90 protein-coding genes, 5 tRNA genes, 1 other RNA gene and 2 pseudogenes (2 of these 98 running past the window's edge) are annotated in these 115,343 nt (G+C 40.2%); 44 read left to right on the forward strand and 54 right to left on the reverse strand.

Annotation, left to right across the window (positions count from 1 at the left end; translation table 11 throughout):
* Together B9Y81_RS09165 and B9Y81_RS09170 are read left to right on the forward strand one after the other, a co-directional pair.
* Positions 1 to 2,629 carry the 3' portion of a SusC/RagA family TonB-linked outer membrane protein gene (locus tag B9Y81_RS09165; RefSeq protein WP_085536719.1) on the forward strand. It extends 791 nt beyond the left edge of the window, so the window shows 2,629 of its 3,420 coding nt (coding positions 792-3,420); its start codon lies off the left edge, out of view; the stop codon is at positions 2,627 to 2,629.
* 19 nt (positions 2,630 to 2,648) lie between these two features.
* Positions 2,649 to 4,508: a SusD/RagB family nutrient-binding outer membrane lipoprotein gene (locus B9Y81_RS09170; protein WP_085536720.1), complete on the forward strand. Its 1,860-nt coding sequence runs from the start codon at positions 2,649 to 2,651 to the stop codon at positions 4,506 to 4,508.
* 84 nt (positions 4,509 to 4,592) lie between these two features.
* Here B9Y81_RS09170 and B9Y81_RS09175 read toward each other — a convergent pair whose 3' ends face one another.
* Positions 4,593 to 5,804 carry an MFS transporter gene (locus B9Y81_RS09175; protein WP_085536721.1) on the reverse strand — a complete coding sequence of 404 codons (1,212 nt, stop codon included), beginning with the start codon at positions 5,802 to 5,804 and terminating at the stop codon, positions 4,593 to 4,595.
* A gap of 428 nt (positions 5,805 to 6,232) precedes the next feature.
* Here B9Y81_RS09175 and B9Y81_RS09180 point away from each other — a divergent pair, with 428 nt between their 5' ends.
* Entirely contained in the window at positions 6,233 to 8,515 is a 2,283-nt protein-coding gene (locus tag B9Y81_RS09180; RefSeq protein ID WP_085536722.1) for an NADP-dependent malic enzyme, read from the forward strand.
* A 63-nt stretch (positions 8,516 to 8,578) separates the two neighbouring features.
* Here B9Y81_RS09180 and B9Y81_RS09185 read toward each other — a convergent pair whose 3' ends face one another.
* Together B9Y81_RS09185 and B9Y81_RS09190 are read right to left on the reverse strand one after the other, a co-directional pair.
* Positions 8,579 to 9,046: a WbuC family cupin fold metalloprotein gene (locus B9Y81_RS09185; RefSeq protein ID WP_085536723.1), complete on the reverse strand. Its 468-nt coding sequence runs from the start codon at positions 9,044 to 9,046 to the stop codon at positions 8,579 to 8,581.
* 87 nt (positions 9,047 to 9,133) lie between these two features.
* A complete protein-coding gene (locus B9Y81_RS09190; RefSeq protein ID WP_085536724.1) occupies positions 9,134 to 9,607 on the reverse strand; it encodes an SPOR domain-containing protein in 474 nt (157 codons plus the stop codon).
* An 86-nt stretch (positions 9,608 to 9,693) separates the two neighbouring features.
* Between B9Y81_RS09190 and B9Y81_RS09195 the strand changes: the two genes are divergently transcribed.
* Positions 9,694 to 11,784 carry a dipeptidyl-peptidase Dpp5 gene (locus tag B9Y81_RS09195; RefSeq protein WP_217809497.1) on the forward strand — a complete coding sequence of 697 codons (2,091 nt, stop codon included), beginning with the start codon at positions 9,694 to 9,696 and terminating at the stop codon, positions 11,782 to 11,784.
* A 183-nt stretch (positions 11,785 to 11,967) separates the two neighbouring features.
* Here the strand turns inward: B9Y81_RS09195 and gldB are convergent, their stop codons facing one another.
* The 6 genes from gldB to metA all read right to left on the reverse strand — a co-directional run bounded on the left by gldB (position 11,968) and on the right by metA (position 18,247).
* On the reverse strand, positions 11,968 to 12,960 hold the full coding sequence (gene gldB, locus B9Y81_RS09200; RefSeq protein ID WP_085536726.1) for a gliding motility lipoprotein GldB: 993 nt from the start codon (positions 12,958 to 12,960) through the stop codon (positions 11,968 to 11,970).
* Positions 12,961 to 13,050: 90 nt separating this feature from the next.
* Positions 13,051 to 13,449: a Dabb family protein gene (locus B9Y81_RS09205; RefSeq protein ID WP_217809498.1), complete on the reverse strand. Its 399-nt coding sequence runs from the start codon at positions 13,447 to 13,449 to the stop codon at positions 13,051 to 13,053.
* Positions 13,450 to 13,504: 55 nt separating this feature from the next.
* Positions 13,505 to 14,629 (reverse strand): DNA polymerase III subunit, encoded by a 1,125-nt coding sequence (locus B9Y81_RS09210; RefSeq protein WP_085536727.1) that lies wholly within the window; start codon positions 14,627 to 14,629, stop codon positions 13,505 to 13,507.
* A gap of 15 nt (positions 14,630 to 14,644) precedes the next feature.
* A complete protein-coding gene (locus tag B9Y81_RS09215) occupies positions 14,645 to 15,454 on the reverse strand; it encodes a peptidylprolyl isomerase (protein WP_085536728.1) in 810 nt (269 codons plus the stop codon).
* A 25-nt stretch (positions 15,455 to 15,479) separates the two neighbouring features.
* The gene (locus B9Y81_RS09220; RefSeq protein ID WP_085536729.1) at positions 15,480 to 17,309 is read right to left on the reverse strand and encodes a peptidase U32 family protein; all 1,830 of its coding nucleotides are present in this window, start codon (positions 17,307 to 17,309) and stop codon (positions 15,480 to 15,482) included.
* A 2-nt stretch (positions 17,310 to 17,311) separates the two neighbouring features.
* The gene (gene metA, locus B9Y81_RS09225) at positions 17,312 to 18,247 is read right to left on the reverse strand and encodes a homoserine O-acetyltransferase MetA (RefSeq protein WP_085536730.1); all 936 of its coding nucleotides are present in this window, start codon (positions 18,245 to 18,247) and stop codon (positions 17,312 to 17,314) included.
* Positions 18,248 to 18,572: 325 nt separating this feature from the next.
* On the opposite strand from metA, the gene B9Y81_RS09230 reads away from it, so the two are divergent.
* Positions 18,573 to 19,295 (forward strand): MBL fold metallo-hydrolase, encoded by a 723-nt coding sequence (locus B9Y81_RS09230; RefSeq protein WP_085536731.1) that lies wholly within the window; start codon positions 18,573 to 18,575, stop codon positions 19,293 to 19,295.
* 88 nt (positions 19,296 to 19,383) lie between these two features.
* Here the strand turns inward: B9Y81_RS09230 and B9Y81_RS09235 are convergent, their stop codons facing one another.
* From B9Y81_RS09235 to tpx, 3 genes are all read right to left on the reverse strand, one after another.
* Entirely contained in the window at positions 19,384 to 20,595 is a 1,212-nt protein-coding gene (locus tag B9Y81_RS09235; protein ID WP_085536732.1) for an MFS transporter, read from the reverse strand.
* Positions 20,595 to 21,131 (reverse strand): FHA domain-containing protein, encoded by a 537-nt coding sequence (locus B9Y81_RS09240; protein WP_085536733.1) that lies wholly within the window; start codon positions 21,129 to 21,131, stop codon positions 20,595 to 20,597. The genes B9Y81_RS09235 and B9Y81_RS09240 overlap by 1 nt, the downstream gene beginning before the upstream one ends.
* Before the next feature lie 155 nt (positions 21,132 to 21,286).
* Positions 21,287 to 21,787 carry a thiol peroxidase gene (gene tpx / locus B9Y81_RS09245; protein ID WP_085536734.1) on the reverse strand — a complete coding sequence of 167 codons (501 nt, stop codon included), beginning with the start codon at positions 21,785 to 21,787 and terminating at the stop codon, positions 21,287 to 21,289.
* Between the two features lie 165 nt (positions 21,788 to 21,952).
* Here tpx and B9Y81_RS09250 point away from each other — a divergent pair, with 165 nt between their 5' ends.
* Both B9Y81_RS09250 and spt read left to right on the forward strand, forming a co-directional pair.
* The gene (locus B9Y81_RS09250) at positions 21,953 to 23,221 is read left to right on the forward strand and encodes a DNA recombination protein RmuC (RefSeq protein WP_085536735.1); all 1,269 of its coding nucleotides are present in this window, start codon (positions 21,953 to 21,955) and stop codon (positions 23,219 to 23,221) included.
* Positions 23,222 to 23,367: 146 nt separating this feature from the next.
* Positions 23,368 to 24,555, forward strand: coding sequence for a serine palmitoyltransferase (spt, locus tag B9Y81_RS09255; RefSeq protein ID WP_085536736.1), 1,188 nt, complete (start codon positions 23,368 to 23,370; stop codon positions 24,553 to 24,555).
* Positions 24,556 to 24,680: 125 nt separating this feature from the next.
* Here the strand turns inward: spt and B9Y81_RS09260 are convergent, their stop codons facing one another.
* Complete coding sequence (locus tag B9Y81_RS09260) at positions 24,681 to 25,580, reverse strand: ThuA domain-containing protein (protein ID WP_085536737.1); 900 nt, start codon at positions 25,578 to 25,580, stop codon at positions 24,681 to 24,683.
* 120 nt (positions 25,581 to 25,700) lie between these two features.
* Here B9Y81_RS09260 and yihA point away from each other — a divergent pair, with 120 nt between their 5' ends.
* The 3 genes from yihA to B9Y81_RS09275 all read left to right on the forward strand — a co-directional run bounded on the left by yihA (position 25,701) and on the right by B9Y81_RS09275 (position 27,627).
* Positions 25,701 to 26,300, forward strand: coding sequence for a ribosome biogenesis GTP-binding protein YihA/YsxC (gene yihA, locus B9Y81_RS09265; protein ID WP_085536738.1), 600 nt, complete (start codon positions 25,701 to 25,703; stop codon positions 26,298 to 26,300).
* 11 nt (positions 26,301 to 26,311) lie between these two features.
* On the forward strand, positions 26,312 to 27,352 hold the full coding sequence (locus B9Y81_RS09270; RefSeq protein ID WP_085536739.1) for a glycoside hydrolase family 43 protein: 1,041 nt from the start codon (positions 26,312 to 26,314) through the stop codon (positions 27,350 to 27,352).
* Positions 27,353 to 27,552: 200 nt separating this feature from the next.
* Positions 27,553 to 27,627: transfer RNA gene (locus tag B9Y81_RS09275), tRNA-Pro, on the forward strand.
* Between the two features lie 83 nt (positions 27,628 to 27,710).
* Here the strand turns inward: B9Y81_RS09275 and B9Y81_RS09280 are convergent.
* The 4 genes and pseudogenes from B9Y81_RS09280 to B9Y81_RS09295 form a co-directional block, all read right to left on the reverse strand.
* Positions 27,711 to 28,028 (reverse strand): hypothetical protein, encoded by a 318-nt coding sequence (locus tag B9Y81_RS09280; RefSeq protein ID WP_085536740.1) that lies wholly within the window; start codon positions 28,026 to 28,028, stop codon positions 27,711 to 27,713.
* 538 nt (positions 28,029 to 28,566) lie between these two features.
* Positions 28,567 to 28,872, reverse strand: coding sequence for a rhodanese-like domain-containing protein (locus B9Y81_RS09285; RefSeq protein WP_085536741.1), 306 nt, complete (start codon positions 28,870 to 28,872; stop codon positions 28,567 to 28,569).
* A gap of 54 nt (positions 28,873 to 28,926) precedes the next feature.
* Positions 28,927 to 29,385, reverse strand: a pseudogene (locus tag B9Y81_RS09290) (sensor histidine kinase); the annotation flags it as partial.
* Between the two features lie 245 nt (positions 29,386 to 29,630).
* Positions 29,631 to 30,710, reverse strand: a complete 1,080-nt coding sequence (locus B9Y81_RS09295; protein WP_245832428.1) for a metallophosphoesterase — start codon at positions 30,708 to 30,710, stop codon at positions 29,631 to 29,633.
* Positions 30,711 to 30,886: 176 nt separating this feature from the next.
* On the opposite strand from B9Y81_RS09295, the gene B9Y81_RS09300 reads away from it, so the two are divergent.
* Together B9Y81_RS09300 and B9Y81_RS09305 are read left to right on the forward strand one after the other, a co-directional pair.
* Positions 30,887 to 31,594: a nucleoside-specific channel-forming Tsx family protein gene (locus B9Y81_RS09300; protein ID WP_085536743.1), complete on the forward strand. Its 708-nt coding sequence runs from the start codon at positions 30,887 to 30,889 to the stop codon at positions 31,592 to 31,594.
* 12 nt (positions 31,595 to 31,606) lie between these two features.
* On the forward strand, positions 31,607 to 32,902 hold the full coding sequence (locus tag B9Y81_RS09305) for an NCS2 family permease (protein WP_085537739.1): 1,296 nt from the start codon (positions 31,607 to 31,609) through the stop codon (positions 32,900 to 32,902).
* A gap of 67 nt (positions 32,903 to 32,969) precedes the next feature.
* Here B9Y81_RS09305 and dnaA read toward each other — a convergent pair whose 3' ends face one another.
* The 6 genes from dnaA to rpsF all read right to left on the reverse strand — a co-directional run bounded on the left by dnaA (position 32,970) and on the right by rpsF (position 38,030).
* On the reverse strand, positions 32,970 to 34,367 hold the full coding sequence (gene dnaA, locus B9Y81_RS09310; protein WP_085536744.1) for a chromosomal replication initiator protein DnaA: 1,398 nt from the start codon (positions 34,365 to 34,367) through the stop codon (positions 32,970 to 32,972).
* Positions 34,368 to 34,721: 354 nt separating this feature from the next.
* Complete coding sequence (locus tag B9Y81_RS09315) at positions 34,722 to 35,606, reverse strand: MlaD family protein (protein ID WP_085536745.1); 885 nt, start codon at positions 35,604 to 35,606, stop codon at positions 34,722 to 34,724.
* A 22-nt stretch (positions 35,607 to 35,628) separates the two neighbouring features.
* Positions 35,629 to 36,741, reverse strand: coding sequence for an N-acetylmuramoyl-L-alanine amidase family protein (locus B9Y81_RS09320; RefSeq protein ID WP_394335446.1), 1,113 nt, complete (start codon positions 36,739 to 36,741; stop codon positions 35,629 to 35,631).
* Between the two features lie 197 nt (positions 36,742 to 36,938).
* Positions 36,939 to 37,382 carry a 50S ribosomal protein L9 gene (rplI, locus tag B9Y81_RS09325; protein WP_085536746.1) on the reverse strand — a complete coding sequence of 148 codons (444 nt, stop codon included), beginning with the start codon at positions 37,380 to 37,382 and terminating at the stop codon, positions 36,939 to 36,941.
* A gap of 22 nt (positions 37,383 to 37,404) precedes the next feature.
* Positions 37,405 to 37,674, reverse strand: coding sequence for a 30S ribosomal protein S18 (rpsR, locus tag B9Y81_RS09330; protein WP_085536747.1), 270 nt, complete (start codon positions 37,672 to 37,674; stop codon positions 37,405 to 37,407).
* A gap of 2 nt (positions 37,675 to 37,676) precedes the next feature.
* Positions 37,677 to 38,030 (reverse strand): 30S ribosomal protein S6, encoded by a 354-nt coding sequence (rpsF, locus tag B9Y81_RS09335; protein WP_085536748.1) that lies wholly within the window; start codon positions 38,028 to 38,030, stop codon positions 37,677 to 37,679.
* A 435-nt stretch (positions 38,031 to 38,465) separates the two neighbouring features.
* Between rpsF and B9Y81_RS09340 the strand changes: the two genes are divergently transcribed.
* The 10 genes from B9Y81_RS09340 to B9Y81_RS09385 all read left to right on the forward strand — a co-directional run bounded on the left by B9Y81_RS09340 (position 38,466) and on the right by B9Y81_RS09385 (position 51,231).
* Positions 38,466 to 39,542 (forward strand): aldose epimerase family protein, encoded by a 1,077-nt coding sequence (locus B9Y81_RS09340; protein ID WP_085536749.1) that lies wholly within the window; start codon positions 38,466 to 38,468, stop codon positions 39,540 to 39,542.
* Positions 39,543 to 39,581: 39 nt separating this feature from the next.
* A complete protein-coding gene (locus tag B9Y81_RS09345) occupies positions 39,582 to 40,868 on the forward strand; it encodes an MFS transporter (RefSeq protein ID WP_085536750.1) in 1,287 nt (428 codons plus the stop codon).
* A gap of 114 nt (positions 40,869 to 40,982) precedes the next feature.
* Positions 40,983 to 42,128, forward strand: coding sequence for a galactokinase (gene galK / locus B9Y81_RS09350; protein WP_085536751.1), 1,146 nt, complete (start codon positions 40,983 to 40,985; stop codon positions 42,126 to 42,128).
* A gap of 24 nt (positions 42,129 to 42,152) precedes the next feature.
* Positions 42,153 to 42,845: an NUDIX hydrolase gene (locus tag B9Y81_RS09355; RefSeq protein ID WP_085536752.1), complete on the forward strand. Its 693-nt coding sequence runs from the start codon at positions 42,153 to 42,155 to the stop codon at positions 42,843 to 42,845.
* A 174-nt stretch (positions 42,846 to 43,019) separates the two neighbouring features.
* Positions 43,020 to 43,706 (forward strand): L-ribulose-5-phosphate 4-epimerase, encoded by a 687-nt coding sequence (locus B9Y81_RS09360; RefSeq protein WP_085536753.1) that lies wholly within the window; start codon positions 43,020 to 43,022, stop codon positions 43,704 to 43,706.
* Positions 43,707 to 43,739: 33 nt separating this feature from the next.
* Positions 43,740 to 45,248, forward strand: a complete 1,509-nt coding sequence (gene araA, locus B9Y81_RS09365) for an L-arabinose isomerase (RefSeq protein WP_085536754.1) — start codon at positions 43,740 to 43,742, stop codon at positions 45,246 to 45,248.
* Between the two features lie 2 nt (positions 45,249 to 45,250).
* Positions 45,251 to 46,927: a ribulokinase gene (locus B9Y81_RS09370; protein ID WP_085536755.1), complete on the forward strand. Its 1,677-nt coding sequence runs from the start codon at positions 45,251 to 45,253 to the stop codon at positions 46,925 to 46,927.
* A 60-nt stretch (positions 46,928 to 46,987) separates the two neighbouring features.
* Complete coding sequence (locus B9Y81_RS09375; RefSeq protein ID WP_085536756.1) at positions 46,988 to 49,015, forward strand: transketolase family protein; 2,028 nt, start codon at positions 46,988 to 46,990, stop codon at positions 49,013 to 49,015.
* A 58-nt stretch (positions 49,016 to 49,073) separates the two neighbouring features.
* Positions 49,074 to 49,505, forward strand: a complete 432-nt coding sequence (rpiB, locus tag B9Y81_RS09380) for a ribose 5-phosphate isomerase B (RefSeq protein ID WP_085536757.1) — start codon at positions 49,074 to 49,076, stop codon at positions 49,503 to 49,505.
* A 40-nt stretch (positions 49,506 to 49,545) separates the two neighbouring features.
* Positions 49,546 to 51,231 carry a sodium:solute symporter gene (locus tag B9Y81_RS09385; RefSeq protein WP_085536758.1) on the forward strand — a complete coding sequence of 562 codons (1,686 nt, stop codon included), beginning with the start codon at positions 49,546 to 49,548 and terminating at the stop codon, positions 51,229 to 51,231.
* An 89-nt stretch (positions 51,232 to 51,320) separates the two neighbouring features.
* On the opposite strand, the gene B9Y81_RS09390 is transcribed toward B9Y81_RS09385, so the two are convergent.
* From B9Y81_RS09390 to B9Y81_RS09400, 3 genes are all read right to left on the reverse strand, one after another.
* Positions 51,321 to 53,366, reverse strand: a complete 2,046-nt coding sequence (locus B9Y81_RS09390) for a TonB-dependent receptor plug domain-containing protein (RefSeq protein ID WP_085536759.1) — start codon at positions 53,364 to 53,366, stop codon at positions 51,321 to 51,323.
* A gap of 227 nt (positions 53,367 to 53,593) precedes the next feature.
* A complete protein-coding gene (locus B9Y81_RS09395) occupies positions 53,594 to 58,159 on the reverse strand; it encodes a TPR domain-containing protein (protein ID WP_176221472.1) in 4,566 nt (1,521 codons plus the stop codon).
* A gap of 168 nt (positions 58,160 to 58,327) precedes the next feature.
* Positions 58,328 to 58,732, reverse strand: coding sequence for a putative quinol monooxygenase (locus B9Y81_RS09400; protein ID WP_085536761.1), 405 nt, complete (start codon positions 58,730 to 58,732; stop codon positions 58,328 to 58,330).
* 418 nt (positions 58,733 to 59,150) lie between these two features.
* Between B9Y81_RS09400 and B9Y81_RS09405 the strand changes: the two genes are divergently transcribed.
* Positions 59,151 to 59,582 carry a hypothetical protein gene (locus tag B9Y81_RS09405; RefSeq protein WP_085536762.1) on the forward strand — a complete coding sequence of 144 codons (432 nt, stop codon included), beginning with the start codon at positions 59,151 to 59,153 and terminating at the stop codon, positions 59,580 to 59,582.
* A 414-nt stretch (positions 59,583 to 59,996) separates the two neighbouring features.
* Here B9Y81_RS09405 and B9Y81_RS09410 read toward each other — a convergent pair whose 3' ends face one another.
* The 4 genes from B9Y81_RS09410 to B9Y81_RS09425 all read right to left on the reverse strand — a co-directional run bounded on the left by B9Y81_RS09410 (position 59,997) and on the right by B9Y81_RS09425 (position 64,156).
* Complete coding sequence (locus B9Y81_RS09410) at positions 59,997 to 60,347, reverse strand: hypothetical protein (protein ID WP_085536763.1); 351 nt, start codon at positions 60,345 to 60,347, stop codon at positions 59,997 to 59,999.
* A 104-nt stretch (positions 60,348 to 60,451) separates the two neighbouring features.
* The gene (locus B9Y81_RS09415) at positions 60,452 to 62,869 is read right to left on the reverse strand and encodes a carboxypeptidase-like regulatory domain-containing protein (protein WP_139822910.1); all 2,418 of its coding nucleotides are present in this window, start codon (positions 62,867 to 62,869) and stop codon (positions 60,452 to 60,454) included.
* Entirely contained in the window at positions 62,870 to 63,664 is a 795-nt protein-coding gene (locus B9Y81_RS09420) for a FecR family protein (protein ID WP_085536765.1), read from the reverse strand.
* Between the two features lie 3 nt (positions 63,665 to 63,667).
* On the reverse strand, positions 63,668 to 64,156 hold the full coding sequence (locus tag B9Y81_RS09425; RefSeq protein WP_085536766.1) for an RNA polymerase sigma factor: 489 nt from the start codon (positions 64,154 to 64,156) through the stop codon (positions 63,668 to 63,670).
* Positions 64,157 to 64,440: 284 nt separating this feature from the next.
* On the opposite strand from B9Y81_RS09425, the gene B9Y81_RS09430 reads away from it, so the two are divergent.
* The 4 genes from B9Y81_RS09430 to B9Y81_RS09445 all read left to right on the forward strand — a co-directional run bounded on the left by B9Y81_RS09430 (position 64,441) and on the right by B9Y81_RS09445 (position 71,142).
* Positions 64,441 to 65,322 (forward strand): alpha/beta hydrolase, encoded by an 882-nt coding sequence (locus B9Y81_RS09430; RefSeq protein WP_085536767.1) that lies wholly within the window; start codon positions 64,441 to 64,443, stop codon positions 65,320 to 65,322.
* A gap of 153 nt (positions 65,323 to 65,475) precedes the next feature.
* Positions 65,476 to 66,627, forward strand: a complete 1,152-nt coding sequence (locus B9Y81_RS09435) for an efflux RND transporter periplasmic adaptor subunit (protein ID WP_085537741.1) — start codon at positions 65,476 to 65,478, stop codon at positions 66,625 to 66,627.
* Positions 66,624 to 69,767 carry an efflux RND transporter permease subunit gene (locus tag B9Y81_RS09440; RefSeq protein WP_085536768.1) on the forward strand — a complete coding sequence of 1,048 codons (3,144 nt, stop codon included), beginning with the start codon at positions 66,624 to 66,626 and terminating at the stop codon, positions 69,765 to 69,767. Before B9Y81_RS09435 ends, B9Y81_RS09440 begins: the two co-directional genes overlap by 4 nt.
* On the forward strand, positions 69,760 to 71,142 hold the full coding sequence (locus B9Y81_RS09445) for an efflux transporter outer membrane subunit (RefSeq protein ID WP_085536769.1): 1,383 nt from the start codon (positions 69,760 to 69,762) through the stop codon (positions 71,140 to 71,142). Before B9Y81_RS09440 ends, B9Y81_RS09445 begins: the two co-directional genes overlap by 8 nt.
* 4 nt (positions 71,143 to 71,146) lie before the next feature.
* Here B9Y81_RS09445 and B9Y81_RS09450 read toward each other — a convergent pair whose 3' ends face one another.
* The gene (locus B9Y81_RS09450; RefSeq protein WP_085536770.1) at positions 71,147 to 71,536 is read right to left on the reverse strand and encodes an L-rhamnose mutarotase; all 390 of its coding nucleotides are present in this window, start codon (positions 71,534 to 71,536) and stop codon (positions 71,147 to 71,149) included.
* 106 nt (positions 71,537 to 71,642) lie between these two features.
* Between B9Y81_RS09450 and ssrA the strand changes: the two genes are divergently transcribed.
* Positions 71,643 to 72,043: a transfer-messenger RNA gene (gene ssrA / locus B9Y81_RS09455) on the forward strand.
* A gap of 263 nt (positions 72,044 to 72,306) precedes the next feature.
* On the opposite strand, the gene B9Y81_RS09460 is transcribed toward ssrA, so the two are convergent.
* Both B9Y81_RS09460 and B9Y81_RS09465 read right to left on the reverse strand, forming a co-directional pair.
* Positions 72,307 to 72,383 (reverse strand) — tRNA-Asp (locus B9Y81_RS09460).
* A gap of 95 nt (positions 72,384 to 72,478) precedes the next feature.
* Positions 72,479 to 73,375: an aldo/keto reductase gene (locus B9Y81_RS09465; protein ID WP_245832429.1), complete on the reverse strand. Its 897-nt coding sequence runs from the start codon at positions 73,373 to 73,375 to the stop codon at positions 72,479 to 72,481.
* 131 nt (positions 73,376 to 73,506) lie between these two features.
* Between B9Y81_RS09465 and B9Y81_RS09470 the strand changes: the two genes are divergently transcribed.
* The 3 genes from B9Y81_RS09470 (at position 73,507) to B9Y81_RS09480 (ending at position 75,667) form a co-directional block, all read left to right on the forward strand.
* Positions 73,507 to 74,403 carry an SMP-30/gluconolactonase/LRE family protein gene (locus tag B9Y81_RS09470; RefSeq protein WP_095996271.1) on the forward strand — a complete coding sequence of 299 codons (897 nt, stop codon included), beginning with the start codon at positions 73,507 to 73,509 and terminating at the stop codon, positions 74,401 to 74,403.
* Positions 74,404 to 74,481: 78 nt separating this feature from the next.
* Positions 74,482 to 74,552: transfer RNA gene (locus tag B9Y81_RS09475), tRNA-Gln, on the forward strand.
* 332 nt (positions 74,553 to 74,884) lie between these two features.
* Positions 74,885 to 75,667, forward strand: a complete 783-nt coding sequence (locus tag B9Y81_RS09480; RefSeq protein ID WP_085536772.1) for a hypothetical protein — start codon at positions 74,885 to 74,887, stop codon at positions 75,665 to 75,667.
* Positions 75,668 to 75,867: 200 nt separating this feature from the next.
* Here the strand turns inward: B9Y81_RS09480 and B9Y81_RS09485 are convergent, their stop codons facing one another.
* Positions 75,868 to 77,151: an ATP-binding cassette domain-containing protein gene (locus B9Y81_RS09485; RefSeq protein ID WP_085536773.1), complete on the reverse strand. Its 1,284-nt coding sequence runs from the start codon at positions 77,149 to 77,151 to the stop codon at positions 75,868 to 75,870.
* Between the two features lie 232 nt (positions 77,152 to 77,383).
* Positions 77,384 to 77,701 (reverse strand): DUF493 domain-containing protein, encoded by a 318-nt coding sequence (locus B9Y81_RS09490; protein WP_085536774.1) that lies wholly within the window; start codon positions 77,699 to 77,701, stop codon positions 77,384 to 77,386.
* 161 nt (positions 77,702 to 77,862) lie between these two features.
* On the opposite strand from B9Y81_RS09490, the gene B9Y81_RS09495 reads away from it, so the two are divergent.
* On the forward strand, positions 77,863 to 78,993 hold the full coding sequence (locus B9Y81_RS09495) for an acyltransferase family protein (RefSeq protein ID WP_085536775.1): 1,131 nt from the start codon (positions 77,863 to 77,865) through the stop codon (positions 78,991 to 78,993).
* 27 nt (positions 78,994 to 79,020) lie between these two features.
* Here the strand turns inward: B9Y81_RS09495 and B9Y81_RS09500 are convergent, their stop codons facing one another.
* The 5 genes from B9Y81_RS09500 to B9Y81_RS09520 form a co-directional block, all read right to left on the reverse strand.
* Positions 79,021 to 80,658 (reverse strand): MFS transporter, encoded by a 1,638-nt coding sequence (locus tag B9Y81_RS09500; RefSeq protein ID WP_085536776.1) that lies wholly within the window; start codon positions 80,656 to 80,658, stop codon positions 79,021 to 79,023.
* A 4-nt stretch (positions 80,659 to 80,662) separates the two neighbouring features.
* The gene (locus B9Y81_RS09505; protein WP_085536777.1) at positions 80,663 to 81,745 is read right to left on the reverse strand and encodes an HlyD family secretion protein; all 1,083 of its coding nucleotides are present in this window, start codon (positions 81,743 to 81,745) and stop codon (positions 80,663 to 80,665) included.
* An 18-nt stretch (positions 81,746 to 81,763) separates the two neighbouring features.
* Positions 81,764 to 83,083 carry a TolC family protein gene (locus B9Y81_RS09510; RefSeq protein ID WP_394335447.1) on the reverse strand — a complete coding sequence of 440 codons (1,320 nt, stop codon included), beginning with the start codon at positions 83,081 to 83,083 and terminating at the stop codon, positions 81,764 to 81,766.
* Positions 83,084 to 83,202: 119 nt separating this feature from the next.
* Positions 83,203 to 84,075 (reverse strand): helix-turn-helix domain-containing protein, encoded by an 873-nt coding sequence (locus B9Y81_RS09515; protein WP_139822911.1) that lies wholly within the window; start codon positions 84,073 to 84,075, stop codon positions 83,203 to 83,205.
* Positions 84,076 to 84,195: 120 nt separating this feature from the next.
* On the reverse strand, positions 84,196 to 84,645 hold the full coding sequence (locus B9Y81_RS09520) for a DapH/DapD/GlmU-related protein (protein WP_262494106.1): 450 nt from the start codon (positions 84,643 to 84,645) through the stop codon (positions 84,196 to 84,198).
* Between the two features lie 99 nt (positions 84,646 to 84,744).
* On the opposite strand from B9Y81_RS09520, the pseudogene B9Y81_RS09525 reads away from it, so the two are divergent.
* The 5 genes and pseudogenes from B9Y81_RS09525 to B9Y81_RS09545 all read left to right on the forward strand — a co-directional run.
* Positions 84,745 to 84,996: pseudogene (locus B9Y81_RS09525) on the forward strand (ORF6N domain-containing protein); the annotation flags it as partial.
* Between the two features lie 574 nt (positions 84,997 to 85,570).
* Positions 85,571 to 86,194, forward strand: a complete 624-nt coding sequence (locus B9Y81_RS09530; protein ID WP_085536781.1) for a hypothetical protein — start codon at positions 85,571 to 85,573, stop codon at positions 86,192 to 86,194.
* A gap of 63 nt (positions 86,195 to 86,257) precedes the next feature.
* Positions 86,258 to 87,478 (forward strand): alkaline phosphatase family protein, encoded by a 1,221-nt coding sequence (locus B9Y81_RS09535; RefSeq protein WP_085536782.1) that lies wholly within the window; start codon positions 86,258 to 86,260, stop codon positions 87,476 to 87,478.
* Between the two features lie 159 nt (positions 87,479 to 87,637).
* Complete coding sequence (locus B9Y81_RS09540; protein ID WP_085536783.1) at positions 87,638 to 87,928, forward strand: helix-turn-helix domain-containing protein; 291 nt, start codon at positions 87,638 to 87,640, stop codon at positions 87,926 to 87,928.
* Positions 87,929 to 87,930: 2 nt separating this feature from the next.
* Entirely contained in the window at positions 87,931 to 89,178 is a 1,248-nt protein-coding gene (locus tag B9Y81_RS09545) for a type II toxin-antitoxin system HipA family toxin (RefSeq protein ID WP_085536784.1), read from the forward strand.
* A 457-nt stretch (positions 89,179 to 89,635) separates the two neighbouring features.
* On the opposite strand, the gene B9Y81_RS09550 is transcribed toward B9Y81_RS09545, so the two are convergent.
* The 3 genes from B9Y81_RS09550 to B9Y81_RS09565 all read right to left on the reverse strand — a co-directional run bounded on the left by B9Y81_RS09550 (position 89,636) and on the right by B9Y81_RS09565 (position 91,639).
* Positions 89,636 to 89,713: transfer RNA gene (locus B9Y81_RS09550), tRNA-Val, on the reverse strand.
* Positions 89,714 to 89,735: 22 nt separating this feature from the next.
* A tRNA-Val gene (locus tag B9Y81_RS09555) sits at positions 89,736 to 89,813 on the reverse strand.
* Positions 89,814 to 90,175: 362 nt separating this feature from the next.
* Positions 90,176 to 91,639: a glycoside hydrolase family 43 protein gene (locus B9Y81_RS09565; RefSeq protein ID WP_176221474.1), complete on the reverse strand. Its 1,464-nt coding sequence runs from the start codon at positions 91,637 to 91,639 to the stop codon at positions 90,176 to 90,178.
* 315 nt (positions 91,640 to 91,954) lie between these two features.
* On the opposite strand from B9Y81_RS09565, the gene B9Y81_RS09570 reads away from it, so the two are divergent.
* Positions 91,955 to 94,792, forward strand: coding sequence for a TIM-barrel domain-containing protein (locus B9Y81_RS09570; RefSeq protein WP_245832430.1), 2,838 nt, complete (start codon positions 91,955 to 91,957; stop codon positions 94,790 to 94,792).
* 85 nt (positions 94,793 to 94,877) lie between these two features.
* Here B9Y81_RS09570 and B9Y81_RS09575 read toward each other — a convergent pair whose 3' ends face one another.
* The 7 genes from B9Y81_RS09575 to B9Y81_RS09605 form a co-directional block, all read right to left on the reverse strand.
* Positions 94,878 to 97,655: a hypothetical protein gene (locus B9Y81_RS09575; protein WP_085536788.1), complete on the reverse strand. Its 2,778-nt coding sequence runs from the start codon at positions 97,653 to 97,655 to the stop codon at positions 94,878 to 94,880.
* A gap of 12 nt (positions 97,656 to 97,667) precedes the next feature.
* Entirely contained in the window at positions 97,668 to 100,385 is a 2,718-nt protein-coding gene (locus B9Y81_RS09580) for a fimbrial protein (RefSeq protein WP_085536789.1), read from the reverse strand.
* Positions 100,386 to 100,416: 31 nt separating this feature from the next.
* Positions 100,417 to 101,466, reverse strand: coding sequence for a FimB/Mfa2 family fimbrial subunit (locus B9Y81_RS09585; protein ID WP_176221475.1), 1,050 nt, complete (start codon positions 101,464 to 101,466; stop codon positions 100,417 to 100,419).
* 233 nt (positions 101,467 to 101,699) lie between these two features.
* Complete coding sequence (locus B9Y81_RS09590; protein WP_085536791.1) at positions 101,700 to 103,166, reverse strand: Mfa1 family fimbria major subunit; 1,467 nt, start codon at positions 103,164 to 103,166, stop codon at positions 101,700 to 101,702.
* 93 nt (positions 103,167 to 103,259) lie between these two features.
* The gene (locus B9Y81_RS09595; protein ID WP_139822912.1) at positions 103,260 to 104,054 is read right to left on the reverse strand and encodes an OmpA family protein; all 795 of its coding nucleotides are present in this window, start codon (positions 104,052 to 104,054) and stop codon (positions 103,260 to 103,262) included.
* Positions 104,055 to 104,383: 329 nt separating this feature from the next.
* Positions 104,384 to 104,968: a pentapeptide repeat-containing protein gene (locus B9Y81_RS09600; RefSeq protein ID WP_058699790.1), complete on the reverse strand. Its 585-nt coding sequence runs from the start codon at positions 104,966 to 104,968 to the stop codon at positions 104,384 to 104,386.
* Positions 104,969 to 105,103: 135 nt separating this feature from the next.
* Complete coding sequence (locus B9Y81_RS09605; RefSeq protein WP_058699789.1) at positions 105,104 to 105,658, reverse strand: TetR/AcrR family transcriptional regulator; 555 nt, start codon at positions 105,656 to 105,658, stop codon at positions 105,104 to 105,106.
* A gap of 284 nt (positions 105,659 to 105,942) precedes the next feature.
* On the opposite strand from B9Y81_RS09605, the gene B9Y81_RS09610 reads away from it, so the two are divergent.
* From B9Y81_RS09610 to B9Y81_RS09635, 6 genes are all read left to right on the forward strand, one after another.
* The gene (locus tag B9Y81_RS09610) at positions 105,943 to 106,788 is read left to right on the forward strand and encodes an RteC domain-containing protein (protein WP_058700049.1); all 846 of its coding nucleotides are present in this window, start codon (positions 105,943 to 105,945) and stop codon (positions 106,786 to 106,788) included.
* A 250-nt stretch (positions 106,789 to 107,038) separates the two neighbouring features.
* Entirely contained in the window at positions 107,039 to 107,386 is a 348-nt protein-coding gene (locus B9Y81_RS09615; protein WP_058699788.1) for a helix-turn-helix domain-containing protein, read from the forward strand.
* A gap of 11 nt (positions 107,387 to 107,397) precedes the next feature.
* Complete coding sequence (locus B9Y81_RS09620; protein ID WP_058699787.1) at positions 107,398 to 107,706, forward strand: helix-turn-helix domain-containing protein; 309 nt, start codon at positions 107,398 to 107,400, stop codon at positions 107,704 to 107,706.
* A gap of 88 nt (positions 107,707 to 107,794) precedes the next feature.
* Positions 107,795 to 109,249: a DUF3945 domain-containing protein gene (locus B9Y81_RS09625; RefSeq protein WP_058699786.1), complete on the forward strand. Its 1,455-nt coding sequence runs from the start codon at positions 107,795 to 107,797 to the stop codon at positions 109,247 to 109,249.
* A gap of 19 nt (positions 109,250 to 109,268) precedes the next feature.
* On the forward strand, positions 109,269 to 111,353 hold the full coding sequence (gene topB, locus B9Y81_RS09630; RefSeq protein WP_058699785.1) for a type IA DNA topoisomerase: 2,085 nt from the start codon (positions 109,269 to 109,271) through the stop codon (positions 111,351 to 111,353).
* Entirely contained in the window at positions 111,350 to 112,225 is an 876-nt protein-coding gene (locus B9Y81_RS09635; protein ID WP_058699784.1) for an ORF6N domain-containing protein, read from the forward strand. Before topB ends, B9Y81_RS09635 begins: the two co-directional genes overlap by 4 nt.
* 75 nt (positions 112,226 to 112,300) lie before the next feature.
* Here the strand turns inward: B9Y81_RS09635 and B9Y81_RS09640 are convergent, their stop codons facing one another.
* The 4 genes from B9Y81_RS09640 to B9Y81_RS09655 all read right to left on the reverse strand — a co-directional run.
* Entirely contained in the window at positions 112,301 to 113,533 is a 1,233-nt protein-coding gene (locus B9Y81_RS09640; RefSeq protein ID WP_059344605.1) for an IS256 family transposase, read from the reverse strand.
* A gap of 79 nt (positions 113,534 to 113,612) precedes the next feature.
* Positions 113,613 to 113,789, reverse strand: a complete 177-nt coding sequence (locus B9Y81_RS09645) for a histone H1 (protein WP_058699783.1) — start codon at positions 113,787 to 113,789, stop codon at positions 113,613 to 113,615.
* Positions 113,790 to 113,870: 81 nt separating this feature from the next.
* Positions 113,871 to 115,121 (reverse strand): beta-ketoacyl-ACP synthase II, encoded by a 1,251-nt coding sequence (gene fabF / locus B9Y81_RS09650; RefSeq protein WP_058699782.1) that lies wholly within the window; start codon positions 115,119 to 115,121, stop codon positions 113,871 to 113,873.
* A gap of 55 nt (positions 115,122 to 115,176) precedes the next feature.
* Positions 115,177 to 115,343, reverse strand: partial view of a TetR/AcrR family transcriptional regulator gene (locus B9Y81_RS09655; protein WP_058699781.1) — the 3' end only. The gene runs 421 nt beyond the window's last position; only the last 167 of its 588 coding nucleotides appear in the window; the start codon falls outside the window, past its right edge — the gene reads right to left on this strand; its stop codon occupies positions 115,177 to 115,179.

Below are 115,343 nucleotides of genomic sequence, written 5' to 3' on the forward strand. Positions count from 1 at the left end.
CGGAAAAGGCAGTACAGGTTTTGGCGTTTCGGTAAGTCAGAGTTTTGGTATGGATCATGTGTATGGCACTTATGATCGCCAGATGATTTACGGACCCGGTAATTACTCAGGGAATGCCAACTATGGAGAACAAATTGCGGACCCTTCTGATCCATCAAAAAAGGTGTATAAGAAATGGGATAACCTGGGCCAATTTTGGTTAAACTCAAACGGAGATCCTACCCTGATCGGACAAACAACAAGACTTTGGGGACCTAAGTATGATGGTAGAACTATCGAAAATTATGATGGTACTTCAACAACTTATTCTCCGGTTAAGAACAACATGAAAGATGCTTATCAGTTGGGGCTTAACACAAACACAAACGTTTCTATCCGTGGAGGAAATGAAACAACAAACTATTTCTCTTCTCTATCTTACAAAAAATCAAAAGGTATTGTTGAGAACAACGATTTTGAAAGATATTCGTTATTATTAAAGGGATCTCATAAAATAAGCGACAGAGTAGATATCAATGCATCGGTTACGTTTGCGAACTCTACACCTAAAAATGCTCAACGCAACCTCGGAGAGGCATTTGCCGTAAGTTATACAACCATGCATGACACCAAGTACTTCCGCAATAAATATCTGGGTGATCATCAAACAGGTATAGCGAGTACAAATTATGGAGATACCTACGGACCTGTTCCGGGAAAAGGACTATGGTTTGAAATCGACAACTATGACATTACTCAAAAAGAAACATTGATCAGACCAACTGTTGAAGTTAATGTTAAAATTCAGGATTGGGTAAGATTCCGTGCTGAAGCAAATATGAACTATTATTTCAAAAGCTGGGAAAGAAAAGAACTGGGAAGTGGCTACAATAACGATGGCGGCTTCTATGAAATGGGACAAGACTACGACAAACAAACAACGTTTGCCGGAACATTTACGTTCGATAAGCCTGTACAGGATTTTAACATCGGCGGTTTCGTACGTGGTGAATATTACACGATAACTGGCGGACATCAGCTTACCAAAACAGACGGTGGATTAGTAGTTCCCGGACAGTATTTCCTTGAAAACAGTAAAAATCCGATTAAGGCAGAAGCAGAAATCAGAAACGAGAAAAGAATGCTTTCGGCTGTAGCTGCTTTAAACCTTGCTTGGAAAAATCAGGTATTCTTGGATGTAACCGGACGTAATGACTGGTCTTCAAGTTTAGTTTACACAAATGGTACCGGTAATTATTCATACTTCTACCCTTCAGTTAGTGGTTCATGGTTATTAAACGAAACATTTGAACTTCCTTCATGGATTTCATTAGGGAAAATACGTGCATCATGGGCGCAAGTCGGAAATGACGCATCACCTTATTCTATTTACTCCGGCTATAAATTAGCATCCCTTCTGCAACCAAACGGAACTACGATCTACACAAATGACATCGCTGATAAATTATATTCGGCAAATCTGAAGCCTGAACGTAAAAACTCATGGGAAGTAGGTTTAGACTGGCGTTTTCTGAATAGTCGCTTCAACATTGATGCTACTTATTACAAAGAAAACACCAAAAACCAAATCATGGAAATTGCAATTCCGTTTGAATCAGGAAGAGACAAACAACTTGTTAATGCCGGAAACATTCAAAACTCAGGTATTGAAATTGCCATCAACACTGTTCCTTTCAGAAATAAAGACTGGGAATGGACGTTAGATTTGACTTATACACGCAATAGAGACAAAATTGTAGAATTACATCCTAATGTTGCTAATTACATCAGATTAGAAGGAGATGTTGATTATGGTAACTACAGAGTTGGTTCAGTAGCAAAGGTAAATGGCCCTTATGGCTTGTTAATGTCTGACGCAATGCCTAAAAAGAATAAAGACGGACAAACAATCCTGGAATGGAGAGACGACTTCAGAACCCCTTATGCACAAAGAAGTGGTACTGCTGAAGTAGTAGGTAATATGCAACCTGATTTCTTAGGTTCTTTAGCAACCGGTCTAAAATGGAAAGATTTGAGCCTTAGAATTGGCTTAGACGCAAGATTCGGAGGTCTTATCGCATCTTATACAAACAAATATGGTTTGGCTTACGGCTACACGGAAACATCACTCAGATATAGAGATGCTAAAAATGGAGGTATGTCATGGACTTCTAATTATGCAGACTCTAAAGGTTTGAGTTTCAATGACGGGGTTATTCCTGAAGGAGTTTTCGCTGATAACACTAAAGTAACCGGTGTTGATGGAAAAACGTATAATGTAGGCGGACGCAGCTTTGCTGATTTAGTGAAAGAAGGTGTTTTAGAACCTGCTCACGCCTCTGCTTACCATTACTGGACAAACAGCTGGGGTACAGGAACTGTAAATGACGATTGGGTTAGCAAATTAAGCTATGTTGCACTTCGCGAGATTACTGTAGGCTATAGATTACCTAAAAACTTCTCTTCTAAATTAGGAGCGAAAGGACTTAATCTTTCTGTTAGTGCAAGAAATCTGGGTTACATCTATAATTCACTTCCTAACAACCTCCATCCAGAAGGTGTAAGAAGTAATAAGTCTGGAGAATTCCGTGAACGTTCTAATAGTCCATACACGGCAAGTTACATGTTAACTATCAATTTGGATTTCTAATTTAAAATATAGAAAAATCATGAAATTTAAACTTTTCATAACTGCGACACTAATCGGAGCTTCCGTACTTACGACAGGATGTCGTGATGAGTTTGCCGAAACAAATACAAAGCCGTCTGTGGTTACAAAACCGGATATACGATATGTATTCACAAAAGCATTGTCCGAGTTTGAACCTGCGGGCTATCAACAATGGTTTTACAACAACCTTCAATACATGTTGCCCTGGATACAGGCTACTCTTGCAGAAGATGCAGGGAACTCCTCTTCATTAAACCTGATGAGTGCGTATGAAGGTTCGCAAAACCAACTTATTAAAGTAAAAGTACGTACAGAAGAGATCTTATACCTCTTGGGTGAAATGAGCGAAGAGGAAGCGGCTAAATATGAAAACATCCGTGTAATGTGTAATCCGTTATTGGTTTACCTCGGACTTTTCGGCACAGACATGTATGGTTCAATGGCTTATTCGGAAGCCGGACAAGTATTACATTCCAACCCCACAATCTTAACGCCTAAATACGAAACTCAGGAAGAGTTGTTTACGCTTTGGCTTAAACAGCTGGATGAGACAATCAGTGTTTTAGGAGCTAAAATTGACAATCAGGTATCGTTAGGTACACAAGATTTTGTTTATGGTGGGAAAACTGAAAAATGGGCAAAATTCGCGAACTCTTTAAAACTTAAGATCGCGGTAAGATTAGTACATGCAAATAAAGCAAAAGCATTACAGATTGCACAAGAAGTAGCCAACAGCCCTGTTGGAATTATGTCAAGTCTGGATGATGACTTTTTCTATTGCAAAGGTGCTCAGGAATACCATTTCGGTGATGATCTATGGGGAGGTTTTGGTTCACAACAACTAATAAGCTTCTTGGTAGACAATCAAGACCCACGTGTACGTTTTATGTTCCAGAAAAATGATTTCAACTCTTTAGTTGTTCAAACTTTCTTGGATAACAAAAAGGAATTACCATCTTACATTAAAGCTTTGGTAAATACTAAAACAGAAAACGGAAAGGTTGTTTTTGAAAGCTGGAAAGCTCCGGGAGAACCTTGGGTTCGTTATCATGGCGCACCAATCAATGTTTACGCAAAAGATAACGGAACAATCAACGACAATTATTTCAACACAACGAATTTTAAAATAGATAACAAAAGCTACACTCCACTGGCAAGGTTAAACCACAGAGAAATGCTTCAGGGTGATAAAACATACACATTCCCTGATGCTCCGAATGTGACTGCGGTAATTGACAACCAGAAAAACGCATGGTACGGTCTGCATTTTTCTTCTGCCGAAACCAATCTGTATTTAGCTGAGCTTAGTCTGTTAGGTGCTACTTTACCACAGAGTGCAGAGTCTTATTTTGAACAAGGTATCCGCCTATCGGTTAGCGAATATGACAGATTAGCGTCGTTGAACAAAATACCTTATTATTCAAGCGCTTATGATCCGAAAGAAACTACAATTTCTTTGAAAAACGGAGAAATAGACGAGTTGGTTAAAAATGAAGCATATCAATTAACCGGAAGTACAAAAGAAAAACTGGAGAAAGTATACATCCAACAATACATTCACCTGCTATACTTCCCTACAGATATGTTCTCAATGGTGCGTCGTTCGGGTGTTCCTATGAAAGGCAGCAAAATTCTTGCTTGGCAAGAATTCTCAAAAGATAACGATACCAATTATCCTATGCCGCGTAGATTTACAATCAACTCGCCACTTGAAACAGACTTGATGTATCAAATAAAGAAATCGGCTTTCGAAGCACAAGGTTATACTACCGGTTCTTTGGATCCGCTTAAATTGAATACAGAACGTGTTTGGTACGATAAAGGTGCTCCTAATTTCGGAGAAGGACCAAATTTCTAATTATTTGAGGTATATTATTTAAGGCTAAAAAGGAGCTGATCGGTATAGATTCAGCTCCTTTTTTTATTCCTCAGTTTTCTCTTTTCATTCTCTCCGCCCCAACGCCATCAGCGAAGGAATCATGAAAGACACCACTCCGAGCACAAAAATACAACAGCCTAAGATGATAAATGTATTCGGGATACCGATCGTATCGGCGGCAAAGCCTGTGCCTAAGAGTCCTATCATGGAGGGCAGCACAGCTACACTCATAAACATGGAGAACACACGCCCTAACTGTCCGGGGTCTACTTTTTCCTGTATTATGGTGGTAAAACAGGCGCTTTGAATCGATCCGCCTATTCCACTAAAGAAGGTAAGCACAACAAAAAACACATAGCCGCCTTCGGCCGGAAGAAGGCCTGAGATGGAAAACACCGTTCCTACTATCAGATAAATCAGATTTATGGCAGCCGCTTTATTATAGTATCTTTTATTCAATCCCATTATCGCACCGCCTATCAGCATGCCTACACCCCAAAAAACTTCTACAAGCCCGATCTGAAAAGCAGTTCCGTTAAAATGGTTCAATGTCATCAGGGGAAATAACGCGCCAATCGGCATAATACACACCATGGCCAACACGAAAAACAAACCGAGGTAACGAAGTCCTTTATTCGCGGTTATTGTTTTTAGTCCTTCCTTCATTTCGCGCAACACATGTTGTTTATTATCCGCTTCTTTTTTGGGGTTCGGTATATAGACAAACAGCAATGAAACACAGGCGATTGCCGCGCCAACTATGTCGAAAAACAAGATAAATCCTATATCCATAATTGAAATCAGCAATGCGGCAATAGCCGGACCGGCAATTACACTGACTGATTGTATCATCTGATTTATCCCTGCGATTCGTCCTAATTCTTCTTCCGGAGCCAATAAGGGAACAGAGGCTTGCATAGCGGGAGAATGAAAAGCCGAACCTACCGAACGCAGTACAAGCAAGAGGTAAATATACCATATCTCTATTTTTCCCAACATGAATATAACAGCCAGAATCAGGGTGCAAAGCGCAATGAAAACATCTGCCGCTATCATCGTCTTTTTTCTGTCCCAACGGTCTACATACACCCCGGCAAAGGGTCCGATAAGTGCTTGCGGCAAAAAGGCGGCCACACTCCCCAAAGCAAGGACTTCGGCCGAGCGCGTTTCAAAACTTAACCATAGCACAATGGCGTAACCCACAATTGTACTGGTAAGAATAGACACAAACTGCCCGGCCCATATAATGGTAAAAACTCTTTTCCAATCCTTCATTTCAGATAATTCATTGTCTGTTGAATGTGCAACCTATTTGATAACATAAATCATAGGTTATTGTTTCTTTTTCCTTCTATCTTTTCTTAGAAAACAACCTTTATTTTCTTTTTTTCATATCTGTCAAACTGTTTTTCTATATATATGGAAAAACTGTTCTATATCTGTGGTAAAGTTTTTCTATATATATGGAAAAAGCAAAATAAAGAATATTTTCAGAATAATATAGTATATGCAAAGACTTTTAAAGAATAGAAAAGACGGGATAACATTGCCTGCATTACTACAGAAGGAAGACTTTAAAATAATTAAAATTAAAGAAAAAAAACTCATTTATGATAGTAATTGTAAGGAAAATGAAACAAAATAATTATATTTTCTTACTTTTGTATCCAAAATATTAACACGACAACATTAATCATAAATCTATGGCAAAAGTAACAAAAGAAGAGGCCCTTAAGTATCACGCTGAAGGCAAACCCGGTAAAATTGAAGTAATTCCCACTAAACCCTACAGTAGCCAGACTGATCTTTCTTTAGCTTATTCTCCCGGAGTAGCAGAACCCTGTTTGGAAATTGAAAAGAACCCACTCGACGCGTATAAATACACAGCAAAAGGAAACTTAGTAGCTGTTATTTCTAACGGTACGGCGGTTCTCGGTTTAGGAGATATCGGAGCAATGGCCGGAAAACCTGTGATGGAAGGCAAGGGACTTCTATTTAAAATATTCGCGGGTATTGATGTGTTCGACATTGAAGTGGATGAAAAAGACCCGGAAAAGTTTATACAAACGGTTAAGGCTATTTCGCCGACTTTCGGAGGTATTAACCTCGAAGATATAAAAGCTCCTGAATGTTTTGAGATCGAAAAAAGGCTGAAAGCCGAACTCGATATACCTGTTATGCACGACGACCAACACGGTACTGCGATTATCTCTGGTGCTGGATTAATCAATGCGTTGGAGCTGACCGGAAAGAAAATTGAAGACGTAAAAATCGTTGTAAACGGAGCCGGCGCCGCGTCGATTTCGTGTACGAAACTTTACGTTATGCTGGGTGCACGCAAAGAAAACATCATCATGTGTGATAGTAAAGGTGTGATATCTGTGCACAGAACAGACCTGAATGAGGAAAAGAAAGGTTTTGCCACTGAACAAAACCTTAAAACGCTGGAAGAAGCGGTTGCCGGTGCAGATGTATTCTTAGGACTCTCTGTTGCGGATGTGCTGACTAAAGAAATGGTTCGCACAATGAATGAGAAGCCCATTATTTTTGCGTTGGCCAATCCGAATCCGGAAATTTCCTATGCGGACGCTATGGATTCGCGTGATGATATCATCTTCGCTACCGGGCGTTCGGATTATCCGAATCAGATCAACAACGTGTTAGGTTTCCCTTATATTTTCCGTGGCGCATTGGATACGCATGCAACAGCCATAAACGAAGAGATGAAACAGGCTGCTGTTTATGCGATTGCCGACCTGGCTAAAGAGCCGGTGCCCGATGTAGTTAATGCGGCTTACCAACTCCGACGCATGACCTTCGGTCCGGAGTATATCATCCCGAAAGCACTTGATCCGCGTTTACTAACCCGTGTTTCTTGCGCCGTGGCAAAAGCCGCAATCGAATCGGGAGTGGCCAGACACAACATTACGGACTGGGAAGCGTATGGCAAACATCTGCGTGAAATGATGGGCTATGACAATAAAATGCTTCGCTCATTTACGGAAATGGCTAAAGCGAGTCCTAAACGTGTTGTTTTTGCTGAAGCAAACCATGTGAACATGCTTAAAGCAGCGGTTGAAGCCAAGGCTGAAGGAATCTGTACGCCAATACTTCTTGGTAATGCGGATAATCTGCGCAGAATAGCTGCCGAAGAAAGCATCAATCTGGATGGTATCGAGATTGTGAACATGCGCCATGAAAGCGAAAATGAAAGACGTACGCGCTACGCTAAATTACTCGCCGAGAAAAGAGCTCGTGAAGGGGTTACATTCGCCGAGGCGTGCGAAAAACTATTCGACCGCAATGCTTTCGGTATGATGATGGTTGAAACCGGAGACGCAGATGCCTTTGTTACCGGTGTATATAGCCGTTATTCGGAAGTTACAAAGATGGCTGCTGAAATTATCGGTATTCGTCCTTCGTACAATCACTTCGGTGCCATGCACATAGTGACTTGCAAAAAGGGTACGTTCTTCATGGCGGATACATTAATCAACCGCCACCCGTCTGCCGATGTATTGATCGACATTGCGCGCTTAACTTATGATTCGGTTAAATTCTTTGCGCACGAACCGGTTATGGCCATGCTTTCATACTCCAGCTTCGGAGCAGACAAGCAAGGTAGTCCGTTAAAGGTTCACGAAGCCATCAAGTTCTTGCATAAAAACCATCCGGAAATAGAGATTGACGGAGAAATGCAGGTAAACTTCGCGTTAGATAAGGAGATGCGTGATAAAACTTATCCGTTCAATAAAATAAACGGTAAAGACGTAAACACATTGGTTTTCCCGAACTTGAGTTCTGCAAATAGTGCTTATAAGCTATTGAGCGAGATGGGAGTAGTTGAAAAACTGGGTCCTATTCAGATGGGATTGAACAAGCCTATTCACTTTACGGATATAGGTAGTACAACCCGTGATATCCTTAACCTGACAACAATAGCAGTAGTAGACGCTATCGTACAGGAGCAGATCAATAAGAAATAAAAACAGGAATTAGCTATTATCGTAGAGACAAGGGGCTGCCTTGTCTCTACTTTTTTATACCGATTATATTTTTGATCTCAGGTACTCCATATATTCCTTAGCCGCATCAGCCTCATCCACCGAAGGGCTCCACGGAGCAAAATTTTCGGGAGACAAAGGGGCATAAGGGCCTCTTTTGGTTTCGTAAACAACCGTATCCGGTTCCAGCACCAATAAAGAATGCCAGACTCCCGGTGCTATTTCAGCCCCATATACGCCCTCATCCGGACTCAAGATTAGTTTATCCGTTATGTTTCCCTCATCATCGAAAAGGAAAAATGCCGCTTTACCTCTCAACAGGAAAAATATCTCTTCTTTATCCGGATTCTGATGGCGGTGCGGTCGTACATAACTATCCGGCTCGATCGCGTTTATCAACCGATTAAGAAAATCGTCGGTGTGCTCGTGAAAATTGTGGTTCATTCGTAAACGGGGCGATTTTTTCGCTGCTTCAGATGTACGGTCTAATAATTGTTTATCTATTATCTTCATATTTTTGATACTAAAAAAGCGACCCAAAACTATGAGCCGCTTATATAATTTTTACTATTTAACTTTGGTTATTCGTGCATGACTTGATCAATACTGTCTTTCAAGTATCCAAGCATCATGAAATTGAGATCTTATGCCGTCTCTGCTTTCAATCGCATCCGCTTTATTGTCAAAGCTGGAAACAATTACACGCAACATACCTTGTTCGTTTTCGCCTAACAATGCTCTATATCCTTCGCCTTGCATACGTTCTTTCAAAGAATAAGCATTCGTTTTGTTCTTAAAACTTCCAATCACTACACTGAAACGTTTCAAACCGCTTTCATCTTCACCCTGAGCCGCTCTGATTCTTTCCTGACGAGTTGACGCGTCTGCTGTTCTGGGTTTAGAAACCGGTGCAACAGGTTCTTCCGTCTGTTCATAAGTAGTTTCAACAGGAACTGTAGATTCTTTCTCTTTAGCCTGTTCGTAAGCTGCTTTATAAGCACTTTGCTTAGGTTTACATGAGCCGAAGGCTAATACCATACACATTGTGGCTCCCAATAACCAAATCTTATTCATACTATTCAGTTCTTAAATTAGTTATGCAAAGATATAAATATATTTAGTAAATTCGCAAGTAGAACTTATAATATATTACAACTCAAATGAATAAAACAATCGGAGCTATGATGATGGCTACTACGGTGTTGTTGGGCTCATGCGCACAGCCGGAAAAGAAACAGGAGGTGAACGCACCTCTTATAGGAAGAGTCGATGTTAAGGTACCAAACGGGGTAATGACTCCTGAGGTTCTTCATAGCATGGCACGGGTAAGCGACGCGAAACTTTCGCCAGACGGAAAGAAGGTTTTGTATGGCATTACGTTTATCAGCATAGAGCAAAACAAAGGTAATCGCGAGTTGTTCGTTATGAACACGGATGGTTCCGACAAGAAGCAGATCACCGCTACGCCTCAAAGTGAGCAAAACGCGGTATGGATCAAAGGAGGCTCTGAAATTGCTTTTCTTTCCAGCGAAAGCGGTTCTTCCCAGATCTGGATAATGAACGCGGACGGAACGAACCGGAGAAAAGTAAGCGACCATGCAGGAAGCATAAACGGTTTCTTACTCTCTCCCGACGAAAGTAAAGTTTTATTCTTCAGTGACATTAAGTTTGGCAAACGAAGCAGTGATGTTTATCCGGACTTACCCAAAGCTTCAGGACGCATCGTGAACGACCTGATGTATAAACACTGGGACGAATGGGTGGAAACGATCCCTCATCCTTATATTGCTACGTTTGATGGTCAATCGGTAACGGCCGGAACAGACATTATGGAAGGCGAACCGTATGAATGCCCGATGAAGCCATTCAGTGGTGTGGAAGATTTTTCATGGAGTATCGACGGCAAACTGTTAGCTTACGCGAGTCGCAAAAAAACCGGTCTGGATTATAGCGTCTCTACCAATTCGGATATATACATTTACAATACCGAAACCAAAGCCACCGCAAATCTAACGGAAGGAATGATGGGGTATGACATGATGCCGTCTTTCTCTCCCGATGGCAAATATATCGGCTGGATCAGTCAGGAGCGCGACGGTTACGAGTCTGATAAAAAACGCCTCTTCATAGCCGATCTGGCAACAGGCGAAAAACAATACCTTACCGATGCGTTTGATTATAACGCCGATGATTTCCAATGGAAGGAAGACAGCAAGGCTATTTATTACATCGCCTGCAAGGAAGCTGTAACGCATATCTGGGAAATCGGTCTGGATAAAAACATCCGTCAGATCACAACGGGGCAATACGACTATGTAGGCATGGACGTAGTGGCAAACACCATGATCGCACTGCGTCAGTCAATGGAATCGCCTACGGAAGTATTCAATGTAAATATACAAAGTGGAGAAGCAACCGAAATCAGCTTTGAAAACAAAGCGATAAAGGATCAGTTAACCCTTGGTAAAAGTGAGCCGAGATGGATCAAAACAACGGATGGCAAGCAAATGCTAACCTGGGTTGTTTATCCGCCCAACTTTGATCCGAACAAGAAATACCCTGCCCTACTCTATTGTCAGGGTGGACCACAAAGTACCGTCAGCCAATTCTGGAGTTATCGTTGGAATTTACAGATGATGGCCGCAAACGACTACATCATCGTTGCGCCCAACCGTCGCGGACTTCCGGGTTTCGGACAGGAATGGTTAGAGCAAATCAGCGGAGATTACGGCGGACAAAACATGAAGGATTACTTTGCCGCTATTGATGAAGTAGCTAAAGAGCCTTATGTAGACGCTGATCATCTTGGTGCAGTAGGCGCAAGCTACGGCGGATTCTCGGTGTACTGGTTGGCAGGACATCACAACAAACGCTTCAAAGCGTTTATCGCGCATGCCGGTATTTTTAACCTGGAACAACAATACTTAGAAACCGAAGAGTTATGGTTTGCCAATTGGGATTTAGGCGGTGCTTATTGGGACAAGAGTAATAAAGTTGCCCAAAAGACTTTTGCTACCTCACCTCATTTGTTTGTTGAGAAATGGGATACTCCTATTTTAGTAACTCACGGCGAATTAGATTACCGCATCCTCGCATCACAAGGTATGAGCGCGTTCAACGCCGCGAAATTAAGAGGAATACCTGCTGAAATGCTGATCTTCCCGGACGAAAATCACTGGATTGCACAGCCACAAAACGGTATTCTATTCCAACGGGTATTCTTTAGCTGGTTAGATAAATGGTTAAAATAACAATCGCTATATAGTAAATAGTAAATGGCCTGATAGATTTCTTTTATCAGGCCATTTGTTTTTCCTATCGATATATAAAACTTTTTTTAAACGTGCTTGTTATAATGATATAGTGTTTTTCATGGTATTAGATTTTAGTTAGTAATTAGATTCGTCTTATTCGTGAGAATAGGACGTTTTTTTTTATGGCTTGTATTTGGATTGCGATAATATATCCTGCGCCTTTGCTTGCATTAATTCGCCTGCCGAAGCATTTGTTTCATTCATATAGCCGGTTACAATTTTCCACCCCAACCATACACCGATATTGCCCGGTGCGCCGTCTGCCAGAAAAGTACTGGGGATAGATTGAAAATAGCGAGCCGTAGTCATCTGATCCGGTGTAAATAATTGCTTATTCCCTATAATTGTGCGCCAAAGCATTTTTTCATTCTTCTCACACCATTCCATATCTTTTTCTTCATAACCCAACAGTTCGCTCACAGCTACTTCCGGCAATGCTTTTTCGAGCAGGTATTTAATTTTACCTTCCTGAATCATACGGTCGAGCAACACATTTTCATTTCCTTCAAAAGGATATTCCGAAAGCAGTAAGCCGGCGATATAATCCGGAACAATCAACTTTCCGGTCATCAGATTACATTCATACGCATGAAAGAAAGCCTCATAGATAGGGTAATCCTTTCCCATGTATTTGTCTACAGAAACAGACAAAACATTCTCTCCGGCAAGTACATTCTGGTTTAATCCCGACACATGCATATAAACAGCAGGTATTTTGATTGCAGGAAAATTAGCTTGAATAAAAGCAAAGCCATCTCCCAGTTGTTGTTCTATTTCTGTAATATCCGCGTATTTTTCCAGAGCATCTTTATACAAGGATAACAGATTCGGCTCAGAGAAATAATTAACCAACCGCTCCAGAAAACCGGGCATATCTACTGATTGCATATTCAAGACTCCCTTGCCAAACATATCGAACATATCCGGATAACGTCCAACTATTTCGCGAAACAACAAGCTGTCGTCTTTTTCTACCAGCTCGTATATTTCTTTATCGAAACGTATGATCGACACGGGTGAATCAGACTTAACAGCCACTACTTTCGTGTTCTGAGCTGTACAGGCTGTCAGGATAAACAAGTGAAAGAACAGTAATATAAGAATCGATCTCATAGGAATAAGTATTTAAACAACGAAAAAATATAAAGAAAGCATAGCCGTCAAATCCTTAAAACATAAACGATAATTCAGATCGTTTATTACTTATAACATTTCGAAATCCGATTCCTGAAAACGAACCACTTCCTTTTCCCATCTTTCGGCAACGAACTTATTGTGATCCGGATGATTGGTATAGGTGTCGAATTCTTTCTGATTCACAAAACGCATATAAAATCCATACTGGAAGTCATTCTTCGGACTTACCTGACGAAACGCCTGAAAGTCATGCACTCCGGGAATAGCCGTCAGGATAGTGTATCCGTCTTTCATGAATTTCTTTGCATCAGGAGAACCTACCGGATGTTTCAAATCAAAGATTACGGTATGTATGATCTCTCCCTCCTTTAAACCGGCAGGAATTGCCGCACTCATAAAACCTGTGGATGCGGCAGCTGTCAAAGCAACAGCTCCGGCATTCGCAAAAAACTTTCTTCTCTTCATAAATTTTAATTCATTAATGATATTACACAAAACTACGGTGGAAGCTTCGCACCGCTTATTTTTTTATCAGAACGGTAAGCTGTAAAGACAGATCGAAAAAGACCATCTTCGCGTTTACATTCTGGGTGATATGCAGTTCTGCTTTTGCAAGTTCGTCCATCAAATCAAAAACATTCCGCTCGTTAACAAACGGAGAGAATTTAACCGAGAAACCTGCTTCGGGCGCGTTCATATAGTTCAGTTCCGGTGCCTGAAAACGATAGACAAAGTTTTCACGTATCAGGTGCTGACAATAAGAAAGAAAACCTTTTTGCCGCTCTCTACCGAGAGAAGCCAATTCATCTGCCGTAGCTTTCATTCCTTTTACGTTGCGCGCCCATGAATTACGCATCATACTCTTAAAAAGCTCCAGAAAATACTCTTTTTCCTCGCCAAGACTGATCGCCTCAACCGCTTTTAAATAATTACCTCCCGACAAATGAGCCACATGACGCGCATCATCAGGCGAAATACCGTATTGAGAGAGCATAGAAGCAACAATAGCCTCCTGAGCAATCGGGCGGATAGTGATCCGTTGAGAACGAGACTGGATTGTACCCAATATCAGATCGGGCTGTTCAGACACCATCAAGATTACGGTATTCTGCGGTGGCTCTTCTATTATTTTCAGCAATTTATTGGCACAGGTAGGATGTAGTTTTTCAGGAAGCCAGATCAACAAAATGCGGTATTCAGCTTCGTAAATACGAAGACTAAGCTTACGTACAATTTCATCACTTTCTTTCGAATAGATCAGCGGCTGGGAGTTTCCCGCGTCAATGGCTTCAAGCCAATTATCCAAATTAAAATAAGTCCGGCTTCGCAGGAACGGTCGCCATTCAGCCAGGTAATCATCACATACCTCTTTCTTCTTATCTTTCTTGGCTACAATAGGATAGACAAAATGCAAATCCGGATGAGCATACTCATTATACTTTACACAAGAGGGACATCGTCCGCAAGCGTCAGCGTCTCCCCTATTCGTACAATTCAGGTATCTGGCGTAAGCAAGCGCCAACGGAAAAGCTCCGGCACCCCCTGTTTCACAAAGCAATTGCGCATGCGGCACAATCCCCTTACAAGCAGACTCTATCAGCTTTTGTTTAACATCTTCCTGTCCAATGATATCTTTAAAGTACATGAGCTTTATTTATCTTTATTTCTGAAAAACTTTCGTACTGAGAACCATTACATCCTGCAACGGACGATCAAATTCATCCGTTTCTACAAGTGACATCTTTTCTACAATATCGAAGCCTTCTGTTACTTCACCAAAGATAGTAACAGAACCGTCTAAATGTGGCACTCCGCCGGTTGTTTTATAATATGCTCGTCTTTCTTCCGGAATACGATAGGGTTCTACTGTAGCCAATGTGTCGGTTAGCATACGGTTCACGATTACATCCAGCGAATCCGGCAACAAATCCGGTTGTTCGGCACAAACGCGCGCTTTAAATGTATGATAGAACCAATTCTTCCGGATATTATTGATCCGTTCTTCACGTTGATCCAGTTCTTCGTCCGTATGCAATTTCCCTTGCACAAAACAAAATTGGGTACCGGCAGAAGCGCGTTCGGGATTTGTGTCATCTATTTGTTTGGCGTCGATCAAGGCTCCTCGTTTATTGAAGTAATGCGGAAGAATCTCGGCAGGCACAGTATAGCCTCCCGACGAACTGCCATAACGAACACCCGGCTCATGTGCTTTACTATCCGGGTCGCCACCTTGCACTACGAAGTCTTTTATAATGCGATGAAACAATACGCTGTCGTGCGCGGCTGTCTGACAGAGTTTAATAAAATTATCCCTGTGCAATGGCGTGTCGTCATACAACAGCACGGTTACATCACCCATTGATGTTTTGATTTTCACATAGACCGGTTTTGACGGGTCAAGTGCTTTTTCGGCACAACCTGCGGTCACGATCAAAAGCATAAGGAATAGAAAAACCTGCGGTAGTTTCATGGCTTATTATTTATTGGGATTAATATTATTGTTCGGCGAAAACTAACATTCTGCATACGCTACAATCGAAATTCAGGCGCAACCTCACGTCTTTATAGGATAAATAAAAGGGTTCCTTATAAACCGACTTTCCCTTTTGCCATACCGGACACCAGCCCATCGAATAGCGCAGACAATGCTTTGTGAACATCAGCGGAACATCTTTCTGAGCTACCGCTTCAAATGCGGGCTCTATTGTTTGCACACCGTGCGCCCGGTAAAAAGACTTGGCTTTACTATTAAGCACATTTCCCAGATAAGTTAATTGCCGTTCAGGATAAGGCAATGTGGGCCTAGCCTGTTTACGATCGGCTATCTCTTTGTTATAACGGATCCGCCGGTTGGCTAAAAGCTTGTCGGTTACCCTACGGCGCATATCAGCCAGAAGAGAAGAAGGCACAAACCAGTCTTTTTCCATCTGTATAGCAATAGCTACTGCTTCAAAAGGCGTATTTCCTAATTTGGATAGTTGCGTGCGGATATTTTCGTCCTGATTTTTACGGGCCGGATCTTTCCGGAACGGTTCGGTAATTGTAGCACCTACGCCCGTTTCGTCTTTTATCCCCAAGGTAAAACCAAAACTATTGTCTGAAAAAGAGAGGTCTACTTTTAATTTCCGTTCAGCCGTCGGCTTATTCATTTCCTGCTCAAAAACATGATCGTAGTTACGAAACAAATTTGTCTTTGGCTTAATTGTCGGCATGGATAGTGGGTATACCCTGTTTGCCTCTACTTTATTTACACGGAATCCTTCCAGCTCCCCTTTTTCGTTGATGAAGACTAATCCGTCTCCATTATTGAGTTGTTTTACGCCTGCCACAGTAAAGGAGTTCCCTTTTATTTCTTTCACTACACCAACCGGTTCGCCCATTGATTTTGGTGTGTCGAATGAGGTAATATCCGGGCTACGTCCGTTAAGGAAGTAGGTGGTAAATCCTCTGTTGAAACTCTTTTCGGGCACGGGTTCAAACGTATAAGTGCTCTTTCCTACAGAAGAGCGTACAAATTCCGGTCTGCGGTCTAATATCGCGTCTAACTTTTTACGATAGTATGCCGTTATATTCTTTACATAAGCAACATCTTTCAGTCGGCCTTCTATCTTAAAAGAAGAAACACCGGCATCAAGCAATGCTTCCAGTTGATCCGAACGGTTTAAGTCTTTCAGCGAAAGCAGGTGCTTCTCACTCACAATTTCTTTACCTTCGGCATCCGTCATTGTGTAGGGCAAACGACAATATTGGGCGCATTCGCCCCGGTTCGCACTTCGTCCGCTTAGCGCCTGACTAAGAAAGCATTGTCCGCTATAGCTTACACAAAGCGCACCGTGAACAAACAGCTCCAAACGCGCCGTGGTAGCTTCCGAAATGCCACGAATCTCATTCAATGACAATTCACGGGCAAGCACTATTTGCGAAAATCCGGCCGACTCCAGAAAGCGAACTTTCTCTATCGTTCGATTATCCGTTTGTGTGCTGGCATGCAATGGAATTGGCGGCAGATCCAATTCCAGAATTCCCATATCCTGAACAATCAGCGCGTCAGCGCCGGCACGATACAAATCCCAGATCAGCGTAAGCGCATCTTCCAACTCATGTTCATGCAACAGCGTGTTTAACGCCACATAGATGCGGGCATCAAAACGATGGGCATAATCACAAAGTGCAGCGATATCGGCCACTGAGTTACCGGCCAACGCACGGGCTCCGAATTTCGGCGAACCGATATAAACGGCATCTGCCCCGTGATTTATCGCTTCTATCCCACAAGTTAAATCCTTTGCGGGAGACAACAATTCTATCGCACGAACCTTACCCATAATCAGGCTAATTCTCCCAGTTTTTGAATATCTTCAATCTTATACGGCGTTTCCTGATAGATATAATAATTCAGCCAATTTGTGAATAACAAGTTGGCATGCCCCCGCCACAACACCAATGTGCCGTCGGCAGGATCGTTGTTTCTATAATAATTAGCAGGAACCTGAATATTCAGCCCTTTCGTACGGTCTCTTTGGTACTCGTCGCCAAGGGTATTGGGTGAGTATTCGGAATGGCCGGTAATATAAAATTCACGTCCTCCGCGACTCATCACCATGTAGACGCCTGAGTCATTACTTTCCGAAATCAGTTTCAGTTCCGGAACACGAAGAATGTCTTCCCTTCGCACCTCCGTATGGCGGCTATGGGGAACAAAAAACTCATCGTCAAAACCTCTGAATATCGGCAACGAAGAATCTGAAACGCTATGTTTGAACACACCGAACATCTTGTTCGGCAGATCGTATTTAGGCACCTTGTAATGATGGAACAAGGCCGCTTGCGCTGCCCAGCAAACATAGAACGTAGAGGTTACATGCGTACGCGCCCAGTCAAATATCTGAGTTACCTCGTCCCAATAATTTACTTCCTCAAAAGGCAACTGCTCAACAGGAGCACCCGTAACAATCATGCCATCATAATAATCAGCGGATACATCTTCGAAATTCATATAAAACTCCTGCATGTGGGCAACCGGCGTATGCTTATGGGTATGCCCTTTGATCTTCATAAAATGAAGCTCAATTTGCAAAGGACTATTACTCAATAAGCGCACCAGATCAGTTTCGGTAGTGATCTTCAGGGGCATTAAGTTAAGAACAATCATACGCAACGGACGAATATCCTGTTCGGACGCGCGAAGCGAATCCATAACGAATATGTGTTCTTTTTTCAACAGCTCAATAGCCGGCAAATTCTTTTGTAAGTTTAATGGCATCTCTAATCCTCTGTAGTTTGTAATAAAAACAAAAGTACAAAAAACTCACTACCTAAAGAAAGCATAACAAATAATAGATCAATTTTCCGAAAATAGCCAAACTTGCAAACAGCTCAAATCAGTTATTCGGAGCCATCCGTTTATTTGCATCCTTTATAAAAAAAAACATATCCTTTATTTTTCAAAAAATATCCTTTATTTTTCGAAAAATAACCTTTATGTTTTTCGGGCAAAAAAGACATTGATTTTCAACGCCTTTAAAAATGCGTTTTTTTTACAAAATATTCCCTATATTTAGCTTCTACATTCATTAAATATAGAAACTATGAAACAGCGTTTTATATTATTCTTAATGGGGTTATTCGTGACAGGAACTGTTATGGGTTCTTCGTTGAAAACCGATACATTCAAAACGCAGAATGGAGGAGAATTGATCATTACTTTCATCAAGCACAGTAGTCTGATGCTTTCTTTTAATGGCAAGATCATTCATGTGGATCCTATTTCAAAGTATGTTGATTATGATGCGTTGCCTAAAGCGGATATTACGCTACTGACTCACGAGCACGGTGATCATTTAGATCAAGTGGCTTTGCAGAAAATAGAGAAAGCGGGTACAATCCTGGTTACTAATCAAGCCTGCCGGGATATTTTAGGGAAAGGAACCGTTATGAAAAATGGCGATAAATCCGAACCGACCGATTATCTCAAACTGGAAGCTGTTCCGGCCTACAATTACACCGAAGGAAGGACTCAATTTCATCCTCGCCACCGAGACAATGGCTTTGTTTTGACGTTTGACAATCTGCGGGTTTATATTGCAGGAGATACGGAAGATGTACCGGAGATGAAAAATCTCAAAGAGATCGACATTGCTTTCCTGCCTGTTAATCAGCCTTACACAATGACGATAGATCAGGCAGTTAACGCAACCAACATGTTTTCTCCACGCATACTTTATCCTTATCATTGCGGAAACACACCGGTTCAGCAGCTGGCTGATAAGTTAGCCGGCAGCTCTACGGAGGTAAGACTTCGGGAGATGTAAGGGGTTAGGAGTTAGGAGTTAGAAGTTGGGAGTTAGGAGTTAGAAGTTGGGAGTTAGGAGTTGGGAGTTGGGAGTTGGGAGTTGATTTTTAATTTTTGTTTTCTGCTTTTTTGAGATCCGGCAGGAAAAAGGTGACCAAACCAAGTAACGGCATATAAGCGCAGACGTTGTAAACGGCTTCTATGCCGTATGTGTCTGCCATGTCTCCGAGTACTGCCGAAGCTATTCCGGCAATGCCAAATGCCAATCCGAAGAAAAGCCCCGAAATGAGTCCTAATTTATAAGGAAGCAATTCCTGCGCGTACAACAGAATAGCAGGAAACGCGGAGGCAAGCATCAGTCCGGCACAGAAACTCAACACAATAGTCAGAACCAAATTCACATGCGGCATAAACAAGGTAAAAGGTGCTGCTCCTAGAATAGAAATCCAGATAACATATCTGCGTCCTATCTTATCTCCTATGGGACCGCCAAGAAGAGTTCCTGCCGCGGTAGCAAAGAGAAAGACAAATAAGTAGAATTGGGAATCCTGAACAGTAACACCGAATTTTTCTATCAGATAAAATGTATAATAGCTCGTCAGACTGGCCATATATACATATTTAGAAAAAATCAGAATCAAAAGGATAGCAATAGCAAACAGGGTTGTTTTTTTAGGTAAAGGCATTTTTACATGCTTGGGTGCTGCTTGCTCTTCTATTTTTAGTAGCTGTAACCGCCTTTTATACCAGAGGCATACCGGAATCATAACCAGAATAGCAATAAAAGCCAATATGGCAAACAAGGCAATATTCTCCCGCCCGTAAGGAGCCACAATCAAGGCTACCATTAATGGTCCTAAAGATCCGCCTAAATTGCCTCCCACCTGAAACAACGATTGCGCTAACCCACGTTTCCCTCCGGAAGCCAATGAGGTTAATCGGGATGCTTCGGGGTGAAGAATGGACGATCCGAATCCGACTAAAGAGACAGAGATCAATACCCAGGTTAATGTATGTGAGAATGCCAGACAAAGCATTCCGGCCAATGTGGAACTCATGCCAATAGGCAAAGACCAGGGCGACGGGTGTTTATCGAAATAAAGTCCCATAATCGGTTGAAAAACCGAAGCAGACATCTGATAAATCAATGTGATTAAACCAATCTGGGCAAAGCTAAGTGCCAGATCATCCTTAAAAAGCGGATATACTGCTGCGATAACCGATTGCAAGAGATCGTTCAGGCAATGCGAGATACTAAGAATTATCAGTACTTTAAAGGCCGTTCCACTAACCGGCCGGGTAGAAGTTCCGTTTGTCATCAATCATCTTCTGGCTTTTCACCAGCCTCGTGTAAAATAAATGTAGTTGCGCCAATAGTCACAACCGCCCCTCCTTCAATGAGCACCTGTTCTTTCTTGCCAAGGCAGTAATTATTTAAAAAGGTACCTGTCAGGCTGGGGAAATCCCGTAATGTGTAGCTATATGTTCCGTTATTTTCTTTTACATGAATAACGCAATGCTTACGTCCTAAACTCGGGTCTGCGGTAATAATTTCGATATCAACCCCATCCGTGTCTTTATTACGACGCCCAATCAGGTTATCACCCGGTACCAACGGGAAATATTGCTTAAAACCAAACGTATTTTCAATCACATGAATATACCCACAGGTATAATCTGCTTCTTTTACTTCTTTAATTTCTCCGGATTCAGTTTTAATCAATTTACGTCCTAAACGTATTTTGAATTGATGACCGCAACCCGGACAAACAAAGGCTAAAGCTTTTGCATCGGGAAACTTCTTTTCATCAAAAGTCAACTGATTATCACATTTCGGACAGAATATTCTCTTCATAACCTACCTATATAAGACCTGTTTCTAAACGGTTGCAAAGGTACACTTTTTTAGTATATTGCCATAAAAAAAACGAGAGTCGCGCGATTCACATCAGGCGACTCTCTACACTAACCCTTAACTTTAACCAATGAAAAACAATAATCTACATTGTTTTACTTAAGAGACGCTAACGCAGCGTCATAATTTGGCTCTGAAGTTGTTTCAGAAACCAATTCTTCATATATTATTTTGCCGTCTTCTCCGACTACTATTACCGCACGGGCTAAAAGTCCTTTCAGCGGTCCGTCTTCGAACAACAAGCCATATTTTTCTTCAAAGCAAGAACAACGAAAAGCAGATAGTGGTACCACCTTATCAATACCTTCCGTTGTACAGAAACGAGCATGCGCAAATGGCAAATCTTTTGAAAGTGCCAACACTACTGTGTTCTCTAATGAAGCTGCTTCTTTATTGAATCTTCTTACAGAAGCCGCGCAAACGGCCGTATCCAGACTCGGGAAGACATTTATTACCACTTTCTTCCCTTTTAAATCGCTTAATTTAAGTTCGGATAAATCCGTTTTCACTCCTTTAAAGTCGGGAGCTAATGAGCCCACAACAGGTAAAGCACCATTTGTATGTACGTCGTTTCCTTTAAATTTTACTGTTGCCATTATGTTAATATCTTTTTATTGGTTTTTATAATTCCAAATATAGTCTTTATAAGTTTCATAAATAAAACAAGAGGTATATAAGATTGTTCCGGTTTTAACTCTTTTTAAGTACCTATGAACAAGGGCTTATCTCTATCTTTGAATAAAATTTGATTAATTAATTTTATGGAGTGGTGGATTATCGGTGGTTTTATAGGTTTAGGCATACTGCAAACAGTCTTTTATTATCTTTCTCAGCAAAAGAGCAGAAAGAACACTGAGCTATCAGAGGAAATAGAAAAAGTATTCTCGCGGATTGAAAAGAACTTCCGGGAAGACTTTCATATAAACCGGGAAGAAAGCCGGAAAGCGGCAAAAGAAAACCGGGAGGAACTGTCTCGCTCACTCCGTGAATTTCAGGACACCTTTGAGCGCAGCATCCTTTCTTTTAATACGCTTCAGCGTGAAAAATTTTCCGCGATGAGTGAACAGCAGCAGCAATTAGTGAAACAAACGGAGAAACGCCTCGAAGAAATACGTTTGACGGTAGATGAAAAACTTCAGAAAACACTCAATGAGCGTATTGGACAATCCTTCCGTCTGGTTACCGAGCAATTAGAAAGTGTACAAAAGGGGCTTGGCGAAATGCAAACGCTTGCACAAGATGTAGGTGGACTCAAACGGGTACTAAGCAACGTTAAAACCAGAGGAAACATCGGAGAGATTCAACTCAGCATGCTACTTGAACAAATACTTGCCCCGGAACAGTATGAAGCAAATGTCCGCACTAAAAAAGGATCAGATGCCTTAGTTGAGTTTGCCGTTAAATTGCCGGGCAAAGATAATATGCGGGATTACGTTTATCTCCCAATAGATGCGAAATTCCCGAAAGACATTTACGAACAGCTGCTTGATGCTTACGACAAGGCAGATCCGCAAGCAATTGAAACAGCAGGCAAACTGCTTGAATCTACCATACGCCGCATGGCTAAAGATATTTCGGACAAATACCTTGCTCCTCCAGCCACAACAGACTTCGGCATTATGTTTCTCCCTTTTGAAGGCATATATGCTGAGGTAGTTCGCCGCTCGGCCTTACTTGAGGATTTACAAAGACAATACAAGGTAGTTGTTACCGGACCAACCACCTTAGCAGCCATTCTCAACAGTTTACAAATGGGATTCCGCACGTTAGCCATACAAAAACATTCGGGCGAAGTATGGACTATTCTGGGAGCTGTGAAAAAAGAATTTGAAAAAGTTGGCGGCATGTTGGAAAAAGCGCAAAAAAACCTGCAGACCGCCAGCGGACAAATAGAAGAAGTGCTCGGAACCCGCACCCGTGCTATACAACGAAGATTAAAAGATGTAGATTCTCTTGGCGAAAAAGAAGCGCGAAACATAATACCGGAAATAGGATCACTTGAAAAAGAAAGAGAAAACAACACACAATAATTACATAAATAAGAATAAAGGCAAGGGTAGTTTCTTTGTGATAAGTTTTTTTGTATTTTTGTGCCTGATTTCTATAAACCTACGGTATTTCATTTACATAAATACCCGGTTTTATTATTCAATAAAAACATTCTCTTTACTTAAACATGAGACTTTTACAAGAGAAATTATCAAAGTACGATCTTCCACAAAAGGCTATGGCGGCAGGGATTTATCCTTATTTCCGCATGATCGAAAGTGATCAGGATACAGAGGTTCAGATCAATGGGAAAAAGGTATTAATGTTTGGTTCAAATGCTTATTTAGGACTAACTAACCATCCGAAAGTTAAACAAGCGGCTATTGAAGCAATCGAAAAATACGGTACAGGATGTGCCGGATCGAGGTTCCTCAACGGAACATTAGATCTGCATATTCAATTGGAAAAACGTTTGGCTGAGTTCGTAGGCAAAGAAGATGCGATCATCTATTCAACCGGATTTCAGGTGAATTTAGGAGTCGTATCCTGCCTTACCGGACGCGAAGACTATATTATATGGGATGAACTGGATCATGCTTCGATCATTGAAGGTCACAGACTGTCTTTCTCCACTAAATTAAAATTCAAACACAACGACATGGATTCGCTGGAAAAGCAACTCCAGAAATGTGAGCCGGACAAAATAAAGCTCATTGTCATTGATGGTGTGTTTAGTATGGAAGGAGACATTGCCAACCTGCCGGGAATCGTTGCGCTTGCGAAGAAATATAACGCAAGTATTATGGTTGATGAAGCACATGGAATAGGTGTTTTGGGTGCACAGGGACGAGGCACGTGTAACCACTTTGGCGTAACCGACGATGTTGACCTGATTATGGGAACATTCAGCAAATCTTTTGCTTCAATCGGTGGATTCATCGCTTCAGACAAGGAAACAATCAACTACCTCAGACACAATTCACGCTCATATATATTCAGTGCAAGCAATACACCGGCCGCAACTGCTGCCGCAAATGCCGCGTTAGACATTATGCTGAGCGAACCTGAAAGAATTGAGAAGCTATGGGAATTAACCAACTACGCATTAAAAGGATTCCGCGACATGGGTTGTGAAATAGGACATACATCAACTCCTATCATTCCGCTTTTCATTCGCGATAACGACTTGACATTCCTTATCGTTAAAGAACTCTTTGACGCAGGAATATTTGTTAATCCGGTAGTATCTCCGGCGGTTGCCCCACAAGACACGTTAATCCGTTTCTCATTAATGGCAACACATACAAAAGAACAGTTGGACAAAGCGCTTGAAGCAATACGTACAATATTTAAAAAGTACGGTTTAATTGAATAAAGCACAACATTCGATAGTACAACAGAAAACCGGAACTGAGTAGGATAACTTCTACTGGGTTCCGGTTTTTTCGTTTCAGTGATTTATACTCCCCACAATAAGTATTGCGTTGAATGGTAACAATGTTATTTATATTCCTTTCTTAATCTTGATTCACCTAATGTTGGAAAGTCTGCGGGTATTTTCCGGGTCACTTTACCTGTAGCCGCCCATTCTGCTCCCCGGAGTAATAACTCCTGAAATCCTACGCATTGCATAGCCGGACTTTTCTCGAGCGTTTCACCGGCATGCCCTATCATGGTATGGAAAATACGCGCTTTGCCATAATCAACTGTAAAGACCAGCGGCTCTTCACGCCCTGAACCTCCGGTTTCTTTGTCTGAATAGGCCGTATAAAGAATGTCTTTAATATTGCCCGGACCGCGCATTCTGTCGTAGAGTTCGTCTAAGGCATGCAACCATTGCAATGGCAGACCTTCAGTTATAGGATGTACGGCATTTCTATTGTTCAACACATACTCATGTTGCTTACCATGAGATCCGCCTGTTCCCGGACTCATATCCTTAAATAGAGCACCGTCTTTCCAATAAACGTAGGGGCCGGACTTTTCATCTCGTCCTTCCCAGCCACCTAAAGCACAGATTTTGCTGTATTCGTCCCAGTCGGGAAAAGGATTATCGGCAGCATGATAAACCACGATACCACCTCCGTTTTTAGCATATTGTATGAAACGGTTTTTCGTTTCTTCGGGCCAATGGTCGCCGTTATAATCAAGAACCACTAATTTATAGGAAGAGAAATCCACAATAAACCCCGACATATCTTCTCCTTTTTCTGGAGAGATAAGTACATCCACCTGAAATTGCCCTGAATTCTCTAGAATTTGCTTCATGGCAACACTACTCACCGGCCAGTTGTGATTATTTTGTCCCGTAAGGATTAGGGTGCTAATCGGTTTTTTTGCTGATATGGAAAAGACTGTCATTAGTCCAAAAAACAGGATAAGTCCGTAGATTTTCTTCATGATGAATAGTTGTATTTATAGATTTAACACCTCAAATATACAACTTCAATTATAACTAACTTACTGATAAACGGACAATTTTGACTAATTTTGCGAAAGCAAAGAAATAATAAAGTAAAAATGGAAATAAAAAGTGCCGAATTTGTGATCAGCAATACCGATGTAAAAAAATGTCCGGAAGGTAATTTGCCGGAATACGCTTTTATCGGTCGTAGTAATGTGGGAAAATCGTCACTGATCAATATGCTGACGAATAGGAAAGGGCTTGCAATGACTTCGCAAAAGCCGGGTAAGACGCAGCTTATCAATCATTTCATCATCAACAACAATTGGTATCTGGTCGATCTTCCCGGATATGGTTACGCGCAGCGGGGTAAAGATGGTAGAGAGAAAATTCGCAAAATAATCGATGCCTACATTCTGAAACGGTTGCAGCTGACTAACTTATTCCTTTTATTGGATTGCCGGCATGATGCACAAAAGATTGACCTAGAGTTTATGGAATGGCTTGGGAATAGTAGTATCCCTTTTTCTATCATTTTCACTAAAACGGACAAGGTTAGCAAAAGCCGGCTAACAGAAAACATCAATGCTTACAAAGAAAAATTGCTGGAAACCTGGGAAGAACTTCCGCCTATACTGCTTTCATCGTCTACCAGTAAAGAAGGGCGTGAAGAAATACTTAATTACATTGACGAAATAAATAAAAGACTTTATTAAATACAATTCTGATGAAACCACTTATTAGCTTTTTCAGTGTCTGGATAGGACTCGCCTGCTTTTGTTCAACAAGTTTTGCAGGAAACAAAGAAACATCCGCCCCACAAACCGAAAACAAGTCATTAACCGACATCTATATTCGCGATCCTTATATTCTGCCTGATTTAAAAACGAATACATATTATATGTATCGCTCATCAAGCAAGACCAATACAAAGGGCACGCATCTTGGTGGAGTGGAAGTTCTTAAAAGCAAAGATCTCAAAAACTGGGAAGGACCTGTTCAGGTATTCACTGTTCCCGAAAAGAACTGGATAACAGGACGTGTCTGGGCACCGGAGGTACATGAATATAATGGAAAGTATTATTTGTTTGCCACCCTCAATAGTGATATCCAATGGAAGAAAAGCCAAAAAGGCTGGCCGGCGTATTTATTCAGAGGCACACAGATCTTTCATGCGGATTCTCCGGAAGGACCATTCCTTCCGTTTGATTTAACACCCCACACACCGATGGACAGAATGGCGCTCGACGGAACTCTTTGGGAAGAAGATGGCGTACCTTACATGATCTACTGTCATGAATGGGTTCAAATTGCAGATGGTACAATGGAGTTGGTACAATTAGCTCCGGATCTATCAGCCCCTGTAGGTAAATCGATGACTTTATTTTGCGCTTCAGCAGCCGATTGGTCAACGGGCTCTTCTCATGAAGCTCCACTCCCTCTCACCTCCTATGTAACAGACGGTTGCTTTATTTATCAAACAAAAAGCAACAAGCTATTGATGATCTGGTCCAGTTTTATGAATGGAGAATACGCCATAGGCATTGCCGAATCAGTAACCGGAAAGATAGCAGGCCCATGGAAGCAACAACCCACCCCGCTGTTTCACAAAAATGGCGGTCACGGAATGATCTTCAAGTCATTTGAAGGAAAACTGTACATAACTTTCCACGGTCCGAACTCTCCCGACGGAGCCGAAAGAGCCCACATTTATGAATTAGAAGACATAGGAGAAACACTTGTCTTAAAAAAAGAGATCCGTGAGTAATATAAAACGCGCAAAATATAGCACAAAAACGCTCGTATAAGCATAAAAGGATATAGCTGACCAACAACACGTTAGCAAAACCCCAAAAGATAGAAACAAACTTTCAGGCAGAAACGCGAAAAAAATCCCCTTAAATACTATGTTGTTTAAATAAAATACCTATCTTTGCACCGCAATCGAAGATAATAAGATTGCAAAAACGGGGTGTAGCGCAGTCCGGTTAGCGCACCTGCTTTGGGAGCAGGGGGTCCCAGGTTCGAATCCTGGTACCCCGACAGAGAAAAGATCAGAAAGTTTCATATAACTTTCTGATCTTTTTTTGTTTTGTTTACTCTCCGGATTTTCATCCGGAACCATTTCACTTTTTCTGATAGATATGATAGAAACCTTCATCATTCGGATAAACTAAAGTTAGTTCACCATATTCGTTTATCATAAAATAGACTTCATCATAACAGTATTCATCGGTTTGTTCTGAACATATAATTAATCCGGAGGTAGAATCTTCTTTATCGCTTTCCAAAGCGTATATGCACGTAATATTTTTAACCGGGGAAACGCCAATAGAGCAAAGAATACCATCCGATATCACCTCATTGTTGTTTTTAAACTCAAGCGTCTTGCCGTTTTTAACTTCCGTAAACTCATTTTGAATATCAGCTTTTGTCTTTGTCAATTTCCAACTTCCTCTAAGTGCAGCAGGAACTTGGTCATCATTACTATCACTGTCAGAGCAGGAAAATAAAACTCCAATAACAGATAAAAGGAAAATTAGCTTTTTCTTACGTTTATAGTTTTTTACATTAAAGATGAATGGAATTCACCAAATTATTTTTATTTAATATTCTAATAAGAAAGATGTAAGACCGCAGAAAAATGCTGCATAAAGATTCAGATTAATTCGGAATAGAGCGAAGAAAAACATCCGGATATCATCAACATTTTCATCGTTTTTCAGGGTAAAAACAGGGTTGGTTTTCTGTTTTTTCAAGGGGAATATACATCCTTGATAATCAGGATATTAAATACAACAAAAAACATAAAGGTTATTTTTCGAAAAATAAAGGATATCTTTTTAAAAATAAAGGATATCTTTTTAATCATATAGTATTATAAAAAATAGCCTGTTTTAAGCAGGCGAAAAAGGGAGCCGTTTTCTGTAAATGGGGCAAAGAAAAAAAGAAGAGATTTTTCATTCAATAAGCTCAAAGAAGTTACTCTAAAAAGCTATTCCAACTTCCACCATTATGCACATTCATAAACCCTTCTTTTTTGAGTATGTTCACAGCCTCTCCACTTCTTCGGCCGCTAACACAAACTACCACATAGGTCTTCTCTTTATCAAACTGAGCCAGCGACAGTGCTACCTCATCCAAAGGAATATTCCGTGATTCCGCCACGTGATCTTCATCATATTCCTCTCTTGTACGTACATCGATTAATTCGGCACCTTTTCCGATTAGTTCTTTGAGCTTCTCCGGAGAGGTTGGGCTCATTATAGTTTTTAAAAAATTGAACATATACTTTTATTTTTATGCTATTGAATAAATAACAAAGCCCTGCCCCAATATGTTTCATTCAAATAGAATACGAAAACGGGTTAACCCGTCTGAATATGTATGAAGCGAAAACGTATATCCATGTTTAAGTAAGACTTCGCGTATAAAAATCAACCCGATTCCTTGTCCGTTCGGTTTGGTTGAAAAGAAAGGACTAAACAATTTGGACTCTACTTCTTTACTAATGCCCTTACCGGTATCGGCAATTTCAATGGATAGTGGATTAGAAAAGGTGCGAATAGAGATAACGCCGTCTTTTTCGATAGCCTCGGCCGCGTTCTTGATTAAATTTACCAACACTTGCTCCATCAGCGTAGCGTCCAACCGAACCAACAATGGGGCATCCCACAGATCAGAAACAAGACGAATGTTCCTTTCCTGACAAATATGCTCCATAAAGCGCAAACACGACGACGCCAATTCATTGAGATTCGTTTCACGCAGTTCCGGTTCGGGAATACGCACAACAGCCGCATCAACCGATTGTTGTTGCGCCAGAAGGACAGCATCTTTAAGCGTTAGTTTTATTGCCTTGTCTTCCGCTTTCAGACCGGATGCGAGAGCAACAAAGCATAAAATACAGGTATATATAGTCCTCATAATTCAGCGTTATTTAATTCCACAGCAAAAGGCAAAAGCCGTGCCATGGAATTAAATAGCTGATAGTCTAATCTTTATAAAATTTTCTTATTGTTCGAAAACGAACACCCTGTCCGCTTTTAGTCAAGCGTAAAAGTAAATTCATCGTAATCGGCCGTGCGCCAGGCTAAATGTTGTGTAGAAGGCGAGATAGCAAAGAATGGAGAAAAAGTCTTCACTTTTACTGTTTTTCCATCCGGCAAAAACTCCAGAATGCGCAACCAACCGTCACCACCATTCCCATGCCAACCTCCGGCTAAGGCCTGTGCATTGAACACCATCTGTTGCACCGTTTTTCCGGCTGCATTCTTATCCGAACGAAAAGCAATATGTTTCTTCGGATCGTCGGGAGCACCGATATGCCCGGCAAAAACCATCCGGATGTTTGACGAAGGCTGTACTAATTTCTGCCATACAGCAGCTCCGTAATTAGCATCTTCTACCTTGTAACCTTCCTTCACAATATGCTCATTATCCGAATTCATATAAGAATGAGTTAATAAGATCACTTCATGGTTTTTATATTTTTCCTGTCCGATTATTTGTTTAGCCCAGTCAACAGCCGCGTCACGGGGAGCAAATTCAAGCACAAGAATAAGCAGCTTCTTCCCTTGCGGTGTACAGTATTCATAAGTTGCGTTTCTTAGCGTGGGAATTCCTTCTTCGGTTAAGCCCACATCCCGTAAAATCTTTTTATTCAGGATATTATTATTGGGTGTAAAGTATTCATCAAAATGAGTTCTGCGATTTTCCGCGCTAAGGATTCCAAAATCATGATTCCCGGTAGTCAGGATATACGGAACCTTACCGTCCAAACGTGCAAAAGCGGATGAAACAGCCTGCCATTGTTGCGGACTATTCATATTCGCGATCTTACCATCAGGGTTTAGCAAATTATTGTGCTCCACCAGATCACCGGTACACATAACAAAGCCAATGTTCAATTTTTCAACATTTTCGCCAATCCAGGCTGTCATTAAATTCAAGATTCCCTGATTGCGTGAAAACTTAACATAAGTTTGAGGGTCCGGTATCAGCACCATAGACCAGGAGTCAGGATTAGAAAGTTCAGGCGCAACATATTTCTCCTGCGCATTAAGGCTAAAAACAAAGGCCAACAATAGGATAATAATGCCATTTTTCCTCATTAATTGTTTCATGATAATGTTGTTTAAGGATATAATAAACTAATTATACAAATATAGCATTTCAAACGTATCAGACTAATTTCGTTTTTGTTAATCCTAAATAAAACTCTCCTACCGCATCATCTACTTCTATTTACCTTTTTGTCTATCTTTGCGGCTTATTATAAAACTCTAATTTAAATAAAACGATGAAGAAACTTTTAACGCTGGTATTTCTTTCTTTATTCTGTGCGGTTGGGGGTGCGCAGAATGTTCAGTTCCATTATGATTTTGGCAAAACACTTTATGACAAAGATTTTGGAACTCGCCCTCAATTAACCACAACAGTAGAGATGTTTAAACCGGACAAATGGGGAAGTACATTTTTCTTTGTTGATATGGATTATACAGGCAAAGGAGTAGTCGGTGCTTATTGGGAGATCGCTCGTGAATTATCTTTTTGGAAATCTCCACTTTCCATTCATGTGGAGTACAATGGCGGAAACGTAAAGGGAAACTACATCAACAATGCCTACCTTGGAGGGGTAACCTATTCTTACAATAACGCAACTTACAGTAAAGGATTTACTTTCACACCAATGTATAAGTACATCCATGGGAACGACAGTCCGCATAATTTCCAGATCACCGGCACCTGGTATCTTCATTTTGGCAAGAACGGCTTATGTACCTTCAGTGGATTCGCTGATTTCTGGCGCGAAAAAACTCTTCCTTCCATTGGCGATTATCAGTTCTTAGCAGAACCTCAGATATGGGTCAATCTAAACAAGATCAAAGGAGTAGACGAAAAATTCAACCTCAGCATTGGTTCTGAAGTAGAATTGAGAAATAATTTTGCTTTTGTTGATGGCTTCTTCGCTATTCCTACGTTAGCAATTAAATGGTCGTTCGATTAAATAAAAAATATGATGCTTCAAAAACTATTCGGATTCGATAAGAATACCATGAACCTGAAGACTGAGTTAATAGCCGGTCTGACTACCTTTATGACGATGAGTTATATCCTGGCTGTAAACCCGGATATCCTTGGTCAAGCTGCTATGGACAAAGGGTCTGTTTTTACAGCTACCGCTTTATCATCCGCTGCTGCTACTATCTTACTCGCTTTTATTGCAAAAATGCCTTTTGCACTTGCGCCGAGTATGGGTATCAATGCCTTCTTCGCATTTACACTTGTACAAGGAATGGGCTATTCTTGGCAAGCAGCTTTAGCCGCTATCTTCATTGAGGGAATTATCTTTATTATTATTTCATTCTTTAATATACGCGAGAAGATCATAAACAGCATACCGCTCAATTTACGGTACTCTATTTCCGTAGGGATCGGGATGTTTATCGCGTTTATCGGTTTAAAGAACGCCGGTATTATCGAGGCCAGCCCTGCCACCTACGTGACATTAGGAAAATTCACGCCGGCTGCTTTGGTGGCGATTTTCGGTATTTTATTAAGCACGACGCTATTGTGGCGCAAAGTGCGTGGCGGACTTTTTTATGGCATTATCATTTGTACGGTTATTGGTATTCCTTTTGGCGTTACCGTACTTCCGGAAAACTTCGTTCCGGTTTCTTTGCCTCAATCAATGGCTCCTACGTTTATGAAATTCGACTTTGCCCCTTTATTGACTTTTGACATGATGATTATTGTGCTAATATTGATCTTCATGGATATTTTTAACACCGTAGGTACTTTGGTAGGCACAGCCGCACAAGCAAAGATGTTAGACAAGGATGGTAATCTGCCGCGTATGAAACAAGCATTGATAGCAGACTCGGTCGGTACTACTTTCGGTTCAATCTGTGGTACATCGACGGTTTCCACCTATGTGGAAAGTGCTGCGGGAATAGCAGAAGGTGGACGTTCCGGCATAACAGCGATAACTGTGGGCGTGTTATTTCTGTTGGCTTTATTTTTCTCACCGTTATTCTTATTGGTTCCAAGTGCTGCTACAACAGGATCTTTATTTGTTGTCGGAGTAATGATGATGAAAACAATCAAAGAAATTAAGCTTACAGATCTTAGCGAAGCTTTTCCCGCATTTACGATTATGTTAACAATGGTACTCACCTACTCCATTGCCGAAGGTATCACGTTAGGACTTCTTTCCTACACCTTAATAAAGATGATGACCGGACAATTCAAGCAGGTTTCCCCTACATTATATATATTATCCGCATTATTTATTCTCCGATACGTATTCGGATAAGTAAGCATAAAAAAAAAGACACTCAATCGAGTGTCTTTTTTTTTATGCTTATATGTATAGCTTCAAGTTAATTCTTTAATAGGTTTTCTATCTCTTCTACTGAAGACCGGAAAGATTTATTTGTTTCAATCTGATCCTTAATTGTCTTACAGGCATGAAGTACAGTTGCATGATCTTTTTTACCTACGATTTTACCTATATGAGAAAAAGAACAATCGGTATATTTCTTTGCAAGGAACATGGTTACTTGTCTGGCCTGCACTATCTCCCTCTTTCTTGAGCGGGTTTGTATAGCCGTAAGTTCGAGATTATAATAATTACAAACTACTTCCTGAATCATTTGTACAGAGATTTGTTTCTTTTCCAAACGAACAGCCTGTCCGATTACCCGTTTTGTTAAAGGCAAATCTATTTCGCGATTATTAATTACCGCGTTGGCCATTAACGAAACCAGAATACCCTCCAAATCACGTACATTCTCCGTTACATTATCCGCTATAAAATTAAATACCTCATCAGGAATAACGATTCCGTCATGACTGATCTTATTCTTTAGGATTCTTCTCCGCAAATCCAGGTCAGGACGATACAATTCCGCGGTAAGTCCCCATTTCAGACGAGTTACCAATCGCTCTTCCATACCTAAGAGATCAACAGGAGCTTTATCTGATGTAAGAATAAGCTGTTTACCTAACTGGTGGAGATGATTAAATATATGAAAGAATGTATTCTGCGTTTTATCCATTCCTATTAATTCCTGAATATCATCGATGATTAACACATCAATATTCTGATAGAAATTCAAGAAATCATTAGTCGTGTTTTTGCGTATAGCATCAGTAAATTGAATCCGGAACAAATGAGAGGAAACGTACAATACTTTTTTAGTTGGATGCAATTCTCTTATACGCATACCTACAGCATGACAGAGATGAGTTTTTCCAACACCAGATGGTCCGAATACGAACAAAGGATTAAAAGTTGTTTTCCCCGGATTCTGCGCAACAGCCTCACCGGCAGTACGCACTAACTTATTACTCGTTCCTTCAAAGTAATTTTCAAAAGTGTATTTTGGATTCAACTGAGGATCTAAATCCTGAGGAGTAGGTCGTACAAAAGGATTGGGTGCTTTATTTAAATCTGCAGGAACCGACTTCTTTACCATTAAAGAAGTATTTTCCGCCGGATAGTCTACCGAACCTCCTGTGGTTCTGTCTACCATAGCACGGTAATTCAGGATTGTTCCCTGTCCTATCACCCTGTATAAGGTAACTTTCAACACATTTACATATTTTTCCTCAAGGTATTCATAGAAGAACTGACTCGGTACCTGAATGGTAAATTTATTTTCTTCGTATGAAAGAGGTATAATAGGCAAAAACCAAGTGTTAAAAGCGGCTTCAGGCACAATGTCCTTAATAACGGCCAAGCATTTGTTCCACAATATTTGGTAATCAGTCTGCATCTTCTCTATACTTCCAACAATAACTTTTTCTAATAACGTTCTACAAAGTTTAGAAATTAATTTCAGAAAAAAAAGGTCGAATAAATTTGCGTTTATTAATAATCCAATAGTCCTTTTAAATTCAATGAGTTACAAGTTTTTCACTTAAACTGTATAAAAAATCGACATTTAGACCATTAGATTATTGATTCAAACTATATTTCTCAAGCTCCTCATCAATCTCCCTTTACTTGTATTACGAAAAAACAAATAGTCTATTTTGCTTACCAACAGAATATTACATTCTTGTTAAGTTTTTTGTTAAATTAGAATCATTCTAAATAAGAAAAATTGAAATAAAAATTACTTAGCTAATCAAAAAAGAGAGAAATGCACATAACGTTTCGGATTCTCTTTAAAATCTAACAGTAATTTAGAAGCATTACTACTTGTTTCATTCAAATTTAGATATAATTCTTTATCGTTCAACAGCAAGCCAATACTATTATCCGTAGAATTAAGCTTGTCGGTTGTTAGTTTTAAATTTTCAATAGTCGAATTAACCAGATTCATTGTTGTTGAAAGATCCAGTTCTTTTAATTCTTTGCTGACATCTGTAAAATCGGTTGAGATTGTTTTCAGGTTACCTACAATAACCGGGATATCGTTACGAAGAATAGAATTCAAATAAACTGTCGACTGATTTAGGTTCCGCGTGGTGCTTTCGATATGATCCAATGAGCTGGTCAACCCCGGATGGTTCACAACTTGCTGTAAACCGTATAAGATTGAGTCTAACTTAGGCAAAAGCTGTTCTACGCCGGGTAGTATATTGGTTTGCAACGAAGCCATCATATCATCGCCATTACGCCCTTCGATTGTATCTCCTGATTTCAGATAATCATCTACATATTTATTCAGATGGAGATGCAATTCGCCGCCACTCAACAAACTCTTTTCAACAGAAATGTAACTTCCCTTATTGATTCTCATTTTATCTTCGAGGCTGATTTCAACGATTATCTTATCCGTTGTACTGTAATCATACGAAATGGAACGCACCAACCCCACTTTAAATCCTTCCACAAAAACAGGACTCGAAACAGTGACTTCTTTTACATTTGAACAAGACACATAATAATGGTTAACCGGCTTAAAAAGATTTATTCCCTTTAAATAATTAATACCAACATATATTAAAGCCAAGCTGATAATGGTTACTAATCCAATCTTTGCTTCTTTTGTAAAACCTAATTTCATTTTATTCAATTATATTAATATCCTACTTATTCACTTTCTCTCCATCCACAAACTCAATGATAAACGCATCTTTAAAATCCTTGGCGACCTTACGCCTTAAGGCACGTATCTCATTAAAATTTGTGCTTTCGCCATACGTATACTTATGCAATCCTCTTTCTGTGAACGAACTCACATTTTTATATCCTTTAAACTGCCTGGAGTTAGCGGGCAGCTTTTTATCCGATGTCATGATTTGTATTTTGTAAACCACCGTACCTTTCTTAGCCACCGCCACAGTTGTTGTCGCGGTCTGCCTTTCAGGCATTACCTGTTGTTGTTGAGCAGGCGAACGACTTACGGCTCCGTTTAATGCTCCCTTTTTCCGGTCATATTCGTTTTTAAACCGATCAAACGCATTATATAACGCTCGTGCCAAAGCACGCTGCCCCGAAGAAGATGCCATATACCGTTCTTCTTCTCGATTCGAGATAAATCCCAATTCAACAAGTACCGCCGGCATACTGGTTTTCCTCAGCACAAGCAATCCGCCCTGTTTAACACCGCGATTAGCTCTTTTCGTTTTAACAAATTCTTTTTGAATAGAAGATGCAAAACCGATGCTTTGCTCCATGTGCTTATTCTGCATGAACTCGAATATGATATAAGATTCGGTCGACGTCGGGTCAAAGCCTTCATATTTCTGAAGATAATCATCTTCCAGCAGAATAGCCGAGTTTTCACGCATAGCCACCTCCAGGTTTTCATCGCTTCTTGCCAAACCAAGGGTAAACGTTTCCGTTCCCCTTACCGAGCTACCTCTTTTTACAGAATTCGTATGTATGGATACAAATAAATCGGCCTTATTCCGGTTAGCGATATTCGCTCTTTCATCCAGTTCGATAAAGCGATCAGTTTTCCGGGTATAAACAACGCGGGTATCCGGATGCGCTTTTTCTATCATTTCACCCAAAAACAAAGCGACTGCCAGATTGATTGACTTTTCCTTTGCGGAGTATCCAATTGCCCCCGGGTCTTTTCCACCATGACCGGGATCAATCACAATAGTAAATGATTTTTCTTTCGCCTGCAATCCCGGCACCATCAAAAACAGAGCTGCCAAAAGATTGATATATAAAAGAAGATATTTACGCACGGCTAATTCCAAGTTATGTTTTTTATTGAGGCAAATGTAATTCTTTTTAGGGATAACACATGAGTTTTATCATTATTTATGAAAGAGCTGACCCCTTACAAACCAGCAAAAATAAACAAACCGGGTAGTATAAGCAAGTCTTATACTACCCGGTATTTCATTGGCTTTCCCCTATGGGAAACCTTATATTTTCGATATTATTCAGAAACTACTTCGAAAGGAACTTCTACAGACACTTCTTTGTGTAATTTAAGAATAGCCTTATAGTTTCCTACTTCTTTAACCGCTTCTTTAATATAGATTACCTTACGATCAACCTGATGTCCTGCTTTTTCAAGTGCTTCAGCTACCTGAATATTTGTTACAGAACCGAAGATAGTACCGGAAGTACTTGTCTTTGCACCAATGGTCAAAGAAACACCTTCCAATTTAGCTGCAAGCGCTTCTGCGTCTTGTTTGATCTTCGCTAATTTGTGAGCGCGTTGTTTCAGGTTTTCAGCTAATACTTTTCTTGCTGATACTGATGCAATAACTGCTTTTCCCTGAGGGATTAGAAAGTTACGTCCGTAACCATCTTTCACAGTTACGACATCGTCTTTGTAGCCTAAATTCACTACATCTTCTTTCAAAATAACTTGCATATTCTGTCTCCTCTCTTTTTAATTATTTCATTAAATCGGTTACGTAAGGAAGCAATGCCAAATGGCGTGCTCTCTTTACCGCCTGTGCTACACGACGTTGGAACTTCAAAGAAGTACCGGTGATACGACGTGGAAGAATTTTTCCTTGTTCATTCAGGAATTTCTTCAAAAAATCAGGATCTTTATAATCGATGTATTTGATACCGCTTTTTTTGAAACGGCAATATTTTTTCTTTTTAACATCTACTGAAGGTGGAGTTAAATATCTGATTTCTGATTGAGGTGCTGCCATAATTAATTCTCCTTTACTGTTTCTTTAGATGATTTCAATGATCTTCTCTTTGCTGCATATTCTGCCGCGTATTTTTCTTGACGGAATGTCAGGAAACGGATTACTCGCTCGTCACGACGGAAGTTGATCTCCAACAATGCGATTGTTTCCGGGTTGGCTTTAAATTCTACCAGTTGATAAAAACCTGTAGTTTTTTTCTGAATCGGATAAGCCAGCTTGCGCAGTCCCCAATTCTCTTCGTTCACTATTTCAGCGCCTTCTGCTTTCAGCAGGTTTGTGAACTTTTCTACCGCTTCCTTCATCTGTGCTTCAGACAAAACGGGAGTCAAAATGAAAACGGTTTCGTAATTATTCATACTACCTTATTATTATATTATTAATAAAAAATTGCGGTGCAAAGGTAAGGAGAAATATCCTCACCACAAAACGTTTGCAGAATAAATTGCGCCTAAAATAATATTAAATATAACTGCATGATTTAAAGGTGATTATTTATCAAACTCCTTTCGCGAAATAATTTTCACGGCCGTGCTTTTGTCTTTTGACGGCCGTGCTTTTGTTTTTTGAGGGCCGTGCTTTTGTTTTTTGAGGCTCCTCAAAATAAAATTGTGTTGTATTAAAAGGAATTAAAAACTATTTAAATGGGATTTATCTTACTATATGAAACCGCCCTTTTCTTATTGCCAACCAATGAATAATCGTGTTTCATGCTATACAACATCTTTTTAATAAGTCGCCAAATGCAGAAGAGGAGTAATTTTACATGCGTTTTTATAACTATATGGGTACACATGAAAAACAAAGTAGCTCAATCCGGTTTGCATGTTGATAATTTCCGCAAACTAATTGATGGGAAAAACACAGATTTATGCATCCTTACCAACAAGGGGGGTGTAGAATTAACCATAACCAATTATGGTGCTAAGATCGTATCTCTACTGGTTCCGGACAGATCCGGAAAATTAACAGACGTTGTTACGGGACACAATTCGATTGATGAATACCTGACTTCTGAGGAGCCTTATTTCGGTGCTGTTTGTGGGCGCTATGGCAACCGCATTGCTAAAGGTAGATTTGTTTTGGACGGCACTGAGTATAACAAACTCGCGATTAACAATGGTCCGAACAACCTTCACGGAGGGATTAACGGTTTTAATTCCAAGGTTTGGGATATGGAACAAACCGACGAAGAAACGGTAGTCTTAACGTATGTATCCGCAGATGGAGAAGAGGGTTTTCCCGGCGAACTCACGGTTAAGGTTACCTATCACTTAACCGACGACAATGCTGTAGAAATCGCTTATCAGGCAACAACAAACAAGCCTACCGTATTAAATCTGACAAATCATTCCTATTTTAATTTATCGGGAGCAGGAGATCCTTCTATCGGAGATCATCTGTTAACGATTAACGCGGATTATTATCTGCCTACCGACAATACGGCTATTCCCTATGGACCGAAGGAAAAGGTAGCAGGTACGCCCATGGACTTCCGTTCACCACATGAAATAGGCTCGCGTATCAATGAAGATTTTGAACAGCTCGTATTCGGAAACGGATATGATCATACCTATATATTAAATAAGGAAGAGGGAAAATTATCATTCTGCGCTTGCTGTGTATCTCCTAAAACAGGAATCGTGATGGAAACATACACAACAGAACCGGGGGTTCAGCTTTATACCGGCAACTGGATGACCGGTCATTTTTCAGGAAAGAACAGACAGCGTTATCCGGCTCGCGCCGCTTTTTGTTTGGAAACCCAACATTTTCCCGATAGCCCGAACAAACCGGAGTATCCATCGACGGTTATTCGTCCCGAAGAACTTTTTTTAAGCAAAACTATTTATAAATTTGCGACTCAATAATAATTGTATCTATTAACAATCTAAATAATCTTTAAAAAAATGACACAACAGAACAAACAAAACTATTTGCTACCCATAATCATTATGGTGTTCCTGTTTGGTATGATTGCATTCGTTACCAACCTGGCAGCCCCTATGGGGAAGATATTAACCACTCAATTCGATGTTTCGCCGGCAATGGGCTTGCTGGGTAACTTGGCGAACTTTATTGCCTACGCCGTTATGGGTATCCCCGGTGGAATCATGCTGGAAAGATTAGGCTTTAAGAAAACAGCATTAGTAGCAGTAGCTATTGGTCTTGTTGGTGTTTTTATCCAATATTTATCCGGAGGACAAGGTAGTTTCGCAATTTACCTGATCGGTGCATTTGTTGCCGGTTTCTCTATGTGTTTGCTTAATATGGTGGTTAACCCGATGTTGAACACACTTGGTGGTGGCGGTAACAAGGGTAATCAATTGATCCAGATCGGAGGTTCATTCAACTCTGTATTAGGAACATTAACACCGATGTTGGTGGGTGTATTAGTAGGTGAAATTACAAAATCAACAAGTATTGCAGACGTTTACCCTGTACTTTACATCGCGATGGGCGTATTTGCATTCGCGTTTATCGTATTAGCTGTATCCACATTACCGGAACCTCATGCTGAAAAAACAAAAGAACCACTTAGCTCATTGATGTTAGGTGCTTTAAAGTTCCGTCACTTCGTACTTGGTGCTTTCGCTATCTTCGTTTATGTAGGTGTTGAAGTAGGTACTCCGGGTGTACTTGACCTTTGGCTTGTAAAAGAAATCGGTATTGCTCCTACCATCTCAGGTTTCGTTTGCGGAACGTATTGGTTCCTGATGCTTATCGGACGTTTGGTTGGTGCTTCAATCGCAAGTACCGTATCCAGTAAAACAATGCTTACAATTACCTCTGCAACCGGAGCAGTTCTTGTAGCGTTAGCCATGTTGCTTCCTGTGAGCACATTAGTAAATGTACCGGTATTACAAACAAATGCTGTTGGTGCTTTAGGATTTGGCTTTGCCGAAGTGCCTATCAACGCATTGCTTCTTTTACTTGTAGGTTTGTGTACCTCTATTATGTGGGGTGGAATTTTCAACCTGGCAGTAGAAGGCTTAGGAAAATATTTAGCTGCGGCTTCAGGTATTTTCATGGTGCTTGTTTGCGGTGGTGGTATTCTTCCTTGGATTCAAGGTTTAATCGTTCCAATCGCAGGTTATCAAATTTCTTACATTGTTATTTTACTCGGTCTTGTATATCTTCTTTACTATGCATTGATCGGTAGTAAGAACGTAAACAAGGATATTCCTGTGGAATAAATTCCGAAAAAAGATTTAAATATTTTCTGTGTGAAGAAATTATCTAATACCTTTAACGGGATTAGATAATTTCTTCTCGTTTATAACAACATTATACTTTAAAATTTACATATCATGATTAACCAGATAAGAGCTAAGTTTAACGAACTTTACAAAACAGAAGGCAGTGTTTATGCTTCGCCGGGTCGTATCAATTTGATTGGTGAGCATACAGATTACAACGGAGGCTTTGTATTTCCCGGTGCGATAGACAAAGGAATGATCGCGGAAATCAAACTAAACGGAACAGACAAAATCCGTGCTTTTGCCTTAGATTTAAATGAATCCGCAGAATTTGGACTTAACGAAGAAGATGCCCCTAAAGCAAGCTGGGCAAGATATATTTTCGGAGTATGCCGGGAAATCATTAAAAGAGGTGGCAAGATAGAAGGTTTTGACACTGTATTTGCCGGAGATGTTCCTCTGGGCGCCGGTATGTCTTCTTCGGCAGCGTTGGAAAGCACTTATGCATTCGCCTTGAACGACATGCTGTCTTTAGGTATCGATAAATTCGAACTGGCTAAGATCGGACAATCTACCGAGCACAACTATGTGGGTGTAAAATGTGGAATCATGGATCAGTTTGCATCTATTTTCGGTAAAAAAGGAAGTTTAATGTTGTTAGACTGCCGTTCGCTGGAGCATAAATATTATCCGTTCGATCCAAAAGGATATAAATTAGTGCTATTGGATTCTGTTGTGAAACACGAGCTGGCTTCTTCCGCTTATAACAAACGCCGTGAATCATGCGAAAATGTAGCTAAGGCTATCCGTGCAAATCATCCCGAGGTAGAATTCCTTCGCGACGCTACTTTAGATATGCTGAACGAGGTTAAGAACACGGTAAGTGCTGAAGACTATATGCGTGCGGAATACGTTATTGAAGAGGTGCAGCGCGTTATGGATGTTTGTGAAGCGTTGGAAAAAGGCGATTACGAAACGGTAGGAGACAGGATGTATGGCACACATCACGGCATGAGCAAACTTTATGAAGTAAGCTGTGAAGAACTCGACTTTCTGAATGACATTGCAAAGAAATGTGGGGTAACAGGCTCACGTGTAATGGGTGGAGGTTTTGGCGGATGCACAATCAACCTCGTAAAGGAAGAAATATATGACGCTTTTATTAAAGAAGCTTTCTCGGCTTATAAGGAAAAATTCGGACACGAACCTAAATTATATAATGTAATAATTAGTGACGGAGCCCGAAAACTCCTCTAATATTAATGTAAATAAGAAAAATTTATGTCGCCCGCTTTTTATCAGCAAGAAGTCCAGTTTTATGTAGCTGTGGACTGTATTATCTTAGGTTTCAACAAGAATGAACTTAATGTATTACTCTACAAAAGAAAATTCGAGCCCCTGAAGGGACAATGGTCTTTAATGGGGGGCTTTGTAAAGTCCGGAGAAAGCATAAACGAAGCGGCTTCTCGCGTATTAACTGAATGTACCGGTATTGACGATCTGTTCATGGAACAAGTCGGCGCGTACGGAGAAGTTACCCGTGATTTGGGAGAACGTGTTATTTCAGTTGCTTATTATTCCTTGATCAACATGGATAAATTCAGCAGCGAGGTTTTAGAAGAATACAATGCGGCATGGGTTAAAATAAGCGATTTGCCGAATCTTATCTTCGACCACGCTAAGATGATTACTGATACGCTCTCCATATTAAAGAGAAAAGCAGCAACACGACCTGTCGGATTCAATCTTTTGCCTGAAAAATTCACGCTACCTCAATTACAGAGCCTTTATGAAGCCATTTATCAAACGGCCTTAGACAAGCGCAATTTCAGAAAAAAACTGAATTCGATGGATATTCTTGAGAAACTGGAAGAAAAAGACAAAAAAAGCTCCAAACGCGGTGCGTTTTTTTATACGTTCAATAAAGAGAAATACGATAAATTATTAGAAGACGGGTTTTATTTTTCGCTATAAAACGCCCGTTTACCCACTAATAATAAAGACATTAACTATCATATCGACATCAAAAGCTATGTTTTATAACATGGCTTTTTTTGTACACCCACTTAAATAAGGTGTTATTTTCACACTCTCTAATTAATCGGATATCTTTTACAAAATAAAGAAGCATTCTAAATCACACACACTATGGTTGAAGCGTTGAAAGAAAAAGTATTTAAAGCTAATCTGGATCTGGTAAAACATGGATTAGTTATTTTCACATGGGGCAATGTTAGTGCCATTGACCGGGAAAAAGGCCTTGTTGTGATTAAACCGTCCGGCGTTTCATACGAGAATATGAAAGCGGAAGATATGGTTGTATTGGATATGGAGGGAAAAATACTTGAAGGTAAATTAAAACCCTCATCAGATACGGCCACTCACCTGGTACTTTATCATGCCTTTCCTGCTATTGGCGGAATTGTGCACACGCATTCAACTTATGCTACTGCCTGGGCACAGGCAGGCAAAGACATCCCAAGTATAGGCACAACGCATGCAGACTATTTCTACGAAGCCATACCCTGCACGCGTCAGATGACGAAAGAGGAAGTGGAGGCAGATTACGAGAAGGAAACAGGAAATGTTATTGTAGAACGATTCAAAAACATCAATCCTGCATTTGTTCCGGGGGTATTGGTGGAGAACCATGGTCCTTTCTCCTGGGGGAAAGACGCGGATGAAGCTGTTCACAATGCTGTAGTGATGGAACAGGTAGCAAAAATGGCCTATATCTCTTACACAATCAACCCTTTCCTGACTATGAATAATCATTTAATAGAGAAACACTTTAACCGCAAACATGGCCCGAATGCTTATTATGGACAGAAATAACAAAACGAATAATAACTTTTAAATCAACACATCATGAATTTTAAAGATCTTGAGGTTTGGTTTGTCACCGGCGCACAGTTACTCTATGGAGGAGATGCTGTTGTACAAGTTGATGCTCATTCCAACGAAATTGTAAAGGGATTAAATGAATCCGGTAAACTGCCTGTAAAAGTTGTTTACAAAGGAACGGTTAACTCCGCAGCCGAAGTTTCAGACGCTTTTCGCAAGGCCAATAACGCCGAAAACTGTATCGGGGTAATTACCTGGATGCATACGTTCTCTCCGGCAAAAATGTGGATACATGGACTAAAAGATTACAAGAAGCCTCTTCTTCACCTCCACACCCAATTCAACAAGGAAATTCCATGGGGTGAAATAGATATGGATTTCATGAACCTGAACCAAAGTGCGCATGGTGACCGCGAATTCGGACATATAGTAAGTCGTATGCGTAAAAACCGTAAGGTGGTTGTAGGTCATTGGAGCGAAGAGAATGTACAAGGTCATATTGCCGTTTGGATGCGCGTAGCAACTGCCTGGGCAGATGCGCAAGACATGCGTATTATTCGCTTCGGTGATAATATGAACAACGTAGCCGTTACAGACGGCGACAAGGTGGAAGCCGAACTTCGCTTGGGCTACCATGTGGATTATTTCCCTATCGGAGATCTGGTTGCTTATCAAGATAAGGTAACTGAGGCCCAAATCGACGAATTAGTAGCTGTTTACGAAAAAGAATACGTGCTTGCCGACAACTGTAAAAAAGGGGCTAAAGATCACAAACAGGTACGTGAAGCAGCCCGGGAAGAATTAGCATTACGCAGTTTTCTGAAAGATAAAAAAGCAAAAGGATTCACCACAAACTTTGACGCGTTACACGGGTTTGATCAATTGCCCGGACTCGCATCTCAGCGTTTGATGGCGGAAGGCTACGGGTTTGGCGCGGAAGGAGATTGGAAAACAGCAGCTCTTTATCGTACATTCTGGGTAATGAGCCAGGGATTACCGGGTGGTTGCTCATTCCTTGAAGATTATACCTATCATTTCGATGGCGAAAAGAGCGCGATCTTACAATCGCACATGCTTGAAATTTGTCCGTTAATCACAAAAGACAAACCCCGGCTGGAAGTGCATCCGTTAGGAATCGGTGGCAAAGCAGATCCTGCCCGCCTCGTTTTCACTGCACACGAAGGCACGGGCGTAGCAGCTACAATCGTTGATATGGGAAACCGTTTCCGCATGATTGTAAATAACGTAGATGTTGTAAAACTACCGGCTCCAATGCCAAAATTACCGGTAGCAAGTGCATTGTGGATTCCACAACCTAACCTGGAAATCGGAGCAGCCGCATGGATTTTAGCCGGTGGTACGCACCATACCGCTTTCTCTTTTGATCTGACCAACGAATACCTGGAAGATTACGCGGATATAGCCGGTATCGAGCTGATTACGATCGACAAGAATACAACCATTTCCGAATTCAAGAAAGAACTACGGTTTAACGATGTTTATTACATGCTGAATCGTGCTTTGGAGGCTTAATCATGAGTAAAGAAAAATATGTAATTGGATTAGATTACGGTTCCGATTCTTGTCGGGCCGTAATTATTAATGCAGCATCGGGAGAGGAAATCGCCTCGGCGGTTAAGTATTATCCTCGTTGGACGGAAGGCAAGTACTGCGATCCTTCGGAAAACCAATACCGCCAGCACCCGCTGGATTATATCGAAACGATGGAGGGAACAATCAAAGAATCGCTGGCAAAGTCTCCCAACGGTACGGCAGAACATGTTGTAGGTATAGCTTTCGATACGACAGGCAGCACGCCTGTTCTTACCGATCAGCAAGGTACTCCCCTCGCCCTTCTTCCTGAATTTTCGGAAAACCCGAACGCGATGTTTGTATTATGGAAAGACCATACATCTATTGAGGAAGCTGCAAAAATCAATGAACTTGCGAAGAAATCTGCTATTGATTATACGGCATACGAAGGAGGTATTTATTCGTCGGAATGGGTATGGGCAAAAATGGCTCATGTGTTAAATGTAGACGAGAGTATTCGTAGCACAGCCTATTCATGGATTGAACATTGTGATTGGATGCCTGCCCTGATAACGGGAAAGACAAAGCCTGAAGAGGTGTACAGAAGCCGTTGTGCCGCCGGACACAAAGCAATGTGGAATGATAAATGGGGCGGACTTCCTTCCGAGGAGTTCCTTACATCGATCAGTCCGTTTTTGGCGGGGTTCCGCAGTCATTTATTCAATGACACTTATACAAGCGATACTTGTGTGGGAATGCTTACAGCAGAATGGGCCGAACGTCTTGGACTAAATACGAATGTAGCGGTAGGAGTCGGCGCCTTTGACTGCCACATGGGAGCCGTTGGCGCGGAAATTACGCCCTATTCTTTTGTTCGTGTGATCGGAACTTCTACCTGTGACATTATGGTGGTTTCGCACGAAGAACTTGGCGACAAACTGATTCCGGGTATCTGTGGTCAGGTAGACGGTTCAGTTATCCCGGGCTTTACCGGTCTCGAAGCCGGACAATCGGGATTCGGTGATATCTATGCCTGGTTTAAACGTGTATTAACATGGCCTTTAGAAAACATACTAAACCAAAGCAACCTGATTGACGAAGCGACCAGAAAAAAACTAATCAAGGAAACAGCAGACAAGATCATACCATTTCTTTCAGAAGAAGCCGCCAAAGTACCGGTTAGCGACAGCACGATCTTAGCAACTGATTGGATGAACGGACGACGTACGCCGGATGCTTCGCAGTTAGTTAAGGGTACAATCACCGGATTAAACCTGGGCAGTACAGCTCCGCTGATCTTTCGCGCTTTAGTAGAAGCAACTGCATTCGGTTCCAAAGCGATTGTAGATCGTTTTCTTGACAATGGTATCCGCATAGATAACGTAATCGGTATCGGCGGAATCTCATTAAAATCGCCTTTCGTTATGCAAACATTGGCCGACGTGCTGAATATGCCGATCAAGGTGGCTAAATCCGAACAAGCCTGTGCGTTTGGCGCATCTATGTTTGCCGCCGTAGTAGCCGGCCTCTACGAAAAGGTAGAAGATGCACAAAAAGCAATGGGGCAAGGATTTGAGAAAGAATACAGGCCTAACAAAGAAAATCATGAAGTTTACGGTGCTCTTTATAAGAAATACAGTGCACTTGGTAAGTTCACCGAGACGGATTTGTTACTATGAGACAATGAGTGATTGGAGAGATTCACTATCTTTGCATAAAACTCAAAATAATCCATTATTATGAATGATATCAAGACAATGAACATCGCGGCGAATAATATACGTATTCTGGCTGCATCTATGGTAGAAAAAGCAAACTCCGGACATCCGGGAGGTGCAATGGGTGGCGCAGATTTTATCAATGTATTGTTCTCCGAGTTCCTCGTATATGATCCTAAAAATCCGAAATGGGCAGGAAGGGATCGTTTCTTTCTTGATCCCGGACATATGTCTCCGATGCTTTATTCTGTATTAGCACTTACAGGAAAATACACAATGGATGAGTTAGCAGCTTTCCGGCAATGGGGAAGTGTTACTCCGGGACATCCGGAGGTAGACATCGAACGTGGTGTTGAAAACACTTCCGGACCATTAGGACAAGGGCATACATTTGCCGTTGGTGCTGCCATTGCCGCTAAATTCCTGAAAGCGCGTTTGGGCGATCAAATGAATCAAACGATCTACGCATACATTTCAGATGGAGGAATACAAGAGGAAATATCTCAGGGAGCAGGCCGTATTGCCGGAACCATGGGATTAGATAACCTGATCATGTTCTATGATTCAAACAACATACAGCTTTCAACTACCGTAGAAGAGGTTACAATTGAAAATGTAGCCAAGAAATACGAAGCATGGGGCTGGAAGGTTATTTCAATCAACGGAAATGATGTAAACGAAATACGTGCTGCGCTTACAGAAGCTAAAGCAGTTAAAGACCAACCTACAATTATTATCGGTACTACGATAATGGGTAAGGGTGCGGTTGATGCTTCTCAGGGCAGCTTTGAAAATAAAGTTTCTACACACGGTCAACCATTATCTGCGGCAGGCGCATCTTTCGCGGATACGATTAAAGGCTTAGGAGGAAATGCCGAAAATCCATTCAGCATTTTACCTGAAGTGGCTGCGATTTATGCAAACCGTGCGAAAGAACTGGAAGCTATCATGGCAGAACGCTACAAATCCGAAGAAGCCTGGGCAAAAGCTAATCCGGAGTTGGCTGCGAAGAAAGCGAAATGGTTCTCTAAAGAATCTCCGGCCATTGACTGGTCGGCCATTGAACAGAAACCTGGACAAGCCACTCGTGTTGCTTCCGCTACTGTTCTGGGTGTTTTGGCCTCTCAGGTTGAGAATATGATCTGTGCTTCTGCCGATTTATCCAACTCGGATAAAACAGACGGCTTCCTGAAGAAAACAAAGGCTTTACGTAAAGGTGACTTTAGCGGAGCATTCTTCCAGGCAGGAGTTGCCGAACTTTCTATGGCTTGCATTTGTATCGGTATGTCGTTGCACGGAGGAGTTATTGCTGCATGCGGAACATTCTTTGTATTCTCCGACTACATGAAACCGGCAATACGTATGGCAGCTTTGATGGAACAACCTGTAAAGTTTATCTGGACGCACGACGCGTTCCGTGTAGGTGAAGACGGACCAACGCACGAACCGGTTGAACAAGAAGCTCAGATCCGATTGATGGAGAAATTGAAAAACCATAAAGGGCACAACTCCATGTTAGTGCTTCGCCCGGCTGATGTAACCGAAACAACGGTTGCCTGGAAGTTGGCAATGGAAAACATTTCTACACCTACCGGATTGATCCTGTCCAGACAAAACATAGCCGATCTGCCTGCAAAGGGCTGTCGCTATGAAGAGGCTTTACAGGCAGCAAAAGGAGCCTATATTGTAGAAACTGATGCTAACCCCGATGTTGTTATGGTTGCTTCCGGTTCGGAAGTAGCTACGTTGGTTGAAGGAGCGGCTTTACTTCGTGCAGATGGTGTAAAGGTACGTATCGTATCTGTACCCTCCGAAGGATTATTCCGCAGCCAGAGTAAAGAATATCAGGAATCTGTAATACCTTCAGCAAGTAAAGTATTCGGACTTACCGCAGGACTTCCCGTCAATCTCGAAGGTTTGGTTGGAGCAAATGGTAAAGTCTGGGGCTTGGAGTCTTTCGGATTCTCCGCACCTTACAAAGTGCTTGACGAGAAACTTGGCTTTACAGGTAAGAACGTATATCAACAGGTGAAAGAATTATTAGCATAACATAACCCTATGAGGATGTCTGTTTCAGATGTCCTCATAACCTCTATACAGATAAAAGATGAAAACTATAGGATTAAGTAGTGATCATGCCGGCTACGAATTGAAGGAGTTTGTAAAACAAATTCTTGATCAAAAAGGAATACCTTATAAAGATTATGGCGCTCAATCTGCCGATAGTTCGGACTATCCGGATTTTGCACATCCATTGGCTCTCGCTGTAGAGAATGGGGATGTAGCGGAAGGTATAGCCGTTTGCGGAACAGGTAACGGAATTGCCATCACCCTAAACAAGCATGCCGGAATACGCGCAGCGTTAAGCTGGGATGCTGAAATAGCCGCCTTAGCACGGGCGCACAATAACGCGAACATTCTTGTAATGCCGGGAAGATTTATCAGTAAAGAGGAAGCTACGAAAACTGTCGACGCCTTTTTGAATACTCCATTCGAAGGTGGGCGACATCAACGACGAATTGACAAAATACCTATCTAAACGTTGCTTTAGAAAGGAAAAAACCATGTAAAACACTATCATGACAACTTTAGATTATATAGTTATCGGACTATTTACTATAGTCCTGATCGGGCTTATTGTGCGTGCTCTAAGCAAAAAACAAGAAAGTTCCGGTCAATATTTCCTTGATGGACGCAACGCGACCTGGATCGCGATCGGTATGTCTATCTTTGCTTCCAATATCGGATCAGAACACCTCATCGGACTTGCCGGAGCAGGAGCATCCAGCGGTATGGCTATGGCACATTGGGAGATACAGGGCTGGATGATCCTTATCTTAGGTTGGGTATTCGTTCCCTTTTATTCTCGCAGTATGGTGCTTACCATGCCCGAATTTCTTGAACGAAGATACAACAGTGAATCCCGTACGATCCTTTCTGTTATTTCTCTTGTAAGTTATGTGCTCACCAAAGTAGCAGTAACGGTCTATGCCGGGGGAATCGTTTTTAAACAAGTATTTGGTATTGAGGAACTCTGGGGTATTGACTTCTTCTGGGTTTCTGCTATCGGGCTTATTTTTATAACGGCTATTTTTTCCATCTTCGGAGGAATGAAATCGGTACTTTATACATCCATACTTCAGACCCCTATCCTATTGATCGGAACGCTTATCATTACGGTATTGGGATTAAAAGCCATCGGAGGTTGGGATGAAGTTATGCGTGTTTGCAGTATTACACCGGCAAACGAATACGGCGATACGATGGTCAATCTAATTCGAGACAATCGTGATCCGAAGTTCCCCTGGTTGGGAGCTTTAATCGGTTCGTCTATTATTGGTTTCTGGTACTGGTGTACCGACCAATATATTGTACAACGTGTATTAACAGGTAAAAATGAACGGGAATCTCGCCGTGGAGCTATCTTTGGCGCATATCTCAAACTAACTCCCGTATTTCTATTTCTTATTCCCGGTATGATCGCCTTCGCTTTAGCAAACAAAGAAGGAGGTGTAATGATAAACGGTCATATATTCCAACTAACTACCGCAGACGCGGCTTTCCCCACCTTGGTTTCAACGTTATTGCCGGCAGGGATAAAGGGTCTTATGGTTTGCGGAATCATATCGGCGTTAATGAACTCGTTAGCTTCGTTGTTTAACTCCTCTTCCATGCTTTTCACGATTGACTTTTACAAAAAGTTCAGGCCTGATACTTCAGAAAAGAAACTCGTAAGAGTGGGACAGTTGGCTACTGTGGTGATCGTTATCCTTGGTGTATTGTGGATTCCGGTGATGAAGAGCGTAGGCGATGTACTTTACACCTATTTGCAAGATGTGCAGTCTGTACTTGCTCCGGGTATTGCCGCGGCCTTCCTCTTAGGCATCACAACCAAAAGAGCAACGCCAAAGGGTGGTATGTGGGGATTAATCATTGGTTTCGTGATTGGACTTACACGTCTGGGAGCTAACGTATTTTATGCTAATGCAGGAGCTGCAGCAGGAAGTAGCTGGTTCAAGTCCTTGTTTTACGACACGAACTGGTTATTCTTCTGCGGAGGCATGTTTGTATTCTGCCTGGCCGCTATCATATTGATCAGCTGGTTTACTAAACCTGCCACTGCTGAACAACTACAGGGACTTACTTTTGGTTCTTCCACGCCGGAACAAAGAGCAATCACACGTGCCAGTTGGAATGCATGGGATGTAATTCATTCGGTCATCATTATCTCCATCACAGTCGCGTTCTATATTTATTTCTGGTAATTTCACAAGTTATTATCGAGATACAATAATTATTCTAAACAATAGCATGAGGGTGCCCCAAAACATATTTTGAGACACCCTCATTTCATCTACTTCAAGGTATAACTAATTCCACCGATCAGCCAGAAACCGGCTTGTGGAATATTTCCCAGGTCGTAATACTTGGTGTCATACAGATTATTCGCGCTTAGGTGAATCAGGAAGTCTTTCAATTGCCAGTTGATTCTCAGATCAAGGGTAGAGAAAGGGGTATATGATGTGAACTCACCTTCTACAGCGTTATCATAACGCGTATAACCTCCCATACGTTTCTGCCACCGGAAGTTCCAGTTTGCTGTTACATTCTTAAAAACAGGGTGCTCCAATTTAACCGTTGCCTTATCGCGGAGATAATTCAGGGCATAGTTCGATATTAAGTTACCGGAAGATTTATCCTGATGCAATCGCATATAGCCGGCATGTAAGACGGTTTGATCCGGCAACAGTGGAATCATTTCGCCTAAGGACAAACTCAATCCAGCCTCAATTCCCTTTTTATCCAGCTCGGTAATATTGCGCGATTCCCATTTCGCGTCAACAGCTGTCTTTACCCAATCGATAATATTTTCGCCTTTCATCAGATAGGCCGTAGCGTACAGACGCATAAACCAAGTGTTGTATTTCACTCCTATTTCGAAAGCTTCCGAATTTTCGGGCTTCAGATCCGTATTCCCTATGTGAGTGTTAGTTGTGTAATACAGATCAGTAAAGGTAGGCATACGGGTCGCCTTATTCCACGAAGCGAAAGTTTTCAGATTGTCTAACACACGGTAGCTGACATTGACCGAAGGATAGAGTTTATATTTGCCGCGCAACGCAGTATTATAATTTGCCAATAAACCGGCAGTCAGCGTAAATCGGTTCAACAGTATATTATGCTCTAACGCAAAACTAATATGGGTACGATCGTCGGATTTGGTATATTTCCCTTCTTTTTCAGGCATCTCTTTCCCAAGAACATTACTTGCAATACCTTCATTCCGGAACTCGCTTCCGAAACTTGTAATCCCCAGCAAGGAAGTATATTGAAGATTCAGATTTGCGCCATACACATCGCTGCGGTGAAAGTTATGACTCTTATACGTTGAGGGTACATTAGAAGTACCATCCCGATAAAGTTGAAATTCATCGTAATGCCTACTCCAGTAAACCAAGGGGATAAACTTCAGCCGATCACCTGTTTCGCCCCTGACAGAGGCAAAGTAAGAACTGGTTTTGTCGTATTGATTCGGATGTTTTGCCGAGTAAAAGGTATTCGCTCCGTACCTTTTATCATTATACCCCAACTGTATATCTACATTGGATTTTTTCTCGGGCTTAAGCCGGGTTTGCCAAAGCAAGTTCCAAATGTCATAATCACTATTTGCAACATAACCATCAGAAGAAGCATACCCTACAGACAACTGATTAGTTGCCAACTTAGAAGACAGTGCACCGCTTGCCTGCACGCCCCAAAGACCATGGCTACCTGCCTCCACATTGGCATAAACCTTATGATCAGGTTCTTTTTTTGTAATAATATTAATCCCTCCCGAAAAAGCACTCGCACCATAGGTAATGGAAGAAGGACCATGAATAATTTCTATACGTTCTACGTCGGAAAGATTGATCGGGATATCAAAACTGTAATGTCCGGTTTGAGGATTGGAGAGATTTACTCCGTTGAGAAGAATTGCGGTTTGGTCAAAAGATCCGCCACGAATGGAAATATCGGCTTGTACTCCGTGGCCTCCACGCTGCACGACATCAATATTGGCAGCATAATTAAGTAAGTCCTGAATACTTCGGACAGGCGATTGCTGAATTTCTTCTTTCGTAATCACAGTCACCAAACGAGCTGTCTGACTCATTGCCATTTCAACTCGCGAGGCAGTGACTGTTACCTCATCCAGTTCATGTTCGGTTTCCGAACTTTCCACTCCGGCAACCACGTTTGTCTGTGCCGAAACCGTTCCCGCAGCCGCAAAGGTAAGCACACAACTGGTTACTACCCCAATTGTCACCTCCCTATGCAGACTGTTGAACGCGCTGTAAGCCTTTCCCGCAAAACCTTTAAAGCGGAATACCTTACATTTGTTAAACATTTCTTGCTTCATAAAATAGAATTAAGTTTTTTGCACTAATGCGGTGTAAAAGTACAACCCAAAAAGCAATTCACAACAACACAATACAAATCATTTATTCAAACTCACCTCATTAAGCTACAAACAAACACGCAATATTAACGCAAATCGCATCATTCCAAAAAGGTATTTAGCAATCCGGCAGACCTAACATGTTTTTGTTTTTTTATTTCACATTTAAGAACCATCTCTAATAATTCTCAAAACAAAACACTAAAATCCCATTCTTCTAATGCTTTTTGGGACATTTGGTCTCCATTGGCGCTTGCTAATTTTAATAGGTCGTATGCTTTTTGAATATCTGGTTTTATACCTCCTTTGCCATTATAGTAAATGTAGGCTAATTTGTATTTGGCCTGCGTATGGTGAAGTCCTTGTTCGATATCGGTCATCTGGAAATATTCTGCCGCTTGCGCAAAGTCTTGTTTTACTCCCTCCATGCCAAAATGGTAGATATCTCCTACCTGATGGGCACAGTTACTATCGCCAGCTTTTGCGCCTAACTTCAGGTAGTATAGGGCTTTATCCATATCTTGTTCTATTCCGTATTCTTCTTTCTTATATAAGTTCCCGAGTTTATTATACGCAAATAGATAACCACGTTTGCCGCCGTCTTCAAGAATAGCTACAACCTTCGCCATATCTTTTTTGGCAATCCTGCCTTCAAGGTGTACTTCGGCATATTCGATTATATAATGACCGCCATATTCTTCGGCAAAGGTTTTAACACGATTATATTCCTCAAAGTATTCCAGGTATTTTATGTTTTCCTCAAAGTCTTGCACTTCTTTATCAATTTGCTCTATCTGCTCGTTACTTAACTGTTTACTTACAACTGCTAATTCGTAATCATAAACTGAAAGTTTACCGTAGAAATAAGACTTAGCATATTCCCGTTGCTTCTTATAATATTTGAACAATTGCTCTTGAGCACTTTTATATCCCAGTTCCGCCGCCTTTGTATACCAAAAAACAGCTAAATCAATGTCCTTGTCAAAATTGTTTCTTGCATAAAATAAACCATCCCCAACCGTATTACAAAAAGACGCTATTCCATCTATTCTGAACTCGGAATTTTTATTGCCGGACAATGCGCTTTCAATAGCTTCTGTGTAATACTTCAACGCCGTTTCCTGGTTTCTGACAAGGTGTATATCGCCACGAATAAATAAGTCGCCGACATTAATTTTGTAATCCGGATAACCCATAGCTATCAACTTATCGTAATATCCTTTTGCGGTTAAGAAGTTCTGTTTTCCATACTCTTCTGCTTCATAAATCCTTGCTAATTGAAAAAACGAATTTGGAGATTGTTCGTTCGCTGCAGACTCTAAAAGTTCTACCACCCTATCAATTTTTATTTTTCTATTCAGATAGAAATTGACCAGATTTACAACGTAACTACTATCGGCAGCGGCGGCTTGAATGTATAGTTGTTCTATTTTGAGATCGGTTTCCTCTTGTGACGTATTCGGAATTCTAATTCGCATATACTTATCAGCCAAAGTAGCGGCTGCTTTAGGATAGTTATTCTCAATCGCTTTGTTTAGCCATTCCAGCGCCTTAGCATCCGCTTCATGTTGAGACTCACAAGCAATTTTATTTGAATTATATAAGGTGTACATTTCGTACTGTGCCTCTCCTACACCATTATTTGCAGCCTCTTCAATCAACTCATAAGCTCTTTTCTCTATCGCCAGATTGTCGTAGAATATGCTTCTATCGAGATAGCTTTGTCCGAGCTTCAACTTAGCTTCGTTATCTCCTTGAGATGCCGGCACCACATAATTATCGTATATTTTCAGCATACTGTCATCATTACTTTTCGATAACCTCAGGTAGTGTGCTGCTTTTTCCCAGTCTTGTTCCACGCCGGTACCGGTTGCATAATTTTCTCCCAGTTTTACTTGCGCGTCACTGTATCCATTGTCCGCCAATTTATGCAGAATAGAATCAGCTCTCTTTTCATCCTTTTTAACAGCATCCCCTTCTTTAAGATACCCTCTTATCTTCCACCAAATCGGACTTTTATCAACAACCCGTTCATCGTCGAGTTGATTTATCAAGCGGTCATAATTTCTCATTATCCGGATATAGAAGCTTCCAAGATAGTTGGGTTCTAATTGTTCGGCTTTGAAGAAATATTCTTTCGCTTTTTCCCGATCTTCTTTCACACCAATACCATTGATGTATCTTTTGCCAACTTCTATTATTGCGGAATGGTCTCCATTATTGGCCGCTTTTATTAAATAGTTGGTACTGATTTGTTGCTTGTGGCTATCCTTCGGGTCCTCGTACATTTTGGCTAATGAGATTAGCGACTCCGTGTAACCCAGACCAGCCGCTTTTTCAAGTAGCTTCTTCGCTTCTACTTCGTTCTTTGTTCCGTATGCGCCTCTTTGCAGCGCCATTGCCATAGTATGCAAAGCTTCCGCATCGTTGGCCTTTACCCTGTCCTGCAATTCTTTTAATTCTTGTAGCTTTTCCCGGGCCTCCTTCACCCTTGATTTGGAAAAAGAATAATCATCGTCTTCCAATTTTTCATACCACACCACTACCTCTTCATAGTGTTTATATTCTAAGCAAGCTTTTAGAACTTCGTAAATATCGCTATCGCGATTGGTTAATGTCGCTATTTTTATTTTCCACCCAATTTCCTGCGTTCCCTCACTCCATTCACTGAGCTTTCTAAGCGCCGGAATATAGTGTTGGTCGGCCAACTTGGTGAGCTCCCGCAAAGCAGCATCCGAATCAACCTCAGCGTTTAGCAAGGCTTTATAATACTGCAATCCCACCAGTCCGCTTTCAGCACCTTTGTCGATGTAATTCAGGTATCGCGCCGACTTGGTTTGTCTGTATTTATTATAGACCCATTCCTGAGAGGAATCAAATTCGATATGTGCTAAAATTATATCAGCGAAATCATATTTATCAGCATCGTTAGACTGCAAACGGATATAAAACCGAATCGCTTCTTCTTTTTCTTTTTGTTTGTCTGATTCTATTAGCATGTTTGCAAGATGCAAATGAGCCAATTCATCGTAGTATTGACTGTAATAATAATCTATAGCTAAACGATAATAGTCTTTTGCTTTTTCCGGATCAGCACTAATTCCTCCAAGACCTAATCTGTATATTTCGGCAATAGTATAGTATGCAATAGCATTATTTTTTGTGTTTGCCACTTCGGTGAAGCAGTTAAAAGCTTTAGCATATTCTTTCTTGTCTCCCAATTCCTCATCAACATAGAGCAATCCAAGTGGATAAGCATATTCACTTTTCTGCTCCTCATCCAGATTCGGGTTAGCCAGTAAGTCTTCATAAATTGTTATAGCCTTATGAATATCTCTATGCTCAAACTCTTTTGTTGAATATATTTTGGCCAAGATAGCCAACACCACCTCATCTTTACTATCGAGCGTGTAAGCATGATTAATAGCCTCATAGGCTTTAGCTATATTGGGCGTAGTCGTTTTTCCCAAATAGATATTAGCCAGATTTTTATAGGCTTCCATATTATCGGGTTGCTGCTGTATTACCAATGTGTACCATTTAATGGCCTCATCCAAGTCTTCTTCTAAATCAAGATAATAATCTCCATATTCGTAGAAAACAGCCAGCTTTTGCATAGCCTCAACATTTCCCAGATTAGCCGCTTTGATATAATAATCTAATGCTTCAGTTCTATCCTCTCCCTCTTCATTGCTTGTTCTGTAGTAGTCTGCCAGTTTCATCAGGGCAGGTATATAGTCTTGCTGTGCGGCTTGTTTTAGGTATGGCAGGTATTCATTTTTGTCTACATAATCCGCCTGATCATAAAGTTCACACAAGGCTTTTACATTATCTTTAGCAGCAGCTTGCTGCAAATAATGTAGCGAAAGCTCTGTATTGGCGGCAATATAAGGAATACCATTGCGGTATATCTGTGCCAGTTGATAATCAGCAAATCCTATTCCTTTTTCAGCATTCTTCTTTAATATATTGACAACACTTACTGCTTGCTCTTTATCCAACAAAGCATACACAGACAACAATTTAGGAGTGTTGAGCGCTACTGATTCTGCAAATAAGTGCATAAAGGCATTGTCTGCAATTTCTTTGTATTTCGCGGCCTTTTCTTCATCAGGTGTTATCACTTCACCGGAGGAATACAGATCCTGTAATGCTACTGCCGCTACCATTAACCCGCCCTCAAAAGCTTCCTCAAGATACTTGATTCCCAGATCGGTGTCTTGCTTTACGCCAAAACCTAATTTGTCATTAAAAACATAAACGGTTCCCACCAGGAAATGAGTCAGGGGGCTTTTTTCTAACTCATATGCTTTCAGTGCATGTTCTGCCATTTTTGTATATACGGGAGCATCGTTTCCTAAATACCCATTAGGATTAGAATAGAGCTGAGCTAAAAAGAGATGTGCCTGTACTAAATTTTGCTCTGCGGCTCTTTCAATATAGCTTTCCATTGCCGACTCTCCTTCATCTAAAACCTGATTATAATTCAACACAAACAAGTTGTATGTGGCCTGTCCGTTTCCTTTTTCAGAAGCCGATTTTAACCACTTAACGCCTTGTTCAATTGCAGGAGCATCATCACGATTGTCTATATAGAGCATCCCGGTAACAAAAGCGGCATTTGCGTCTCCCCTACCGGCTTCCTTTTCGAAAAATTTAATTGCTGTTTCAACATCTCCCTGCAAAAAAGAGGTCCAGCCTTTTTGGCTTTGAGCGAAAATAATTTGCATAGAAGAAACTAAGAGTAATCCCATTAAAAGAGTATTTTGTTTAAATCTCATATTGTTATGTATATATTATGCCAACTTCCGGCGAATAGCGTTTGGCGAAACACAATGTCTAAATCGCCGACAAAGGTATTGATATTTATGCTATTTTTTTAAAAAAACCAAGCACAAATCCGAAAAACGAGATCAGTTCGTTTATTTGATTTTCAAGCCTGGTATAAGTGGGGTTGTGTCGATAAGTTCGAGAGACTGTATCATGTGGGGTGTACCTTCTTTGTACTTAACGAAGTGAGGTGTTTTGAGGTGTTGCTGGTAGGCTTCTTCGCTGGCGTATATTTCAAGTATAGTTATTTTGTTTGGGTTTTCTTTTTCCGCAATCGCATAGAGCATTAATACGCCGGGTTCAAGCTGCATCGAGACTTCGATTTCTTCTTTTAAAAAGGCATTGTATTCGTCTAATTGCTGGGGGTCAACGGTAATCTTCGCAAGGCGGACTTTGTTGTTTTCTGCCGGAACTGATTTCTGCGCTTTTAATTGACCGGCGCTTGTTATACCTATTACGAGTATAGCCGCTATTATTACGTTGGTTAATCTTTTCATTTTCTTTCTGTTTATTTTTATGCTGATGAAAAATTCACTTTTTCACTTTTGCAAATATAGGTATTACATATAGCACACTTCTATAACCGGCTCTTAATAAATGATAATCAAGAAGTCTGCCAACCCGATAAGGTTTTAACTTAATATTGATTAATTTAAATATAAACAGCGCACTTACTCCGTCTTGTATATTTGATTTCTTTTCTATTCGTTATTCTTCAGTCATTTTTCATTAAACTACTGATTATATCCTTTTTAAAGTTTATTTGTTTTAGAATATAATTTCACGACTGCCTCTTTGTTAATTTTTAAAAGCACAGGACATTTGTTAACGTAACAATCTACAAATCATATATTTTAACCAAACCTTGACCTGTAACACTTGTTTAGTATATACATATTTAATAATAAAAGGATCATGAAAAAGTATATTTTTTATATATTTTCGGCATCATTAATTGTGCTGTTAGGTTGCAACCGTGATGATGACCGAAAGCATGACAGTAACCAGAAGATTAAACTAAATGTTTCGGTTAACAAAACATTAATTGTTAAAAGCATAGGACCTGTTACCAGTCAATTTACAACCGATTTCCCCATAGGGATTTTCGCGCATAACGGAACATACACTTCAAAAGGAAGTGCCGATATGGAAGCGCTTTCTGCTGCTGATCAGACCGCCGGTGTGGAAATTACCACAGCAGGCGTCGATGCGAATTCACCGGTAATGACAGTGCCTCTTGCGGCAGGATTGCCCTATAATTTAACGATAGTGGTACAACCGCTGAACAGCGCCACAACGGTTTCTTACACAACGGCTTTGACCACGACTGCAGAAATGGGCAAGTAACATTTACCATTCAAATAGCCTCTTTAGAGGTCAGTCCGTCTTCTAAATTAAACGTGGCACAAACTACGCTCGAAGGCGGAAAACGTTATGTTTTTAACGTTACGATTCTTTGATTTTTTTGTCTTTTTGGCACGTTTTTTATATCGCTGTTAATCAGGCATTTGTATACCCCGAAAAACACAAAGGTTATTTTTCAAAAAATAAAGGATATCTTTTCAAAAATAAAGGATATCTTTTTTTTCATATAGTAATATAAAAATCGGACTGTTTTGGAGGACTGTTTTTAACAGTTAATTTGGTTGGATAAATCCACAACATCAACCGTATTTTTTTATCGACTTTATACAAAAAGGGGATTCAATAAAGAACTTGTTACCGTCTTTTTGAATCCCCCGTATTACACAAAAAAAATTATCAGTGATGGCTGCCTTTATGCGATCCGTGCGAATGTCCGTTTTGGTCGTGCGTTCCATGATTGGTTCCATTGTGATGCGTACCATCGTGGTTTTGTCCCGAATGATCGGCATACGCACAAGGTTCATGAGTTCCATTGTTATAAATATCGCAATTTTCATGATTGCCTGCCGCGCATTGTTCGGCAACACTTGTTCTGTAGGCATCAACATCCTCAAAACCCAAATCGGCTGCTCTTGTTTCAATGTCTTGCTTTGCTGATGTACCAAAATCATCGTGGTCGTTTTTGTCACATGATGCGAATAGTACTACAGATAAAGCCACAGCTAACGAATAAAAAACTTTTTTCATATTTCCTTTTATTTTATGATTTGCAATTTGTTTTATTTTTCAAAGCGCTTTCATGATAGTAACCGTACGAAAGAAGATTTACCCTACCTTAGAGCCTGTTTAAATTAAAAACTTAATGCAAAAAAGACAGTTGGCGTAAATGGAGTAGCCTTGGTGAAGATATTTGTCACCGCATTTTGACCGGACACCTGATAGTTATACTTTATATTCTTTGTATCAAACACATTCAAAAGCGATACGCCTGCTTGCAGTTGTACCTTTTTTACGTGGGTACGGTAAGAGGCGCTGAGGTCGAAACGACTGTACATATCCTCCGAATCACCGGTGTGTTCACTGCTATGCGGACCTTTTCTATCACTTTGCCCATGCCGGTGTCCTCCGGTGGAGATATAGGCAAAACCGGTACCGTAAACGTAACTCAACGAAAAATAAAACGGATCAAAAGCTCCGATACCCCCAACTTTTATTTCATGCGAGAGCTCGCTGTTAGGTTTACTTAGCCGATTAATGGAGTACGAGCCGTACAGCGTATGATCTCCGATTTGTTTTTTCGCAAATAGATCCGCACCTACAATGGTGTTATCCATCGTGTACACGGTGTTGTCTAAAAAAAACTGTCCGTTTTTAGCGATTTTGTAATACCCTTCCAAACTAACTAAAAGTCCGTTTTTACTGTATGCTATACCGGCAGTTGTGTGAAATGCTTTTGTAAAAGTACTGTCTGCCATAGACCAGATTGTCTGAATTCCGGAATCATCATACTGGTAGGCCGTACGGGTAAGGAATTGGTTATATACGCCCCACGAAGCCGTTGCAGACAGTTCTTCCGTCATGTTGTATGCGCCCGACAAGCGAGGTTGCACATACAGTTTATGCCTAAGCATATCCACCCGGACACCTGCGTTTAACGCGATCTTACCCAGCAAAATATGGTCGTTTACATAAGCGGTTGGTTTCCCTCGCTCCTCCCATAAATTATTCAGGCTAACCCTGTATCGCAGCCATTCCGCGCCTACTTGTATTTTATTCCGGGTGCCGATAGAAAAATCATGCTTGAGTTTCACCGCTATTTCCTGCACTTCATTATCCAGATGGTTTACGTCTTCGGTTGTCGGTTTTTTATTCCCTACGATGGTGAGGTTGTCCAACAAAGAAGTAAGCCGGGAAAAGGTTGTTGTGATTTTGGTAACCGCCCCGTTTTCCCAAATTCGTTTATAAGAAGCCGCCCCGCCGTATTGCCTGTTTTTTTCAGAAGCGTTCAAATCGTATTCATCCGGTTGTTTTACGGAGTATTTAAAATTATCGTCGGCTCCATACAAACTAAGGTAGTAGGTATCATGCCGAAAGGCTTTTCCAGATAATTTAAAATTGGCATCCCTGAAATGGTAATCGGGCTTGATGTAAATGTCCGAATAAGCCTGCATACTGTTTTGCTTACCCGAAAAATCCACATTCTCCGTACTGTACAAGTTGTAAAACGTTTGCCTGTAAGCTGCCGAAACAGTTAGTTTCTCAGTCAGTGGTGTCGAAGCAAACAGGTTTACGGTATAATTGCTTACGTTTGCCTTTACAGACGGACCATGAAAGTAGCCATCGATACCCGTTATCTCCGTAACCGCACCGGTACGCCCTCCATACGCGGAACCATAACCTCCTTTCAAAATACGTATATCTTTCACCATGTAAGGATTGACCGAACCGATGTGGTCGTTGTAGTTCTTTATACCAAACAGGGTATATCCGTCGTAGGTTATTTTGCTCTCCCCTCTATTGCTGCCCCACACAATCAAGTCTTCCGACGGCTCGCCGGAAGCTCTTACACCGGGCATCATCCGCACGAGATTGAAAACCGTATTATCTACGCTTCCCGGTATATATTGGGCTACCTGATGGTTAACGCGTATCTCGCCGGGACGAATACCCGACTGGAGAAGCATAGCAGCCGGAGCAGGACTAACGATTATCTCGTTCATCGAAACAACCGCGGATTGCAAACTGATTTCATGTAAGCCGGGCGACAGGGTGGTGTCTTGTGCCTGATAACCTAAATAGCGCACTTGAACAGGCTGATTCCCCTTTTCTTCAGTAAGAAAAGAAAAATACCCGGCCTCGTCAGTCAGAACTGATTTTCCGTAGGCGGCAACATAAGCATAAGGCAATCTTTCCCCGTTTTCCGCATCCTTAATTATTCCTGAAAACGCATACAGCCGTTTCGCTTCAACAGCCGGAGACTCTGCCGTTTTAATCGTTCGGGGAACAATCACATAAACGCCATTGATATTGTTGAAACCAAACGGTTTATCCTGCAGCAAGAAGCCGAGCGCAGTTTGCGGACTCTCAAAGGTTTTGTTGACGGTGATTTGATATTGAGACAAGGCCTTGTCGTCAAAAGAAGTTTCGATGGGTAAGCTTCGCAAAACATCGTTTAGTGGTTTATTATTAACAACCAAATGCAGCTCTTGCGAAAAAGCTGCAATCGTACCGGTAAAGGCTAACACGAGTATGACTAAAAATGTCTTCAATTACTTTATCTTAAATTCTATTCCGAACGGAGAACCTACAATTTTAAGCACATCATTCGGATCATTCGTTTTGGTAAAGTTACCGGAATAAGAATAGTCCATCGTTGAGTTTCGGATCACTTCAATGTCGTACTGCCTTTCAATTTCCTGTATAACCTCCTGCAAAGGTACACTAACGAAAACAAATTTACCCTGTTTCCAATTTACTGATTCATTGGCATCTTCAATTATATCGGCAATCAGTTTCCCATCGCTCCTTAACGCCTGCATATTGGGCGTAAGTATAACGCCTCCTGATTTGTCCGAAACATTCACTTTCCCGGTAAGACAGGTTACATTGAACTTGTCGGCACGGGAAAACACATTGAAACTCGTACCCAGTACGCTAACGGTGTATTCACCGGAACGTACATTGAACGTACTTCCTTTTTCAACCTCGAAATAAGCTTCTCCCGTCAGTTTTACATCACGAGCAACAAACCACCAAAGCGGTTTATAGCTGATTTTGCTATCAGCATTCAGGTTTACTTTAGACCGGTCGGGTAAAATCACCGCCAGATGCGAGCCGCGTTCCGCCACTTCGCTTTTTGTGTAGAAGAATGCGATAAAAGGAATCAGTAGGGCTACGGCAGCAATAGACGCCACGGCATAAAACCAAACAGTCTTTTTCCGGGGAGTTATGTTAATTGCCCGTGGATCGTCTTCCAGTTTTGCGAAAACATGGTCCCATACTTCTTCTTTACACTGACTCCATTCCGGAGTTATTTTAATATGATCTGTTTCCATTTTCTTCATTAATTATAATAGTTCATTCCTTAGATAGGATAAAGCAGCACTCATTCGTTTTTCGACAGCTTTTACGCTGATATCCAAACATCCGGCTATTTCATGGTATTTCAGTTCGTCGTTCCGGCTCATCAGAAAAACCACCCTTTGCGTTTCAGGCATTTTCTCTAATGCCTTAGCATACGCAGATGCCAGTTCTTCAAAATGCAGTTCTTCTTCGGGAGACAGCGGACTGTTGTTCTGATAACGCATATTATTTTCATAATCCATACGGGTGGATACCTTTCTGTAATTACTCACAACCATATCATTCGCCATTTTATAAAGCAATGGTTTTAAGTCTGAATTATATAGTTGCTCCCGTTTTTCCCATATTTTCATAAATATATCCTGCGCCATATCCGATGCTACATCCGTATCACCGCAACGATAAAATATGAAGCTCCGAATCTGATCGAAATAGTTATCGAATAACTGTTTAAACTCTACTTTGCTCAACATCCACTATGGATTTTATTAGTTAAACCGTTTGGTATAACAAATACCCTACATGAAGTTATAAAGATTTCATTAATCACCTCTCTTTTTCGTCTAATAAACAACAAAATCAAACAAATAAAGATGACCAGGAGTAAGGTCATTTGACGCTATAGCTCAAACAAATAGCAAATCGCAGGGTATGCTTTAACATATCCTCAAGAAAAAAAACCATTTACAGGTAATCCTGCGATACAGAAATTTGTTATATTCGTAGTTATGTTTGACCACAAAAATAAATCTAAGATATGAAACTGAATTATATCACGATATGTATATTGGTAAGTTTGATTATAAACCCGATTATGGCACAAGATAGTCCTATACTTTTATTTCCAAAGGGTGCACCCGGAGAAAGTGCGAGGTTGATTGAGAAAGCAGACAGGGAAGGTGGATTTACAGGAGGAGAGTCTGTTCTCCGTATTACAGGAGTAAGTGAACCCACGATAACTGTCTATTCCCCATCCGAAGAGTTAGCAAATGGATCAGCAGTTATTGTTTGTCCGGGCGGCGGTTATAATATTCTCGCGTATGATTTAGAAGGCGATGAGGTATGCCAATGGCTTAATGACCTTGGCATTACAGCCGTATTGTTAAAATACAGAGTGCCGAGAAGAGAGAATTTACCGAAACATGAAGCACCACTTCAGGATGTACAACGCGCCATCAGTTATGTACGCGCTAATGCCGGAGAATTAAATATTGAGAAAAACCGTATCGGTGTAATGGGATTCTCGGCAGGTGCGCATCTGGCCGCTACGGTAAGTAATAACTTCACGCATAAAACATATCCCAACGTTGACGCGGCCGATCGGACCAGCTGCCGTCCTGATTTCTGCCTGTTGGTTTATCCGGCCTACTTAGACAGTGAGCACTTTCAGGTTGCTCCTGAAGTAAAGCCAAGTTTGGCTACCCCCGAAACAATGATTGTGCAAACAGAGGATGATAAATCCTACATTAATAGTAGCCTCTTCTATTATTACGCGCTAAAAGAAGCAGGTGTTCCGGTGCGTATGCACTTGTATAGTAAAGGCGGACACGGGTATGGTCTTCGGGATACCGGAGCCGCTGTAAATGAATGGCCGGACAGGGCCGAAGACTGGTTTCGTGAGATTGGAATTTTGAATTAATCCTCCCCTATTACGATTAAATAACATCTTATATTACACAGTGTAAGCCATTAAAATTATATATTTGTGCACGTTTTAACAGGTTGATTTAGTGTACATACGGTTCATTATCCTTAAAATACAGGATAAAATGAACGCTGAAATATGTATTTTATGGAAAAAAAATATTGTGTTCTTGGATTTATTATTTCTACTATTTTATCATTATCCTCATGTAAACAAAAAGTAGCGGAGTATCCGATTGTTGAAGTGGAGTCGGTATCTACAGATGATATTGAGATATATGGACGATATGTAGGTCTTATTCGCGCTTCGCGTAATGTGGAGATTCACGCCAGAGTAGAAGGTTTCTTAGAAAAAATGACTTTTAGTGAAGGAAAAAAAGTAGAAGAAAACGAGCCTCTATTCTATATTAACAATGCAACTTACAAGGCAAAGGTCGAAAAAGCTAAAGCGCAGCTGAAAAAAGAAGAAGCGCAACAAGCTAAAGCGCAACGGGATGTGGAACGCCTACGCCCCTTGTATGAACAGAATGCGGCCAGCCAGCTTGACCTCGACAATGCTGAAGCAGCACTTAACATGGCTAACGCTAATGTGGCAATGAGCAAAGCCGACTTAGACCAAGCCAATCTGGAATTGAGCTATACGGTGGTTCGTTCGCCTTTGTCGGGGTATATCAGTGAACGATATGTCGATATTGGCACATTGGTAGGCAATTCAAAATCATCTCTTCTGGCAACTGTTGTTAAGCGCGATACCGTTTTGGTAGATTTTAAGATGACTGCGCTTGACTATCTGAAATCTCAACAAAGGAATGTGCACCTCGGTGAGTTAGACACCACACGTTCCTGGCAGCCTACAATTAACATCACACTGGCAGACAATTCTGTTTACAATGAAAAAGGGGTTGTAGACTTCGCGGCTCCGCAGGTAGATCCTAAAACCGGCACTTTCGGAGTAAGAGCGGATATGCCAAATCCTAATCAGGAATTATTGCCCGGACAATTTACACAGGTTAAACTGTTATTAGATGTACACGAAGATGCGATTGTAGTTCCGCGTAAAGCGATTTCTATAGAAAAAGGAGGTTCATTCATCTTTGTAATCAGACCGGACAGTGTTGTTGAGAAACGCTATGTGGAAACGGGTGCGGAGCAAAATAATAAAATTGTAATAGTACGCGGTTTATTGGCCAATGAAAGCATTGTTACCGAAGGCTATCATAAATTAACGCACGGACAACGCGCCATTGCTGTAAGAAAGTCTGAAACGGATGCGGTAACTTTAGAAGAGGAGGATAAATGAAACCTGGATTTTTTATTGACAGACCTATTCTCTCAACTGTTCTTTCTCTACTGATCGTCATCGTCGGAATAATCGGACTTGTTGTATTGCCCACGGAGCAATACCCTCCAATTACTCCTCCTGTGGTAACAATCAGTGCTTCCTATCCCGGCGCCAATGCAACAAGTGTATCACAAGCCGTAGCGACACCCATCGAGCAACAGATGAACGGTACGCCCGGAATGCTGTACATGCAGTCGAACAGCAGTAATTCAGGCAGTTTATCAATCTCTGTTACGTTTGATGTGGATGTAAATCCTGATTTGGCAGCAGTAGAAGTACAAAATCGTGTAAAACTTGCAGAGTCTCGTTTGCCGGCCGAGGTTGTTCAAAATGGTATTTCTGTAGAAAAACAAGCATCCAATCAGCTATTGACAATCGCCTTAGTATCTGATGATCCGAAATACGATGAAATCTATTTAAGTAATTACGCGACAATCAATATACTGGATGTGTTGCGTCGTTTACCGGGCGTAGGTCGTGTATCCAACGTAGGAAGCCGGTATTACGGAATGCAAATATGGGTGTATCCGGACAGGTTAGCCAGCTTTGGACTAACAGTAAAGGATTTGCAGGACGCTTTAAAGGATCAAAACAGAGAATCCGCGGCAGGCGAGTTAGGCAAACAGCCTATCATTGACGTGGATGTTTCTATTCCTATTACTACACAAGGACGCTTGTCTACGGTAAAAGAGTTTGAAGAAATCGTATTGAAGGCCAACTCAAATGGCTCTTTCATACGCATGAAAGATGTTGCGCGTGTATCGCTCGAAGCTTCTTCTTATAATACGGAAAGCGGACTTAATGGTAAGTATGCCACAGTATTAAGCATTTACATGCTGCCCGGAGCCAATGCCATGGAGGTTGGGGAGCAAGTTAAAGATGCTATGCGGACAATTGAAAAAGACTTTCCCGAAGGGATTGACTTTCTGATACCTTTCGATATGACCAAGTATATCGGAGAGTCAATTAACGAAGTCTACAAAACCCTTTTCGAAGCTTTATTGTTAGTGCTGATCGTTGTGTTTCTATCACTTCAGAACTGGCGGGCTGCACTTATTCCAATCACTGCCGTACCGATTTCGCTGATCGGAACTTTCAGCTTTATGCTTGCCATGGGATTCTCATTAAATATGTTGACTCTGCTCGGACTGGTGCTCGCCATTGGAATTGTAGTAGACGATGCGATTGTCGTTGTAGAAAACGTTGAGCGTATCATGGAAGAAAAGGGAGTGGACGCGAGAACAGCAACTCACAAGGCAATGGAAGAACTGGCAGGAGCATTAATCGCCACATCGCTGGTTTTAGCTGCCGTATTTGTGCCGGTGAGCTTTTTGCCCGGAATTACAGGAGCACTTTATAAACAATTCGCCATCACAATTGTCGTTTCAGTACTTATATCTGCTGTTGTGGCTTTAACGTTAAGTCCGGCTATGTGTGCTTTGTTTCTTCGTCCATCTAAGAATAAGAAACACATCGTTTTCCGTAAGATTAACGCCTGGTTGAGTATTGGCAATAAGAAGTATGGCAAACTTTTATTCCGGTCTATTAATAATCCTCGTAGATTGTTAGCCGGATTCGGGATCATATTAGTCTGTATATTTATATTAAATAAGGTTATCGCAACTAGCTTTATCCCACAGGAAGATCAAGGCTATTTCACCGTAGAACTTGAAATGCCGGAAGGAACAACGTTAGAACGTATACGTGTAGTTACAGATCGGGCAATAGCTTACCTGAACGATCACGAGACTGTAGAGTACGTACAAAATGTAACCGGTTCGAGTCCGCGTGTGGGAACGAATCAATCCCATTCCACATTGACAGTTATACTTCATTCAATGGACAAACGAAGTAAAGGAGTAGAAGACGTAATACATGACGTTCAGAAAGAATTCTATCATTATCCGGAAGTAAAATCTTTCATTAACAGACCGCCGGCAATTCCGGGTTTAGGATCTGCCGGAGGTGTGGAAATGAAATTACAAGCCCGTTCCGATGCTACTTGGGACGATCTGGTAGCTGCTGCCGATACATTTATGTATTATGCGGAATTGGCAAAAGAAATTGCTTACGTGTCGTCTGCCCTTCAGCCCGAAATACCGCAACTCTACTTTGATGTGGACAGAGATCAGGCCAGACTGTTGGGAGTTCCTGTTTCGGATATATTCTCGACCATGAAGGCTTACCTTGGGTCTGTTTATGTAAATGACTTTAATATGTTTAACCGGATTTATCGTGTTTACATTCAGGCGGATCAATCATATAGAGCCGATGCAAGTGATATTAATCTCTTTTTTGTGAAAGGAAAAAATGGCGAGATGATCCCGCTTACTGCTCTCGGAACAACAAACTACACCACAGGTCCGGGTAATATCAGTCGATTTAATATGTACACTTCCGCATCTATGCAGGTTACGCCGGCAAAAGGATACAGTTCGGGAGAAACAATGGAACGAATCGAGAAGATAGTCAAAGAACGATTGCCTGAAAATATCGGTGTGGCCTGGAGTGGACTTTCTTTTCAGGAGCAAAAAGCCAGTGGGCAAACAGGTATGATCCTTGCGCTTGTATTTTTGTTTGTATTCCTGTTTCTTGCGGCTCTATACGAAAGCTGGACAATTCCGGGCGCGGTTATTCTTTCATTACCGGTAGCTGCTTTCGGTGCTTACTTGGGTATACTTATCCTCGGGCTTGAAAATGATATCTATTTTCAGATTGGTCTTGTAACGTTGATTGGGTTAGCTGCTAAAAATGCGATTCTGATTGTTGAATTTGCGAAAATACAAGTGGATTCGGGCGTTCAACCTCTATTTGCGGCTCTTCAGGCATCCAAGCTTCGTTTTCGCCCTATATTGATGACTTCACTTGCGTTTGTGTTAGGCATGCTTCCTTTGGTGCTTGCTACCGGCTCCGGATCGGAAAGCCGGCATTCAATCGGCACCGGTGTATTCTTTGGAATGATAGCCGCGGTTGCATTCGGTATTATATTTGTGCCGTTCTTTTTTGTGATGATATATAAGTTCAAGGAAAAATTCAAACTACCGGAATTTCGATTTCCACGTGTTCTAAAAAAAATAAGAAGAAAAGGAAATGAGTAAAATCAAATCATTATATATTGTATTAGTATTTTTCTCCCTCTTGTTTTTTTCGGCCTGTAAAGCCGGACAAAAATACGTTCGCCCCGTAGCCGAGGATATGCCCGCTGTGTTTTATGATCTAAAAGAAGGCTCTGTTGCCGATATCGGTTGGAGCACATTGTACAAAGACAGTGTTTTGCAGAACCTCATAAATGAAGCGCTTGAACATAACAAAGATATGTTGGTAGCCACAGCCCGCATTAAGGAAATGGTTGCAAACAAACGAATAAGTTTTGCCGGTTTATTTCCGGAGTTAGGTATGGAGGTTGCAGGGCAAAGAGAATTTTTGAATTACGGCGGAGACACAAAAAAATACAGTCCGGAGCTACGAGCCAATGTAGGCATAAGCTGGGAACTTGATGTTTGGGGCAAATTAAGATGGGAGAATGAAGCAGGTATAGCCGCCTATCTACAGACCGTAGAAGCTAAGCGCGCACTGCAGCTAACCATTATTTCTCAGGTTGCGCAAAGCTATTTTGAACTCAGAACATTCGACAAAGAACTGGAAATCATACACCAGACTTTAGAGGCCAGAAAAGAAGGCGTTCATTTTGCCAAATTACGCTATGAAGGCGGTCTTACGTCAGAAATTCCCTACAGACAAAGCTTAGTTGAATTGGCCCGTACAGAAACACTGATCCCGAATCTGGAGAAAAAAATTATGCTTAAAGAAAATGACTTGTTTGTTTTAACAGGGCATTTCCCAACGGAGATCATGAAAAGAGGGGAAAGTATAAAAAAACAATATATACCGGCTACACTACCAATTGATCTACCCTCGGATGTGTTAAAACGTCGTCCGGATGTTATACAAGCGGAGCAAAAACTTATCGAAGCAAATGCAAAAGCGGGTGTGGCTTATACAGAAATGTTTCCTTCTTTAAAGCTAACCGGTAGATTGGGAGGCGAAAACTCAGAACTTACCGACTTTATTAAAAGCCCTACCTGGTTCATAGCAGGCAGTTTGGCAGGTCCTATCTTCAATATGGGCAAAAATAAAGCTCGCCATAAAGCTGCCCGTGCTAAATATGAACAAGAGGTACATAGCTATGAAAAAGTAATACTTGAAGTTTTTAAAGAAGTAAATAATTCAATTATAAATTACAAGAAAAACAAAGAGGCAAGAAAATCACGCGAAGCATTATATAATTCGGCTAAAAGTTATCAGGAACTCGCGAAGCTTCAATACGTGAATGGGTTGGTAAGCTATCTGGACGTATTGGATGCTCAACGACAATTGTTTGATGCCGAAATTGCATTAAACGAAGCTAACCTGAATGAATTAGTTGCCGCCGTATCACTCTATAAAGCCTTAGGCGGCGGATTGGAGAAATAGAAATTCAGGATTCGTACAAATGAAAAATACGATCCATTAATTTCCACTTTTCAGAAGATGATGCCTGCGGATCAGCCTGTTGAAAGATAGACATATATTCTTCCCATTCACGCTGACGCGGCAGCTCTGTCAACTTCGCGAAAGCCGAATCCCAATCAAAATCCAAAGGCGTTTCAACAATCATAAACAACGTGGTTCCTAAAAGATATATCTCCATTTCAAGAATACCCACTGCACGAATCCCCTCTACAATTTCGGGCCAATGATGCGCTTCACTATGCCTCTTCACATATTCCTGTATCAAATCAGGCGCATCCTTCAATTCTAACGTCTGGCAATAACGCTTCACAGTCGCGTTATACATTTTCTGGGGGTAACCTTGCTTCTTATCCATGTGCTTTTCCTTTTAATTAGTACAAAACTAACGATAATTCACTATCTTTGCAGCAGAAAGTCAATCTGAAGATAAAGCGTTATCCGAAAGATTGGCACAAACTCATGGGGCTGACCGGTTTTGACAGCGGGCAGAAGTGGTTTGTAAGCATGTAGTGCGTTGTTGGCTTGCACTTTAATCTCAGACGACAAACAATTAACTGGCGAAAATAATTACGCTTACGCTGCTTAATCGAAGTATAGTAGATTTCAAGCTTAATCCCCGCAATAGTTGTGGGGACGTTACATCACCCGGATGCTGTGGTTCCGAAGCGGTCCGATCAGGTGGTGCAGCAATATCGGAAATAGTTTAGCGGACGCCTCGTACGCTGAGCGAAACTAAAGAGGATAAGGGATGAGTTGGTGGCTTTGGTCTTGCTCCTCCCCGACAATTAAAGCAAAGATAAACATGTAGAAAGCAAATTAATTCCTCGTTTGGACGAGAGTTCGAATCTCTCCAGCTCCACTTTTTAGATTTCAAAAGAATCCAAATCCGTATAAACTTCAGATTTATACGGATTTTTCTTTTTAAGCAATCCATAATAAAATCTTCAGGAAAAAAATTACAGACTTTTGCCGAACAAAATAAATCCAAAATAGGTACACAAACTTTCATGTCAAATTACCGAGAGGATACAAAGTTTACAAACTTACCTTTATAGGGAACTACCGGAATTTACTACAACACACAATCAAAAAAAGCCTCGATAATCAATAGACTATCGAGGCTTTTGGCGGTATGGACGGGACTCGAACCCGCGACCCCCTGCGTGACAGGCAGGTATTCTAACCAGCTGAACTACCACACCATTTTTGTTTTGTTGCTATTCCTCTGAATTGCGATGCAAAGATAGGGGGATTATTTGTATTATGCAATATGTCTGTTGAAAAAAATCCGCTTTTTTTAAGACTGGTTGAGTCTTAATACGCGCTTTGTCAGGTCATCTATCTGTGATTCAGTCTCAAGACCTATAGTCATGCAATGAATATTTGCTTTTTTGATAGCGAATTCGAGTGATTGTTCTCTATCTTCGTCTGTAATGCGCTTGCCTTCTCCGAATATTTTCATGCCGATTATGCCTTTGCCGTTTTGTTTGGCTTTACCTAATAGCGTGTTTACGTCTTCCGGGGTTCCATCCATATTGGCCTGAAATGGGTTTATGCGTGCCAATATAACATCTACCCAAGGACTGTCTGCGGCTTCTGCCATGGCACTCCAGTCGTGACAGGAAACGCCGATGGCTTTTATTATGCCTTTTTGCTTGGCTTTTGACAGGGCATCCATATAATAGGAGCGGTTTTCTGTCCATTTGTCTTGCATTAAACAATGCATTAGAACGATATCAATGTAGTCCGTGTCGATTTCGCTTCTGAAGCGGTCTAATGTTTGCTCTACCGGAACTATTTTATCGGAACCATTCGGATGCGTCCATATTTTACTACATAGCTGAACCTTCTCTCTGTCCATGTGCTTTAACGCGTCTGCCATAAAAGAATGAGAGCCGTACGAATCTGCCAGATCAAAATACCGGAGTCCGTTGTTGTAGGCATGTTGAGCCAATCTGGTGAATTCACCCGATCCTAATCTGGTTTGATTGGATGATTTATCATAAGCCACGGTGCCTGTTCCAAGTCCGACCTGAGAAATTTTCAAGCCTGTATTGCCGAGTAAGACTTGTGGTATACTTTCTTTTGTGGGGGATGGTGTTATTGCTGAAAAAACATGTTGCCCCGATACTGCCAGTCCTGCTACTCCAATTACACTGGTTTTAATAAATTTCCGTCTATCTATCGAATCCATAAGATTGGTTTTTAATGTGTTGTAATATAGCCACTTTATTTCACTCTCCTACCTATTTATAACAAAATATTGGGGAGAAATGATATCTTTATAGCCTTATATTTTGCATTACCCATTATTAAATGTTGTTTATGAATAAGATTCATGTTGTTTTTTCTTTGTCGATCCTGTTATCAGGGATTGTGCATGCCCAGGAAAATTCTTCAATTATAGCTTCGGGAGCTAAGTTAGAAATGCTGGCCGATGGCTTTAGTTTTACAGAGGGCCCTGCGGTGGATAAGCAAGGGAATATCTATTTTACGGACCAACCCAACAATCTGATTCTGAAATGGTCGGCAAAAGGAGGTCTGTCAACATTTAGCGCTGACCCGGGAAGGGCGAATGGATTGTATGTAGACAAAGAGAACAATTTACTTTCCTGTTCAGACATGGATAACCAGATTTGGAAGTTTAACCCGGATGGAGGATATGAAGTAATTGTTTCGGACTATCAAGGGAAGATGCTGAATGGGCCAAACGATCTATGGGTACATCCTGATGGGTGGATTTATTTTACTGACCCTTTGTACAAACGTGACTATTGGCTGAGAAATCCCGAAATGGAGCAAGACGGAGAACATGTTTATTCTTTTTGCCCACAAAGTAAAGAATTGAAAAGAGTTGCGGATGATCTTGAAAAACCTAACGGAATAATAGGATCACCGGACGGCAAACGTTTGTATGTAGCAGATATCAAGGCAAATAAAACCTATGTTTACGCGATACAGGAGGATGGATCGTTAACAAACAAGCAGTTATTTACCTCTTTAGGTTCAGACGGAATGACGATTGACGAAGCAGGAAATATATACCTCACGGGAAAAGGCGTTACTGTTTTTAATCCGCAAGGAGAACAAATAGAACATATACCGGTAGAGGCCAACTGGACAGCAAATGTTTGTTTCGGTGGTGATGACATGAAAACGCTTTTCATCACGGCGTCTCAATATCTATATAGTATACGTATGCGTGTAAAAGGAGCACATTGATTTCTTTTTTCAATCTAATCTTTTGGAAGTATAAAAAAAACAATATCTTTGCAGCCGAATAACAGAGGTAATTCATATTGTTCTATGGTGTAATGGTAACACGTCAGATTCTGGTCCTGAAATTCCAGGTTCGAGCCCTGGTAGAACAACGATAAAACAGTCATTAACAAAAGAGGCGACAGTCGAAAGATTGTCGCCTCTTTTGTTTTATATCACTATGAAGGATTAACCCGAATTTTGATTCCTAAGTTTAACAATTTTCATAGCGTGATTGTAGGTGACAATCACTGATTTTGTAAAAATTTAAGCTATCTCTTATTAAAAAAAATATATCTTTAAGAAATAATTAAATTATATGCTATGAAAAATCACATTTTATTTTTTTTTATTGAGTATAATAATAATTAGTTGCAGTGACGACAAAGAGGAATATGCTATTTATGCAGAAGAGTATTATAAGGACTTGCAAAAAAGTATAAACATGCCACGTCCTGAAGGATCATATAATTATCCAATAGTTCCCGGAACAGACAGATGGAAAGAATTTGATAGTAGAGACGAAATGGAAAATGCTTGTCAGGTTCCCGTGAAATTTTTAAGAGAACAAGCTACCCAGGCTGTTCTTCAGGCTCTTATTGAATATCCATTATGTACTGATGTTTTTGCGTGGAATAATTATCAAAAAGGGTATAACTTTGTATTTAAACCACTTAATGCCTACCAGGAATTTCTAAAGCGAGGTGATGCGGTTAATTGTATTATTGAAAGATATAAGATTGTATCTGCAACAACTTTCGAATATCCATTTTCTCATTATTTTTTAGAAATGTTTCTTGCACAAGAGTATTTTATAAAGCAATTAAGCTCAAAAGAAAAGAAAGATATAGTAGATAGGTGTTTAGATATCATTAATATCACAAATGAAAATCCCGATTTTTTTGATATTTATTTAAGAGTTGGTATCTCATATTATTTAATGGGGCGTATTATGAAATATGATAATTACACTCCATTCTTTGAGATATTTTCAATTCATCCGGAATGGGAAAGTTTTTTTGAAGATGATAACTATTTTGTAATTACCGATGAAAAACTATATACATTTTTAGGAACTATTTTCTTTACTGCTTATGATTACATAGAACAAGATACGGAAAATTACAACCAAAGTAATCAAAAAAACAGACCCTCTCAAAGAGAAAATAAGGCCATAAATCCTCACTTGCTAACCGGTTATAAACACCCGAAATTTAGCAAATTGTAAAACATTCAAAATCAACAGCTTATCCGATCCGAAAACATAAAGGTTATTTTTTGAAAAATAAAGGATATCTTTTGAGAAATAACCTTTATGTTTTTAAAGATATTACTATGTGAAATTCCAGACGTTTTTTGTGGTGAAATTTATGTCTTTATTTGGCTTGGAATTATGCTGTTTTTATCGTGGGTTTCTTTTTCGTTTTTTTATATTGAAATGTATTTGTTGATTCCGATCTCTTTTGAAAAATGAGCGTCGTGGGAAATGACGATTATTGTTCCTTTGAATTCTTTTGTGGCATAAGTTAGTATGTCTTTACTGCGGATATCCAGGTTGTTGGTCGGTTCGTCGAGAATTAGTATATCCGGTGTGTTGTTGCTTATGCTTAGTGAGCATAGTAATAGTTTCATTTTTTCTCCTCCGCTTAGCGATGCACACGGTCTGGTCCAGTAGTTTTTACTAAACTGGTGACGGTGTAATAGCATTTTCACTTCATGCTCGGGAAAATGTTGATCGTTGAATTTCTGAGCTTGTTCGAATACTGTCAGCCGGTTATCTATTATGGAATATTCCTGATCTACATGCAGATACTTGAAGTCGGCTATAAACAATCTGCCTGTCGAAGCCGGGGTCTCCTTCGTGATGAGTCGGATCAATGAGGTCTTCCCTGCCCCATTATTTCCTGTAATCTGAATCCTGTCGCCCGAATAGATGTGGAAAGATACAGCTTCCTTCCAAAGGGAATGTTCTCCATAGATGATATTTACGTCCGCAGCCTCAACAAGCACCTTACCCGTGTACAAACCGGAGTCTTTTATTTCAATTTTCAGCAGCTGTTCTTCCTGTATCGTTTGTTTGATTGTTTTGATTTCAGTGGAAATGTCATTTGCCTTTTCCGTTTGTTCATTTTTTATTTTGGCCGAGCTTTGTTCGGCTTTGTCTTTTAGTTTTCCCATTGCTATACGGGGTGTACCGGCTTTGGCTTTCTGCGCATGCCCTCTTGATTCCAATTTCTGACGTTGCTCTGCCATGTCCCGAAATTTTTGCTGAGTCTGCTTCAGATTCTTTTCCTTATCCGCCAATAAGGAATGCAACGAATTTATTTTCAACTCTTTCTGCCGGCGGTAGAATGCATAGTTCCCGCCATATATTTCAACTGAATTGGGCGTCAGTTCCATTGTAGTTTTAACCTTATCCAACAATGAACGATCGTGACTGACTAAAAGGATTGTGTGTTTAGCTTCTTCAATAAATTTATAAAGCGCCGATCTGCTTTGAGCATCTAAGTGATTTGATGGTTCATCCAATAAGACAATATCCGGAGTGTGGATTTGGATGCCGGAAATAATGCGAAGCAAGGTTGACTTCCCAACTCCGTTATTACCTACTAATGAAACTTTATCTCCGGATGAAATAGAAAAATTGATCTGATTAAACAGAACTTCACCATTGGGGTGAATATAGGAAAGTGCGTTCGCAACAATACTCATAGTATAACTAAGTAAAAGTAATTACCAAAATGCTTTATGAAATCTCACATGATGGTATGTAACCATCTTTTTTACTTAGTTATTCTCATCGGAGTAATTGTTCGTTAATAATGGCGCGAAAGTAAACAATAAATAGTATTGTTCCAAATATTTCAAAAAACAAGAAGGGCATGTCAACGCTTTTAAGCCATTGGCACACCCTCTTAACAGTTCCTCTCTTTATCGATGAAAGTTACAACATCATGATGCCTTCTATCGTTGCTGCTTGCCGGTAATAGATCACCACATCGTCCGCATCGTTGACCGCTACTTTTATGGTTACACTTGTATATTTGCCATTTTTACTGTCTCTGGTCGAAATAACAGGATTTGCACTGCTGAATATAGCATGCAACTGGGCAATAATATTTTGTTCAGCAGGGACAATACATTTAAACATATAGTCTAACGGAAAAGAATGAGTTTGCTCCAATCTCTCTTTAAACTTCAGATAGAAATCATCTTTATGCTGATTTCTGTCTTTTTCTAATACTTTTATCTTTTCATTCATAATGCATATACCTAAACAAACATCATACCATTAGGATATGTATGCCAAACTGACAGAAAAACATAATCCTTTCACTTGTCTTTCTTATTTAACAACCGAAAAGCAATAAATGTGTATTTTTACGGCATTTTTACTAATCTTTTAGAATTCGATTATTAATTATGCAAGAAAGAGCATCAGCCGCATTTACAGACACAAAACCTCATTATGAACTTCTTAACGGACTGCGAGGGGTTGCAGCTATTATGGTTATATGGTATCATATTTTTGAAGGTTTCGCAACCGGCCCTATTGACCAACGTTTTAATCATGGATATTTGGCTGTAGATTTCTTTTTTATCCTCTCCGGTTTTGTTATCGGTTATGCTTACGACGATCGCTGGGGTAGAATGTCTATAAAGGATTTTTTCAAGCGCAGATTAATCCGTCTGCATCCGATGGTGATTATGGGAGCTGCTTTAGGTGCCATCACATTTTACATACAAGGTTCTCAACAATGGGATGGGACTCCGGTTTCGCTGTCGATGCTAATGTTCGCCCTGCTCCTCAATCTTTTTTTAATACCGACAGTGCCCGGTTCGGCAACAGAAGTACGCGGTAATGGGGAAATGTACCCTTTGAATGGTCCCAGCTGGACGTTATTTTTCGAATACATCGGCAATATCTTATATGCTTTATTTCTTCGCCGACTATCCACAAAGGCATTGACTATTCTTACGGCATCAACTGCAATTGGGTTGGCTGCGTATGCGGTATGTAACTTATCGGGCTATGGTCATTTGGGTGTAGGTTGGTCAATGGCAGACAATAATTTGCTTGGGGGCTTTCTGCGTTTGTTGTTTTCGTTCTCTATTGGCTTATTGATGTCTCGCGTTTTCAAACCGGCTCAAGTTCGCGGAGTTTTTTGGATATGCAGTATTTCCATCGTTGTTTTACTTTCCATTCCTTACATCGGAAGCGGCGAATCTCCCTGGATGAATGGCCTTTATGACTCTATATGTGTAATTATTATTTTCCCCCTGTTAGTTTATCTGGGTGCTTCAGGGAAAACAACCGATAAGATGTCGTCCGGAATTTGTAAGTTCTTAGGCGATCTGTCTTATCCGTTGTACATCGTGCATTATCCTTTTATGTATCTATTTTACAACTGGCTATGGAGCGACAATCCTGAGTTTTCACAAACCTGGCCAGTCATTGTGGCTTTGTTTTTTGGAAATATTTTGTTGGCTTACCTTTGTCTGAAACTGTACGACGAACCTGTAAGGAAATGGTTAACTAAGAAGTTCATTTAACCGACCTAAAAAACATCAGTTCTTGTCTTACGTTTCCAACCGTCGTTTGGGGTAAGGCATAACCAACACAAGCGACATACAGAAGAAGCAAGCGTATATTGTCCAGCCGGCCATTTCTTTCACGGCAGAGAGCGTTGCCTGAAGTTGAATGCGACCTTTAGTAGAGATGGCTGCCATGTTTTCGGCTTCAGTCAGGCTTTTTCCCTGAAACTGCATCCCCCGGATAGTCTGGTTGTAAGAAGCAGACGCATCTTGATTCATCGCATCTACATTTTGCACATAGCGGGTAACATAATGTTGCTGACGCTCTTGCAACACGTTGGTGTAAATGGCAGTTCCAATGCCCGGACCAAGCACCATACGTACGGTAAGCATTATGCATATCCAAGAGGAAAGGTATTTGTAAGGCATCCGCTGATTAGCATAAACAGCAGTCAGCGCATACAAAATCATCATACCCGTTGAGCGTATAATCACCGGATACTTCATCCGTTCATAAAGTCCGGCACTTTGCACCTCAAAGTACATAAACACAGCCGACAATCCGATAATAAAGAATCCTAAGGCAAAAAGATATTTAAAATGAACTCCTTTAGAACCTAACACGATGGTAAGTATAGCTCCGACAACATAACCTACCACACACCAATTTCCCAACGAAGCATTCTGATAATTGTCTATTTGCATTCCGGCGCCGACAAACACATTGACAAACATGGCACTTGAGTTTACGATCATCAGCATCAGGTATAGCAGTATTCCGATACGAATATTCCGCAATTTGAATATGCTTATCAGAAAATAAGGGAAGTGTCGCTTACCATCCATATACAGAAAAATTCCGGCAAATAAAACCGCGCCGGTCGTTGCCCAACCAATAGAAGGATGATCATACCAATCGAGTGTTTTTCCGTAAATCAATATATAGGTAATGCAAATCATCATGATACAAAAAGCGACCACATTACCAAACTTTCGGAAATTAATTGGGAATCGTCCGGGATATTTGCGATAGGGCATCGTAAAAAACAAAAGCAGGATAGAGAGAAGCGACAAGCCCATCATAAAATAATAGACATAACGCCATTCATACGAATAAGCCAACCAGGCGGTAAGCGCTGTACCAAGCTGTCCGAGTAACATAAAGAACAGATAAATAATAGGCTGACTCATGCTTTTCTCCACATCGAGTTTATCCCAACCCGCTCCGTCATTAGGTTCCATCCCCGGTGTGATATTGCGGGTAGCTTCCATTCCGAAGGCGTATTTAATAAGGGTAAAGAGATTCACCATCATCAGCACCATTCTTAAAAAGCCCATTAGTAATGAGCAAAGTGCCAGTATAAAAATACTCTCGGTCTTTGCGCATATAAAGCTAAAAATATACATGAACGAAAAACCGACAATACACATCATTTTCTGCCTGCGTATACAAACCAGCTGATAGAAAAACGGAGCAAAGGCGGCCATACCTATTGATGTCACAAAATTGGCAAACTGTATATGTTCCGATACAATTCCCAAGCCACTCATCATCTCGCCGCTATTGACGGAATAAACACCTCCGATTGTAAGAATAGGCAGAAAGAGGAACAGTAAAATAAGGATACCCAACGGTTTAGGTACCCAATTATAAAAGGGATAATTGGGGGGTAATGACGTCACGATTTTACAGTTTTGCTTTTACTACTACCATCATGCCGGCCGCCAACTTCTCATTCTCTTCATCCGACAGACCGGTAAAGTCTATGCGTACGGGAATACGTTGTTGTATCTTTACAAAATTACCGGCCGAGTTATCCGTAGGCACTAAAGAATATTTGGAACCTGTAGCACCCGATACGGCGGTTATCACTCCGGTAAAGGTCCGGTTGCTTATTGCATCAATCGTAATATCCACTTCCTGTCCGATAAATAGATTTTCTATCTGTGTTTCTTTATAATTGGCAATTATCCATTTTTGTCCGTCAGGTAGTATATTCGTGATGGTTTGTCCGGCCGGAATGTATTGCCCCTCCTCCAAGGAACGCCGACCAAGTTTGCCGTCGCTGGGTGCTAGCACCACTGTGTAAGACAGATTGAGCTTTGCCATTTCCAACGCTGCCGTAGCCCGCTGAATGCCTGCTTCGGTGTTTTTACGGCGATAAGCCACTTCATCTACACCGGAGAGTGCGGCGTTTTTCTGTCGTTTAACGACTTCCAGCTTTTTCAGAGTTGCTTCGTATTCTGTTTCTATTTGCTCCAGCTGAATGGGAGTAGCAGCGTTACGACGAACCAGATTTTGATAACGTTGTAAATCCTTCTGCAATTTTGATAAGCGAATCTCTATCTCGGCAATCGAAGCATCATATACCGATGCTGTATTTTGTGTAGTCTGCAAAGTCGCTCCAATCACTGTAGCACCGGCTTCGGCATCTTTAAGGGCAGCCTCTGCCTCCATTACCCGAATTTTATATTCGCTATCATCCAGCACAAGCAGCGTATCTCCTTTTTTCACCTTCTCATGTTCTGAGAAATAGATCTTTTTAATATAACCGGACGCTCGCAAATTGACGGGTAAAATATACTGTTCTATCTGCGCGTCATCACTGGTTTCTGTCCGTTTGTAGTTAAGGAAAAGACAGACCACCTGAAACAACCCCCAGGCTATAATAACTACTCCTAAGGTGCTGACCACGATTTGCCAACGGCGTAGTTTCTTCAGATCTTTAACTTTCTCCGGATGTGTATTTTTATTTTTAGTCTCTTCCATATATTTTATTCCTTTTCTTTATTCTACTAATGAGCCAATTTGTCCGGTCAACTTCAATAGGGTTAAATTAGCTACCTGATAATTATAATGTGCGCTGACATAGTTGTTTTGAGCTTCTGCCATTTGCATTTCATCTTGCAACACCTCAATCATCGAAGCGATACCTTCACGATAGAGTTCTGTCGTAACGGCATAAACATCTTCGGCCACCTGATAGTTATCTTTTTGTCTTTTAAAATTACGCAAGTTATTCATCAGGTCGTTCTGAGCATTCAGGTATTGAGTTTCCAGATTTTTCCTCAGATCTTGTCGTTCTATATTAATCTTCTCTATATCCATATTGGCTTGTCTTATTTTCTGTTTCTTTTCCAAGCCATCAAAAATCGGTATTCGTAAAGACACTCCTAATCCGTATGAGCGATACCAATGATTAGAAGGTCCTGCATGAAACCAGTTTTTGAATTTATCCGTATAAGCAGAATACGTCCAGCTTCCCGACAAATTCAATGACGGAATATAATTATTATTTATACTTTTCTTCTGTAACTCCAGCAATTGCTTTTGCGTGTTTAAAAGTTGGATTTCATACAAACTTTCCGGCAATCCGGTAAGTAGCGCAGAAGATATATCATCCGTGTTCATGTGTGTCAACGCGATCTTTTCTTCCGCCGGATAATCCATAATGTACTTCAGCATATTCAGCTGTTGCTCCAAGATGGCCAGGGAATTATCATATTGCACCTGTAGATTTTCCAGGTTAATGTTTACACGTTTTATGTCCACTTCCATCGCCATCCCGTTATCGAAAAAAGCCAATGCAATATCCCTCAGCTCTTCCAGTCTGGTGATATTGGATTTTGCTAATGTGATTTGTTCAACCGTGGCCTGCCCCAGATAATACATTTTACTGATTTGCATGATCAGGTCTTCACGCGCTTTCTCATACGACAATTGGCTGATATCTTCCATTGTCTTTGCTATCGAAATCGAAGTATAAAGGGTCTGATTATAGAGCGGCATCTGCAATTGCAAACCTGTATTGGCATTGTGTTGCAATGTGTGAGTCACGCTATAAGGAGTTCCGTAAGAAGAACCATCGGTTACCGAAACAGGTGGGTCGAAGTTATTATTGTAATTGGCAAAACCATTGATTTGCGGCAATAACCTTGCTCTGTTTTCGGAAATACCATATTGGCTCTTTTGTATTACTTTTCGTTTGACTTGTAGTGACAAATTATTCTCAATCCCGATTTCCAGACAATCCTTTAATGTCATTACCGTTTGAGAATGAACATGAACGGTCAATATGTTTAGTAAAAAAAATAAATATATTTTCATCATTGTTCTCAAAAAATATGAGCGACAAAGGTAGTGAGGTATTCAATTATGACGCTGACCGTTTCTGCAACAAAAATGTCCGTTTTTTCCTTTTGGGGTATTTTTTTATTTTCTTGCCCTTATTGATTGCGATGCCGATATTGAAGCGGAGTCTCTCCGGTATGTTGTTTAAAATAACGTCCGAAAAAGGAAGAGTTAGGGAAATTAAACTCTTCAGAGATTTGCAATACAGTTTGTTGACTATTTCGAAGGGATGATTTAATCTTTGCCATTACCGCCTCATTGATACAGTCCAGGGCCCCGAGTCCAATAATTTCTTTAATAGTAGCTGATAAGTACTTAGGAGTTATGCCCATTTTTTTTGCATAAAAGGCCACACTATGTCCAACCTTATAATGTGTAAGCAGCAGAACAATAAATGCTTCGGTTAGTTCCTCCTTGCGGGTTTTCACCGCCGGCAAACACATTTGCTGATGTTTAGCGTATTCCGAACCGACCTCCAGCACCATTGCCAGCACCAGCGCCTTTACAATCTCTTCTTTGTAGATTTTTTCTTTATTATGAAAGCTTTCAACAATCAGGGCATGCATCTGAAGGATAGACTGCATCGTTTTAAGCGAAACAGACAACACCGGATTCTCAATTATCCGAAAAACTACTTCATAATTTATTGGAGAAAGATAAGCAGGCATAAGGTCGACCGGAAAAACCAAGATTTCTCCGGAGAAATCATCACTTTGCGAGATTATTTTTATTGCTTGACGAGGAAGAAATGTAAAAATTTGCCTTTCCGTAAGGGTATAGTTTTTATTACCAATACTAAAATGAAACGCACCTTTTGTGCAAGTACACATAGCCATTCCGCCATGTATGGAAATCTCACCTTCCCGAATCTGATTTATTTCAGACAGGTTGCCCAACACAAAGTCGGTGATGGTAAATACTTTACCCTGATGTTTTTTTTTATGATCGGTTCTATTCTCTTTATTCATCGCAAACAAACCCAAGATACATTACCTAAAGGATATGCAACAAAGTTACTAATTATTTAAGAAACAGAGCAGATCAACTGGTGCATTACCTCTATTCACCGGTTTAAATCGACAAAAGCCTCATTCGTTTTCAACATATTTTATAACCCTACACGGATTGCCTACTGCAACACAATTGCTCGGTATCGAACGAGTAACAATACTTCCTGCTCCAATTACACTGTTTTTGCCGATTGTAACATTTGGAAGTATAATTGAGCCACCGCCAATCCACACATTATCTTCAATTATGACAGGCTGCGCAAATGTATTACAAAAGGATATACCCGAATTTTCATCCCAGTTCTGCGCCGTTCTTTCCGACACTTTTGTAGAATGAGTAGCCGTGTAGATTTTTACGTCAGAGGCGATCAACACATTATTGCCTATACTGCCGAACATCTCCCGCCATATTTTTTCTTTTTGTATCGTGTCGGCATAGTCGGTCGCATTAAGTTTTACCAGCAAACGCTTTGTTTTCAGTGTCATTGCAGCCAACTCTTCCTGATTGTCGGAATAATCTTGGCAGATATCGGAATTGTTTTTATCTGATTAATCAGATTATCAACAGTAAATAGTATGGTATACAGGAAAAAATTAAATTTGCAAACTATTATTATCACTAAATTTATGGAATTACAAATAATACAGAATAAAATATACGAAATCAGAGGAAAGAAAGTGATGCTTGACTTTGATTTAGCGGAGCTGTATGGTACGGAGACAAAAGTATTAAAGCAAGCAGTTAGACGGAATATTAAGCGATTTCCAGGAGATTTCATGTTTGAATTATCTTTTGATGAATTTACGAGTTTGAGGTCACAAATTGTGACCTCAAACAAAAGGGGTGGCACAAGATACATGCCTTTTGCCTTTACTGACAATAATGACCTATGAGAATAAAAACACGTACGCTTCTCTTTGCTTCTTGCAATAAAGAAAATGATTAAGTGACTCCCGAAGTATAAACTCCTTAGAATTAAACCAAATATCCAAAACCGATTGGAGAGTAAAGCCGGAAATGTGGTATGTACTTTAAAAAAGAATCCATTGAAACTGTGCAGTGGGGTCAGTTTAATTTTTGCAATTTTTTAAGTTAAAAACGAGATTATTTTTCCTGTTTTTAAACGATTTTGCAAACCGCTGAAAATCAAACTATTGTAGGTGTCGAAAAACATAAAGGTTATTTTTGGAAAAATAAAGGATATCTTTTCAAAAATAAAGGATATCTTTTTAAATATATAGTATTAAAAAAAAACGCTTGTATTTTAGGCCTGTTTTAAGGTGGAATTTGAATTGTTAATTTGTTTCGGTAAAGAGCAACAGACTGCAATATGGATTAAATCCACGTTTTACCACGGAATAATAAAGGAATATACCATTTTCTATTGTATCTTTAGCAATCACTTTGTACATTGTACATTCACTATTTAGTATTTATTAAACGCTTGCTAATATGATAAAAAAATGGTTGATTATCACGGGTGGATTTCTATTTTTGTTGCCTGTGATATCATGTAGTATAAAAGACAGTTCAAAAAAAGTTACCGAGAAAACGTTGGATGTGATCGATGGAATATCAGACGCGCTGAAAGACCGAGGGGAAAAAACCGGTGAGAAAGCGAGTGATGGCTTGGGTGAAGTAGGGAAAGGCATCGGAAAATCTTTAGGAAAATTTCTGTCGGAAAATGCCGACTCTATCGGAAAAGTAGCCGGAGAAATAGTTGGGAAAGGGAGTATCGGACTTATTGAAGGACTTAATAATTCCTTGTATTCGCCATTGGAATTTGAGAATGGAAAGCAAAACTTCACCAACATATCCTATCTGGGAACATCTACGGTAGACAAGTATGCGGTGGTTTATACGGATGATATTCTAAAGGAAAACAACCGGATGGAAATCGTTTGTTATGATGTTAACAACAAGCAAACGCTGGTTTTAAAGGGAAGCATTTCTTATAATAGACAGATGTGTGAACTTGAGTTGAACTCAAAGGAGCTGAAGCTACTGAAAGAAGCACATCAACGGATAGTTTCGATAAAACGTGTTGAGGAAGAGCCGAAGCAGGCGACTATATAGCCGGCTGTCGCGCTGTGGAATGATATATATATTTAATTTGTTTAATCACTAAGCGGAAGCGGTATGAGACGTATTTTTTACTTGTTGCTGATAAGTTTATGTTGCGTAAGTGTGTTTGGAAAGACAAAGAAAGCGGTGTATGTAATTATCGACGGCGTTCCGGCCGACCAAATCGAAAGGCTTCATACGCCGACCGTATTCGATATCGCTTCGAAAGGGGCTTACAGCCGGGCGTATACCGGAGGGGAGATAGGTGGATATTCGCAAACAGCTACGATCTCGGCTATCGGTTATACGAATCTGCTGACATCAACCTGGTTCAACAAACATAACGTAGGTGGCAATTCCGACTTAAAACCGAATTATAACTATTGGACGATTTTCCGGATAGCCAAAGAACAGCCGAAAGCATACAAAACAGCCCTCTATTCCAGTTGGACTGATAACCGGACTGTGCTGATCGGAGAGGGAAAACAGGAAACCAACCAGCTAAAAATAGACTATGTAAAAGACGGTTACGACTTAGACACAATCCGTTTTCCAAAGAAAGATAAGGACCTGCATATCTTTGATATAGATGAACAAGTATCGAAAGACGCGGCAGAAGGTATCCGCAAGGATGCTCCCGATCTGAGCTGGGTGTATCTGTGGTACACCGACGATGCGGGGCATATTGCAGGCAACGGGGATTTTTTCGATGAATATGTACGAAAAGCGGACGATCAGATTGCCCGTATCTGGGAAGCGGTCAAGTACAGAGAAGCCAATTTTGATGAGGAATGGATGGTTGTAATCACCACCGACCACGGACGCGGAGAAAATGGTCACGGTCACGGCGGACAGTCCCTGCGCGAACGTGAGATTTGGATATCGACCAACGTTCCGGTAAACGCTCATTTTACTTCCGGCCATTTGGCAATCACGGATATAGCTCCTTCCATCTGTCGGTTCATGGGTTTCGAGGTTCCGCAAACTGTTTTATGGGAGCAAGACGGTATGTCTTTTGTAGGGGATGCCGATATTTACGATTTACAAACAATGCCTTACGACAATACGGTCGGCTTATCTTGGAAGGTTTATTCAGAAAATACCCCGGTGGCAATATACGCAGCTTCTGCAAATAAATTCAAAGAAGGCGGAGAAGACGAATGGATCAAACTCACAACGCTACCGGCAGGAACAAGAAATTACACGGTAGACTTGCAGACGCTGCCGGCATCCAAGTTCTATAAGTTTGTTGTCGTAACGCCGGGCAATCACCTGAACCGTTGGCTGATGAAATAAGAAATTCTTCCGTTTACTTAACATATTCAATCCATAAAATCCTGAGAATCGACAATATCCGCATAATAATAGCTTATTTTGTGTAGATATATCTATAATATGCGCTTTTACTTGTGCATTATATAGATATATCTATATTTGTATATAAATATAATCGAAATGAATAGAGATTTATATGCCTCTTCAAACAATACGATAATTAGCGGTCTTGGCAAACGCTATGCAGAATATCGTAAACGAATGGGCTATACACAAAAAGAAATAGCAGAACAAACGGGACTTAGTATTTTTACAATTAGTTCTTTTGAAAGTGGTTCTTCTACAGGTATAACGTTAGCCTCTCTTCTAAAGTTACTTAGAGCTATTGAAAATTTGGAAGAAGTGGAGAAACTATTGCCTGAACTGCCTGTTAGTGCTAAAGACTTGTTCAAACAAGATAAAACTAAATAACTATGGATACAAATGCAATCAAAGTCACTTTGTGGGGGCAAGATGTTGGTTACCTATATTGGGATAACAAACAAAGACTAGCTGTATTTGAATACGAAAAGCGTTTTTTAGAAAATGAACTTGACATAGCGCCACTTACAATGCCTATAGATAGTCCTCGAAGTAAAAAAAGGATGCCATGGTTGGGTAATTCTGAAAAGCTTTATGCCGGTTTACCTCCTATGCTGGCTGACTCACTACCTGATAAATATGGCAACTCGCTTTTTAGCTTATGGTTACGCGAAAATAAGATTTTAACAAAGCAAGTTAACCCGGTAGATCATTTATCTTTTATTGGCAGCAGAGCAATGGGAGCTTTAGAGTTTGAACCAGCGAAGGAACTTGGAAATAATAGTGCTTTTGATGTAGATGTGCAAAAACTATATCTGTTTGCTAAAGATGTTTTATCTGAAAAAGAGAATACAGTTTTACAGGCTGAGAATGCAATTCTTTGGCAAGATTTGATTAAAATAAGTTCTTCCCCCGGAGGTAAAAGGCCAAAAGCCATTGTTGCAATTAACAAAGAAACAAATGAGGTAAAATCGGGGCAAGGGGCCGTTCCTGATGGCTTTGAACATTACATTCTTAAATATGATGATAACTCATCCTATCCTTATGCGAAACTTGAGTATGTATACTATTTGATGGCAAAGGAAGCGGGTATTGATATTATGTCTTCAGAGTTAAAAACGTATGAAGGGGTAACTCATTTTCTAACTAAACGTTTTGATAGAATTGGAAATGAGAAATTACATGTACAAACATTAGCAGCCATGAATCCTTTAGCAAGCAGTTATGAAGATTTATTTAGTGTCATTCGCCAACTGAATCTGCCGTATGAGGATATTGAGCAACAATATTTACGAATGATCTTCAATGTTCTATCCAAAAATGTCGATGATCACTCGAAGAATTTTGCATTTACAATGGATAAAAAAGGAGTTTGGAGATTGTCTCCTGCATATGATATAACATTCAGCGTCGATTTAGCCGCTCCGAATTATGCCAATTCACACTCTTTGACCATTAATGGAAAAGATGATAGTATTACCATTGACGATTTAATTGAGGTGGCTAAAAAAAATGATATTAAAAATTACAAAGCATTGATTGAGCAGGTGCAATCTGCAATATCAAAATTTGAAGAATTCGCAACGAATAATGGGATCGATGAGAAACTGATTGTGAAGATAAGGAAATGTTTCGTTTAATATTTTTAGTGCAAGGTGCAAGTATCTATATAGATAGGTTTCGGGGTTTGTTTCAAAAGATTGAGACTGTAAGCTATTTCAGAACTTGCAACCAACCCCTGCATTCATTCTAAATCCTGACCAATCAGTCTGTTAGATCTAAAAAATATTTTCATCTTAATTCAGAATAAGTTTACCCACCAAACTTACCAATTTGTTTGGGTGTATCACCGTTTGGTGGCCGTTGACGGAACTTACTCAATCAAGTTACTTCTCTATAACAGAAAATCGATTGCTATCGATACGAGGGACACCGAATGCTTACACTACAAGAATAAAAAATGGCCGGGTATCACCGGAATATGCAGTCCACGGACTACTGTCTTTTCGCGTCTTTTCATCCCTTCGGTATAAAACAAAAAAAGTCTGTTAATCTACTGACTAACAGACTTTATGTCTTTTTGGGGTGTATACCGTTTGGTGGGCGTTGACGGATTCGAACCGCCGACCCTCTGCTTGTAAGGCAGATGCTCTGAACCAGCTGAGCTAAACGCCCGAATGTTTGTTTTTTGTGAAGGTGGTGGGCGTTGACGGATTCGAACCGCCGACCCTCTGCTTGTAAGGCAGATGCTCTGAACCAGCTGAGCTAAACGCCCTTCACGTTAAAGTCTTTCTCTTAAGACGGTGCAAAGATATATCTTTTTTGTTTATCTCCAAATCTCCGGGACTGAAAAATAAAAAAAAATCATTTCTTGCTCGCCGGGGTATTGGTTGGTTTTCTGTTCGTTTTATGTTAATTTCTATTCTTTTTTTGTTAAAATCAGCATTTTCACACTTCGTTGTTTTTCAACGGTATTTTTGCCTTGAAAATATATCCTTTATTTTTCTGAAGATAAAGGATATTTTTCTAAAAACAACCTTTATGTTTTTATTTATAAAGGATGTTGTTTTAGTAGGCTTATATTGTATGGTGATGTTGAATTGTTAATTTTTTTCGGTGGGTGCGGAAAATTGCTTTTTATTCCCAGCGTAGGGATGCATGTTTGAAATAGGCGTGTCCGTTTCCTTGGGCTTGGATGCCGGGATTGCCGGGCCGGTCCCACTGGGGAAGGCGGTCTATGTTTAGCACTTCGCCTATTGGGTGTATTTCATTCGCGTCTTTCCAGCTAAACCGGCATTGGTTGCCGTATTTTGTGGTTACGTAGAGGGTGATCTCTTTTTGTTTGCTTTTCGCTTGTGCGAGTATGGTGCGTTTGCCTTTTTCGATTGTCCAGAGTTCAATGGTCTGATCTTTTACGGATAGGCCTACGGCTTCGTTGTTCGTTCCATACAGGGCAATTCCGGTAGAGATGGTAGGCTGACTTTCCAGGCTGACTTCAAACGTGTAGTTGCCTTTTCGGGGTTGTAGGCCTAAAAATGAACCGGTTTGTGTTTCGTCGGCTTGCATTTTCAGGGTGTTTTCCGCAAACGTAGTTTGTGGTTTTGCTTTGCTTACATCCCATATCCATTCTTTTTTTAATGTTGCGCCGGAGAAGTCGTCGGTAAAGTCGGGCGTTTTATGTTGGATTGTTCCGGCTATGGGAACTTCCGCCTGCAGAGACGGTGTGTCGCCATATCTGAATTTAGGCCAGCCTGTTGTTTTGTCCCAGATCACTTCGTCCAGCATGGGTTGTCTGCCGTTATGTACATTGGTGGCTACATTATAGGCATGATAGAGGTAGAAGTAGCGGTTATCCGGGGTTTCTACCAATGTTCCGTGTCCGGAGCATTTCCATATATCGTCTCCAAAAAGTATGGGGTTTCCTTCGTATCTTTCCCACGGTCCTTCTATTGTTTTCGACCGGGCCACTCCTGTTGCGTAGTTGCAATCCCTTCCACAGCAACCTGCTCCGGCGTAAAACATATAAAGGTATTCGCCGTTTTTCACAATACATTGCCCTTCAAAGCCTCCGAATTCCCAGGTATCCGAATCTGCCGTTATCATGCTGAATGCCTCACCAACTACTTTCAGACGGTCTGCGGATAATTCAGCTCCGAGTATTTCTATCGGTCTTTTATCTAATCCGTACGCTTTCCAGGTGATGTAAGACTTATTGTCTATATCAACTATAAAGGCATCGATTGCTTCGCTGGTCCATTCTATAATAAGACCATGGTCTGTAAATCCTTTTGTTAAATCTTTGCTGGTGGCTACACCTATGTAAGACCGTTTATCGGATTTTCGGCGAGCCGTATAGTAGATATAAAAGGTTTCGTTATGATAATATAGTTCGGGTGCCCAAAAGCTGCCCATTAACCATTCGGGCACTTCATGAAATGCCGGGCCGATATAATCCCAGTTAACCAAGTCTGCCGACCGGAACAAGCGATACGGAAGCGCCCATTCGGATGATGAAGTAGCCGCATAGTAAGTATCCCCTACCCTAACCACCGTTGGATCGGGAAAGTCGCCGGGGATAACCGGATTTCTGTACGTTTCCACAACGTTATTTTCCGAAGATTTCGGGGAGTGGCAAGAAACAAAAAAGCAGAGTGTGATCAGTACTGAAATTAGGGTATTTACCGGGTTCATTTTTGTAATGTTATAATTCGTTGTTTTTCACTTACGAAGGTAAGTCTAAATACCGAAATAAGCATATACAACGCCCTTGTTTACAAATTGACTGCTGTTTAGCAACAAATTATACCTCGCCAGGCAACAAATAAGCGTATATACATTAACATATTTCCGGTTAACGCCGGGTGCGATCATCTATTTTTGTAATTGTGTAAATACCATGATTTAAAAAGTACAAGCATGATGACAAAAAAGTTAATATGCCTTTCGGCATTCTTGTTCACCTTAATATCTTGCAGTCCTTCTTGGGAAAAGACTTCGGATGGAATAGTCGTGAAATTAAGTTCAAAAAACAGCCGGACAACAAAGGCCGTTCGCCTTCAAGTAATAACACCCGAGATTATACGGGTAACCGCAACGCCGAAAGCTTTTTCTGCGGAAGAGAGTTTAGTTGCGCAAAAGCTGCCTCCGGTTTCAGACTGGGTGGTACAGGAAGAAGAAGGACAGCTTGTGCTTGAAACCGCATCGTTGAAAGCCTACGTTTCAACAGTCAATGGCGAGGTACGGTTTACCGACAAAGAAGGCAACATCATTTTAAAAGAAAACAATGGCGGCGGAAAGTCCTTTACGCCAATAACCGTAGACGGAACTCCCGGCTACGAGATCAGCCAAGTGTTCGAATCGCCGGCCGACGAGGCTTTCTACGGATTAGGACAGCATCAGGCCGATGAGTTCAATTACAAAGGCAAGAATGAAATTCTTTTTCAATACAACACCAAAGTGGCTATTCCGTTTCTGATGTCGAATAAAAATTATGGTATTTATTGGGATAACTATTCGGTAACCAAATTCGGAGATCCGCGAGACTACGAGCAACTATCTCAATTCAAACTGTACAATAAAAAAGGGGAAGAAGGAGGACTTACCGCCACTTATCTGATTAACTCTGATCCAAATAATATATATGTAGAACGAACCGAAAACAAGATTGACTATGAGAACCTGGAAACGATCAGTCAATTTCCCGAAAATTTCCCGTTCAATAACGCGACAATTCTCTGGGAAGGAGATTTGCAGGCTAAAGAATCAGGAGCACACCGCTTCTTGTTGTATTATGCCGGTTATACGAAAGTGTGGGTTGACGGCAAATTGATGGCCGATCGTTGGCGCACAGCCTGGAATCCGTCTGTCGCCAAGTTCAGTGTAAACATGGAGGCCGGCAAGCGTCATCACATTAAAGTAGAATGGCAACCGGATGGTGGCGTTTCGTATCTCGGATTAAAAGCGCTTTCTCCTGTCGACAACATGGAGCAAAACAAACTGGCGCTTCATTCGGAGATGGGTGATCAGATCGATTATTACTTTATCAAAGGTGAATCCATGGATGATGTAATGAAAGGTTATCGCACGCTGACTGGAAAAGCACAGGTAATGCCTAAATGGTCTATGGGATTCTGGCAAAGCCGGGAGCGTTATAAAACACAAGATGAATTGCTGGGGGCTTTGTCTGAATTCAGAAAACGCCAAATTCCGATTGATAACATTGTATTAGACTGGAGTTACTGGCCGGAAGACGCCTGGGGAAGTCATGCGTTTGACGCTGCTCGTTTCCCGGATCCAAAAGGCATGGTTGACGAGGTACACAATCAGAATGCAAAGATAATGATCTCCGTATGGCCCAAGTTTTACGCCACGACAGAGCATTATAAAGAATTTGATCGGAAAGGCTGGATGTACCAACGGGCCACAAACGATAGTATTCGTGACTGGATAGGGCAAGGTTATATCGGATCGTTTTACGACGCCTACAGTCAGGGGGCAAGAGATCTATTTTGGGATCAAATGAAGGAGCACCTCTATTCAAAAGGGTTTGATGCCTGGTGGATGGATGCCTCCGAACCGGATATACTTTCTAACGCAAGCATTGGATACCGAAAAGAACTGATGAACCCTACAGCCATGGGACCATCCACCAAGTATTTTAACACGTATGCCCTGATGAATGCAATGGCGATCTACAACGGTCAGCGCGAGGCGGATAATGATACGCGTGTGTTCTTACTTACTCGCTCCGGCTTTTCAGGACTTCAGAAATATGGTGCGGTAACCTGGAGTGGCGACATAGGCACTTGCTGGGAAGACTATAAAGCACAGATTCCTGCCGGACTGAACCATTCCATGTCCGGAAATCCTTACTGGACCATGGATATTGGCGGTTTCTGTGTACAAAAACGCTTCGAAAACGCCAAAGAAGGCTCACCCGATATGGATGAATGGCGTGAGTTAAATGCTCGCTGGACACAGTTCGGTGCTTTTGTACCCCTGTTTCGCTCGCACGGGCAATACCCTTTCCGCGAGATTTACAATATCGCCCCCGAATCACATAAAACCTATCAGACTATTCTTTATTACAACAAACTGCGTTATCGCTTAATGCCTTACATCTATTCAATGAACGGCGCGGTGTATTTTGACGACTACACGATTATGCGTCCGATGGTTATGGATTTCGGCTACGATATGAAAGTAAATGATTTGGGAGATCAATATATGTTCGGTTCTTCGCTGCTGGTGGCTCCGGTATACGAATACCAAGCCAGAAGTCGTGAGGTGTACCTCCCGAAGAAAACAGGTTGGTATGATTTTTATACGGGTGCTTATTTTGAAGGAGGAAAATCGATTACCGCCGATGCTCCTTACGAACGTATGCCTTTATTTGTAAAAGCCGGGTCTATCATTCCTATGGGAGAAGCCATTCAATATACTTCTGAAAAGCCGGATATGGCTATTACCCTATATGTTTATGCCGGTGCAGACGCGAAGTTCACGCTTTACGAAGATGAAGGTACAAACTATGATTACGAAAAAGGAAAGTACACTAATATCTCTATTTCTTATAATGATAAAACAAAGGAACTAACAATTGCTGATCGAAAAGGTGAATTTGACGAAATGATAAAAGAAAGAGTTATTGAGGTAGTGTATATCAGTCAGAATAAGGTAAAAGGATTTGATTTAAAACCGGTACCCGACGTTACAATAAAATACGACGGTACCACCAAAACGGTGCAATTATAGAATAAATCACCACTAATGAGATTTCAATAAGTAGTAGAGGCACAGGTCATGTGATATGACTTGTGCCTCGTTTTTTATTCCTTTATTAAAACTTATTTCCACTTTCCGGATAAGCTATTCCATTTTCCTCATAATAACTTATTGCCCAGGCAATAATATTACCGAATATCTGCGAGTTATACACCGGCTGATTCATGCTCGTGGTGAAATTTGTTCGAGGTATCGGGCGGTATGCGCCGTCTATGGCAAAAGGACAGTAAACATAGCTTCCCTGATAGGTTCCACCGATATATCGCTGAGGGTTGGATATAAACCCACCTTCGCCCATAAAGAAGAATCCTTTACTTTTATGGCGGAACATATTTACTTTTCCATCAGTACGGGTTGAATACACAATTACATCGGATGAAGGCAACCCCGAGAACCCATGCATTTCATGTCCGTCTGCACCCCAATTCTTACCTCGCATATCACCAAAAGGCCCATTTGCTATTGGATCATCAACATTTCCGCTCAATGTAAATAACTGATTAAGTCCGATAGACTGGTTATCGCCGATCACATTGACTCCCATAATTTTCTGAACCATAGCCTGTATACTTGCTGTATTCGGGTAGAATTCGTTACACATCAGGAAAACACCTCCGGCGTCAACAAAACTGGATAAAAGATCAATCACATCCGTGTTGTAAATTCCTGTATAGAAATTAATTGCCTGACCGGTCAGTATTATTTCCGGTTTAAAAGTATTGAGTATATTTTTCAGATAATTATAGTTGATAACCTCACCAACCATCCCTTGTCCGACTGTCATCACTTCAATTGTAAAAGCATTGCCGTTTTGATTCTCTTCCATAACAACAGTACTTTTGGGCGTTGTTCCGAAATTGATACTGGCATCCACAAAAGCTCTGGACGCCGAATTCGGTTCCAACATGTAACCGTATCGATAAATAGCGTTTGCCCCAATGGTAAGGATGCGCTTGGCTTTATAGGCCATAATGATTTTGGTACTACATTCCGTGTATTCCATACTGTTGCTCACAATGATTACCTCAAATGGCTTGAGCACTTTCTCCTTTTTTTCATTAACAGGGGTTCCTTGACCTTCCAGCTTAATCGTATAGACGTATTTACCGGGAGAAGAAGATACAGGTTCTCCAAATGATCCACTTGCATAGAAATATATCCCGTTCTCTTCTATAGTCTTGATCTCATAAGCAGCTCCTTGAAGAGGTGTAGTACTGGATACGCTTAATGAGATATAGTTAGAATAGTTAAGTGGGATATCTTCCCTGTAAACTCCAAAAACTTTTACTGAATCACATATTAAGTTATACGATATGTTGAATAGTTTCTGATTTACCTTGATCACAAATTTGAAGTTTTCGACCTCTACAAAAAGTGAATCCCGCAAAACATCTCCTCCCGGACCGGTGTTTGAGTTTTTTGCTTTGAAAACAAACTCTTTTTTAACATAGTCTACCGTAACATCAAATGGTCTTGCTTCCGGAGCTGATCCCCACGTTAAGCTAAACTGTTTAGTAACACTTCCATCTAATTCCAGATTTGATTCAAAGGGCACAGTATACGTTATATCCGTTGCTTCTCCTAAAGGAAGTCCCTCCAGCCAGATATTCTTTTCTTGAATATTTACATAATAATGCCCTTGCACATAGAATCCGAGTGGTATCTGATTCCATTCAACAACAGTCAGCTGCATCGGCGAAGTTATTGAATTGAGTGCTTGTTCCGGCGTTTCAAAACCCGGTCCGTTTACACTATGAATATCAAATACGTACTGATGATTACGAAGTATTGGGAGAAAAGCACTGACTGCCCCGTTATTGTAATTCGCAAAGTCGGCTCTGTAATAGGTAATATTTGTTGTATTATCCGAGCCATAATACCCTCCAACTACGATACACGGTACATTGTCCATATTCGACTGCGCGTTAATTATGCCTGATTCGGGAATATAAATTTCACGGACATAGCTATTTCCTCCCGCAGGAAGCGTATAAACCAAAGGATGTTGGTCTGCTTCAACAAGTGTAGCATATTCAGCACCGGAGTTCGAATTATATTTTGCGTTGGCCGGTATCCAAGGAGTTGTCACCTCATTGCCCGTCATAAAATTAGCGGATGAGGCGGCATAGGCTTTGTTTAAGGTGCGGTAAACGCGTATATCCTTGATCTTAAATTTATCCATTCCATAAACAGACTCTTTATCCGTATCCTTTTGCGGATAATCCTGACCGGTAACCGGATCGGGGTTATTGAATTTAAACAATACACCGACATCTACTCTTGCTAAAGCCCGGTGAAGGAGTATATTTACGTAGCGGTCGCTTTGGAAAGTGATCAATTCATTAAGTTCTCCCCACATGGGAAATTTTGAAGGAGCAGTAGAAGAGGCATTCCATTTCCCCATGCAGTTGAAAGTAAACTGTTGCAATACGGCTTCCTTCGAAGCTCCTTCGCCAATTGCCATAGGATCTACGTTTGCCAAAACAACCAAACGATACTTTTCGCCTCCCGAACTAGTCGGAACTTTAAGCTTGAGCATTGGCAAATCACGATTAGTGATTTCTGCTTTATAGCGGTATACCTCTGTGGAACCGGTTTGTTCAAAGACTAAAACCTGAATCTTAGTATCATCAATACTTGATTCCTGATTGGTATTCATAGCTTTTGTACCCATAGGCGTTAATCCGGGAACACTCAAGCTCAGGTCGATATTTATGTCTCGTTTGCCAATTAATGCTGCATCAGCATATTCATCACTACAGGCAGCAAGCGCAACTACTAAAAACAGTATCCAACCTGTCACAAATAGTTGTATATAGTTATTCTTTTTCATACTAAACATCTTTTACCTTGTATTGATTCCATGACTTGCCGCTCTACCTATGGCCCAAGCCATTACATTACACCACACCTGTGAGTTATACACTTCCATTTGTGCATAATTGACACCATAGCTTGGGTGAGGTATTGGGAACATCGTTTCTGTATTCCAGTTTAATGGACAGATTGTATTACTGGAGATAATATAAGGAGTTCCATCTGTTCCCGAAGAGGTAAACCCCCCATCACCGAAATAAACCAGATTTTTTGTTTTATGTCTGAATCCTGTAACGGCATGCAGTCTGTCGTTAGGTACTGCAGAACCATTTAGTGGTACACCGTTGGAATAAATAACAATATCATCAGCAGGTAAATTATACAGAAGTGCAGCAAATGAAGCATCTTCTCCCCATTGTTTTCCTCTGACGTCTCCGAATGGTCCACATAGGATAGGGTCACCATTATATGGATCATCAGGTTCGTCCGGATTTCCAGATAGTTGATAGATAAGTCCAGCAGGATTTTGATGTAATTGTGTAATATTCGACACACCAAAACAAGCATTCATTATATTAGCTACCGTACCCGTTATTCCTCCTCCATTTCCCTCATTAAAAACGAGTACAACCCCATTTTGATTCAGGTATTCTGCGATTATAGCTGCGGTTGTTTTTTGTATATAGGCATTTTGCGTTATGTATAAAATATCAACAAGATCATTCCCATCCAACAACCAATTTCTTAATTTAGATTGATTTACTGGGTAATTCGGATAATCTGTATCTAATTTAGCATCAATTAGCTCAAATCCTTCCGTCTTAACTACACTATTATCATTAGGACCAAAATTATTGGGTGAAGTCAAAACTTTATTGCTGCCAGTATTGGGCAAAGCTATATTATACCCATGCTTAACATCATTTCCTAACACCAATATTTTCATTTTACGATCTACTGTATTTATGGTAGCTTCGCAATACGATCCAGAACTGCTGTTCGTCTTTATCCTTAGTTTAAAAGGTCCGTCTTCACTGTTATGGCTGACTGTTCCACTGCCGCGAAGGATAATGGTTTGTGTTGAACCGGTTAATGTACCAGTACTACGGAAATTAATTCCATGACTGCCTTCAAGGTCTACTGTCTCTATCTCATAACTTTCTCCTTGAATTGAGGCATCATCCGGTGTAAGTGTCACTTTAATATAATGCTCTAACGGATTTAGAACTTTCCCATTCAAATAGGTTCCGAATACTTGTACAGATTCACAGTTTATTGTGTACTTAAAGTTTACATAGTTTTGTTCTACCGGAATAGGGATAGAGAACGGACCGGCTTTTACAAAAAGCGTATCCGAAAGTATTGTGTTTGTAGTGTTTCTTTCCTTTGCGACAACCACAAACTTCTTATTAGAGACAATGTGTACAGGCAATTTGAAAGGAGAGTTATCCCCTTTTTGCCATTCAAACATTACTGTCTCACTTGCAGGAAGATTTGTTTGATAAAAAACAACACGGCTTGAAGTATTAGCTTCAGGAGACAAGATGATTGGCTTCTGGTCCACTCCGAAATAATATTTCCCTTGCACTTCTACATTGGTTATTGTTTCATCCCAGGAGATGAGGTCATAACCAATATTCTCAATCGTAGCGGTAGACTGAAGTGCTAACTCAGGAGTAGCAAAGCCGGGACCTCTCACTTTATTGATATTAAATACATAGCGATAATTTCTGAGAACAGGTAAATAAGTACGCACATCTCCCGGATTGGTTTCGGTAGCGAAATCGAGCCGGTAAAACGTTTCGGTAGAACTGCCGTTATAATATCCACCTACCACTAAGCAATGCATATTGTCGTTTTCGGGTGCAGCAGGAAGTTTTACTTCCGGGATGTATATTTCACGTACATATTTGTCTACCCCTCCATTATCGGCTATTTTATAGTTAATGGGATTGACATCCGCATTTACGTTAGCATTTCCGGGGATAAAAGGCGTAGTATAGTCCGCCATCGAACTGTTCAACGGAGCTACGTAACCTTGATTATAGGTACGGTAGATTTTTATCTCTTTGAGTTTGAAATTACTCAGTCCGGTCACATTCTCGCTTAGCTTTCCATCCTCTGTTGTAAAGTTGATACCTACATCTATCCGCGCAAGAGCTCTATACAGGTTTACCGACTGTGTCGGCATAGAAGCAGAAACAGTAACCAGATCAGACTCGCCCCACATCGGAAACGGAGTATAGTTTTGTGTTCTTGCATTCCATTTACCGGAAGTAGAAAAAACCATTAGCTCCAAGGCTTCAGTTTTTGTTGTTGTACCCGAAACTAAAGAAGAAGAAGAAGCTATCTCATGATTCGCGACAATCACCATACGATATTTCTCGCCGGGCTGACTTTTCATTAATTTAACCGTGATCATTGCCTTGGTTCCATCTTGCGTATCATACTCTACCGAGCCGCTTAATGGAGCTTTATAAACGTATTTCTCTGTCCCTGCAACTTCTTTAAAAACAAGTACATTTAATTTATTGATGTCGATCATTCGTTCAGCGGCATCATTCATTGCTTTTGTCGAAACGTCTCTTGTTTGCTGTGACATGAGTTCGGGCAGATTCATGTGGATCTGCAGATAGCTATCGCTTCCATTTATATCCGGAGACAGGTTTACCGGTGTCTCGTCATGCACACAAGACGAGAGTCCGTATAATCCTAAAATCAATAGCGTATATATATATTTCATCATTTCAAACTCCTTTCTTTAGTTGCAGGCCGTTTTACATTTCAACCGGAATATTATTAATTACCCAACCATTAATAATGATGGTAGCTCTTATCCAGGCATTTTCAGGAAGTGTGCCCGGAGATTCATCTATAAAAAGTGAAATCACGTATTCATCTTGACGATCAAGATATTCCTGCAACCCCCAGCTTTTATGGCTTTCCATTCCTGTCAGAGAAAAAAACCAAGGCAGGTTTACGCTTACAATTTCCGTGCCGTTATCTTTTGTGGTTATTTGTAAACGAGGATTGTCGGTATCTACCGCATGAACCAATAAACGAGAAGTGTTTAGTTCAACGACAGCTGCCTTTTGCAGTTCGTCCGGATGAAGCGCCTCAGCGGTTTGAGGCACAATGTTTGCCGCATAATAAGGACGATACGTAATAGCTTCGTCGCTTAACAGACTGTAATCATAATTTACATGGCCGTTACCTACACGATCAACAATACTAACTGTATAATTATTTATATCTAACTCACTGCTTCCGCTATAAGGAAGAAGTAGCACTCTGATCTTTTTGTTTATTTTTTTCAACGGAACAACGACATTTTGTGTGGTATTGAGGTTGTTTATTTCAACATCTGTCATACCTACAAGTAAGTTATTTAACTCATGCTGTTGTGTTCCGGCTGTTCTTTTTAAATAATAGGTAAGGTCGGTCAGGACAGACGCTCCTACGGTCATGTCCGGTATTTTAAAATCAGCCTCATCAGCTTTCAGGTGATCACTTTTAGCCCAGGCTACAAATTTATATTTGCCGGCTTTCAGCTCACTTGTTCTTACGGCATAATCATTCGTGATCTGTATGTTTCCACTTACTTCTTTCATAATAAGCGTACCGCTGCTATCAAAGATATAAAGAGCCACATAATTCGTCTGACCACTAAGTGCGTTAGCTGACAACATGTTATAGCTGTAATCAAATCTTATATTAACTTCGCCGCAATCATTTCTGTTATCATCGATGCATGACGAGAACGCAAGTGCGATAAGCAGGACGAACATAGCGCGCAGATATATCTTTTCTTTATTACGGTTCATCATAACTGATCCCATTAATTCGTTATTCTAATTTATTTATAATTATGCTTTTTATTAAGCATTGTATTAAAATCAAGCTCTGTAAGCAACCCTCATTGGGTTGAAAATTTCTTAACAGATAAGCAACCTGTCATTTTATCAATCAGAAACACGTTCTAACTATTTTGATTATAGAGAATTATATCAAGAAACGTGGGGGATATCTACCCCCACGCCCTAAAAATCAGTATAATTGATTAGAAATCTACTCCTATAGCATTTAATACCCAAGGATTGATTGTTACCGTTACATTAATGTAAGCCTCTTCTTCATCAATAGGAGGATTAGTAGGATCTGTTGGATCTAATGGATCTGTTGGCTTAGTTGGATCCGGATCAACAGGATTAACACTACCACCAGGTACGTCATCACCTATCTTAGAGATTGAATTCAGCGTAAGTTCATAAACAGAGTTTCTGAATACACTGTAATAATTTTTACCTCCTAAGCGGTGGTTGGCATTTATATCCTTAATAAAATGAGTATAATACATTATACCATCTTCATATACCTGAATACCAAGCGCTCTTAGTTTAGGATAATCTACCGGTGTAACAGTAGCTGGTACGTTAGCATTACTTGCAAAAGTTGGTAACGCCTTAATAACTGAATAATCGGTAGTCACAGTGTTCAAAAATTTGTAGAAGGTAGGAGCATTTGCAGTTCCTTTCTTTGCCTGAACTTTGTAAATCAACCCTGTTGTTTCTCCCTTTCCTGCAGTAAGTTCTCCATTTGTTAAAACAGAATACGCCGGACGGTTTTCTGTTGTGTAAACAGCTGCAGTCCCAAAGTTTGTTGCTTTATTATCGGTTATTTCTGTGATTGCTCCAGCCACCTTAGTCAAGGTCGTATAATCACCAATATGGTGCCAATATTGAGAAGAAGCATTAAATCCGTTAGCATAAGATGGTGTAGACAAAATTTGGAAAGAACCATCAATTTCCCATTTTTGCACCAGGTTAAAATCTTTATTTACATTCAGAACCGCAAAACCTAGCACGTCAACTCCATCAACAATCGGGCTACTAGTAGCATCAGCTGCAAGTCCTGTAACTGTAGGAGCATTCGGTTTATATACAATTTTACTTGCTACACGATCCACCTTTACGGCAACGTTAAGTGCATTTGCAGCTGTATTATGGGTTGGCAAAATTGTTGCCTGAACACCTCCTGCAGGTACGCCGGCAGTTGAAGTTCCATTGAATTCATTTACCATCAAGAATGAACCGTTCTTATAGCCACTTGTCGCCTCTGTAGCGGCTGCCACATTGATTACTTTTGTAATAATATTACCCGTCAAGTCCGCTGTTGATCCTGGGTAATTAACAAGTGCATAAACATAATGAGAACCCGGAGAAACCTGAGCAGCAACAGTTCTAAGTGTAGGAGCAGCTGCCGGATCTATGCTTACCTGTACTGCTTCTTTAATGGCACCAAGCTCTGTAGTCAACACAATTGTAACACTGGAAATATTACTCTCCGCAGCAATACCTGGATCTGTGGTCTCCCCAGTTCCATTCGTCTTTGTTTGCGGAGCACTAATATCAAGACTGATATATCCTTTCAATGATCCGTCGGGCCCGTTCTCTATAGGCTGATCATCACTACAAGCTGTAAGTGCAAGTGCAGCAAAGCCTGCCAAAAATAAACTTTTGATTTTCATAACTTTAAAAATAAATTGGTTTGTAAATAATCTTAATAATCCTCTTTTTATAATTCGAATTTAATCTGATAGTTTTTTTTCTATGTTAAACAGTCATTCTTCTATTTGATATAATATTTTATATTCAGTTCTTCTTAAAATAGGGAAATAACTTGTTTTTAAGGTTTCGTATGTCTTCCCTTTACCCAGCCGCATCAGAGCCTGTTCACGTTCGTCAAACGAAGGAATCGTTCTAATGATGTTCAATATTTCATCTTTTTCAGAAAGGTTGCTTTCTTCCACTTTATCGGTTAACCCTTCCCAATCTTCTGCTACATTTTTGATGTATATATGCGTTGGGGCGAGATTTAACTTGTAGTAATTATTTATGTATTCAGACAATGCCTGAGCACGTTCACGCGAGAGTCGGTCGTTAATTGCATACGGACCGTCGGGCGAGGCATAGCCGGTGATCTCCAGTCCGGTGATTTTAGCATCCGGGTTTTTATTGACCTCGCTGATCAACTCGCCGATTTGAATCAACTCTTTACGATTAACTCCGAAATCTATATTAATAATCGATTTTCCGATTGGAAAGTCAATATACGCCGTGCCCTCCTTATGGAATACTTCTTTAGCAACAGGTTCCGGTTCCGGTTCGGGCAAAGGCTCAGGCTCAGGTTCAGGAATAGGGTCTGGTTCGGGAACAATTAGTTGAGCCAATTTCAGCTCCTGTTCGTAGGTGTTTGCACCACAGCTCCAAACGATCTGTTTCGCATATAAATAAGCACCATTCATCCAATCGTCGTAGCTAAAATCAGAATCAAACGCGATCAAATTACTTCCCGGCTCGCCTACTGTATAGATCTGCGAAGGAAGTGCCCCGTGCTTTTTATTGTTTCCCTTCAAAGCAAGCTGTCTTTTAATACTATGCTTCCGCAAGGATCCATTAATCAGTACTGAATCGAAATTGACAATACGATCATCTTTTTTACAAAAAAAAATCAATTAGGACCAAAGCGGTTAATTAAGAGCGAATTAGGCAGTGTGAAATTATTATTGGTAATGATTTAGTAATGGTGCTTACTGCATTCATTTATATTCAAATTCCTTGTAACTCAATTACAAAAGTACAAAAAATAAAGCAATGAATCACTGGAAAAGCAATTACTTGGTACAGCATGCTTCAGTGATAATTATCAGATAATTCAACGGGTTATGATTGGTCAAATAATTTATTAGCTGTCATAATCTATATCCAAATTATGTCTGTATAAAAGACCTACAAGGTTAAGTGCCGAAAACTTCGCTTTTTTCATCTTGTTAACGTCTGGGTCTATAGCAAAATTTACTGCTGTCCTGAAATCTGTTTTTTCTAGAATAGAATTAGAGAATATAGCAGAGGAAAGGTCACATCCTAAAAATTCAGAGGCCGTCAGATCAGCCTCACCAAATTCAACGTCTTTTAATGTACAGTTCTTGAAAGTAGTTTTTCGAAGCTTTGTTCCAAAAAAATTACTGTAGTCTAAATGACATTCCGTAAACGAAAACGAAAACGCAAACTTGCTACATCTTGCAAAGTCTACCCCCAGCATTTTGCACCCAATAAATACAGCATTCCTGAATCCGGTTCCGTCAACGTCCACCATTGAAAAGTTACATTGTTTAAAAGTGCAATCTTCAAAATTATTGTCCTTTAGATCACTCTTGTTAAAATCACAACTGACAAATTCACACTTTATGAATTCTCTGTTTCTCAGTTTCTTTTCAGAGTAATTTATACCGGAAAATATTTTGTCTTGATGAATTACGGTTTCTTCCATTTTATATATTTTATATCCAAACAAGTTTAATTTTAAATATCAACAGTTTTAAGTAAGCACTTGAGAATCATTTTATTTGTTTTGTGATTCAATATATTATCCATTAATTGGTGTTAATACCTAATAAAGAATCGGTTACTTTAATTGCTGTAAAAAATTTAAAACCTTGGGTTTATCTTTTTCAGTAAGGTGTATACTACCCATATTTTCTGAGTACCAGATAGCATCTGCCACCAGAAAAACAATAGTACTATGTATGCTCAACTCCTCTCCATCGGTTGGCAAAATGTGAAGATTGTACCAATCTTCCCATTGTAGGCGATACTTGGAGTTAATCATGATTGCTTGGAGAATGATTCGCATTGTTTTAGCGTATTTTTCATCATTTTTCTTTTCTAAGATAAATTTCAGATAAGCAAAAGCACCATCCTTATCGACATTTTGATCTCTGTATTTTTTTACTTTATCCGTAAGGTTAATCAGGCTTTGATTTACTAGCTCATCCAGTAATTCTTCCTTATTCCTAAAATGATGGATAATCCCTCCTTTACTCAAACCTGTCCAATCAGCAATAGATTGAAAAGTTACGTGGTGCCAGTCTGATTCTGATCCAATGTGAATAGCCGCGTCGATAATCAACTGCTTACTTAATTCCGGTTCCTTTTTTCGGGTATATGAGCTATTTTCCAAATTATATCTTTATAGTTTATAACAAGCAACATTTGCAAAGATACCGAACGTTTGGTTTGTTTTGACATCGAATCATTAATTATTTTAAATACTTTTTCATTAACAGTTATGTCCTTTAATAAGACATGTCCTCATGGTGTTTTTCTGATTAAAACATAAAAATATTGCTACTAGAAATGGATAAAAATTTCCCAAGTTGGTTAGTACTTGGGAAATTTTCTCGTTTATAATAACAAATTTTGTAAAATATGGAAGAGACTATCTAATTTCTAAATATGTCACTTATGAGAATATCCCTGCCAAATATTATTGCTGAAATAAACAGTAAAGAGAGTAGATTATCCTCAGAGTTATCTCTGATTGTAGAAGAAGCCTACCAAATGACGATTTTTTTGCAAGATTTACTTCTCTCTGTGAAAGATTATGTAATCTCAAACGGATTTAAAAACAACGAAGAAGAAATTGATTTCTTCCGAAACATCAAACCATATATTTTAGGAAAATTAATCTACTACAATAAGCTGTTTAGAATAGAAACCGTTTGTCCAGTCAATGAAGGTGAGATCTATCATAAGTACTTTTCTAAGCATCTTGAAAAATTGAAGATAGATTACAGTGAGCACATCTGTAATTCTGATTTTTATAGATACTATCGTTCAGGCAGGGTTGACAGAGATGATTTATACTTCAGGTTAGGTAATGTTAATTGTTATGATGGATTAAATAGTATTGCTTTTGAAATCGATTTACAATTCTCAACTTACTATGACTACAAAATTGCCAAAATCATTTCAAATGATTTGCTATATTCTTATTTAATAAATAAGATAGCCCCTGATGATAATACAGGTATAAAACTGGATCATATAGATTCTATAAAAGAATTAACATGGACAAACTCAAAAAATGCACTTATTGAACTAATTTATGCAATACATGCGTCAGGAACAATTTGTCATGGCAAAATTGGGATTAGAAAGCTCGGCTTGATCTGTCAGATACTTTTTAAAATTCCTCTTAACGATGTACATCATGCATTTCATAGAATGAAAACTAGGAGTGGTTCGCGAACTACATTTTTAGATCAGCTTAAAATATCTCTTGAAGAATATATGGATAAAGATCTATAGTTACTTCGATACACCAATCTTAAAAGCAGTACCCTAAACGTACTGCTTTTTTCTTTACCCATATTTGCCAATTGGCAAATGTTCACAAACCGTTATTGCTGATGCTTTCATGTATTCTTAATGCCTAACAACTAGGTGTTTATATGATTCAAGAAAATTTAAAAAAAACTCCAAACCAATTGGCAGAGCTTGGCAGACAATACCAGCCAGACAATCCAACTTTGTATCGTAATTAATAAATACGTGTACAATGAAAATTATAACAATCGAAGAAGAAGCGTGGAAACAGCTCAATGAGCGGTTAAAGGCAATTAATGATTTTATCCTGAAATCAGAAGATACCAGCTATGATAGCCTCTGGCTGAACAACCATGAAGTATGTCAGTATCTCCATATTAGTGAAAAAACACTTTGGCGAATACGTACAAAAGGAGAAATAGCTTATTCCAAAATGTATGGACAGTATTTCTATACCATTGGAGCTATAAAAGATATGCTTAATGCCAATGCCGTACAGACCAGCGATGAATATGTACAGGAGCTTATGGCTAAAGGCAAGAGTTACATTGAGAAAGGTAGAAAACTAAAGAATTCTTAAAGGACTACATTATGAATATAGATAGAATAGAATTTATATCGTGGATGGAACGCATTATGGATCGTTTCGATATGCTAAAAGATAGCTTAACAGATATTGAAAAAAAGAAAAACACCATAGATGGTGAAGTATTATTAGATAATCAGGATTTACTTCAGATGCTTAAAATCAGTAGTCGTTCTTTACAACGTTATCGTTCTTCTGGCAAGTTACCATACTATACAATCAGCGGTAAATTATATTACAAATTAACTGACGTACATCAGTTTGTAAGAGAAAGCTTCAATACTCCATTGCACCGTACTAAAGACAGCAAGTGACAAATAATGCCCCTAAAGGACGCTTTGGTCATACCTTTTTGTGTATAGGTTATTTTCGAAAAGATAACAGTTTTAAAACAATAAAATTATGAGTGAAGAAACAATAGATAGTCCGCAATTACCGGATCAATTATCGGAAACACTTTTGGTATTGGACAAAGAAAAAAACAGGATTCAGGTTGTCAAAGGAATTGATAAAGACGGCAATCTCAAAACTGTAGAGCCAAATGAGAAAAACCAAAATCAGTTTATGCGTGTGGATAAACACGGAGATATGTTTTCTAACTTCTTTTCCAATTTTTTCCGTCAACTGAAGAATCCTACCCATTTTAAATTTTTTAAAGTACCAGCTGATGAAGCAATTGATACGGCAAAAAAAATGCAGCAACAGATTGATACACCTACTAAAGAAGGGGAATCAGTAATGGCAAAGCATGAGGTAAAAGAACCAGAGTTAAAACAAGAAAATCATAAAAATATGGAAACAACACAAAAAACTCCGGAAACAGGCGAATACCGTTTCAAGCCGGAACAGATTGATTGGGAAATGATGAACAATCTTGGATTGAGCAAAGAATATCTGGAAAAGAGAAACTTGCTTGATCCTCTTTTAAAAGGATATAAAACCAATGAATTGGTAACAGTTACGCTAAACCTCGGAACTGCTGTTTCCCGTCCTGAAGGCAGGTTGTCTTTACAGCCCGGCGAAGATGGCAAAGCTGTTATGCTTATCCATAGCGTAAGAAAAGAACCTCAATTAAACTTCCCTTTCTTTGGGCATGAATTCAGCAAAGAGGATAAAGAGAATCTGATTAAAACAGGCAATATGGGGCGAACTGTTGATCTTAAAAACCCTAAAACAGGTGAAACAATACCTTCCATTATAAGTGTAGATAGACTAACCAATGAGCTTATTGCTCTGCGGACAGATAAGATTAAAGTACCTGATGAACTAAAAGGCGTACAATTGAATGAGCAGCAGAAACAAACTCTTATGGAGGGTAAGCCACTATTGATTGAGGGAATGATCTCAAAAAAAGGTACTTCATTCGATGCTACAGTTCAATTCAATGCCGACAAACGTTATGTAGAGTTTTTATTTGATAGAACCACCAACAATAAGCAGACACAAAATCAGCAGCAAACACAATTACAAGGTACTTCTCAGGAAGCTCCGCGAAATTTCCGAGGAAAAGAACTGGATGACAAACAGTACGAGAAATTCAAAGAAGGTCAAACTGTATATGTAGATGGATTACTGGATAAAAAAGGCCAGAAATATCAGGGTTATATAACTTTTGACAAGGAAACAGGCAAAACAGGCTTTTCGTTTAACAACCCTGATAGGTTGAAAGAAAAAATCCAACCTGTTGAAGCACATAAAACTCAGACAGCTGTTAATTCTCAGGGAAAAACTAATGAGGCTACAAAAAATTTAAAAGAGCCTTTAAAGACAGGGCAGAAAAACCCTGACAGTAAGACGCAACAAGAGCAACAGGAAAAGCCAAAAGCTCCCGCTAAATCCAAAGGCAAAAAAATGTAAATCTCCAAAATAGCAAAATATGAAAGTAGTAATAGCAGAAAAGCCAAGTGTTGCAAGAGAGATTGCCACAATATTGGGTGCAACAGAAAAGAAAGAAGGATTCTTGACAGGTAATGGGTTTTACGTTACCTGGGCATTTGGGCATTTGGTTGCTTTGGGAATGCCTGAAGATTATGGTATCTCAGGTTTTCAAAGAGAATCCTTACCAATGCTTCCTAATCCCTTTTTATTGACAGTAAGGAAAATCAAAAAAGGCAAATCGTACGTACCTGATAACGGAGCTTTAAAACAGTTAAAAATTATTGAGCAGGTTATCAGTAAAAGCGAAAGTATCATTGTAGCTACTGATGCCGGACGTGAAGGGGAATTGATATTTCGTTATATATACGATTACTTTAAATGCAATAAACCTTTTGAGCGTCTTTGGATAAGTTCTTTGACCGAAAAAGCCATTAAACACGGTTTAGAAAACCTAAAACCTGGTAGTGACTTTGATGGACTTTACCATGCCGGACAAGGCAGAAGTCGTGCCGACTGGTTAGTGGGCATCAATGCTTCACAAGCATTGAGTATTGCCGCTGGGCATGGTGTATATTCGCTTGGACGAGTGCAAACACCCACATTAGCCCTCATCTGTAAAAGGTATCTGGAAAATAGAAACTTCTCAATAAAAACTTATTGGCAGATAAATCTGGAACATCATAAGGAATCAATAGATTTCAAAAGTCTTTCAAAAACTAAATGGGACGATAAAAAGCTAGCTGAAGACATACTGAAATCGTTACAGCGTATTGGAATAGCTAGAGTGATTGAAGCAGAGAGTAAAAAGATAGCAGAGCAACCGCCTCTATTGTTCGATCTGACAGGATTACAAAAAGAAGCTAATAAAAAACTTGGACTCTCTGCGGATGAAACGCTTAACATTGCTCAAAGCCTTTACGAAAAGAAACTGATTACCTATCCGCGTACAGGTAGTAAATATATTCCTGAAGATCTATGGGCTGAAATCCCTGGTCTAGTAAGACTACTAGAAAACAGAGAATCGTGTAAGGAAGCCAGCAAAAAAGTGAAATGGGGACGTTTCAATAAACGTATGGTGAACGATGTCAAAGTAACGGATCATCATGGTTTACTCATTACTGAAAAAATACCCGCTGAATTACCTGCCAAAGAAAATGCAATTTATGATATGATAGCTTTCAGATTATTGGAAGCCATCTCACATCCATGCTCCAAAGAAATAACAGATATTACCTTACAAGTAATACATTATGATTTTATTTTGAAAGGTTGTAAAATTCTTGAACCGGGTTGGCGTGCTATTCGTGGAAATTTTAGTGAGGATGACAGTGAGCCTATACAAGATATCCCCGAACTGAAAGTTGGTGAAGAAGTTAATATCAAAAGTATGCAGGTAATAGAAAAGAAAACTAAACCTCCTGTATTGTACACCGAAGCCGGATTGTTATCAGCAATGGAAAGTGCTGGGAGGGAAATTGAGAGTGAAGAGGAACGTAAAATTTTACAGGGGATTGGTATTGGCACCCCAGCTACAAGAGCAGCTATAATAGAAACTCTTTTTAAGCGTGACTATATTCGTCGCGAAAAGAAATCACTCATCCCAACAGAAAAAGGTTTGCAGGTTTATGATTTAGTTAAAGACAAAAAGATTGCTGATGTTGCTATGACCGCAGAATGGGAGTTAACATTACAGCAAATTGAAAATGATCAAGAAGATGCCACCATATTTCTTAAAGAAATGGAGTTATATGCAGATTTTATTACAAAGGAACTATTAGAATCTACTATTGTAAAACAGAAACAACCTGAACTGGAATGTCCAAAATGTAAACAACAGCAACTCCTCATTTGGAATAAGGTGATAAAATGTCCCGATGAAGTTTGTAATTGGATACAGTTTCGTAATGTTTGCGGAGTATTATTGAGTACCAATGATATTGAAAGTCTTTTAAAAACACGAAGAACAAAACTCATAAAAGGAATGCAAAGTAAATCAGGCAAAAAATTCGATGCATACATTGTGTTGGATACAACCGGAAAAAGCTCTTTCGAATTTCCACCCAATAAACAAAAAAAGAAATGAGTAATATAATCCTGTCCAAAAAAGAAATAGAAAAACTGATTTTCACCATTCGAGATAAACACGTAATGCTGGATAGCGATCTGGCTTCCTTATATCAGGTAGAAACTAAGAACCTAAATAAAGCCGTGAAAAGGAACATCGAAAGATTTCCACAATCGTTTTGTTTTCAGTTAACCGAAGAGGAAGCTGAAAACTTGAGGTTCCAGATTGGAACCTCAAGTTTAAACTATGGTGGAAGACGTTATTTACCCTATGCTTTTACCGAGCAAGGTGTGGCAATGGCTTCCGCCATTCTTCGTTCGTCTACAGCGATTAAGGTCAGTGTTGAGATTATGGAAGCCTTTGTAGAAATGCGTAGAATACTCATCAGTAATGCTTCTTTGTTTCATCGTTTGGATAAAATGGAACTGAAACAGTTGGAAACCGATCAAAAATTTGAAGAGATATTCAAAGCTCTGGAAAGTGACAAGCTACACATTGAAAAAGGGATTTTCTATAGTGGACAGGTTTTCGATGCCTACGCCTTTGTATCAGATATTATTCGAAGTGCTAAAGAGTCCATTATCTTGCTTGACAATTATGTGGATGATACTGTACTTACGCTACTAGGTAAACGAGAACAATCTGTAACCGCAACAATCTATACCAAAAGCATCAGCAATCAGCTTCGGTTGGATTTACAAAGGTACAACAGTCAATATCCCCGTATTGAAGTTGAAGTTTTTGCCGATAGCCACGACCGCTTATTAATTATTGACAGTACGGAACTTTACCACATTGGGGCTTCGCTTAAAGACCTGGGCAAAAAATGGTTCGCATTTTCACGAATGAATATAGAAGTGAGCAAAATTCTTCAGGTACTTAACAAATAACAAACCCTCCGAATATGGAGGGTTTTGTCATTATTATGGGGAGTGTAACTCAAACTGTGTCATTGGATTTAAATCTTAAAAACCTCTTTCTAATTTGAGTCTATCCCCAAATCTAATATAAAGTTGGGATATGGTCAAGCCCCAGTTATGCATTGGCATCGTCCATTTTTTTGCAATATCTTTAATAATTAAATACATCAATTTCATGAGCGCCTGTTCAGAGCTGAAAGCTCCTTTAGATTTAATAATTTTTCGTATCTGACGGTGCATTCCCTCGATTGGATTTGTGGTGTATATAATCTTGCGAACCTGATCCTCGTATTCAAAGAAAGTAGAAAGATTGGTCCAGTTATCCATCCAGGATTTGGCAGCAAGTGGGTATTTCTTGCCCCATTTTTCTTCAAAAGACAGTAGGTTTTCATATCCCATTTCTTCGTTCACAGCCTTATAGACCGGTTTTAGATCCTCCATGACAAGCTTCTTGTCTTTTTCGGTTACGTAACGCATACTTGTTCTGATCTGGTGAACAATACACAACTGGATCTTTGTTTTTGGAAAAATAGCTTCTATGGCCTCAGGGAACCCTTTTAGACCATCAATACAAGCAATAAGGATGTCTTCAACGCCACGTTGCTTTAAATCTGTAAGAACTGAAAGCCAGAACTTAGCTCCCTCATTTTCTGAGCTATAAAGACCAATCAGATCTTTTCTACCATCCATACCAACTCCCAGGATATTATAGATAGCCCTCGATTCAACAGTTCCATTCTGGCGAACCTTGATGTGCATACAGTCTAGGAATACAAAGGGATAAACAGCTTCAAGAGGCCTGCTACGCCACTCATTTACCGCTGGAAGCACGCTTTCTGTAATACGCGATATTTCTGTGGCAGAGATCTCCATTGCATACATTTCGCGTATAAACTCGCTTATCGCCCGTGTGCTCATTCCTTTGGCATACATGCTCAACACATGTCCCTCAAGCTGTTCAGTGATGATTAATTGTCTCTTAGGTACTACTTTAGGCTCGAACGTTCCCGATCTATCCCGACCTGTCTCCAGCTCAAAAGTTCCGGTATTGAGACCTCGGACTGTCTTTTTTGTCTTGCCATTTCGACGATTGCTATTGCCCGAAGCTTTCTCTTCGTTCAAGTGGTTTTCCAGTTCTCCATCCATCATCGATTCCAACAGATGCTTCATTAACGGCGCTAGGACGCCATCATTGGGAGATAAACTTTTACCTTCGTAAAGACCTTGCATAGCTTCTGCCTTGAAGCGTTCAAAGTCGAATGGGTCTTTTTCTTTCATGACCGTGTCGTTTGAATAATTGAATATAAATAATCTTATTGAATTATTCCTCTGACACAGTTTACGTTACAGTCTCTTATTATGCCTTAGAAGCATCTAAAGATGCTTTTCTAAATTCTTTTAGCAGTTTTTCAAGTTCTAAAGAGGTTTTACGAGCTCTTGTTCCTGCTGCTTTGTTTCCTTTGTCTGCCTGTAATTCAGCATCTACTTTTAACGCTTCAAATGAAGCATTGATTTTTTCGATTAGTTCTTTCATTATGATAATGGATTAAATTGTGATGCAAAAATAAAAAAATATGCTTAAAGCATTTTCATAGAGATTTCCCTACTTTGTAATTTAGTAAATGTATTTTTTTAAGATTAAAGCTCCACAATGTCCCCCAAACCCAAAGCTGTTGCTCAAGGCATAATTCACCGTTTTTGAAAACGCCTTACTACCTAAGGACAGATTTAATTCTTTTGGTATATTTTCATCAATTTCGGTCGTATTTATAGTTGGTGGAATTAAATCGGTTTTTACGCTTAAACAAGTTGAAATGGCTTCAATAGCACCTGTACCTCCCAATAAATGCCCAGTCATAGATTTTGAAGCACTTACCTGAATTTTATCAAGGTTTGATGAAAATAATTTCTCAATCGCTTTAATTTCTGATAAATCACCAAGTCCAGTCGATGTCGCATGTGCATTAACATAATCAATATTATTTGGATTTAAGTTGGCTTCTTTTATACCTTCCCTCATGGCCAAAAATGCCCCAGTTCCTTCGGGATGCGTTCCCGTAATGTGATAGGCATCTGAACTTTCTCCACCACCTACAATTTCCGCGTAAATTTTAGCTCCTCTTTTTATTGCCGAGCCTAAGCTTTCGACAATCAAAGCCCCGGCTCCTTCACCGACCACAAATCCATCACGGCTTGTATCAAAAGGCCTTGAAGCAGTACCGAAATTTTCATTATTGGTCGACATGGCCTTCATCGCGTTGAACCCGCCAATGGAAGATGCTGTTATGGGAGCTTCAGAACCGCCCGTAATAACGATATCCGCTTTGCCTAAACGGATGTAATTAAATGCCTGAATAATGCTTTGTGTAGAAGAAGCACAAGCGGTAACAGGGCAATAATTAACTCCCCTTAATCCGTAATTGATAGAAATTATACCAGACAAGCCATTAGAAATGATCTTGGTAATAAAAAATGGATTAAACTTTGGTTGAAAATTACCTTTTGCATAATCGATGACTTCATGCTCGAACGTTTCAAAGCCACCAATTCCACTGGAAAAAATGACACCTATCCGGTTTACATTCAATTTCGAAAAATCTAATTCTGCATCTTTTACAGCTTCATCTACGCAAATAAGTCCGTACTGCGTAAATCTGTCCATTTTTCTTGCTTCTTTCCGATCGAAGTAATCTAAAGCCTCATAATTCTTGATTTCACATGCAAATTTTGTCTTGAAATTTGTTGTGTCAAAACGCGTTATTTTGTCGGCACCAGAGTCTCCGTTAAGCAAGTTGTTCCAATATTCCATTGTGTTTTTTCCAATAGGAGTAATTGCTCCTAATCCTGTGATAACTACTCTTTCCATTTTTTTAATATTTACGCATATACCTACCGGTATATGCTTGTTCAAATTTTTTTATTTAAATTTTCAGACTATTAATTTCAGACTGTAAAAAATCGATGCTTTCCATCAATATTTCTGGTTTTTCAAGTGTTTTTGCTAGCAAAATACTTCCTTCAATCAGAGCAATTAACCGATATGCAAAAACACTCGCATCCAAATTTTTTATTTCATTTTTATTGGCAC

This window comes from Massilibacteroides vaginae, assembly GCF_900178525.1.
Classification (GTDB): Bacteria; Bacteroidota; Bacteroidia; order Bacteroidales; family Tannerellaceae; genus Massilibacteroides; species Massilibacteroides vaginae.

Bases quoted from the DNA above. Each gene is read 5' to 3' on its own strand.
- B9Y81_RS09170 (WP_085536720.1), top strand. From the start codon at position 2,649: ATGAAATTTAAACTTTTCATAACTGCGACACTAATCGGAGCTTCCGTA.
- B9Y81_RS09175 (WP_085536721.1), bottom strand. From the start codon at position 5,804: ATGAAGGATTGGAAAAGAGTTTTTACCATTATATGGGCCGGGCAGTTT.
- B9Y81_RS09180 (WP_085536722.1), top strand. From the start codon at position 6,233: ATGGCAAAAGTAACAAAAGAAGAGGCCCTTAAGTATCACGCTGAAGGC.
- B9Y81_RS09185 (WP_085536723.1), bottom strand. From the start codon at position 9,046: ATGAAGATAATAGATAAACAATTATTAGACCGTACATCTGAAGCAGCG.
- B9Y81_RS09190 (WP_085536724.1), bottom strand. From the start codon at position 9,607: ATGAATAAGATTTGGTTATTGGGAGCCACAATGTGTATGGTATTAGCC.
- B9Y81_RS09195 (WP_217809497.1), top strand. From the start codon at position 9,694: ATGAATAAAACAATCGGAGCTATGATGATGGCTACTACGGTGTTGTTG.
- gldB (WP_085536726.1), bottom strand. From the start codon at position 12,960: ATGAGATCGATTCTTATATTACTGTTCTTTCACTTGTTTATCCTGACA.
- B9Y81_RS09205 (WP_217809498.1), bottom strand. From the start codon at position 13,449: ATGAAGAGAAGAAAGTTTTTTGCGAATGCCGGAGCTGTTGCTTTGACA.
- B9Y81_RS09210 (WP_085536727.1), bottom strand. From the start codon at position 14,629: ATGTACTTTAAAGATATCATTGGACAGGAAGATGTTAAACAAAAGCTG.
- B9Y81_RS09215 (WP_085536728.1), bottom strand. From the start codon at position 15,454: ATGAAACTACCGCAGGTTTTTCTATTCCTTATGCTTTTGATCGTGACC.
- B9Y81_RS09220 (WP_085536729.1), bottom strand. From the start codon at position 17,309: ATGGGTAAGGTTCGTGCGATAGAATTGTTGTCTCCCGCAAAGGATTTA.
- metA (WP_085536730.1), bottom strand. From the start codon at position 18,247: ATGCCATTAAACTTACAAAAGAATTTGCCGGCTATTGAGCTGTTGAAA.
- B9Y81_RS09230 (WP_085536731.1), top strand. From the start codon at position 18,573: ATGAAACAGCGTTTTATATTATTCTTAATGGGGTTATTCGTGACAGGA.
- B9Y81_RS09235 (WP_085536732.1), bottom strand. From the start codon at position 20,595: ATGACAAACGGAACTTCTACCCGGCCGGTTAGTGGAACGGCCTTTAAA.
- B9Y81_RS09240 (WP_085536733.1), bottom strand. From the start codon at position 21,131: ATGAAGAGAATATTCTGTCCGAAATGTGATAATCAGTTGACTTTTGAT.
- tpx (WP_085536734.1), bottom strand. From the start codon at position 21,787: ATGGCAACAGTAAAATTTAAAGGAAACGACGTACATACAAATGGTGCT.
- B9Y81_RS09250 (WP_085536735.1), top strand. From the start codon at position 21,953: ATGGAGTGGTGGATTATCGGTGGTTTTATAGGTTTAGGCATACTGCAA.
- spt (WP_085536736.1), top strand. From the start codon at position 23,368: ATGAGACTTTTACAAGAGAAATTATCAAAGTACGATCTTCCACAAAAG.
- B9Y81_RS09260 (WP_085536737.1), bottom strand. From the start codon at position 25,580: ATGAAGAAAATCTACGGACTTATCCTGTTTTTTGGACTAATGACAGTC.
- yihA (WP_085536738.1), top strand. From the start codon at position 25,701: ATGGAAATAAAAAGTGCCGAATTTGTGATCAGCAATACCGATGTAAAA.
- B9Y81_RS09270 (WP_085536739.1), top strand. From the start codon at position 26,312: ATGAAACCACTTATTAGCTTTTTCAGTGTCTGGATAGGACTCGCCTGC.
- B9Y81_RS09285 (WP_085536741.1), bottom strand. From the start codon at position 28,872: ATGTTCAATTTTTTAAAAACTATAATGAGCCCAACCTCTCCGGAGAAG.
- B9Y81_RS09295 (WP_245832428.1), bottom strand. From the start codon at position 30,710: ATGAAACAATTAATGAGGAAAAATGGCATTATTATCCTATTGTTGGCC.
- B9Y81_RS09300 (WP_085536743.1), top strand. From the start codon at position 30,887: ATGAAGAAACTTTTAACGCTGGTATTTCTTTCTTTATTCTGTGCGGTT.
- B9Y81_RS09305 (WP_085537739.1), top strand. From the start codon at position 31,607: ATGCTTCAAAAACTATTCGGATTCGATAAGAATACCATGAACCTGAAG.
- dnaA (WP_085536744.1), bottom strand. From the start codon at position 34,367: ATGCAGACTGATTACCAAATATTGTGGAACAAATGCTTGGCCGTTATT.
- B9Y81_RS09315 (WP_085536745.1), bottom strand. From the start codon at position 35,606: ATGAAATTAGGTTTTACAAAAGAAGCAAAGATTGGATTAGTAACCATT.
- rplI (WP_085536746.1), bottom strand. From the start codon at position 37,382: ATGCAAGTTATTTTGAAAGAAGATGTAGTGAATTTAGGCTACAAAGAC.
- rpsR (WP_085536747.1), bottom strand. From the start codon at position 37,674: ATGGCAGCACCTCAATCAGAAATCAGATATTTAACTCCACCTTCAGTA.
- rpsF (WP_085536748.1), bottom strand. From the start codon at position 38,030: ATGAATAATTACGAAACCGTTTTCATTTTGACTCCCGTTTTGTCTGAA.
- B9Y81_RS09340 (WP_085536749.1), top strand. From the start codon at position 38,466: ATGAAAAACAAAGTAGCTCAATCCGGTTTGCATGTTGATAATTTCCGC.
- B9Y81_RS09345 (WP_085536750.1), top strand. From the start codon at position 39,582: ATGACACAACAGAACAAACAAAACTATTTGCTACCCATAATCATTATG.
- galK (WP_085536751.1), top strand. From the start codon at position 40,983: ATGATTAACCAGATAAGAGCTAAGTTTAACGAACTTTACAAAACAGAA.
- B9Y81_RS09355 (WP_085536752.1), top strand. From the start codon at position 42,153: ATGTCGCCCGCTTTTTATCAGCAAGAAGTCCAGTTTTATGTAGCTGTG.
- B9Y81_RS09360 (WP_085536753.1), top strand. From the start codon at position 43,020: ATGGTTGAAGCGTTGAAAGAAAAAGTATTTAAAGCTAATCTGGATCTG.
- araA (WP_085536754.1), top strand. From the start codon at position 43,740: ATGAATTTTAAAGATCTTGAGGTTTGGTTTGTCACCGGCGCACAGTTA.
- B9Y81_RS09370 (WP_085536755.1), top strand. From the start codon at position 45,251: ATGAGTAAAGAAAAATATGTAATTGGATTAGATTACGGTTCCGATTCT.
- B9Y81_RS09375 (WP_085536756.1), top strand. From the start codon at position 46,988: ATGAATGATATCAAGACAATGAACATCGCGGCGAATAATATACGTATT.
- rpiB (WP_085536757.1), top strand. From the start codon at position 49,074: ATGAAAACTATAGGATTAAGTAGTGATCATGCCGGCTACGAATTGAAG.
- B9Y81_RS09385 (WP_085536758.1), top strand. From the start codon at position 49,546: ATGACAACTTTAGATTATATAGTTATCGGACTATTTACTATAGTCCTG.
- B9Y81_RS09390 (WP_085536759.1), bottom strand. From the start codon at position 53,366: ATGAAGCAAGAAATGTTTAACAAATGTAAGGTATTCCGCTTTAAAGGT.
- B9Y81_RS09395 (WP_176221472.1), bottom strand. From the start codon at position 58,159: ATGGGATTACTCTTAGTTTCTTCTATGCAAATTATTTTCGCTCAAAGC.
- B9Y81_RS09400 (WP_085536761.1), bottom strand. From the start codon at position 58,732: ATGAAAAGATTAACCAACGTAATAATAGCGGCTATACTCGTAATAGGT.
- B9Y81_RS09405 (WP_085536762.1), top strand. From the start codon at position 59,151: ATGAAAAAGTATATTTTTTATATATTTTCGGCATCATTAATTGTGCTG.
- B9Y81_RS09410 (WP_085536763.1), bottom strand. From the start codon at position 60,347: ATGAAAAAAGTTTTTTATTCGTTAGCTGTGGCTTTATCTGTAGTACTA.
- B9Y81_RS09420 (WP_085536765.1), bottom strand. From the start codon at position 63,664: ATGAAGAAAATGGAAACAGATCATATTAAAATAACTCCGGAATGGAGT.
- B9Y81_RS09425 (WP_085536766.1), bottom strand. From the start codon at position 64,156: ATGTTGAGCAAAGTAGAGTTTAAACAGTTATTCGATAACTATTTCGAT.
- B9Y81_RS09430 (WP_085536767.1), top strand. From the start codon at position 64,441: ATGAAACTGAATTATATCACGATATGTATATTGGTAAGTTTGATTATA.
- B9Y81_RS09435 (WP_085537741.1), top strand. From the start codon at position 65,476: ATGGAAAAAAAATATTGTGTTCTTGGATTTATTATTTCTACTATTTTA.
- B9Y81_RS09440 (WP_085536768.1), top strand. From the start codon at position 66,624: ATGAAACCTGGATTTTTTATTGACAGACCTATTCTCTCAACTGTTCTT.
- B9Y81_RS09445 (WP_085536769.1), top strand. From the start codon at position 69,760: ATGAGTAAAATCAAATCATTATATATTGTATTAGTATTTTTCTCCCTC.
- B9Y81_RS09450 (WP_085536770.1), bottom strand. From the start codon at position 71,536: ATGGATAAGAAGCAAGGTTACCCCCAGAAAATGTATAACGCGACTGTG.
- B9Y81_RS09465 (WP_245832429.1), bottom strand. From the start codon at position 73,375: ATGGATTCGATAGATAGACGGAAATTTATTAAAACCAGTGTAATTGGA.
- B9Y81_RS09470 (WP_095996271.1), top strand. From the start codon at position 73,507: ATGAATAAGATTCATGTTGTTTTTTCTTTGTCGATCCTGTTATCAGGG.
- B9Y81_RS09480 (WP_085536772.1), top strand. From the start codon at position 74,885: ATGCCACGTCCTGAAGGATCATATAATTATCCAATAGTTCCCGGAACA.
- B9Y81_RS09485 (WP_085536773.1), bottom strand. From the start codon at position 77,151: ATGAGTATTGTTGCGAACGCACTTTCCTATATTCACCCCAATGGTGAA.
- B9Y81_RS09490 (WP_085536774.1), bottom strand. From the start codon at position 77,701: ATGAATGAAAAGATAAAAGTATTAGAAAAAGACAGAAATCAGCATAAA.
- B9Y81_RS09495 (WP_085536775.1), top strand. From the start codon at position 77,863: ATGCAAGAAAGAGCATCAGCCGCATTTACAGACACAAAACCTCATTAT.
- B9Y81_RS09505 (WP_085536777.1), bottom strand. From the start codon at position 81,745: ATGGAAGAGACTAAAAATAAAAATACACATCCGGAGAAAGTTAAAGAT.
- B9Y81_RS09510 (WP_394335447.1), bottom strand. From the start codon at position 83,083: ATGAAAATATATTTATTTTTTTTACTAAACATATTGACCGTTCATGTT.
- B9Y81_RS09515 (WP_139822911.1), bottom strand. From the start codon at position 84,075: ATGAATAAAGAGAATAGAACCGATCATAAAAAAAAACATCAGGGTAAA.
- B9Y81_RS09530 (WP_085536781.1), top strand. From the start codon at position 85,571: ATGATAAAAAAATGGTTGATTATCACGGGTGGATTTCTATTTTTGTTG.
- B9Y81_RS09535 (WP_085536782.1), top strand. From the start codon at position 86,258: ATGAGACGTATTTTTTACTTGTTGCTGATAAGTTTATGTTGCGTAAGT.
- B9Y81_RS09540 (WP_085536783.1), top strand. From the start codon at position 87,638: ATGAATAGAGATTTATATGCCTCTTCAAACAATACGATAATTAGCGGT.
- B9Y81_RS09545 (WP_085536784.1), top strand. From the start codon at position 87,931: ATGGATACAAATGCAATCAAAGTCACTTTGTGGGGGCAAGATGTTGGT.
- B9Y81_RS09570 (WP_245832430.1), top strand. From the start codon at position 91,955: ATGATGACAAAAAAGTTAATATGCCTTTCGGCATTCTTGTTCACCTTA.
- B9Y81_RS09575 (WP_085536788.1), bottom strand. From the start codon at position 97,655: ATGAAAAAGAATAACTATATACAACTATTTGTGACAGGTTGGATACTG.
- B9Y81_RS09580 (WP_085536789.1), bottom strand. From the start codon at position 100,385: ATGATGAAATATATATATACGCTATTGATTTTAGGATTATACGGACTC.
- B9Y81_RS09585 (WP_176221475.1), bottom strand. From the start codon at position 101,466: ATGATGAACCGTAATAAAGAAAAGATATATCTGCGCGCTATGTTCGTC.
- B9Y81_RS09590 (WP_085536791.1), bottom strand. From the start codon at position 103,166: ATGAAAATCAAAAGTTTATTTTTGGCAGGCTTTGCTGCACTTGCACTT.
- B9Y81_RS09600 (WP_058699790.1), bottom strand. From the start codon at position 104,968: ATGGAAGAAACCGTAATTCATCAAGACAAAATATTTTCCGGTATAAAT.
- B9Y81_RS09610 (WP_058700049.1), top strand. From the start codon at position 105,943: ATGAGAATATCCCTGCCAAATATTATTGCTGAAATAAACAGTAAAGAG.
- B9Y81_RS09615 (WP_058699788.1), top strand. From the start codon at position 107,039: ATGAAAATTATAACAATCGAAGAAGAAGCGTGGAAACAGCTCAATGAG.
- B9Y81_RS09620 (WP_058699787.1), top strand. From the start codon at position 107,398: ATGAATATAGATAGAATAGAATTTATATCGTGGATGGAACGCATTATG.
- B9Y81_RS09625 (WP_058699786.1), top strand. From the start codon at position 107,795: ATGAGTGAAGAAACAATAGATAGTCCGCAATTACCGGATCAATTATCG.
- topB (WP_058699785.1), top strand. From the start codon at position 109,269: ATGAAAGTAGTAATAGCAGAAAAGCCAAGTGTTGCAAGAGAGATTGCC.
- B9Y81_RS09635 (WP_058699784.1), top strand. From the start codon at position 111,350: ATGAGTAATATAATCCTGTCCAAAAAAGAAATAGAAAAACTGATTTTC.
- B9Y81_RS09640 (WP_059344605.1), bottom strand. From the start codon at position 113,533: ATGAAAGAAAAAGACCCATTCGACTTTGAACGCTTCAAGGCAGAAGCT.
- B9Y81_RS09645 (WP_058699783.1), bottom strand. From the start codon at position 113,789: ATGAAAGAACTAATCGAAAAAATCAATGCTTCATTTGAAGCGTTAAAA.
- fabF (WP_058699782.1), bottom strand. From the start codon at position 115,121: ATGGAAAGAGTAGTTATCACAGGATTAGGAGCAATTACTCCTATTGGA.